This is a genomic window from Bifidobacterium sp. LCP19S3_E9 (genome assembly GCF_052121135.1).
GTDB lineage: Bacteria > Actinomycetota > Actinomycetes > Actinomycetales > Bifidobacteriaceae > Bifidobacterium > Bifidobacterium thermacidophilum.
This window is the reverse complement of sequence record NZ_JBQKEV010000001.1, coordinates 57,672-173,014: the sequence shown is the minus strand read 5'-3', so window position 1 is coordinate 173,014 and position 115,343 is coordinate 57,672. Positions and strand designations below refer to the sequence as shown.

At 59.7% G+C, this 115,343-nt stretch carries 86 protein-coding genes, 1 other RNA gene, 1 pseudogene and 1 riboswitch (2 of these 89 cut by a window edge); of the genes and pseudogenes, 68 read left to right on the top strand and 20 right to left on the bottom strand.

The window, feature by feature from the left end:
- The 8 genes from cas3 to cas2e form a co-directional block, all read left to right on the top strand.
- Window positions 1-3,076, top strand: the 3' portion of a protein-coding gene (cas3, locus tag ACTQYB_RS00670) for a CRISPR-associated helicase Cas3' (RefSeq protein WP_441495895.1). 53 nt of this gene lie to the left of the window's left edge; 3,076 of the gene's 3,129 nt are visible here — the last part of the coding sequence; the start codon falls outside the window, past its left edge; its stop codon occupies window positions 3,074-3,076.
- Between the two features lie 62 nt (window positions 3,077-3,138).
- On the top strand, window positions 3,139-4,863 hold the full coding sequence (casA, locus tag ACTQYB_RS00665) for a type I-E CRISPR-associated protein Cse1/CasA (RefSeq protein WP_441481623.1): 1,725 nt from the start codon (window positions 3,139-3,141) through the stop codon (window positions 4,861-4,863).
- A 1-nt stretch (window position 4,864) separates the two neighbouring features.
- On the top strand, window positions 4,865-5,578 hold the full coding sequence (gene casB / locus ACTQYB_RS00660; protein WP_441481624.1) for a type I-E CRISPR-associated protein Cse2/CasB: 714 nt from the start codon (window positions 4,865-4,867) through the stop codon (window positions 5,576-5,578).
- Window positions 5,579-5,653: 75 nt separating this feature from the next.
- Window positions 5,654-6,808, top strand: a complete 1,155-nt coding sequence (gene cas7e, locus ACTQYB_RS00655) for a type I-E CRISPR-associated protein Cas7/Cse4/CasC (protein ID WP_441481625.1) — start codon at window positions 5,654-5,656, stop codon at window positions 6,806-6,808.
- A gap of 3 nt (window positions 6,809-6,811) precedes the next feature.
- Window positions 6,812-7,606: a type I-E CRISPR-associated protein Cas5/CasD gene (gene cas5e / locus ACTQYB_RS00650; protein ID WP_441481626.1), complete on the top strand. Its 795-nt coding sequence runs from the start codon at window positions 6,812-6,814 to the stop codon at window positions 7,604-7,606.
- A 10-nt stretch (window positions 7,607-7,616) separates the two neighbouring features.
- Window positions 7,617-8,327 carry a type I-E CRISPR-associated protein Cas6/Cse3/CasE gene (gene cas6e / locus ACTQYB_RS00645; RefSeq protein WP_441481627.1) on the top strand — a complete coding sequence of 237 codons (711 nt, stop codon included), beginning with the start codon at window positions 7,617-7,619 and terminating at the stop codon, window positions 8,325-8,327.
- Between the two features lie 71 nt (window positions 8,328-8,398).
- A complete protein-coding gene (cas1e, locus tag ACTQYB_RS00640) occupies window positions 8,399-9,553 on the top strand; it encodes a type I-E CRISPR-associated endonuclease Cas1e (protein WP_441481628.1) in 1,155 nt (384 codons plus the stop codon).
- A gap of 43 nt (window positions 9,554-9,596) precedes the next feature.
- Entirely contained in the window at window positions 9,597-10,040 is a 444-nt protein-coding gene (gene cas2e, locus ACTQYB_RS00635) for a type I-E CRISPR-associated endoribonuclease Cas2e (RefSeq protein ID WP_441481629.1), read from the top strand.
- A 743-nt stretch (window positions 10,041-10,783) separates the two neighbouring features.
- Here the strand turns inward: cas2e and ACTQYB_RS00630 are convergent.
- The gene (locus ACTQYB_RS00630) at window positions 10,784-11,002 is read right to left on the bottom strand and encodes a hypothetical protein (RefSeq protein WP_441495894.1); all 219 of its coding nucleotides are present in this window, start codon (window positions 11,000-11,002) and stop codon (window positions 10,784-10,786) included.
- 1,371 nt (window positions 11,003-12,373) lie between these two features.
- On the opposite strand from ACTQYB_RS00630, the gene ACTQYB_RS00625 reads away from it, so the two are divergent.
- Together ACTQYB_RS00625 and ACTQYB_RS00620 are read left to right on the top strand one after the other, a co-directional pair.
- Window positions 12,374-12,880 (top strand): cupin domain-containing protein, encoded by a 507-nt coding sequence (locus ACTQYB_RS00625; RefSeq protein WP_441481630.1) that lies wholly within the window; start codon window positions 12,374-12,376, stop codon window positions 12,878-12,880.
- 11 nt (window positions 12,881-12,891) lie between these two features.
- Window positions 12,892-13,785 carry a class I SAM-dependent methyltransferase gene (locus ACTQYB_RS00620; protein ID WP_441481631.1) on the top strand — a complete coding sequence of 298 codons (894 nt, stop codon included), beginning with the start codon at window positions 12,892-12,894 and terminating at the stop codon, window positions 13,783-13,785.
- Between the two features lie 1,006 nt (window positions 13,786-14,791).
- On the opposite strand, the gene ACTQYB_RS00615 is transcribed toward ACTQYB_RS00620, so the two are convergent.
- From ACTQYB_RS00615 to ACTQYB_RS00605, 3 genes are all read right to left on the bottom strand, one after another.
- Window positions 14,792-16,015, bottom strand: coding sequence for an MFS transporter (locus ACTQYB_RS00615; RefSeq protein ID WP_441481632.1), 1,224 nt, complete (start codon window positions 16,013-16,015; stop codon window positions 14,792-14,794).
- Window positions 16,016-16,432: 417 nt separating this feature from the next.
- On the bottom strand, window positions 16,433-17,329 hold the full coding sequence (locus ACTQYB_RS00610) for a carbohydrate kinase family protein (RefSeq protein ID WP_033505181.1): 897 nt from the start codon (window positions 17,327-17,329) through the stop codon (window positions 16,433-16,435).
- Between the two features lie 95 nt (window positions 17,330-17,424).
- The gene (locus ACTQYB_RS00605; protein ID WP_441481633.1) at window positions 17,425-18,636 is read right to left on the bottom strand and encodes an ROK family transcriptional regulator; all 1,212 of its coding nucleotides are present in this window, start codon (window positions 18,634-18,636) and stop codon (window positions 17,425-17,427) included.
- Between the two features lie 891 nt (window positions 18,637-19,527).
- Here ACTQYB_RS00605 and ACTQYB_RS00600 point away from each other — a divergent pair.
- The 5 genes from ACTQYB_RS00600 to smc all read left to right on the top strand — a co-directional run bounded on the left by ACTQYB_RS00600 (window position 19,528) and on the right by smc (window position 28,869).
- Window positions 19,528-20,397, top strand: a complete 870-nt coding sequence (locus tag ACTQYB_RS00600; protein WP_441481634.1) for a hypothetical protein — start codon at window positions 19,528-19,530, stop codon at window positions 20,395-20,397.
- Window positions 20,398-20,911: 514 nt separating this feature from the next.
- Window positions 20,912-22,510, top strand: coding sequence for an aminopeptidase P family protein (locus ACTQYB_RS00595; RefSeq protein ID WP_441481635.1), 1,599 nt, complete (start codon window positions 20,912-20,914; stop codon window positions 22,508-22,510).
- Between the two features lie 331 nt (window positions 22,511-22,841).
- Window positions 22,842-23,354 (top strand): NUDIX hydrolase, encoded by a 513-nt coding sequence (locus tag ACTQYB_RS00590; protein ID WP_033505190.1) that lies wholly within the window; start codon window positions 22,842-22,844, stop codon window positions 23,352-23,354.
- Window positions 23,355-23,515: 161 nt separating this feature from the next.
- Window positions 23,516-25,180 carry a bifunctional folylpolyglutamate synthase/dihydrofolate synthase gene (locus tag ACTQYB_RS00585; RefSeq protein ID WP_441481636.1) on the top strand — a complete coding sequence of 555 codons (1,665 nt, stop codon included), beginning with the start codon at window positions 23,516-23,518 and terminating at the stop codon, window positions 25,178-25,180.
- 23 nt (window positions 25,181-25,203) lie between these two features.
- On the top strand, window positions 25,204-28,869 hold the full coding sequence (gene smc, locus ACTQYB_RS00580) for a chromosome segregation protein SMC (RefSeq protein WP_441481637.1): 3,666 nt from the start codon (window positions 25,204-25,206) through the stop codon (window positions 28,867-28,869).
- Between the two features lie 56 nt (window positions 28,870-28,925).
- Here the strand turns inward: smc and ACTQYB_RS00575 are convergent, their stop codons facing one another.
- From ACTQYB_RS00575 to ACTQYB_RS00565, 3 genes are all read right to left on the bottom strand, one after another.
- Entirely contained in the window at window positions 28,926-30,170 is a 1,245-nt protein-coding gene (locus ACTQYB_RS00575) for a carboxylate--amine ligase (protein ID WP_441481638.1), read from the bottom strand.
- 52 nt (window positions 30,171-30,222) lie between these two features.
- Window positions 30,223-31,770, bottom strand: a complete 1,548-nt coding sequence (locus tag ACTQYB_RS00570; protein ID WP_441481639.1) for a UDP-N-acetylmuramoyl-L-alanyl-D-glutamate--2,6-diaminopimelate ligase — start codon at window positions 31,768-31,770, stop codon at window positions 30,223-30,225.
- 131 nt (window positions 31,771-31,901) lie between these two features.
- Window positions 31,902-32,672 (bottom strand): exonuclease domain-containing protein, encoded by a 771-nt coding sequence (locus ACTQYB_RS00565; protein ID WP_033492295.1) that lies wholly within the window; start codon window positions 32,670-32,672, stop codon window positions 31,902-31,904.
- Between the two features lie 169 nt (window positions 32,673-32,841).
- Between ACTQYB_RS00565 and ACTQYB_RS00560 the strand changes: the two genes are divergently transcribed.
- Together ACTQYB_RS00560 and ACTQYB_RS00555 are read left to right on the top strand one after the other, a co-directional pair.
- Window positions 32,842-33,465, top strand: coding sequence for a sigma-70 family RNA polymerase sigma factor (locus tag ACTQYB_RS00560; protein WP_239646884.1), 624 nt, complete (start codon window positions 32,842-32,844; stop codon window positions 33,463-33,465).
- 48 nt (window positions 33,466-33,513) lie between these two features.
- Window positions 33,514-33,813, top strand: a pseudogene (locus ACTQYB_RS00555) (hypothetical protein); the annotation flags it as partial.
- A 739-nt stretch (window positions 33,814-34,552) separates the two neighbouring features.
- Here the strand turns inward: ACTQYB_RS00555 and ACTQYB_RS00550 are convergent.
- Both ACTQYB_RS00550 and ACTQYB_RS00545 read right to left on the bottom strand, forming a co-directional pair.
- The gene (locus ACTQYB_RS00550; RefSeq protein ID WP_369803150.1) at window positions 34,553-34,627 is read right to left on the bottom strand and encodes a 50S ribosomal protein bL37; all 75 of its coding nucleotides are present in this window, start codon (window positions 34,625-34,627) and stop codon (window positions 34,553-34,555) included.
- Window positions 34,628-34,728: 101 nt separating this feature from the next.
- Window positions 34,729-35,670: an aldose 1-epimerase family protein gene (locus ACTQYB_RS00545; protein WP_441481640.1), complete on the bottom strand. Its 942-nt coding sequence runs from the start codon at window positions 35,668-35,670 to the stop codon at window positions 34,729-34,731.
- Window positions 35,671-35,939: 269 nt separating this feature from the next.
- On the opposite strand from ACTQYB_RS00545, the gene ACTQYB_RS00540 reads away from it, so the two are divergent.
- Window positions 35,940-36,920 carry a 4-hydroxy-3-methylbut-2-enyl diphosphate reductase gene (locus ACTQYB_RS00540; protein ID WP_441481710.1) on the top strand — a complete coding sequence of 327 codons (981 nt, stop codon included), beginning with the start codon at window positions 35,940-35,942 and terminating at the stop codon, window positions 36,918-36,920.
- An 83-nt stretch (window positions 36,921-37,003) separates the two neighbouring features.
- Here ACTQYB_RS00540 and ybaK read toward each other — a convergent pair whose 3' ends face one another.
- From ybaK to ACTQYB_RS00525, 3 genes are all read right to left on the bottom strand, one after another.
- The gene (ybaK, locus tag ACTQYB_RS00535) at window positions 37,004-37,513 is read right to left on the bottom strand and encodes a Cys-tRNA(Pro) deacylase (RefSeq protein ID WP_033492368.1); all 510 of its coding nucleotides are present in this window, start codon (window positions 37,511-37,513) and stop codon (window positions 37,004-37,006) included.
- A gap of 98 nt (window positions 37,514-37,611) precedes the next feature.
- Window positions 37,612-38,667, bottom strand: a complete 1,056-nt coding sequence (gene gap / locus ACTQYB_RS00530) for a type I glyceraldehyde-3-phosphate dehydrogenase (RefSeq protein WP_029576532.1) — start codon at window positions 38,665-38,667, stop codon at window positions 37,612-37,614.
- A 290-nt stretch (window positions 38,668-38,957) separates the two neighbouring features.
- Window positions 38,958-39,746, bottom strand: coding sequence for a thiamine diphosphokinase (locus ACTQYB_RS00525; protein ID WP_441481641.1), 789 nt, complete (start codon window positions 39,744-39,746; stop codon window positions 38,958-38,960).
- Between the two features lie 351 nt (window positions 39,747-40,097).
- Here ACTQYB_RS00525 and infC point away from each other — a divergent pair, with 351 nt between their 5' ends.
- From infC to ACTQYB_RS00470, 11 genes are all read left to right on the top strand, one after another.
- Entirely contained in the window at window positions 40,098-40,799 is a 702-nt protein-coding gene (gene infC / locus ACTQYB_RS00520) for a translation initiation factor IF-3 (RefSeq protein ID WP_033505203.1), read from the top strand.
- 84 nt (window positions 40,800-40,883) lie between these two features.
- Window positions 40,884-41,078, top strand: a complete 195-nt coding sequence (gene rpmI / locus ACTQYB_RS00515) for a 50S ribosomal protein L35 (RefSeq protein WP_015450200.1) — start codon at window positions 40,884-40,886, stop codon at window positions 41,076-41,078.
- Between the two features lie 49 nt (window positions 41,079-41,127).
- On the top strand, window positions 41,128-41,511 hold the full coding sequence (rplT, locus tag ACTQYB_RS00510; protein WP_033492307.1) for a 50S ribosomal protein L20: 384 nt from the start codon (window positions 41,128-41,130) through the stop codon (window positions 41,509-41,511).
- A 464-nt stretch (window positions 41,512-41,975) separates the two neighbouring features.
- Window positions 41,976-42,926: a site-specific tyrosine recombinase XerD gene (gene xerD, locus ACTQYB_RS00505; RefSeq protein ID WP_441481642.1), complete on the top strand. Its 951-nt coding sequence runs from the start codon at window positions 41,976-41,978 to the stop codon at window positions 42,924-42,926.
- A gap of 281 nt (window positions 42,927-43,207) precedes the next feature.
- A complete protein-coding gene (locus tag ACTQYB_RS00500) occupies window positions 43,208-44,047 on the top strand; it encodes a ParA family protein (protein ID WP_029576527.1) in 840 nt (279 codons plus the stop codon).
- Window positions 44,048-44,145: 98 nt separating this feature from the next.
- Window positions 44,146-44,958 carry a segregation and condensation protein A gene (locus tag ACTQYB_RS00495; RefSeq protein ID WP_441481711.1) on the top strand — a complete coding sequence of 271 codons (813 nt, stop codon included), beginning with the start codon at window positions 44,146-44,148 and terminating at the stop codon, window positions 44,956-44,958.
- A 23-nt stretch (window positions 44,959-44,981) separates the two neighbouring features.
- Entirely contained in the window at window positions 44,982-45,638 is a 657-nt protein-coding gene (gene scpB, locus ACTQYB_RS00490; protein WP_321046820.1) for an SMC-Scp complex subunit ScpB, read from the top strand.
- A gap of 159 nt (window positions 45,639-45,797) precedes the next feature.
- A complete protein-coding gene (typA, locus tag ACTQYB_RS00485) occupies window positions 45,798-47,726 on the top strand; it encodes a translational GTPase TypA (protein ID WP_033505208.1) in 1,929 nt (642 codons plus the stop codon).
- Window positions 47,727-47,917: 191 nt separating this feature from the next.
- Entirely contained in the window at window positions 47,918-48,451 is a 534-nt protein-coding gene (locus ACTQYB_RS00480; protein WP_441481643.1) for an alcohol dehydrogenase, read from the top strand.
- A complete protein-coding gene (locus ACTQYB_RS00475; protein ID WP_152570312.1) occupies window positions 48,448-49,497 on the top strand; it encodes a prephenate dehydratase in 1,050 nt (349 codons plus the stop codon). The genes ACTQYB_RS00480 and ACTQYB_RS00475 overlap by 4 nt, the downstream gene beginning before the upstream one ends.
- Before the next feature lie 119 nt (window positions 49,498-49,616).
- Entirely contained in the window at window positions 49,617-50,711 is a 1,095-nt protein-coding gene (locus ACTQYB_RS00470; protein ID WP_441481712.1) for a prephenate dehydrogenase, read from the top strand.
- Between the two features lie 249 nt (window positions 50,712-50,960).
- On the opposite strand, the gene ACTQYB_RS00465 is transcribed toward ACTQYB_RS00470, so the two are convergent.
- Window positions 50,961-51,239 carry a DUF6725 family protein gene (locus ACTQYB_RS00465; RefSeq protein WP_029576521.1) on the bottom strand — a complete coding sequence of 93 codons (279 nt, stop codon included), beginning with the start codon at window positions 51,237-51,239 and terminating at the stop codon, window positions 50,961-50,963.
- Window positions 51,240-51,648: 409 nt separating this feature from the next.
- Here ACTQYB_RS00465 and ACTQYB_RS00460 point away from each other — a divergent pair, with 409 nt between their 5' ends.
- The 22 genes from ACTQYB_RS00460 to ACTQYB_RS00355 all read left to right on the top strand — a co-directional run bounded on the left by ACTQYB_RS00460 (window position 51,649) and on the right by ACTQYB_RS00355 (window position 84,481).
- On the top strand, window positions 51,649-52,689 hold the full coding sequence (locus ACTQYB_RS00460; RefSeq protein ID WP_404440105.1) for a tyrosine recombinase XerC: 1,041 nt from the start codon (window positions 51,649-51,651) through the stop codon (window positions 52,687-52,689).
- A gap of 580 nt (window positions 52,690-53,269) precedes the next feature.
- Window positions 53,270-54,907: a peptide ABC transporter substrate-binding protein gene (locus ACTQYB_RS00455; protein ID WP_441481644.1), complete on the top strand. Its 1,638-nt coding sequence runs from the start codon at window positions 53,270-53,272 to the stop codon at window positions 54,905-54,907.
- A gap of 310 nt (window positions 54,908-55,217) precedes the next feature.
- A complete protein-coding gene (locus ACTQYB_RS00450) occupies window positions 55,218-56,144 on the top strand; it encodes an ABC transporter permease (protein ID WP_318355877.1) in 927 nt (308 codons plus the stop codon).
- 19 nt (window positions 56,145-56,163) lie between these two features.
- Window positions 56,164-57,132 (top strand): ABC transporter permease, encoded by a 969-nt coding sequence (locus ACTQYB_RS00445; protein ID WP_033505221.1) that lies wholly within the window; start codon window positions 56,164-56,166, stop codon window positions 57,130-57,132.
- A 13-nt stretch (window positions 57,133-57,145) separates the two neighbouring features.
- Window positions 57,146-59,179 carry a dipeptide ABC transporter ATP-binding protein gene (locus tag ACTQYB_RS00440; RefSeq protein ID WP_441481645.1) on the top strand — a complete coding sequence of 678 codons (2,034 nt, stop codon included), beginning with the start codon at window positions 57,146-57,148 and terminating at the stop codon, window positions 59,177-59,179.
- Window positions 59,180-59,546: 367 nt separating this feature from the next.
- Window positions 59,547-60,407, top strand: coding sequence for an exodeoxyribonuclease III (locus tag ACTQYB_RS00435; RefSeq protein ID WP_033505226.1), 861 nt, complete (start codon window positions 59,547-59,549; stop codon window positions 60,405-60,407).
- Between the two features lie 130 nt (window positions 60,408-60,537).
- The gene (locus ACTQYB_RS00430; RefSeq protein WP_441481646.1) at window positions 60,538-61,446 is read left to right on the top strand and encodes a DUF3710 domain-containing protein; all 909 of its coding nucleotides are present in this window, start codon (window positions 60,538-60,540) and stop codon (window positions 61,444-61,446) included.
- An 8-nt stretch (window positions 61,447-61,454) separates the two neighbouring features.
- Window positions 61,455-62,201, top strand: coding sequence for a DUF3159 domain-containing protein (locus ACTQYB_RS00425; RefSeq protein WP_441481647.1), 747 nt, complete (start codon window positions 61,455-61,457; stop codon window positions 62,199-62,201).
- A gap of 183 nt (window positions 62,202-62,384) precedes the next feature.
- Window positions 62,385-63,689 (top strand): class I SAM-dependent RNA methyltransferase, encoded by a 1,305-nt coding sequence (locus ACTQYB_RS00420; RefSeq protein ID WP_441481648.1) that lies wholly within the window; start codon window positions 62,385-62,387, stop codon window positions 63,687-63,689.
- A gap of 349 nt (window positions 63,690-64,038) precedes the next feature.
- A complete protein-coding gene (locus ACTQYB_RS00415) occupies window positions 64,039-65,478 on the top strand; it encodes a hypothetical protein (RefSeq protein ID WP_412171110.1) in 1,440 nt (479 codons plus the stop codon).
- Window positions 65,475-66,575 carry a hypothetical protein gene (locus ACTQYB_RS00410; protein ID WP_441481649.1) on the top strand — a complete coding sequence of 367 codons (1,101 nt, stop codon included), beginning with the start codon at window positions 65,475-65,477 and terminating at the stop codon, window positions 66,573-66,575. The genes ACTQYB_RS00415 and ACTQYB_RS00410 overlap by 4 nt, the downstream gene beginning before the upstream one ends.
- 53 nt (window positions 66,576-66,628) lie before the next feature.
- Complete coding sequence (locus tag ACTQYB_RS00405; RefSeq protein ID WP_441481650.1) at window positions 66,629-66,925, top strand: hypothetical protein; 297 nt, start codon at window positions 66,629-66,631, stop codon at window positions 66,923-66,925.
- 1,362 nt (window positions 66,926-68,287) lie between these two features.
- Entirely contained in the window at window positions 68,288-68,602 is a 315-nt protein-coding gene (locus tag ACTQYB_RS00400) for an ADP-ribosylglycohydrolase family protein (RefSeq protein WP_412171106.1), read from the top strand.
- Window positions 68,521-69,465 (top strand): ADP-ribosylglycohydrolase family protein, encoded by a 945-nt coding sequence (locus tag ACTQYB_RS00395; protein ID WP_412171105.1) that lies wholly within the window; start codon window positions 68,521-68,523, stop codon window positions 69,463-69,465. The genes ACTQYB_RS00400 and ACTQYB_RS00395 overlap by 82 nt, the downstream gene beginning before the upstream one ends.
- A 56-nt stretch (window positions 69,466-69,521) precedes the next feature.
- Entirely contained in the window at window positions 69,522-70,124 is a 603-nt protein-coding gene (locus ACTQYB_RS00390; RefSeq protein WP_412171104.1) for a hypothetical protein, read from the top strand.
- 146 nt (window positions 70,125-70,270) lie between these two features.
- Window positions 70,271-71,335: a YeiH family protein gene (locus tag ACTQYB_RS00385; RefSeq protein ID WP_441481652.1), complete on the top strand. Its 1,065-nt coding sequence runs from the start codon at window positions 70,271-70,273 to the stop codon at window positions 71,333-71,335.
- Window positions 71,336-71,559: 224 nt separating this feature from the next.
- On the top strand, window positions 71,560-73,338 hold the full coding sequence (locus ACTQYB_RS00380) for an oleate hydratase (protein ID WP_318355894.1): 1,779 nt from the start codon (window positions 71,560-71,562) through the stop codon (window positions 73,336-73,338).
- A 147-nt stretch (window positions 73,339-73,485) separates the two neighbouring features.
- Window positions 73,486-74,346, top strand: a complete 861-nt coding sequence (locus ACTQYB_RS00375; protein ID WP_441481653.1) for a LysR family transcriptional regulator — start codon at window positions 73,486-73,488, stop codon at window positions 74,344-74,346.
- 96 nt (window positions 74,347-74,442) lie between these two features.
- Entirely contained in the window at window positions 74,443-76,992 is a 2,550-nt protein-coding gene (locus ACTQYB_RS00370) for an HAD-IC family P-type ATPase (RefSeq protein WP_441481654.1), read from the top strand.
- Window positions 76,993-77,079: 87 nt separating this feature from the next.
- Window positions 77,080-79,797 carry an aconitate hydratase AcnA gene (acnA, locus tag ACTQYB_RS00365; RefSeq protein WP_441481655.1) on the top strand — a complete coding sequence of 906 codons (2,718 nt, stop codon included), beginning with the start codon at window positions 77,080-77,082 and terminating at the stop codon, window positions 79,795-79,797.
- A 150-nt stretch (window positions 79,798-79,947) separates the two neighbouring features.
- Window positions 79,948-82,068, top strand: a complete 2,121-nt coding sequence (locus tag ACTQYB_RS00360; RefSeq protein ID WP_441481656.1) for a GmrSD restriction endonuclease domain-containing protein — start codon at window positions 79,948-79,950, stop codon at window positions 82,066-82,068.
- Between the two features lie 145 nt (window positions 82,069-82,213).
- Entirely contained in the window at window positions 82,214-84,481 is a 2,268-nt protein-coding gene (locus tag ACTQYB_RS00355; RefSeq protein ID WP_441481657.1) for a hypothetical protein, read from the top strand.
- Window positions 84,482-84,591: 110 nt separating this feature from the next.
- On the opposite strand, the gene ACTQYB_RS00350 is transcribed toward ACTQYB_RS00355, so the two are convergent.
- Both ACTQYB_RS00350 and ACTQYB_RS00345 read right to left on the bottom strand, forming a co-directional pair.
- Window positions 84,592-85,458, bottom strand: a complete 867-nt coding sequence (locus ACTQYB_RS00350; RefSeq protein ID WP_033505263.1) for a Bax inhibitor-1/YccA family protein — start codon at window positions 85,456-85,458, stop codon at window positions 84,592-84,594.
- Between the two features lie 19 nt (window positions 85,459-85,477).
- The gene (locus tag ACTQYB_RS00345) at window positions 85,478-86,440 is read right to left on the bottom strand and encodes a DMT family transporter (RefSeq protein WP_321046586.1); all 963 of its coding nucleotides are present in this window, start codon (window positions 86,438-86,440) and stop codon (window positions 85,478-85,480) included.
- Window positions 86,441-86,511: 71 nt separating this feature from the next.
- A riboswitch (TPP riboswitch) is annotated at window positions 86,512-86,601 on the top strand.
- Between ACTQYB_RS00345 and thiD the strand changes: the two genes are divergently transcribed.
- Window positions 86,593-88,230 (top strand): bifunctional hydroxymethylpyrimidine kinase/phosphomethylpyrimidine kinase, encoded by a 1,638-nt coding sequence (gene thiD, locus ACTQYB_RS00340; protein WP_441481658.1) that lies wholly within the window; start codon window positions 86,593-86,595, stop codon window positions 88,228-88,230. It overlaps the preceding riboswitch by 9 nt.
- A gap of 149 nt (window positions 88,231-88,379) precedes the next feature.
- Here the strand turns inward: thiD and ACTQYB_RS00335 are convergent, their stop codons facing one another.
- Window positions 88,380-89,063, bottom strand: a complete 684-nt coding sequence (locus tag ACTQYB_RS00335) for a GTP pyrophosphokinase (protein WP_015450243.1) — start codon at window positions 89,061-89,063, stop codon at window positions 88,380-88,382.
- 147 nt (window positions 89,064-89,210) lie between these two features.
- Between ACTQYB_RS00335 and miaB the strand changes: the two genes are divergently transcribed.
- From miaB to ACTQYB_RS00290, 9 genes are all read left to right on the top strand, one after another.
- Window positions 89,211-90,674, top strand: a complete 1,464-nt coding sequence (miaB, locus tag ACTQYB_RS00330; protein WP_441481659.1) for a tRNA (N6-isopentenyl adenosine(37)-C2)-methylthiotransferase MiaB — start codon at window positions 89,211-89,213, stop codon at window positions 90,672-90,674.
- A gap of 67 nt (window positions 90,675-90,741) precedes the next feature.
- Entirely contained in the window at window positions 90,742-91,839 is a 1,098-nt protein-coding gene (gene miaA, locus ACTQYB_RS00325; RefSeq protein WP_441495893.1) for a tRNA (adenosine(37)-N6)-dimethylallyltransferase MiaA, read from the top strand.
- Window positions 91,840-91,898: 59 nt separating this feature from the next.
- Window positions 91,899-94,739, top strand: a complete 2,841-nt coding sequence (locus tag ACTQYB_RS00320; RefSeq protein WP_304325719.1) for an FtsK/SpoIIIE family DNA translocase — start codon at window positions 91,899-91,901, stop codon at window positions 94,737-94,739.
- 189 nt (window positions 94,740-94,928) lie between these two features.
- Window positions 94,929-95,570: a CDP-diacylglycerol--glycerol-3-phosphate 3-phosphatidyltransferase gene (gene pgsA / locus ACTQYB_RS00315; RefSeq protein WP_304325718.1), complete on the top strand. Its 642-nt coding sequence runs from the start codon at window positions 94,929-94,931 to the stop codon at window positions 95,568-95,570.
- The gene (locus ACTQYB_RS00310; RefSeq protein WP_304325717.1) at window positions 95,571-96,119 is read left to right on the top strand and encodes a CinA family protein; all 549 of its coding nucleotides are present in this window, start codon (window positions 95,571-95,573) and stop codon (window positions 96,117-96,119) included.
- Window positions 96,120-96,185: 66 nt separating this feature from the next.
- Window positions 96,186-96,701 carry a helix-turn-helix domain-containing protein gene (locus tag ACTQYB_RS00305; protein WP_033505278.1) on the top strand — a complete coding sequence of 172 codons (516 nt, stop codon included), beginning with the start codon at window positions 96,186-96,188 and terminating at the stop codon, window positions 96,699-96,701.
- Window positions 96,702-96,937: 236 nt separating this feature from the next.
- Window positions 96,938-97,186: a DUF3046 domain-containing protein gene (locus ACTQYB_RS00300; RefSeq protein WP_033505281.1), complete on the top strand. Its 249-nt coding sequence runs from the start codon at window positions 96,938-96,940 to the stop codon at window positions 97,184-97,186.
- A gap of 223 nt (window positions 97,187-97,409) precedes the next feature.
- Entirely contained in the window at window positions 97,410-98,600 is a 1,191-nt protein-coding gene (gene recA / locus ACTQYB_RS00295) for a recombinase RecA (RefSeq protein WP_441481661.1), read from the top strand.
- Window positions 98,597-99,325, top strand: a complete 729-nt coding sequence (locus ACTQYB_RS00290) for a regulatory protein RecX (protein WP_441481662.1) — start codon at window positions 98,597-98,599, stop codon at window positions 99,323-99,325. The genes recA and ACTQYB_RS00290 overlap by 4 nt, the downstream gene beginning before the upstream one ends.
- 740 nt (window positions 99,326-100,065) lie before the next feature.
- On the opposite strand, the gene rnpB is transcribed toward ACTQYB_RS00290, so the two are convergent.
- Window positions 100,066-100,417, bottom strand: an RNA gene (gene rnpB / locus ACTQYB_RS00285) — RNase P RNA component class A.
- 183 nt (window positions 100,418-100,600) lie between these two features.
- On the opposite strand from rnpB, the gene hpf reads away from it, so the two are divergent.
- From hpf to trpD, 3 genes are all read left to right on the top strand, one after another.
- Window positions 100,601-101,275: a ribosome hibernation-promoting factor, HPF/YfiA family gene (hpf, locus tag ACTQYB_RS00280; RefSeq protein WP_026650462.1), complete on the top strand. Its 675-nt coding sequence runs from the start codon at window positions 100,601-100,603 to the stop codon at window positions 101,273-101,275.
- A gap of 223 nt (window positions 101,276-101,498) precedes the next feature.
- Window positions 101,499-104,378 carry a preprotein translocase subunit SecA gene (gene secA / locus ACTQYB_RS00275; RefSeq protein ID WP_304325715.1) on the top strand — a complete coding sequence of 960 codons (2,880 nt, stop codon included), beginning with the start codon at window positions 101,499-101,501 and terminating at the stop codon, window positions 104,376-104,378.
- A 324-nt stretch (window positions 104,379-104,702) separates the two neighbouring features.
- Window positions 104,703-105,752, top strand: coding sequence for an anthranilate phosphoribosyltransferase (gene trpD / locus ACTQYB_RS00270; protein ID WP_101452192.1), 1,050 nt, complete (start codon window positions 104,703-104,705; stop codon window positions 105,750-105,752).
- Between the two features lie 328 nt (window positions 105,753-106,080).
- Here the strand turns inward: trpD and ACTQYB_RS00265 are convergent, their stop codons facing one another.
- On the bottom strand, window positions 106,081-106,653 hold the full coding sequence (locus tag ACTQYB_RS00265) for a hypothetical protein (RefSeq protein WP_321047062.1): 573 nt from the start codon (window positions 106,651-106,653) through the stop codon (window positions 106,081-106,083).
- A gap of 52 nt (window positions 106,654-106,705) precedes the next feature.
- On the opposite strand from ACTQYB_RS00265, the gene ACTQYB_RS00260 reads away from it, so the two are divergent.
- Window positions 106,706-107,425, top strand: a complete 720-nt coding sequence (locus ACTQYB_RS00260) for a lysophospholipid acyltransferase family protein (protein WP_412171089.1) — start codon at window positions 106,706-106,708, stop codon at window positions 107,423-107,425.
- Here the strand turns inward: ACTQYB_RS00260 and ACTQYB_RS00255 are convergent.
- Both ACTQYB_RS00255 and ACTQYB_RS00250 read right to left on the bottom strand, forming a co-directional pair.
- The gene (locus ACTQYB_RS00255) at window positions 107,406-109,667 is read right to left on the bottom strand and encodes a protein kinase domain-containing protein (protein ID WP_441481663.1); all 2,262 of its coding nucleotides are present in this window, start codon (window positions 109,665-109,667) and stop codon (window positions 107,406-107,408) included. The two genes, ACTQYB_RS00260 and ACTQYB_RS00255, sit on opposite strands and share 20 nt — an antisense overlap.
- A 92-nt stretch (window positions 109,668-109,759) precedes the next feature.
- Window positions 109,760-110,836, bottom strand: a complete 1,077-nt coding sequence (locus tag ACTQYB_RS00250) for a polyprenyl synthetase family protein (protein WP_412171087.1) — start codon at window positions 110,834-110,836, stop codon at window positions 109,760-109,762.
- 308 nt (window positions 110,837-111,144) lie between these two features.
- Between ACTQYB_RS00250 and ACTQYB_RS00245 the strand changes: the two genes are divergently transcribed.
- From ACTQYB_RS00245 to ACTQYB_RS00235, 3 genes are all read left to right on the top strand, one after another.
- Window positions 111,145-111,969 (top strand): hypothetical protein, encoded by an 825-nt coding sequence (locus ACTQYB_RS00245; protein WP_441481664.1) that lies wholly within the window; start codon window positions 111,145-111,147, stop codon window positions 111,967-111,969.
- A gap of 131 nt (window positions 111,970-112,100) precedes the next feature.
- Entirely contained in the window at window positions 112,101-113,636 is a 1,536-nt protein-coding gene (locus tag ACTQYB_RS00240) for an RNA polymerase sigma factor (RefSeq protein WP_321046666.1), read from the top strand.
- A 96-nt stretch (window positions 113,637-113,732) separates the two neighbouring features.
- Window positions 113,733-115,343: the 5' portion of a DNA gyrase/topoisomerase IV subunit B gene (locus ACTQYB_RS00235; protein ID WP_441481665.1), read on the top strand. The gene runs 741 nt beyond the window's last position; 1,611 of the gene's 2,352 nt are visible here — the first part of the coding sequence; the start codon lies at window positions 113,733-113,735; the stop codon falls past the right edge of the window.

The window sequence follows — 115,343 nt, the reverse complement described above, 5'->3', positions numbered from 1 at the left end:
CGGAATCGCCGGGCCTCTGTGGCTCCCGCTGTATGTGCATATGACAGATTCTCTGTATACCTGCGAACATCTTTGGGATGGGTGGGTGCCCCAGGGAACGAAAGACAACATCATCGCGGACTGCAATGGCGATGCACGCCTTGCTCGAAGTGTGGTGACGTTCCTCGCAGGAATCCATGACCTCGGTAAAGCGTCGCCGGAGTTTCAGTCCCAGACATGGGGAAGTGGCGAAGAGGGGAATCTGATGTGGAAGTTGCGGGATACGGGACTTCCCTTCATTGGTGATTCACGGGTTCAATCCAAGGGCGAGCAGTGGCTGGGGCATCCTGTCATCGGAGATAGATTGCTGGTCGATTACCTGTCAAAATACGGTTGGAAGCTAAAAAAGGCACGTTTCTTAGGAGGAATCCTTGCAGCCCATCATGGGAAGATCCCGATTCCCCATACGCCGAGGGCACAGACTGATGGATCGCTCAAGCAAGTCAAGAGATGGGATATCCGTTGTGGCTTCTACAACAGTAATCCCGGTAAAGCCGGGAAGTTCAACAAAGACAACGCCAAGAATAAGGCGTGGCAGTCTGTCCAATTTGAGCTGATTGATTACGTGCGGACCCTAGCACATCTTGACGATGATGACCTGAATTACTTGCGTGACCTTCATGTCCATGACGAGCCGACTACACTTCTCAGCACGGAGAACCAGTCCCTGATTACCGGCATCGTGATCATGTCGGATTGGATTGCGAGCAACACATTGTATTTCCCGCTCATTCCCGCGCGGCCATATGACTGCGACGAAGATTCGGACAGGGGAGCCGCACTGTTATACGAATGTTCGCTCATTGAAACTTCAGAAGGATTGCGGAAGCGTGCGGACAGGGCGTGGAGGAAACTCGACTTGCCACCATCGTGGAAAGAGAACGCGATGCCACAGACCGACGAGGAACTGTTCGCGGAGCGTTTCAGTTTCCCGGCGCATGCCCAGCCGCGACCTGTCCAAAGAATTGCAACAGACATAGCGCGCAATGTGAAAGATCCCGGTATCATGATCATCGAGGCTCCCATGGGCGAAGGGAAAACGGAGGCGGCGCTCGCGGTTGCCGAGATTTTTGCTCATAAGGCGGAGCGCGGAGGCGTCTGCGTGGCACTGCCGACCATGGCGACCACTGACGCTATGTTCGAACGAGTCAGTGCTTGGGTCAACAGACTCGGACAAGACACGGAATCGTCAGCGAACGAGCGCACCATGTTCCTGGCCCACGGAAAGGCCTGGCTGAACAAGACCTACGCAGAAATGATGCGAGCCAATCGTTTCCAAGACATCGGTATGGACTTGGATAATAATGCAGTCGGTACAGGAGGCGCAGCGATAAATGCTACGCAGCAGGCGGTTGTCAACGATTGGTTTTCGGGGAGGAAGAGGGGCGTACTTGCGAACTTCCTCGTCTGTACTGTCGATCAGGTGCTGATGGCGGCTTTGCGCATGAAACATGTCATGTTGAGGCAATTGGGACTGACGAACAAGGTTGTGATTATTGACGAATGCCATGCCTATGATGCTTACATGCAGCAGTATCTCCAGCGTGCGTTGGAATGGCTGGGCGGTTGTCATGCGCCGGTCATCTTGTTGTCTGCTACGCTGTCCGACAAGTTGAGAAATACTTTAGCGTCGGCATATCTCCGGGGAGCAGCGTATTCCGACAGCCAGATGGATAATCTGCCGGTATTGGACAAGAACGCATACCCCGTTATTACGTATACGGATGGGTTGACGGTGCAATCGTGTACAGCCGACCCATCGGGCAGGAAGATGGCAGTTGAATGCGCTGTCATCGATGATGATGTTTCCGCAACTGTTCGGACTTTGCGGGAACGTTTGGCGGATGGCGGCTGCGCCGGAGTCATCTGTGATACTGTCGGCAGGGCACAGAACATGTATGAAGCTCTAAAAGGGGTGTTTGGCAAGGAATGCGTGACGCTGTCGCACTCTCGCTTTGTCGATTGTGACAGGATGAATAATGAGGCCGGTTTGAGGCAGAAGCTTGGGCCGAAGGCAACGAGGGCAAACGGTGAGCGCCCGAGGAAGTATATCGTCGTCGGAACCCAGGTGCTCGAGCAATCGCTTGACATTGATTTCGACGTTCTTGTCACCGACATCGCTCCTATCGATTTGGTGATGCAGCGTCTGGGTAGGGTTCATCGCCATCATCGCGGGGATGGGGAATGTGACAGGCCGGAGCGATTGCGCATCGCCCGATGCTATATCCGTGGAATCGATCGATGGGGTGAGACGGGTCCTGTTTTTCCTAAGGCGCTCACGATGGTGTATGAGCAGGCAAGTCTCAAGGAAGCGCTGGAAACATTGGGGTATTACGGGGTTTCGGCGCATTCGACGGTGCAGCTGCCAGATGACATTGCTCCGTTGGTAAGGAGTGCCTACGAAGATGATGATACGACTCGCATCGAGGAATTACATGTTCCTCAATCATGGCGCGAGGAATATCTCAAGGATTGTGACGAACGGCGTAGGGCGATTGGGAGCAAAGAGGCTAAGGCACAGGGGTATCTTCTGCAAGACCCTGTAATCCAGAATTCCAGCGGTGAGCCGTGGGAAGATGGGGGCGCTGTTCAGAAAGGCGACGCTGCGAATAACGAGGAGGAGAAGGGACAGATGACGGTGCGTGACACTCGGGATACTGTGGAGGTCCTGCTTGTTCGCCGGTGTGGTGATCATCTTGCCTTGCTGCCGTGGGTTATGGAAGGACGGGAACTTCCGATAGGGGAGGTGCCTCCTGACGATGTATCCGTTAAGCTCATTCAATGTGCCATTCGGCTTCCGCTTTCCGTCTGTTCCGATGTGGATGCGCTCATCGGCGAGCTTGAGGATCGCTGCGAGGAGTATGTGAGAAATTGGCAAGACTCTGCGTGGCTTGGAGGAAGATTGCTGTTGGTGATGGATCAGGAGGACAATGATTCATTCGGCAGCATGCTGACAGGTAAGCATGTGCGGTATTCCCGAGAAACTGGGCTGAGTGTCGAAAATGATGAAAAAAGAGAACATGATAAGTTAATTTGAATTATACATTGTGTGTCGCATCGATACAATGGTATTGTTATTATCGTCGAAAGGAGGTATAGATGGTTTCTCAACCACAATTCAATCTCATCGACGAAGATTGGATTAACGCGGAATATTCCGATGGCACCCAGAGAAAGGTTTCCCTAAAGAAGGCTTTCGAGGATGCGTCAGATATCCAACGAATCGTCCCCGAGTTTTCGCAAGGTGTTATCTTAATTCTGAGATTCATGCTTGCGGTGTTGTACCGTTGCTATCAGCGTGAAGGTATCAAGCACGGGGAAACGAAACATGTCTGGGGGAAGATTTGGGAGACAGGTCACTTCGATGTATCTGTCATTGGTTCTTATCTACAACGTGTTCATGACCGTTTCTACCTGATTGGTGGTGACAGACCATTTATGCAGGAGGCGGGTCTTTCTTACCAAGGTAAAAACAGTAATGACGCCGATAACGTCGGTAGGATAGTCATTGATTTGCCTGATAAAGACAACAAGTTTCTTTTTTCTCTCCGTTCCAAGGGCTCCGTGAAATCTCTCTCTTGCTCCGAGGCGGCGGTATGGCTGCTCGCTCTTCAGGCATACGACTGTGCGGGTATCAAAACTCCGCTTGCTGGAAGCACAACAGCGAGGAGCGGCAGGGAATATGCCCCCAAGGGCCAGATTTCGACGGGGGCGCTGGGATTCTGCGGAGGCGTATATCTGGAACGAGCCAATCTCTTCGAGACACTCATGATGAATTGGGTCATGTATGTTGAGAGTGGTGAGGTACCGTTCCTTGCTCTTGTCGGCGATGCGCCAGTTTGGGAGAGGGAAGCAATCTCTTCTATGGGCAGAAGGCGACTGACGGGGCCGGCGGATTTATTCACTTTCTCATCGCGGCGTGTGCGTCTGATTCCTTCCGATGACGGGAACGGTGTGACCGGTGTCGTCATCGGATACGGGGCGCAGCCGGATCCCAATGACATGGCAAGGTTCGAGACCATGACTTTGTGGAGGCTCGCAAGCAAGAAACAAGGCGAGTCTTTGGGGGTTCCTGAAGGAACGCGTGTTCCGAAGACACATGAACCGGAGAAAGCGCTGTGGCGAGGACTGGCATCCGTCGTTCCATTTGCGAATCTCGATGCATCGAGCCAAGTCCCGGCAGGTGTTCTGACGTGGGTGAACGAACTCATGGCGGATGATGACGATGAGGAAGACAACGACTTCTCAGATTCCTTCCTTCCTCAAATCGTCGCAATCCATGCCCAAGGCATGACCTACGGCACCCAGAACAGTGTGTATACGGACAGCGTTGACGAACAGCTCGACCTCAACAAGGCGTTGGTGCGTAGGGACGATGTATCCGCACTGTCCGTGGCGTTGGACGTCTTGGATCGCATCGAGAACTGCGTTGGTGAATTGGCCAAAAGCGTTACCCGGGTACGTGGACTTGTTCCCAACGAGACTATGCGTAATCGCTATTTGACTTCCACGGCGAGCATTCGCGCGGAAGCCTACTACGCGCTCGATGCCCTGTGCCGGAAGTATCTTCGCACCATCGAGAATGACAATGCCGAGGTATTGAAAACTCAATGGTGCGACGAGGCCCATCGGCTGCTTATCAGGCTGGCAGAGCAGTACTTCCAAGACATGGGAGGCTCTTGGATCGCCAAGCGCGAGGTGGGAGGCTACGAGATTGCTGTCGGCGAGCAATATATCAAGCTTCTCAGGTATTTCGCCAACGAGGATTCGGGGCTTGGCAAACTGACGGATTCCCAGTCAACAGACGCGATAAAGGAGGACTGATATGGTTCATACCACTGGAGCCTATGGCTCCGATGCTGTTGCCCGTGCCGTCGCCCGCTACACGGATGCGAAGGTCGGGGAATTGCAGAGCCTGTACCTGAGCCGAGCAGGAGCCACATACCATGACGCTCTCGCAGCTCTGGCAACACTACGGAAAGGCGAGTTGCTGTCTCCCTGGATGCAGGTGGGGAACATGTTCCTTGCCACACTGTTCGATGGGTGGGATGAGACCCAACTCGGTGCGTTGGACAGAGAGCCGCAGCAGGCGGTCACCGCCTTCCAGACAGCGTTGCAGTTATATGCCATCCATCAGCGTTCCAAAGGCGAGGGAGCTCACGCACCTTGGCGCGAAACCGATGATACCGAGGGGAAAGGCAATCGTTTTGGCGCCGCCTGCTATGAGTTGGCGGAGCTCAACAAGCGCACTCGCACGACCGATACCGACGATGCCGTGACGCGTCGCATGGCTGTTGTGGATTCCGTCTCCGATTTTCCCGGAATGGTCCGCGGAATTAGGTCGCTTATCACTATGATGCGCGGTGCGGATCGAATCATCGTGCTGGATTACGGTTCGCTGGCATCCGATCTCTATCTGATGCAGTTCCCGGGGTCCAAGCCCAGAGTGATGCAACGGTGGGCCGGAGATTACTACCACGCCAAGCGCAGCGACGAAGTTGCCCGTAACCGGGCAAAGACCAAAAAGAATCAAGTCTAGTCCGCTTGGTCCGGTCGGTTGAACCGACAGAACGCCTCATCAATTTCATATATCAATCTCATAAAGGAGTACATCATGTCTGTTTATATCGATTTCCATGCCCTCCAGCCCGTTCCGCCGAGCTGCATCAACCGTGACGATACCGGTAACCCGAAAACCGCCAATTTCGGCGGCGTGCAGCGTGCCAGGGTCTCGAGCCAGGCATGGAAGCATGCCATTCGCAATGAGTTCACCCGTGAACTTCCTGCGCTCGACTTGGGTGTGCGCACCAAGCGCGCAGTGCAACTGATTGCGAACATCATCGCCGAGCGTGCCCCGGAGTTTGAAGACCAAGCCCAGGAGTACGCGAAGAATGTTCTCGAGGCTTCGGGAGTGAAGACGGAATCCTCGAAGAGAAAAGGCACCGAGTCTGAGAACGGGGAGGATGTGACGCAGTACCTGCTGTTCATTGGCAACGCTGAGATTGATCGTCTTGCGGATTTGGCGATTGCGGCCCTGAATAACGGACAGAGCGCTGCGGACATGAAGAAAAGCGCCAAGAAAGAAGCGCAGAAGGCTTTCCTCGGGAAACAGGCGATTGATGTTGCCCTGTTCGGAAGGATGCTCGCGGACGCTCCCGATTTGAATACCGATGCGTCTTGCCAAGTTGCGCATGCAATTTCAGTGGATGAGCTAACCCCGGAATACGATTATTTCACCGCGGTCGATGACAAAGCGGCGGAGGACAATGCAGGCGCCGCCATGATTGAAACGAACGCCTTTAACTCCGGAACCTTCTATCGCTTCGCGACGGTGAATGCGACGGCACTCGAGCAGCAGTTGGCGCTCGAAGGCACTGATGCTGCGCAATCGACGGCGTCCGCGATTGCCGCCTTCGCCGAGGCTTTCCTCGAATCGATGCCGACCGGCAAGATCAATTCCTACGCGAACCAGACGTTGCCCAGCACTGTGCTCGTCACTGTCCGTAACACCCGACCGGTAAACCTTGTTACGGCCTTCCAGCTACCCGTGAGAAGCGATGGGACAGAATCCGTCGCTCATATCGCTGCGCAGAAGCTCCTTGACGAGAACGGTAAGTTCAATAGCGTCTATGGTGACAAGCCTCTCCACACGTATCTCATGACTATCGAAGATGGTCTGAATGGCACTGACGATGTACAGACAGTGACTCTGCAGGGACTCCAGGACGCTCTCAAGACGGATATTCCGCAGGCACTGGGCCAGGAGTGAGCTATGAGCGTTCTGTTGTTGCAATTGGCCGGGCCTCTTCAGGCTTGGGGGGAATCGTCTCGATTCAACTCCAGGTACACCAGGCAGGAGCCTACAAAAAGCGGCGTCATCGGGATGCTCGCTTGTGCGCAGGGACGGCAGAGGGACGATGACATCACCGACCTTCTTAAGCTCGAATTCGGCGTACGCGCGGATCAGCGCGGAAACCTTGTCCGGGATTATCAGACAGAGCACGCGAGCCTGTTCCAGCGGGAACGCGCCGAGCGAACCCGAAGTGAGGGCGATCTTCCCGAGATGCCGATTACGTACCGCTATTACATCTCTGACGCGTTGTTCGTCGTGGCTCTGTCGGCACAAGACCGGGGAGTGCTCGAGACCCTTGAGCATGCGCTCGACAATCCTGTATGGCCGCTGTTCCTCGGACGGCGTTCCTGCCCTCCGACCGGACGTGTTGTCATAGGTGTTCGGGATGACTATGACAATGTGAAGGATGCCCTGACCCGTGAGCCCTGGCATGCCCAGCCTTGGTACAAGGACCGTATGTGCAGGCGCAACCATCTCGAGAAGTCCAAAGGTGTCCAGCTTGAAATGGTCAGAGATGCAGATAGCGAAGAAGCACAGTACTTCCAACAGGATGTTCCGGTCACCTTCAACCCTGTGCACCGCCGCTATTCGGCGCGAGGGGTCGTGCACAGCCTGATCACTGTGCCATACGACGAGACGACGCCGATATCAAGCAATGATGATTCGGCACCATTGTTCGCTTCGCCGGATGGGTACGACCCCATGGGTTTTTAGGAGTATTGGTATGTATATTTCGAGAATTGCGCTCAATTCCGCGCGTTTAGATGCCAAGAAGCTCCTTGCTTCCCCGGCTTGTATGCACTCGGCTGTTGAGCATGCGTTCCCTCCCAGTTCGCCGAGGAACGATTCCGGCGGAAGGATTCTGTGGCGCGTTGACACGCTGAAGGAGTCCCATCAGGTCTGGCTGTACGTGGTCAGCCCCGACAAGCCTGATTTCTCTCATGTGGTCGAGCAGGCTGGCTGGCCGCTCCACCCGGAATGGGAGACGCGGGACTACCGTCCCTTGCTGGATCGAATCGCGGTAGGACAACATTGGGTGTTCCGGCTTCGCGCTAATCCCGTGCGCAGGGTGAAGAAGGACCGGGGCAGGAGAGAGAATCCTGCTGTGATTGGGAAAATCATGGGGGAAGTAACTACTGAACAACAGCTGAAATGGCTGTCAGACCGAGCGATGCAGTACGGCTTCTCCATCGATCGAGCCGGTGATGATCTGCAGTGTCAGGTCAAGAACCGTCGAAAGGAACGTTTCCATCACGGTACTGGCACCGTGACTCTGAGCACGGCGCAGTTCGACGGTAACTTGACTGTCACGGATGCGGAGTTGTTCCGCAAAGCACTCACTCACGGAATCGGCAGAGCCAAGGGGTTTGGGTGCGGCCTGTTAACGGTTGCCCCGATTCACGCCGGGTCAGCTGCGAAGGACACATCGGAATGATGGCTGATTGCGTGTGATGGTGCCGAGCTACGTTCGTGTAGCTCGGCACCGTATTTATCGAAGGAGTTGCAATGGTTGAGGAGAAGCCGGCATCAGATGAGCCGGAACACGTGGAAAAGCAAGCGTCGGGGAGTGCTGAGACTTATCGGATGACATCCTCGAGTTCTTCCACGACAAGTTCCGCTGTTCCTCCTCTTGGCGCTTCGTCACCGACACAACGAAAAAGCAGGAAGAATGGTATTCCCGGTAGCCCACCTCCAGATGTCGACGAACTGGCGCGAGCTGAAGATCGTCTGTCGTTCGCATATTTCGAGCATTGCACAGTAGGGCGCAAAGACAATGCTGTGACGGTGACAGATGAGACCGGTGTCATCCATATTCCAGCTGCGACTGTCAGCGTCTTGATGCTCGGACCGGGTTCACGTGTCACTCATCAGGCGATGACGGTGCTGAGCGCCAACGGTGTGACTGTGCTCTGGGTCGGGGAACGCGGAATCCGCATGTATGCATGCGGACGTCCACTGACACATTCGTCTGTGCTACTGCAGAAACAAGCGGCGCTCGTCTCGAATACGAGGAGCAGACTCAGGGTCGCACGAATGATGTACCAGATGCGATTCCCAGGGGAAGATGTTTCTGCACTTACCATGCAACAACTGCGAGGCCGTGAGGGCGCCAGAATCAGAAAAGTCTATCGTACGTTGTCTCACGAGACAGGAGTCAAGTGGGATCAACGAACATACGACCATAACGATTTTGATGCAGGCAATGACATAAATAAAGCATTGTCGGCAGCCAATACTTGTCTGTACGGTGTCGCGCATGCGGTCATTGTTGCTTTGGGCTGTTCGCCTGGTCTTGGATTTGTCCATGTCGGTCATGAACGATCATTCGTTTACGATATTGCTGACTTGTATAAAGCTGAAATATCAATACCGGTCGCATTCCGCACTGTTGCAGAAGGTAGTGAGGAGATCGGCGCGGATACTCGGCGGAATATGCGAGACGCATTATACGATGGTTCATTATTGCCACGAATTGTTCATGACATCAAATATCTACTGGGAGATAGGCTAACAGACTCCTCGGATGCTGATGCTGAAACGCAAGATCATGTCGGACTTTGGGATGACAAACTCGGTGAAGTGCGAGCTGGCTTTTCGTATGGTAAAGAAGTCGATGATGCAGATGAAATCGACGATGAGTTCGGTGCGCCAGATATTTAAGTTTCTGCTAGTCACACTGATATGAAGACAACAGGAGATCGTGATGATAGTGGTTGTGCTTACTGCCTGTCCGGTTGGACTGCGCGGTGATTTGACGCGATGGCTGTTGGAAATTGCTCCTGACGTGTTTGTCGGGCATGTTTCGGCGAGGGTACGAGAAAAGCTGTGGGAGCGGATTGAAGGGCAGATGCGCACGGGAAAAGCGATCATGGTGTATTCGGCGAGAAACGAGCAGCATCTAGCGTTCCGGGTGCATAATGCAGAGTGGATTCCCAAAGACTGCGAGGGACTCGAACTGATGGTTAGGCCAGCTCGTAGCAATACGGAAACCGTAGATTCGACAGGCATGAGAGATGAATCTCAAAAAAGCGAAGGTGATAGACATCAGACGAGTGAACATGTGAGCATGCCTCATGGCTGGAGCAATGCCAGTAAATATCGCAAAGCAAAAAGCATGATGAAAAGACGGCGGGCAGGTGGCCAATAGAATCGTGTTTCTTCTTATTTCCGGCTTGTTGCTTGTGCATGACACCGTTATTGTCTGGCTCCGATATCCTCGATAACTCAGCACACGGGCAGACTCACTTCCACCGCACCACACACCCCGCTTCAACCCTCCAACCGCAGTAGTCCAAGATAACCCGCTCCCGCTGAGATAATCCCGCAACCGCATCACTGGGTACCAACACATGCCGTCCATCGCCAAGCGGCTGTGCGTTCTCCCAAGGCAGCCCGGCGTTGCCGCCAGCCCGATTGGGCCAATCAACAGGTCGCGTACCGGCAGAGCCAAAGCCGGCGGCATGAGCCGGAAGAATCCCCATACCGCTGACCACCATGCCGCTGGACAGGTCTGTGGCATCCAAGAAACCTGTGACCGCTCGCAGTCGCGGATTGAAAACGCGCCACCCAGCACGCGTGCAGCGGTACAGTCCGTTCTCTTCCACCAAGTCCCCGAACCACAGCAACACGTTCACGGCATCCGCAACACAGGTGCCAGATATCACGGTTGATATTCCACGTGCATACCGCTCGACGCCCGCCAACCAATGTTCGGTGCGTTCTCGCACATGTTGCGGTGTCACGCCATACGTTCCGCCATACCCATCGTCAATGCACGCCGCTTGAATCTGGAACCGAAGGCAGGAGTACAGCGTTCTCGTCCAACGCGATTGCTCATCCTCGTGGGAGAGTGGCACAATCCCCAGGTCGTCGGCCATCGCCCGAAGCAGATCAACGGACATGATGATGCCCGTCCAACGCCGCAAGCAAATCCTGGACCGTATCGACAGGCCCAAGCCTTCCGCTCAGCGCCTGCGCATGTTTCGCATCCTGCGCTGCATTGGTCCGCACAGCCAGCTGATACTGCAGCCAGACGTTCGCACCGCAGAGTCCCTTGGCGGTGGCACGGAATGCGGCGAGATGTGCAAGCGATTTGAGGGGGAACGGCATCGGCAAGCGTGAACCCCAAATCGTTCAGTTCGTCCACAACCTGCAGGGAGTTAAGCGGTTCGGTGGGAGGGATTTTCACGCAATGCTGCACAGCACGATGCTCCGCCGGGAGCGTGACCAGTTGCTCGGAGGGAACAAGCAACATGCTGTCCCACACTTCCAGGGCAATCAACGAGAGATTCGCATAGGCGCCTACCGGGAAGATAAGCGTCTTCTTGCTGTCTTGCCTTGTCGGCGAAAACAGCAAAGCCTCGTTGACCATGTCCGGTGTTCCCTCAAACACGACAATCGAGGACGGGCACTGGTCAATCGCTGCGGCCACTGGATCTTGAATCGACATGCTCCTGGCTCGTATCAATCCGGTATGTGGGCGTGCCATCGAGCGCAAACGATCATGCGTTTGTGACTTGCATGACGATATTCGAATCCACCGCGAACAACGGGGGCACCGCACGGCTGCGTGCGAGCAAAGTTGCAAAAGGTTGCAACGAAACTTCCTTCTGCAAGGAGTTCACGCCGAGTGTCTCCGGATTATATACGAGCGCATCGGGCAGGGAACGCTGCCTGTATTCAACTGTTTCATGCCGGGGATTTTGCTCCCATGGCGCCCGAAGAAGATGCGGAGATCCACCCCAGTACCGGGTATATCCCATGGAGTGACGCTAAGCAGGCTTGTGTCAACGCGGAAGAATCTTATCGGGGCAATGTCCCCGATGCAGATTGTGCCAGGGTAAGGGGCCACAAGGGCGGTAGCTGTCATTCTGAGTTCCCCGTCAGTCTGAGCTCCCGTCATTCTAGGTTGCCCATATCGGGACGATAACAGTATCTCGTATATCAGTGGTATCGAAGAGCGAGTATCTCCCTTATCTGTAGTACCCTGCGAACAATATCTCCACTATTTGTGTTCGTGCGTGCCCGATACCGCGAGTATGATCCGCGGAATATCACCAGTCGTACTTGCGGTATCGCTAGTCGTCGAACCCTGATAAGCGAGATGGTCTCCGGCAGGTACTACAGATACCGCAGATACCCGCAGATCGGCGTGCGGTGTTCCGGTGTCGCGACGCCAGTGCCCCATCGTAAGCTGCGTCTGCCGCGATCTTACCTGGTTGCCTGCCATGCCCAGTCGTATGGCCCGGGCAGACGATTATCGTGACAGCGTATGTCTGGAGTTTTTGCCGACGGGACAGGCAGATGGAACCATTGGTCGGTGTGATACACCTCACACTGCTGGCTCCAATTCCCCATTGAAAAGTCTTGAAGTGTTGCGCTGCCATTGTGATAATGAACCTGCATTCAGCGTTTCTGCGTATCGCCGGGACGCGACTCGTGCAAGATTTGTCTCATACCGAATACAGAAAGAGAGGCATTATGGCCAAAACGACTGTTTCCGAATCTGTCGTGAGTACCGGAATCAACGAGAATCTTCCCATTCTTGATGACACGACCACCTCCCGCGTAGTGGTGAACAACCCGTTGTTGCGACACGTGTTCTTTACGTTCGGTGAAGGGCAGGTGCTTACTGATCACGCGTCAGCGCGCGCGGTGATTGTCAATATTCTTGAAGGCGAGTTCGATTTCACGGTCGGCGGGACAAGGAATATCGTCTCAGCGGGCGACGTGATTTATCTGGCGCCGGGGGAGAGGCATGCGTTGACGGCATTGGAGCCGAGCCGTATGTCGTTAACGCTGATTGACGTGGAATCGATGTGTCAGACGCAAGAGGGCGATGCTTGCAATGCGCAACCGGATTCGTGTGACCCGTCTCACCGGGGTCATCATGGAAGCTGCGGATGCCATGGGCATGGGGGTCGGCACGGTGAACATCTTCAAGAACAGGAAGATTCGCAACTCGAACAGCAGGATGGTGATCGGTGATCGCTTCGGACATGTCCAACAAGCCAAATACTTCGGGCACTCCTTCAGGCGAGCAGAGCGTCCTCGGCTTGCGGAATGCCCGGATAACGCAAAGTGTCCGCGGACAGCGTTCCGGCCCCGAGGAACAGCGCCTGCAGGGGCACTGGTTGCTCGCCAAGATGGGCAAACGCGTGCTGCGCCCCGGTGGCATCGAGCTGACTTGTGCCATGCTTGATGCCGTTGGCGTGAATGCTGACGATGACATTGTAGAATTCGGCCCCGGAGTAGGCAAGACCGCAGCGTTACTGCTCGCAGTGAATCCCCGCAGTTATACGGGTGTCGACCCGAATCCGGAAGGTGAAACGGCGATGGGTGAGATCGTCGGTGAACACCGTCAAGCGAGAATGGTCAAGGCGGATGCTGCGCGTACCGGTCTGCCGGATGCGTCTGCAAGCCTTGTCATTGGTGAGGCCATGCTGACCATGCTCCCACTTGAACGCAAGCGTGCCGTAGTGCGTGAAGCCGCGAGAATCCTCAAACCCGGGTGTCGCTATGCGATCCATGAGATGGGATTGAAACCGGAAGATGCCGACCGGCAATTGCGCAATGACCTGGAACGTGGAATCTCGCGGGCGATTCATGTCGGGGCAAGACCGTTGACGCTCCCCGAATGGGTGGACATGCTCGACGGCGAAGGATTTGACGCCACCGCCACACTGGAACGTCCGATGCACCTACTGGAACCCGCCCGCATCGTCAGTGACGAGGGATTCAGCGGCGCGATGCGGTTCGCCGGCAATATGATACGCAATTCGGCGGGTAGAAAGCGGGTTCTTGCTATGCGCAAGGTGTTTCGCCGGTACGATGCGAACCTGTGCGCATATGCAATCGTCGCCGTGAAGAGGCGTAAGACGGAGAGACGGTAATTCGCTGATGGTCGGATGATGACTTGCCGGGGGATGATTTGCCAGGTGATGCCGGTCGCATATCTCTCTTCAGCTGACATGTAGCTGATTGCGGGGAGTGCGGTCAAGCAGGATTCGCGAACTGGACATGGACAGCCCGGGTAGTGCTCTTGGATAGGGCATTGCCCGGGCTGTCTTCATGCGGCACGGTTGCTGCGGATGGTCTTCCGCGCTCCCGCCATCGCGAGACTGGACATTCTGACCGGTCTGGTCGAACCAGCAGATTGGGCATAGGCTAGAGGCGAATCAATGAGAGATGCGAATCAGGGGAAGGGAATCAACAAGAGGGGAATTAGCAAGATTGGCTCGCAATCTGGGCGGCACGACCACCCCGCGACGACGATTCGGAATGGTCCGAGTGCCGATGTGTGAGGATTCACTCACAAAACGGGTATCGGAGATGCGCGGGACACTGATTCTGGCGTGTGCAACCCTTGTCGTGTGAGGATTGACTCACAAAGTGGGTGGCGCGACCACCCTGCGATGGTGATTCGTGGTGGTCTGGGCACCGATGTGTGAGGATTCGCTCACAAACCGGGTGTTGGAGATGCGGGGAGGCGCCGATTCTGGCGTGCCTGACCCCCATCGTGTGAGGATCGGCTCACAAACTGGGGGGGGGTGGAGTGGCCGGTGTCGTCGGTTTTGGTGCGCCCGACCCCCGTTGTGCGAGGATTCGCTCACAAACCGGGCGATTGAGATGCGGAGAAGCACCGGTTTCGGGAGACAGGTCCCCGCCATATGAGGATTGACCCACAAGCAGGCGCCCCTCGGAGCTTTCCACCCATAGGACCTCCGCACCTGCCCTCCGACAACAATGCTGAGGAGCTCCTTGCACGAGTCGATTCTCGCGCAAAGAGCCCCTCGAACTCAGCAATCAGGCGGAAACGAGACTATCCGAACTGGCGAACCATTCCGGCGCTGTTGCATGATTGCACTAGTACACCGAGTGCACGATTGCACCTGACACTTACTTCTTCGCCGGTTCCAACGCTTTGTCGTATGTCAGCGCAATGACGAGCACGTAAATCGCACCCACCGCCACGACGATAATCGAACCGGCTTGACCCATCGCATCGGCGGCGGCACCCATAATCGGCGGGAAGATTGCCCCTCCGATCAGGCCCATCATCATCAGGCCGGATACCTCGTTCTGACGGGAGGGCAGGGCGTTCAGCGCGTGAGACAAGCACAGCGAGAACACATTCGCGTTGCCGAAACCGATCAGCGCAACCGCAAGATAGAACAGCCATTGCGGCGGGTTGGACGTGATCGTGGTGAACACGGCGAAGCAAACAACCGCCAGCACCATAATCACACCGCAAATGCGCAGCGCCGTTTTATTATCCATCTTCTGCAGCACGATGCCGCCAAGTCCCGTACCGATGGTGCGGAACGCGAAGTACAAGGAGGTCGCGCCGGCAGCAGTGGCGAGCGGTACTGCGGTATGTTCCATCAGGATGCGCGGTGCCTGAGCGTTGATGCCGACGTCAATACCCACGTGCGCGATAATGCCGAGGAAGCACAGCAGAATGATCGGATTGCCGAGCAGCTTGAAGCAGCTCGCGATGCTGGCTTGTCCGGCATCAGGCGCAGGCTCGTCGATCTTGTCCAGCGCCAGTGCGACGCCGACGATGATGCCGATGATCAGATAAATCACATACAGCACCCACCATGCGCCGAGTTTGGATGCGCCCCATCCGGCAATCAGCGGTGCGAAGAACGACGCGAACGCTTTGACGAACTGCCCGGTGGTGAGGGTGGATGCGAGCTTGTCGCCGTTCACGAACACGGTGAGCAGCGGATTGAGCGACACCTGCATGAGTGTGTTGCCGATGCCCAGCAGTGAGAACGAGATGATCATGAGCACCAGTCGTGGCGTGCCGGCGACCGCAGTGTACGCGATAACCGGCAGCAGCATGGCCACGGCGGTGACAATCAGTGAAATAAGTACCGTTTTGCGGCGGCCGATTTTATTCATCAACACGCCAGTGGGTACGGAGAAAATCAGGAACCAGAAGAACACCATGGAGGTGAACAGGTTCGCTTGGGAGTCGGACAGGTTGAATTCAGGCTTGACGTAGTTGGTGGCGGTGCCGACCAGATCGACGAAACCCATGACGAAGAATGCGGCAATCACAGGGATGAGTGCCTTGATGTTGGTTTTCTTCGCCGTCGCAGTGGTGTTGCCCATGATGTTCCCCTTTTGTTGCAACGCGATTGATAACGGTTAATGCTGATAGAGATAGACGCCGATAAGGGCGATGGTCCGATCACGTTGGGCTGTCGCACAAGTGAGCGTTGAGAGAGGAGACGCCTGACTTGTCCTGGTTGCATCGGCGGAACAGTATTGCCGCGAAGAATCTCGATTGGGAAAGCCGGGCGGTGGTATCGCGTGGTGGTGCGCGGTATTGTGTGGCTTTTCTGCGGTATCGCACGGTATCGCACGGTATCGCACGGAATCACCACAGAATAACTGCAGAATCACGCGATGATGAGAAAGGATCAAATTGATACGGCTGGAGCTCACGGGGCCATATGGTCTCGTGAGCTCCAGCTGATACAGATTCACAGGCTTTCCAGGAGTCGAAAACTCTGTGAATCTGTGGAATCACATGCCTGCTTCGGCGAGATAATCCGGAATCTGCGCCGGATACTCAGGCCAAGCGCCATCGTTGGTGCACACGAAGGCTGCGGTGTTCACAGCAGCGCGGTGAGCTTCCTCAAGGCTTGCGCCGGTGAGAATCTTCGCCGCGAACGTTCCGGAGAACGAGTCGCCGGCGCCGACGGTGTCCGCAACCTGGACGTGCGGGGTGGACAGCGTGGAGCTGTCGCCGGTCTTGGAAATGATCGTGCTGAAGGTCGCGCCGCCGGTCAGGATGATGTAATCCAAACCGTACTGGGTAAGGAACCAGCGGCAGGCCTCGTCGTCGGAAGTGCCGCGAATGCCAAACATGTCACGCAGCAGCAGGAGTTCCGCGTCGTTGAGCTTGAACACGGTCGCGTAGCCGAGCAGTTCCTCGATCAGCTCCTTGGAGTAGTGGTCGCCGCGGATGTTGATGTCGAAGAACTTCATAGCGCCGGGCTTCGTGTGCTTGAGCAGCTCGACGATGGTGTCATGCGATTCGGGGGAGCGCAGGCCGAGCGTGCCGAAGCACACGCAGTCGGCCTTCTCCACCTGTTCGATCAGTTCACGGGTGTACAAGATGTGGTCCCATGCCACGCCGCGGACGATCGTGTACTCGGGGATACCGTTCTTTAGCGCGACATCAACGGTACCGGTCGGCCAGGCGTTGCGCTGGATGATCGCGTTGATGCCGGCGTCCTTGGTGACCTTGGCCAGCTCATCGCCGAGCTCATCTTCGCCGACAGCGCTGATGGCGTAGCCGTCCGCGCCATTGTGCATGGCGTGGTAGATGAAGTTGACCGGGGCGCCGCCTGCGCGCTTGCCGCTGGGGAGCATATCCCACAGGAGTTCGCCGAGTGAGAGGACGATTGGCTTTGCCATGATGATTCCTTTCGATGGTGTGGTTGGTTGTTGGTTGGTTTGTTCTGTTTTCCGATTGGGAAATCTGGACAGTTATCGGGTCCCTAGGCGGGTGTCTAGGTGATGGCGAAGAACCTTGACGGATGTTCAAGGAACTGGGTCACCGCGACCGCGGCGGCGCCGATGACGGCGGCATCCGCGGGAAGCTTGGACAGGCAGATGGTGGTCGCCTTGTTGAGTTCGGGAATGACGCGTTCGTCTACGACTTCGCGCGCCGCGTCCAACAGCGGCTGACCACCTTCGGCAACGATATCGCCCAAGACGATTCGCTCAGGGTTGAACGTGTTGAAGATGGTCACGCAACCGTAGCCGACATACCGGCCAATCTCGTGGACGAGTGCTTGGGCGTTGGCATCGCCCTGGGCGGCCTGCTCGAACAGTGCGTGGCATGCCTGCTTGTGGGTCATGCCGTCCGTGTCGGGGACGATGCCGGTTCCGGCGAGCCGCTCGTGGATAGCGACCGCAGAGCAGTAGCGCTCGAGGCATCCGCGGTTGCCGCAGTCGCACGGCAGGCCGTTGACGTCGATGCTGACATGGCCGATTTCGGCCGCGGCACCCTGGGCTCCGTTGACGAGCCTGCCATCGTCGATGACACCGAGGCCGACGCCTTCGCCCAGCAGATAATAGGCGAGATTATCGCAGTTGTTGCTTGCCGGATCGAACAGATATTGCGCGAGCACGCCGGCGCGGGCGTCCTGCTCGACGAACACCGGTACGCGGAATGCATCGGAGAACTCATCGAGGAAATTGAATGTGCGCCAACCTTGCATTGAGGAGACGACGGCGGTTCTGCCTTTGTGTCGCAGGTAGGGCCCGGGGACCGCCATGCCGATGGCGACGATCGATGGATCGTTGTCAAGCAAGGTGGTGATGGTTTCGTGGATGGTGCGAATCGTGTCGGGAATCGCGTCATTCTTGACGGGGGGCAGATCGGTGAGGCTTGAGGTCTCGCCCTTGAGGTCGAATACGCCAATCTCTACGAGGCTTCGGGCGAACTTGACGCCGATGAAATGGAACTGTTCGGGGTCGAGTTCCAAGCCGATGGATCTGCGGTTTTTGCGGCCTTCGATGCCGCCCACTTCATGGATGATGCCGGCGTCGATCAGACGTGCGGTGATTTTCGTGATTGCCGCCGCGGACAGGCCGAGTGCGTGGGCGATGCTGGCGCGTGAGCTGATGCCGTGCGTGTACAGGTAGTGCAACACGCGGGATCGGTTGGTTTCCGATACGGTTGATCGGGTTGCTGTGGCGGCGGACTCCGTGTTCATGGCACCTCCTTGCGGCTGTTCTCCTGCTCCGCTTGCGGGCGGGCGGTTCGTCTTTGAATCTGAACTTGATTAAAAGTTTAACTCTGTTAATCAAAAACGGCAAGTGATGGCGTCGGCGTGTCGCGGCGATATTCCCAACCGCCATCGCCTGTTGTACGAGCTGATCCTTGTACGGCAGGGGCGACTTCATCGAAATCGGTGATTCTCCCCATCTCTGCCACCCGGTTTGTGAGTCGATCCTCGCACAACGGTACCCGGCACCACCAAAACCGGCACCATCGGCCACTTCACCACCCGGTTTGTGAGCAAAACCTCACACAACGGGGGTCGGCCACACCAGAATCGACACATCCCCGCATCTCCACCACCCGGTTTGTGAGCGAATCCTCGCACAATGGGGGTCGGGCGCGCCGGAATCGATGCCTCCCCGCATCTCCGATACTTGGTTTGTGAGCGAATCCTCACACGGCGGTACGTTGCCATTGCCACAACCGGCGATGCTGTCTCCTCCGATACCCGGTTTGTGAGCCAAACCTCACACAACGGGGGCGGCACCACCAAAACCAACGACACCGACCCTTCCATCACCCGGTTTGTGAGCGAATCCTCGCACAATTTGCATCGGAGACGGGCAAGTCACCGACTCCCACAGCCAACAACGCTGCCGTCCAAGTGAACCTCACGCAGGGAGCATGACACTGCGGCTGGCGACAGCGCGGCGCATGCGATTCCTCTTTTATCCACATGTTCCCAATGTGGAAGACAATGCGAGCGTTGGCTGGCTATGGTGACATCATGATTGAAGTTAGACAATGTTCCATGCTGGTCCAGCGATCGTTGAAGAGTCGCTCTGCAGAGTTCTTCGAATCCACTCGCACCAGACTGATTCGCATGAGAGCGCTCACACTCCAGCGCTGTCTTATGGCACAATCTCGCTGTTCGAAGCCGCTGGTGTTCGGACAAGAAACCGCACTGAAATTGATGTGTGTCGAAGTGCCGTCAGAAATTGATACTGATGAAATCACTGTGGTCGTACCGCGCCCAAGCGATAGGCCACGGCTTGAAGGGGTGCGGGCAATGGTTTGGTCCCATGAGCTGCCGACGACAACTATTGACGGCATCACTTGCGTGGCGCCAAGCATGGTATGGATCATGTGCGCACGCAAAGCAGGACTGCGCGAGATGGTGTTACTCGGAGATGCTTTAATGCGTCGGGATACGGAGCTGAAGTGGTATTCAATCGGGCAATTGAAATCCGAATTCGTGAATTTCATTCAAGCAGCGGGTGTCGGCGATCGCAGCCGATTCCAGACGTGTGCCCAAGCATTGAAACTTGTGCGAGAAAACACGGATTCTTTTCCTGAAACTCTGCTGCGATTGACGCTCATGCAGCATGGATTGCCGTGTCCGCAAGTCAATTATTGCTTGGAATTGTCAAGCGGTATTGAGTCGCGCGGCGAACAGCTGTTTCTGGATTTGGCGTATCCACAGGCGCGTGTCGCTGTTGAGTATGATGGTCAGCAGCATGCTTGGCAGTGGAATCATGATCGGCGTCGGTTGAAAACGATTGGAGACGCTCATTGGGCACATGTCGCGGTGAGAGGCGAAGACTTGCGTAGCGAGGAATCGCGGTCTGAGCTGACAGCAAGTGTTGTTGACCGACTGGAATGTCAGCTGGGTCGACGAATACGACTGGGGAAGTTCTTGTCTTTGCCTCGGCTGGCAGCCGCTGATCGTAGGCTCGGCTCTGATTTGCATTGACGATTGTCGTCGCAGTGTTATCTGCCACCGTGTGAGGATTCGCTCACAAACTGGGTATCGGAAAGGCGGGGAGGCGTCGATTCTGCGCGTCCGAGCCCCGTTGTGTGGGGATCCACTCACAAACCGGGTGGCAGAGATGCACGAGACACCGATTCCGGCGCGCCCAACCCTCATCATGTGAGGTTTGGTTCACAAACTGTGTATCGGGGGAGAGGGCATCGCCGGTTGTGGCAATGGCAACGTACCGCCGTGTGAGGATTGGCTCACAATCCGGGTGGTGGAGATGCGGGGATGTGTCGATTCTGCGTGTCCGATCCCCGTTGTGTGAGGATCGGCTCGCAAACCGGGTGGTGGAGGGGCCGGTGGTGCCGGTTTTGGCGGGACAAGGCTTCGGGCGGATCACGTATGCCGTGACATGCGTAACGCGTCGGATGTCGGCGTTTGCGGCAATCGTGACCGGCGGGTATGACTAGAGTGACAGCAACAACAACGATTCTTGTGTTGGAGGAGTGACATGAGTTCGGTAGTGACTGAAGCAGATAAGGCGTATGAGGCGGAAGAACGTAAGAATGCCCCGGGCCCGGACCAGCCGATGGCAGACCGGGTGAACAACCGTTCGTTGCGCCCGAATAGCGAGACGTTCCGCCAGTTCATGACCACCGGCTGGGACAACGCCGAGCCGGCGGTCGAGCCGTTGGAATCGAGCAAGTACATCGGCAAGCGTCTTGAGACGCTGGGCAAGCGGTTCCCGGGTGAGCGTATTGTCATTCCCGCGGGTCAGCCGAAGGTGCGCAACAATGATTGCGATTACGCGTTCCGTCCGGATACCGCGTTCGCGTATTACACCGGCTTGGGCTGCGATTACGAGGCGGGTGCCGTGCTCGTGCTCAACCCGCTCGATCCGAACAGCGCGGAGGCGAAGGCCGGCAAAACCCATACGCCGGAACTGTTCGTCGCCCCTCGTGCCGATAACAGCACGGCTGATTACTACCGTGACACCCATTACGGCGAGTACTGGGTCGGCCCGCGCGCAGGCCTGCGCGAGCTCAAGGCGATGACGGGCATCGAGACCCATGACATCGCCACACTCGAGGACGCGATCAGCAAGGATGTCGGCGCCGAGGCGGGTGCCGTGCAGTTGCGTGTGGTGCGCACCACCGATCCGTCGATTACGCAGATGGTCGAACGGGTGCGCGAGGCGAACGGTTTCGGCGACCCGGATACCAACACGAAGGCTGATGAGGCGTTGGCGGAGTTCGGTTCCGAGCAGCGCATGGTTAAGGACCAGTATGAGATTGGCGAGATCCGCAAGGCTGTCGAGGCCACGAAGCACGGTTTCGACCGTATGCTCACCCATTTGCCGCGCGTGATCGGACGCCCGCGTTCCGAGCGCATGCTGGAGGGCGCGTTCAATTCGGTGGCACGCGAGGAGGGCAACGCCGTCGGTTATGACACGATCATCGCGTCGGGCAAGCATGCGCCGATCCTGCATTGGATGCGTAACACCGGCGTGGTCGGCGACGGCGAACTGCTGCTCGTCGATGCCGGCGTCGAGGTCGACAGCCTGTACACGGCCGACATCACGCGCACTTTCCCGGTCAACGGCAAGTTCACGCCCTTGCAGCGCAAGCTGTATCAGGCGGTGCTGGACTCCCAGCAGGCCGGTTTCGAAGCCGCGCAGCCGGGTGCCACGTATTCGGATATCCATCATGCGTGCATGCGCGTGATCGCCGAGCGCCTGCACGAGTGGGGCATTCTGAAAGTCCCGGTCGAGGAATCCCTGTCCCCGCAAGGACAGCAGCATCGTCGTTGGCTTGCTTGCGGTGTCGCGCATCATCTGGGGCTTGACGTGCATGATTGCGCGCAGGCCCGGTACGAGTCGTACCAGGGCGCAAAGATCACGCCGGGCATGATTTTCACAATCGAACCCGGCCTGTATTTCGCGGCGAACGATTTGCTGCTGCCGCCTGAGCTGCGTGGCATCGGCATTCGTATCGAGGATGATGTACTCATGACCGAGCACGGCCCCGAATGGATTTCCGCCGGCATCCCCAAGCAGATCGACGAGGTCGAGGCTTGGCTTGCCGAGCGTGCGGCTGCGCGCGAGGACTGAGATTCTGCGTCCCTGAGGCATCAATCCGTTGCGATGGCCATGCCGGAGCAAGCCATCGCAACGGATTGACGTATCTTTCGGTACTTCCGGTATTTTCGGGCATATTTCGACACGTTCCAGTACGTGACGGTACGTTCCGCACGTTTCGACACGTTCGGATGCGTTCCACACGCTTCGGTACGTTACGCACTTTCCGCACGTTTCGACACGTACCAAACCCCGATTCCCACATCCCGTCTCCACGCCCAACCCTTCCGTACGCCCAACCTTCCCATACCCCCGCCCCTCAACACCACCGACAAGCACCACCGAAAACAAACCTGGAGCACCCATGCCGACACCTGATTTCATCATCGAACTGCGTAAATCCATCGGTCACAGCCTTCTATGGCTGACCGGCGTCACCGCCTATGTGCGCGACGATGCCGGGCGCGTGCTGCTCGGCCGGCGTTCGGACACCGGGCAGTGGGCGCTCGTCTACGGGATCGTCGAGCCGGGGGAGGAGCCGGCGGATACCGCGGTGCGCGAAATCAAGGAGGAAACCGGCGTGGACGCGGTCGTCACCGATTTGGTGGCGGTCACCAGTAGCGACCGCATCATCACCTACGGCAACGGCGATCAGGCGCAGTACATGGATCATTCCTTCCTGTGCTCACTACGCCCCGGCGGCAACGCGCAGCCTTTCGTGGGCGATGAGGAAAGTCTTCAGGTCGGCTGGTTCGCTGTGGACGACCTGCCCAGTCCGCTCGCGGCGAGCACCGTCGAGCGCATGGCCGTGTTCCGTGATTACCTTGAGCGCCGCGAGCATGGCGACCGGGCCGCGATTTTTCGCGGTGGGCGCTGATTGCGGATTCCCCACGGATTTCGCATACAATTCGCATAGAATAGGAACAAAGTGCCCGCATTGGCCTCCAGACGGCAATCCGGGCGCGCGAATGCGGTCTGCCAGCGCCGGCCGCATGTCCCCACAGCACATCAATAGGCATAGGAAAGAGACCAGCGGGTATGTCGTTTGAACATCCGAATCGCAGCGGCGAGAACATCCGTGACGTTGAGCGTGAAATCATGAAGCGCCCACCGGAACACAACAAGACGAATCTCGACCTCGACCGCATGAACATGATGGTCGATTTGCTCGGCAACCCGCAGGACAGCTTCCGCGTCATCCACATCACTGGCACGAACGGCAAGGGGTCCACCGCGCGCATGGCGGAGGCGATTTGCCGATCGTACGGCATGCGTACCGGCCTGTACACGTCCCCGCATCTGGAGAAGATCAACGAGCGTATCGCCATTGACGGCCAGCAGCTGTCCGATGACGATTTCATTGACTCGTGGGACCAGATCAAGGATTTGGTTGCACTGGTGGACCGCAAGATGGAGCAGGAGAACAAGCCGCCGATGAGCTTCTTCGAGGTGCTCACCTCGATGGCGATTTGGAAGTTCGCCGACGCCCCGGTCGATGTCGCGATTTTCGAAGTCGGCATGGGTGGCGCCTGGGATGCGACGAACGTGATGGATGCGGATGCCGCGATTATCGGCCCGGTGGACATGGATCACATGCAGTGGCTGGGCGATACGGTCGAGAAAATCGCCACCGAGAAGTCAGGCATCATCAAGCCCGGTTGCACGGCGATTATCGGCCGCCAGCCGCACGCCGAGCAGGTCATGCCGATTCTTGAAGCCGCAGCGAAACGCAACAACGCCACGCTGGTTCGCGACGGGGAGGAGATGGAAGTCGTCTCCCGCGTCCCCGCAGTCGGCGGCCAGATGGCGACGTTGCGCACGCCGGAAGGCGAATACCGTGATGTGCCGATCGCGAAATTCGGCGAGCATCAGGCGCATAACGCCTTGGCAGCCCTTGCCGCCGCGGAAACCGTGATTCCGGTCAACGGCCAGCTTGACCAAGATCTGGTCGATGAGGCGCTCGGCAGCGTGAAGGTGCCCGGCCGCATCGAACAGGTCCGCACATCCCCGACGATTATCGTCGATGGCGGGCACAACGTGAACGCCGCCCAGTCCTTACGCGCCGCAATTGAGGAGAATTACAGCTTCCAGCAGCTGGTCGGCGTGGTCGCCATGATGGGCGACAAGCAGGTCGAGGAATATCTTGGCGTGCTTGAGCCGATTCTGAGCGAGATCATCGTCACCGAGAACTCCTGGCGTGACCGCGTCATGCCAGTCGAAGAGCTGGAGAAGATTGCGGTGCGCGTGTTCGGCCCGGACCGCGTGACCGTCATCAAGGATCTTCCGGACGCCATCCAGGCCGCTGTCGACAAGGTCGACGCTGAAGATGACCTTGGCGTCGGCTATGGGCATGGCGTGCTGATTTGCGGCAGCTTCGTCACTGCGGGCGACGCGAGGACATTGCTGACCGAACATATGGCCGCCGATCTGGCCAAGCCGAAGGCCGAACGTGTCAATCCGCCCGTTGTCTCGCCTGAGGACGCGAACGATGCCGGCAAGAGCACCGACACTGCCGGCACCGGCAATCAATCTGTTGCCGCCAATGATATTGACGACGACACCGACGGCAAGCCGGAAACCGACGATGTGATCAACGAGATTCTCAACGCCGGCGAGGAAGGACTGAAGTTCACCATCGACGCACGCACGTCAGGCAATACGGACAACCCAGCCGGCAACGCCTCCGGAACCAGTAACGCCTGACCGGCCAGAACCCCGCCACGCCCATGTATCTCAAGGAACTCACCCTCCGCGGATTCAAATCCTTCGCGAACCCGACGACGTTGCGCTTCGAGCCGGGCGTCACAGCCGTCGTCGGCCCGAACGGGTCAGGCAAATCCAACATCGTTGACGCCCTGACTTGGGTGATGGGCGAACAAGGCGCCAAAAACCTTCGCGGCACGTCGATGGAGGACGTGATTTTCGCGGGCACCTCCACCCGGCCGCCTGCGGGGCGCGCGCAGGTCTCCCTGACCATCGACAACACCGATCACGCGCTCGACATCGACTATACGGAAGTGACCATCAGCCGTACGTTGTACCGCAACGGCGGCTCGGAATACGCGATCAACGGGTCGGCGTGCCGGCTGCTGGACATCCAAGAACTCCTGTCGGATTCCGGCCTCGGCCAGCAGATGCATGTGATTGTCGGGCAGGGCAGGCTTGACGCCATTCTGCGCGCTGACCCGAGCGGACACCGCGCGTTCATCGAGGAGGCCGCCGGCATTCTCAAGCACCGCAAACGCAAGGAACGAGCGTTGCGCAAGCTGGCGAACACCGAAGACAATCTCGCCCGGCTTGACGATTTGCTGCGCGAAATCCACCGCCAGCTCGGCCCTCTGGGGCGCCAAGCGCGTGTTTCCCGGCGTGCAGACACCATCCAGATGACCATCAGGGACGCCCAAGCCCGGCTATTCGCCGATGACGCATGCCAGTTGCGAGATAAGCGTGACCATCTGCGCGGCGATCTCGCCGACACCCGCCGCCAGCTCGCCGCGTTGCAACAGGACTTGGCGAAAGCCAAAGTGCGCATCGAACAGGTGGAGGCCATCACCTCGGGATCTAACCCGCAGCTCGCCCAAGCGAATCAAGTGTGGCACGATTTGTCGCGTCTTGAGGAACGATTCGGCTCTCTTGCTTCTGTGGCCGCCGAACGCGCCGCTTCCATCCGCTCGCAGATTGTGGCCGATACCGGCGAAAACCCCGACATGCTCACCAAACGCGCCGACGAACTTGAGCGGCAGGTAGCCAAGCAGCGGGGTGCGGTCGATGACGCGCGGCTCGCCTATGATCAGGCGACCGAAACACGCGCCGACTATGAACGGCGGCTCGCCTCGATTCGCCAGACCCTGACCGAACTGCGCAAAACCGCGAAACAGCGTGACGCGCATATCGCCAATCTGCGGGAACTGGTAGCCCGCGAGGAATCGGCGGTGCATGCTGCGGACACCAGAATCGCTGATCTGTCCACACAACTGTCCGATATGCGGACACAAGCGGAGCAGGCGCGCACGCGCGTCGCTGAGCTGGAACAGGAGCGCCAAGACGCCGATGAAGACGGGGGAGCGGCACTCGACGCAGCCAGAACAGCCCTCCAGCACAGTCAGGAGGGGCTTGATGAGACTCTTGCCCGGCAGCGGGAGCTCAATGGGAAAATCATCTCCCTGCAAGCCAAGGCGGATGCGCTCGCCGATACTTTGGACAACCGAAATGCCGCCGGGGAGCTTGAAACCGACCGGGATATCGCCGTGATGGGGCGGCTCGCGGATTTCATCCGCATCGAAGACGGGTGGGAGGAAGCCGTTGCGCACGCCCTCGGCGACTATGCGAGCGCGATTGTCGTCCCCGGACAGGAGCAGATGCTCGCTGCTCTGGAACGTGCGCAGAACTATGCGCTCGGCAAGGCGGTGCTGCTGCATCCGCTCGGCGGGCAAACGGATGATGCTGCTGTTGGCACTGATGGCACTGATAACGCTGGCACTGATCATGCTGGTATCACTGCTGATACTGCCGCAAGCCGACCAAAACCGCACGAATCCACCGCCGCGCTGGTCGACGCGAACCCGCATGCTCAAGACCCTGAGTCCGCCCGTCGTGTCACAGCTGCGGTGCGTGCACTACTCGCCGACACCGCCGCGAAGGAGGCCCGTGACGATGCCCTCAAGGCCGTCAATCAGGGCCCGTGGAAACGAGCGGTAACCCGTCAGGGAGAGGTACTTACCGCGGTGGGGGCGCAAGGCGGATCATCCCTGTCGCAAAGCGATCTGTCGCTGGCCGCAAAGCGAGACAAGGCGCTTGCCGACATGCAGGGATTGCGCTCCCGGCTTGCCGACATCGATGCGTCGGTGGCGGAGCTGACTGAGAAACGCGACCAGGCCCGGCTCGACGTTGACCGTCAGGCGCAGTTGCGTACCGAGGCGCGAGTCAAGGCGCAACAGGCGCAACAAACGCTGAAGGCGGCGCGGGACCGGGTCGAGACCGCCGCACGGCAGCTCGCACGCGTCGAGGAGACGTTACGCAGCGCATCACAAGGGCGGGACGACCATCAAGGCAAGCTTGAGGATGTGCGCAAGGCGTTGGCGACCGCGCAGGAATCGCAGGATACGAACGCCGACCTTGACGACCTCGCCGCCCGCGAACATCAGCTCGAGCAGCAACTCGGGCAGACGCGCGAACAGGAGGTGTCCGCGAAACTCGCATGGAAGGAAGCCGACCGGCAAGCCCAGTCCTTGCAACGACAAATCGGCTTGTTGCGCGACAACGCCGAACAGGCGAGGCAACGTCAGGCGCGGATCCAGGAGCAGAACGACACCCGTCGCCGACGGGCGGACGCGGCGGACCAGGTCTCGAATGATGCCGCCGCCTGTGCACGGCTCGCCCATACGAGCGTCGTCCGCGCCGCACAGCGCCGCGATCGTTTGCAAGCGGAACTGTCCACCCATGATGAGGAACTGAAAGCATTGCGGGCGGAGCGCGACCGGTTGGAACCCCAGGTGCAGCGTCTGCAGCGCGACGAACATGAGCTTGATGTGGAGCGTGAACGGCAGGCTGCCGCTTGGGGACAGCTCACGCAGAAGGTCGCGGACACGCTCGGTATGGATATGGACGAGCTGGTCGAGCAGTATTCCCCTGATCACCCGGTGCCGGTGTTATCGCCAGAGCATGCCGCTGCTCCGGGGGAACACCAGTCGGAAGCACAGAACGAGGATCAGGCAGCCCCGGCGACCGTCCCATATGCGCGGCAGGAGCAGGTCAAACGTCTGGAACGCGCCCAGCGCGACCTCAAGGCCTTGGGCAAGGTCAACCCGCTCGCCGCCGAGGAATATGAGGCGCTCAACGCGCGCAACCAGTATCTGCACGACCAGCGTGACGATGTTGCGAAAAGCCGCCAGGATCTGCTCAGACTCGTGCAGGACTTGGACCAGACCATGGTCAGTGTGTTCTCCAGCGCGTTCGACGACACGGCCGCCGCATTCCAGCATGTGTTCGCCACCCTGTTCCCGGGTGGTACCGGCCGGCTCAGGCTTGAAGACCCGGACGACATGCTGGGCACGGGCGTGATTGTCGAGGCAAGCCCCGCCGGCAAGCGCGTCAAGCAGCTGAGCCTGTTGTCGGGCGGCGAACGTTCGCTGACCGCGTTGGCCCTGCTATTCGCGATTTTCACGGCCCGCCCCAGCCCCTTCTACGTGATGGACGAGGTGGAAGCCGCGCTCGACGACGTGAACCTGACGAGGCTGCTGGACGCGCTGGACGACCTGCGCGAGCATGCCCAGCTCATCATCATCACGCACCAGCAGCGTACGATGGCCATCGCTGACGCGCTCTACGGCATCACCATGCGCGCCGACGGCGTGAGCGCCGCCATCAGCCAGCGGTTGGAACGTCGCGGCTGACGGTTGACGGCTGTTCCGCCAGCCGTCGCCGCCATGCCGGCTGATGACGCAGCCGGTCAGAACTTCAAGCGCATATGCTCGAAGTTGACCCGGCCCCAGAACCGCTGCCTCAAGGTATCCTCGCGGCACAGCAGCGGGCTGCTCCAATGGCCCGAGTCGAACATACGCATGGCGTCATCATGCTTGGCCCCATGTGTCTCATGGTCGATGATGCTGCGCGGAACCATCGTGAACAGGAAATCGTCGTCGGCGGCAAGTTCCTTGGCGGACAGAGCATCGTGCAAATCATGATGCATGACGAAATGCTCGATCAGCGGCTTGACGAACGGGCACCCGGCCAGACTGACATAGTAGGTGTTCCTGCCGGGACGCGTGTTGACTTCCAGGAAATGGGGGTTGCCGTCTGCGTCATCCATAACATCGAAATTGGCATAGCCCTCGTAACCGGTATCCGCAAGGAATCGCCCGGCTGCCTCGAGCAAATCATGATGCTTGCCCGTGGACATGATAACCAGAGGATTGCCGATGCCGGTGGTGCTGCGGTCCTGCACAAGCACATCGCCGCTGACTGCCACGATGGCGGTGCCGTTGGCATCTGAGAACGTGGTCAGCGTATGCAGCGACTCGTCGCTAGCAGACAGACGCTCCTGAATCAGCAAAGCATGCGAATAGCTTGACGCGGCGACGGCATCGTAGATAGAGAACAGCTCCTGTTCGGAAGAGACGATATAGACTTTGTTTTTCCCGGGGATATCGGCATAATGCCAGTCGGCGGAGTTCGAAGGCTTGGCAATGAGCGGATAGCTCAGTCCAGACAGTTCTCGCTTCTCGCGTACGACACGCATCGACGTGCCGGCAAGCACAGAATCGTCATACGAATCGGAGAACGGCACGACGATGGTCTTCGGATACGGCATGCCCAGTCGGTCGCAGCGGGCGTAGAAGCGGTCCTTTTGCGTAATGTCGTCGAGCAGATCGAAATCGATATACGGAATCACATATCCCAGTTCTTCCAGCTCCTGTTTGTGCTTCGACAGGTTGCGCACATGCCAGTCGCTTGCCCCGGCGATGACTACGGGCTGCGCATCGAAATGACCCGCATGGGCGTGGAGCCACTCCATCAGTCGCTGTTCTTTGTCGATATCTTCGATGGTGTGGTAATCGGTGAATCTACTGGCTGAAGAGTACTTGATGTCAGCGCCCGCCAGCATGGTCGTTTTGCTGGAATAACACCGGTGAAGCTCTCGCGCATATGAATATCCGAGAGTGTCTCCGCCAAGGACGATTGGCTCAAAATCCATAATTATTCCTTACCTGTCATGAATGTCGAATGCGTTCGCTCTATATGCCGCGTCAACCCAGCAAGCGTGCAAAAATCGCGTCATCGCCCTCATACGGTGTATGCCGGTTCAGTCGCTTGATCCAGCGTTCGTTGCCCTTGCCGATGGCAAGGATGACGTCGAGACGCTCCGGGTGACTTTTCGCGACTGCCGCGGCGTTTTCGATGGCCTGCGCGCGGTCGAGGATGATGCCGGACTCGACCTGTGGGTCGGTGACGTAGCCCGCCATCTGCTTGCAGATATCCTCCGTGGGCTCCGTATTGGTGTCTTCCTCGGTGAAAATGAACCGGCCGATCCGATGCTGGGCCGCTTCAACGATTTCCTTGCGGCGGTCGTACGCCTTGTCGCCTGCGGAACCGGTAATCAGGGTGATATATGGGTGACGCGTGCCGAAGCGTTCGTTGACATAATCGAGCAACGCTCTCATGGAAATCCCGTTATGCGCGTAGTCGACGATGGCGACGGTATTTGTGGACGGGTCTTCGAAGCGTTCCATGCGTCCGGCAATCTTCACGTGTTCCATCGCGTGCAGGGCTTCCGGCGACGCGTCAAGCCCCAACGCGTGGACGATCGCCAGCGCCGCGGCGGCGTTCGCATAGTTGAAATCACCGTCAATTGCGAGCGAGAACAAGCCGAAATCGACGCCATCGGCCTCGATCCGGTACTGCGTATGGGCGGGGTCCGCGGGACTTGCCACAACGTCGGCGGGCGTGGTGAGTTTCGCCTCGTCATGCAGCGCGAAGGTGACGATGCTCCGCCGGTCGCGCTGCGCCTGCTGCCTGATCAGATCGGCATGATCCGCGTCGGCACCGAGCACGAGCGTGCGGCAGTTGTCGACGATCTGCCGCTTGCACCACAGGTAGTCCTCGAATGTCGGGTGCTCGATAGGGCTGATATGGTCGGGGGAGATGTTCAGGAACACGCCCACGTCGAAGGTCAGGCCGTACACGCGATTGACCTTGTACGCCTGCGAAGAGACCTCCATGACCAGATACCGCATGCCATGGTTCACGGCCTCGCCCATCATGCGGAAGGCATCGAGAGATTCCGGCGTGGTCAGATCGGATTCCACGTACGTGCGGCCGTCCACGCAATTGTCGACCGACGAGAACAGCGCCGCCTTGCCGCCGCTGAGGGCGCTGAGCACGGCGTGGGTGAAGTAGGCGGTCGTGGTCTTGCCTTTGGTACCGGTGATGCCGACCACGGTCAGCTTCTCCTGCGGACGACCGTAGAATTCCGCGGATAGCAGGCTCATCGCCTTGCGCACGTCGGATACAATCAGTCCCGGGGCTGCGGTGCGTTCGTGAAACTCGGTTTCGGACACGTATGCCGACAGCCCGCGCGCATCGATCCCGTCAAGATATTCCGGGCGGAAGGCGCCCTTGCAGAACAGCAGCGTACCGTCTTCCACCTTGCGCGTGTCATAGGTGACCGAAGAGAACGGGGTGTCCGAACCCTCGAATTCGCCGGCGTCCAGCGTCCAGCGGTCAGCCCGGACGATTTCGTGCAGCAGATGATGCTGTTGTAGCAGCTGTGCGGCCGAAGCCAGAGTCAAAGCCATGAGCGAACCTTTCTTGTCGTTCCCCGTCTGCCCGCCCTCATTGTAGACGGTGCGCTGTGTCGGTTCCGTGCAGGCGCGTGCCGGGAGTCCGGCGGCGCCGCCTGATTTTCGCCTGATATCTGCCGATGCGGTCACAGCCACTGGTCGTGCAGCGGGGTACGGCCGCGGCTTTCCAGCCACTGATTGAACGATGTCTGCCAAGCATCATGCGCTTGCCGCTGCCAATCCATCAGCTCACCCAAGGTCAGATGCCCGACCTGAGGATACAAAGTGCTCATCGGCTTGATGAGGTCCACCGCGGCGACCGTGTCCGCCGTGGCGTTGTGGAAATCGCCGGTGGGGACGACACCGTAATATTCTGTGGTCAAGGTCAGGGTGCGCTTGCCGTGGCGCTTGGATACCGCGCGGTCGATGACCAGCGGGTCGACCACCAGCATGCCGTTGGACGGTTCCGCGGGATTTTGGCGCTCGCTGACTTGGGGCAGCTTCCAGCGATTCAGGTCGCCTTCGAGCATATGGACGTCAAAGGGGGCGTTATAGGCCAGTAGCGGGATGTTTTTATCCTGCGCCGCTGCGATAGCCCGCGCAATCTGGTCGATTGCATCCGTCGGCTCCATGCCGTGTTCGGCGAGATAGTCGTCGGTGAAGCCGTTGACGGCGCTCGCCCTCGGATTCATCCGCCGATGCGGGTTGATTACCCACTCGGCCTCGGCGTCGCCTTCATGGCCGCGCTGCGGATCGCGCAATACGAGGGTGGCGGACACGATGGCGTCACGCCCCGCCGCAACACCCGTGGTTTCGGTGTCGAAGCCAAGCAGCCACGAAGAGCCAAGCTGCGTGTCATCGCTTTGTTGTGGCGCTTCCTCCAACGCCGCAATCAGTGCGTCATAAGTCATGGTCATAGGGAACATTGTGCGATGCGAAACAGACAATCACCGGCAGGACGCTACTGCGGCTCGCCGTTGTCGCCGAATACGAAACGCCGAGTGCGGCGCGTCATAGAATAGTGGGGTGAGCAACGAGCTGAACGAATCAACAGAAGAGAAGCGCAAGCGCTTCGAAAAGCTCGCCATGCCCGCGGTGAACACGTTGTACCGTCAGGCAATGAAACTGACCAATAATCCCGATGACGCGCAGGATCTGGTCCAGGACACCTTCGAACGGGGATTCAAGGCGTTTGACAGCTTCAAACCGGGCAGCAATTTCGAAGCGTGGATGACTACAATCGAGCGCAACTCGTATTTCAACCAGTACGCCAAAGCGAAGCGGCGCCCGCAGCGCGCGAACGATTCGACTGGGGAATACGATGACTGGGATATCTACTCCGCCTCCGAACACGCTTCGCAAGGCCTGGAATCGGCTGAACAGCAGTATCTCGATACGTATGCGCCCGAAGAGATTATGGCGGCGCTCAACAAACTCAGCCCTGAACGTCGGCAGGTGTTCATCGACGCTGCGATCGACGGCAAGTCCTACCAACAGGTGGCGGACGAGCAAGGTGTGAAAATCGGTACGGTGATGAGCCGGCTCAACCGTGCGCGTACCCAACTCAAGCAGGAACTCGCCACGTATGCGAAAGAACGCGGATATGGTGTCAGGCGCACTCGTGCAAGCGAAGCTGATTCCTCTTCGCCGGTCGCGAATTCACCGCGTCGCGGCCATACCAAGTCAGTCACGGCGGGCCATAATGAATAGCGACACATGTAAGCCAGCATGCCGCGGGCATCGCAGGAAGGAGTCGGCATGAATCAGTATGAGCATCATAGCCATATCTCCATCACCCGCCATACCCGCGAAGGCGTGACGCGCACTGATGTGCATATCGCGCAGATTGGTTCGTTCTCGGGCGAGGACGGCGATCCCGAAGGCGTTGAAGCCGCGCGTGACGGCGGGCATGAGTGTTTCGATCCCGAATCCTGTTGCGATGCGCAGGAGAGGGCGCTCATCGCGATGATGCGTTCCTATCTGCGTCCGCAGGCGGCGCCGGAATGTCTGATCGAGCGGTTGCATCGTACCTTGGATGCTTGCTGCCGTGAAGAGGAATGCGGACATGAGGATGTCCGTGATGCGCGTGATGTTCGCGACGCCTGTGACCTCCATGTCGCCGACGGCGTTGATGGGCATGTCACAGATCTGCAGCCCGATGACGTCGTACGCCACGCTAATGCCCCGCGCCCGACTGGCGGCACGGTGGTGGTACGCCGTGTGCGGGTGCCTGGCACGGAGATTGTGACGGTCACCGATTTGTCTGTCCCCGAAGGCTGGACCTTCCCCACATACCCCGACGCGCATTGAACCACCGTCGCGCGGAAATTCGCCGTGTTGACTGGGTTGTCGGCTGATACCCGTTGCTGAAATGTTGGGTTGCGTATGTTTCGGCATACGTTTCGTGTCGGATGGAAGTCGTCCTGCCCTGTCTGGGAGTCATTACACCGGACCGTGTATGTCCCGGCATACGCAACCCGCCGAATACGGGCCCGACGCGCTGCGTCCCGGTGGGGTTCGACAAGTCATGTATGCCATGGCATGCAGAATGTGCGCGAAACACGACGACCAGAACCTTTGATTGGCTTCTGCATGCCGCCACCAGACACACTTCCCGCAATACCCCTGTTCGTCACGGACACCCGATAATTACGAACCCCAACGATTTGCGGCAAAGAAAAACCCTGCGGGCGATATTCATGTCTTCACCCACAGGGTTCATGCAGCTTGTGCTGCAATGCGATGTCGCGGATGCCGCCACCGTAGACCGGCGTGTCGCGACATCCGTCAGCGCAACTCAGGCATTTGGCCTTTTGCCGTGATTAGCGGCTTTTTTGCGACGTGCCTTGCGCTTGCGTCCACGCATACCCATAATGGACTCCTTTGCTAAAGATTGGTAAGCCTACGGGATTATCGCACATCGGCGGGACGTTTACAAATCGACGGGCCGCTTCAGCGTTGTCCGACCAGGATTCAGCGTTGTTCCGCAGAGATGCGGATGCTCGTGACACTTGTATCGCCCGGCTTGATGACGATGAGATCCTTGCCGCTGCGGAAGGCGTTCGCGTATGCGGTCTGGGGTTCTACGGCGACACCTTGCGGGCGGATTTCCTCGGGGAAGCCGGTTCCTGTGCACACTTGGAACGACGTGATGGTCGGGCCGCCGCTGACGGTGATGGTCATGCCGTCCGGGCGAGTGAACACGGCGGATGCATTGCCATCTTCATCATGATGCAGGTCGGTCCAGGCGTCGTCGAAAGGCCGCCCTTCCAAGGTCGGGTTGTCGCGCAGATCGTAGATGGTGCCGTCCACGGGTTCCGTTCCTCGCGGCAGGAGCCTGTCATCGGCAACGACGTGCGTGTCTGCCTGCACGCGCAGATGGCATTCGGCATTGTCCTGCTCGATTGCGTCTCCGGTGCTGTACCGTCCGTTGGCCAGCCAAGGGTGCATCGCAGCGGCCCACGGTGCGTCGGTCGAGCCGTTGTTCAGCGCGCTGAGCGTCAGGGACAGGCCGTGTTCGTCTAGTCGGCAATCCGCGGTGACGACCACGTCGAACGGGTAGCCTTCCAGTGCGGGCGCACGCCATTGCAGACTGACACTGTTGTCCGTGCGCGCAAGCCGCGTCCAATACGCGCGGTAGCCGTACCCGTGAATCGCGTTATGGCGTTCATGTTCGTCGATCGGCAGCACATACTGTGTTCCTTCGAACTCGTATTCGCCGTCTTCGATACGGTTGGGGAAGGGGATGAGCAGCTGTCCGCGGCAGCAATTAGGAATATCGTCTTCATCGAACGGCACGATGATGTCCTTGCCGTCGAGAGTGAGGCTGCGCAATGCCGCGCCTTGCTCGGTGACGGTCGCCTCATACCTGCCGAATACGAGATGATACTGCTGTCCTGTCCTTGGTGGGAACATGCCCTGACTCCTGTCCGCTAAACATATGCGCCGCTACGGATGCCACCGCTTCGGCGCGGGTCGCTGGATTCCATGCTATCGCGATGTGCGCCTAGGTACGTATGCGGTGGTTTTGCACGGCACATGATGCGGGCATGTGCGGCGTGTTGTGCACGAACTGCGTGAGGCTCGCCGAAACCGTGTTGGCGATGGTGGCAGGCATTACGATGAATGGTGCCTCGAACGGGGTGCGCAAACGCGTTGAGACACAGATGGGAGCGACAAGCGGTATGAGCGGCGACGGCAAGCATATTATTCTGGCTGATCCGAGGGGATTCTGCGCCGGCGTGGACCGTGCAATCGCCACCGTGCAGACCATCGTGAAAACCGCGCACCCGCACAGCGGCCTGCCGCCGGTGTATGTGCGCCGCCAGATTGTGCACAATCGCCATGTGGTCGACGATCTCGCTGCCCAAGGCGCGGTGTTTGTCGAGGAACTGTCCGAAATCCCCGATGATGCGGTCGCCGCGGGTGTGCCGGTGGTGTTCTCCGCGCATGGCGTGTCGCCGCAAGTGCAGGCGGAAGCCAAGCGGCGCGGCATGTTCATCGTCGACGCGACCTGCCCGTTGGTGAGCAAAGTCCATCGTGAGGTGCTGCGGTTCGTCCGTGAGGGCTATGAGATCGTGTATATCGGGCATCGCGGGCATGATGAGGCCGTCGGCGTGGTGGGGGAGTCGCCGGAGCATGTCCATCTGATCGAACATGAGGATGATGTCGCTGATCTCGATTTCCGGCCAGGGCAGAAGCTGGTGCTGCTCACTCAGACCACGTTGAGCGTCGATGAGACCGCCGGCGTGGTGGCGGCGCTCAAGCAGCGCTTTGATTGGATTGAGGAGCCGCCGAGCTCAGACATCTGCTATGCAACGCAGAACCGGCAGACCGCGGTGAAAACGGTTGCCGAACGGGCACAATGCGTGGTCATCGTCGGGTCGGCGAACTCGTCGAATTCAGTGCGGCTGATGGAAGTCGCCCAGGAAGCGCTGGGGGAGCGGGGGCGCGCTCACCGCGTCGATGATGCCGCGGAAATGGATCCGGCTTGGTTCGAGGGCGTTGACACGGTCGGTGTTTCCTCGGGCGCCTCGGTGCCTGATTCGCTGGTCGACGGCGTGGTCGAGACGCTTCGGCCGCTTGGATTCACCGATGTCTCCTATGTCGAGACTGTCAAGGAGAACATGCATTTTGTACTCCCCGCAGCATTGCGCAAGCGATAGGGAAGCGCAAGCGCGAGGAAAGCACAAACGTATGGGGAGCATAGCCGCGCGCTAGGCCGCGGCGGGGTGCGTCGGCGTAGCCGTCACCACGTGCCGATCGGCGCGGTCGTCGCGTTGAGCACAGCGACCAGATCGTGCGGATTGACGCCGACGCTCAGGCCGCGCTTGCCACCGGACACAAGGATTTCATCGAATTGCAGGGCGCTGTCATCCAGCACGGTTTTATGCCGGGTGCGCTGGCCGAGCGGGGAGATGCCGCCGACCACATAGCCGCTTTCACGCATCGCGACTTTCGGGTCGGCCATCGCTGCTTTCTTCGCACCGACCGCTGCCGCCAGGGCCTTCAAATCCATATGGCCGCTGACCGGGACGACACCGATTACGCGCTCCTTGCCGGTATCCGCCATCAGGGTTTTGAACACCTGCTTGGGGTTGAGACCGAGTTTTTCCGCCGCCTCGACGCCATACCCCTCATCCATGTGGTCGTTCGAGTGGTCGTATTCATACAGTTTGAACTCCACGCCGGCGCGTTCCAGTTGCAGGGTTGCCGGAGTCGAGCCCATGCCTTTGTCGTTGTGTTTCTTCTTGCCCATGCCCCACATGCTTGCACCACCGGTTGACGGGCGGCATAAGAAAAACCCCTCGGAATCGCTTCCGAGGGGTTGTTCAGCGCTGGAACGCTAAGCTAAGCTCACTTGTTGAGCTCAGCGAAGTACAGCAGGGTACGGATCATGTTGGAGGTGAAGCCGTACTCGTTGTCGTACCAGGAGACGGTACGAGCCAGCGTCAGGCCGTCAACGGTGTTGACGTCGGTCTGCGTCGGATCGAACACGCCACCGTGGGTGTCGCCGATGATGTCGGAGGACACGATGCCGTCGGCATTGTAGCCGTAGTAATCGGTGTCGGAGAAGGCTTCCTTGAAGGCTTCGTTGATCTCGTCAACGGTTGCGGCCTTCTCGAGAACGGTGGTCAGCTCGGTGACGGAGCCATCCGGGACCTGGATGCGCTGGGCATGGCCTTGGAGCTTGCCGTTGACCTCCGGGACGACCTTGCCGATGGCCTTCGCGGCGCCGGTGGAATGCGGAATCGTGTTGATCGCAGCGGCGCGGTTGTTGCGGGCCTTCGGGAAGCGCGGGCCGTCGAGCAGCATCTGGGTGCCGGTGTAGGCGTGGATGGTGGTCATGAAGCCAGCCTTGATGCCGAACTTGTCGTTCAGCAGCTTGACCATGGCGGCCATGGAGTTAGTGGTGCAGGAACCGGCGGACACGATGGTGTCGGTCGGCTTCAGGATCTTATGGTTCACGCCGTACACAACGGTCGGGGTGGTCTCGTCCTTGGCCGGAGCGGAGATCAGGACCTTCTTGGCACCAGCGTTGATGTGCGCCTGGGACTTCTCGGCGGAGGTGTAGAAGCCGGTGCACTCGAGCACGTATTCAACACCGTCGTTCTTGACCCACGGGATGTTGTTGGCGTCCTTCTCGGCGTACACGGTGTATTCCTTGCCGTCCACGATGATGGAGTGATCGGTGGAGGTGACCTCGACCGGGGTGCCATCGTCATGACGGAAGGTGCCGTGGGTGCTGTCGTACTTCAGCAGGTAAGCCAGCATGGACGGGGTCGTCAGATCGTTGATGGCTGCGACCTCGATGTCACCGGCCTGACCACCACGAGCCTGCAGCTCGAAGATGCGGCGGAACGCAAGACGACCGATACGGCCGAAGCCGTTGATACCAATCTTTACTGTCATGTATATCTCCCTTAGGGATCAGGCTTCGGCGTGCGCGGGCGTAAGCGGGCACGCGCCTCGGCCATTGTTTACCAACGCTACCCACTGTAATGCTCACGGTGTACGAATGTCGGGGCAGCAATCATGCTGAAGGCGCAACTGTTATGTGATTTCCATGAGTGTCCTGTGCAACGTTGCTGAACGTTATCGGCCATTGCAAACGTTAGTTTTCGCAAGATGCTTGCAGACCGTGGCGAACGGTTTCCTTGGCGCGAAGACCCCCGGGTAATTCCCTGCAATCGTGGTCATCGTCACGCCGATTGACGCGGTGTCGCAAGCGCTGCGGACACTGCGGTGCTCAACGCGCCCAGGTCGCCGCTGAATGCGTGCAGACGCTCGACATGGGGCAGTCCCGCTTCGATGGGGAACGTGACGATCAGCGTGCCGGAGCCGACGCTGACGACCGCGGGGATGGCGGTCAGGAACTCGTTGCTGACGCCTTGGACCGTGTCGTTGAACATAGTGGCGTGTTCGAGACGATACTTGAGGCCGCGTTCGGTGACGTCGGTCGATTGGTCGCTGTGCGAGAACACCGATACCATGTGCCCGGCGCCGCGTGTCGCGGCATCCGCGGAAAAGGAGAGCGAACCGTCCGATATCGCGGTGACGACGGTGCCGTCGCCGAACAGGTAGCCGATGCCGCCGTGGGCTGCCAGACGTGCAAGGATCTGGATATTGGCGATGGAATGATCGACACGCCCGCCGAGCGCACCATATATATGGAAAGTCCGGGCGCCCTTGGCCCAACCGACTTTCAAGGCGGACAACAAATCAGGATCGTCTTTCTCTTCAGGTAGGCGGATGGTGCCCGATTGTTCTGGAACCGGCCCGCTGATGGAATCGAAGTCGCCGATGACCGCATCCGCGCGGATGCCCAGGGCATGTGCGTGGTCGAGACCGCCGTCGGCGGCGATGACGAATGCGTTCGGCGGGACCGAAGGACGTCCGCCGAAATACGTGCCTGCCGCGAAAACGACGCATGTCGTAGCCGCAATGTCGGTGTCGCGCGGTTGCTGGCGTCGCTGGCGTTCCTGTTCCATGGGGCTTCCTTCCTGATCTGCGACCAGTATAATGGCGGCCGGTCGGATCGCGGGACTTGAGTCCGCCGGGGAGTTGCGTTGTCTGGACATCGCTCGCAACGAGGTCGCGACACGCGGCTGCATTTGGTCCGGCCATGTGCTAAGCTATTGCACCGGCTTGAGAAATCAAGAAAGCGGGTGTTAACCCCACCTGGAAGCCTGTCGTGGTTTCGGGTTCAAGGCTAGACCTTGATGCGTGTCAACGCATTGTTGAATGACGATTTGGTTGTACGGGTTCGTATGACGAGATTGTGTCAGTGTCTTCCATGAACTCGCCGCGAACGGTTCTGAGGGGAATCCGCTTCAGGAAATATGAGGATTGGAGTCATCATTAGCGACGAACCACGCATTAACGACGAGATTCGCGTCTCCCAAGTGCGCCTGATTGGCCCGAACGGCGAGCAGGTCGGCGTCATCGCGACCACGGTTGCGCTGAACTTGGCGAAGGAAGCGAACCTCGATCTCGTCGAGGTGGCACCGAACGCGAAGCCTCCGGTGGCCAAGCTCATTGATTACGGCAAGTACAAGTACAACGAGAAGATCAAGGCCCGTGAAGCGCGCCGAAATCAGAGCACTGCCGAAATCAAGGAGATCCGTTTCCGTCTCAAGATCGACGCCCACGACTTCGAGGTGAAGAAGGGCCATGTCATCCGCTTCCTTGAAGGCGGCGACAAGGTCAAGGTCACCATCATGTTGCGTGGCCGCGAGCAGTCCCGACCGATCGGCGGCGTGGAGCTTCTCGAGAAGCTCGCTGACGAGGTACAGGATTACGGCACGGTTGAATCTGCGCCGAAGCAGGAGGGCCGCAACATCATCATGACGCTTGCGCCCAAGGGCAAGAAGGTGCACACGCAGTCCGAGCAGCGCCGTCGCGGCGCCGAATCGCGTGCGGAGCGCCAGGCACGCCAGGCGGCTCGCCTCGCAGCCAAGCAGGAGTCGAAGGCCAAGGCGGCCCAAGCCGCCAAAGAGGCTGTCGCCTCCGGCGGACAGAAGGAAGACAAGCCTTCCAAGTAAGCCAAATGAATGTGTCGGATGGGCCGAGCCCATTCGCCCACGCTATCCAACACGATGTGATAGATAATCACAAGGAGGGCAGCAATGCCGAAGATGAAAACCAATTCCGCCGCTTCCAAGCGCGTCCGCGTCACCGGCTCGGGCAAGCTCATGCACGCCGGCACCGGTATGCGCCACAACCTCGAGCACAAGTCGGCCAAGAAGCGCCGTCACCTGTCCGCTGACGAGGTGCTGGCCACGTCGCAAGCGAAGAAGATGCGCGGTCTGCTCGGTCGCTGAGCCGAAGCCCGTTGAGTTACTAGACGAATAGAAAGCTGAGGAAATAACTATGGCACGTGTCAAGCGCGCAGTCAACGCCCACAAGAAGCGTCGCGTCGTTCTCGAGAGGGCTTCCGGCTATCGCGGCCAGCGCTCCCGTCTGTATCGTAAGGCCAAGGAGCAGCTGCTGCACTCCTTCACCTACAACTACCGTGACCGTAAGGCGCGTAAGGGTGACTTCCGCAAGCTGTGGATCCAGCGCATCAACGCCGCCGTCCGCGCTGAAGGCATCACCTACAACCGCTTCATGCAGGGTCTGCGTCTCGCCGGCATCGAACTCGACCGTCGCGCTCTCGCCGAGCTCGCCGTCTCCGATCCGGACACGTTCAAGACCATCGTCGACGCCGCCAAGGCTGCGCTGCCGGCTGATGTGAACGCCCCGGTCGCTGCCTGAGCGCATCCGTGAGCATAGCGGCGATGCGGAGGTCTGAACCCCGCTGACCGTTGTAACGTCTCACAATGCCCCCGACTCCTCTAAGGAGCCGGGGGCATTGTCGTATGTTCTGCCCGTTGGTTGGCATGTGTGTCCGACGGAGACGGATGCGATGGTGTCCTGTCACGGATCGGGTGCCGTCGCCCACCTTCACAAACTGTCTACGCCAAGACCGGTCTCAGTGCAGACAGTTTGTATCAGTAATGCGTTGTATTAGCAACCCGTAGTGTCAGCCGCCCGTTGTATTGGCAGCACGTTGTCTCCGACACCCATCAGGAACCGAGACGTGGTGCTCGATCAGGTGAACTTGCACGGTGAACGCAGGAACGGACAACCGTCGTCGTGTTGCCGTGCCTGTACCATATGCAACAGCACAGAACATGTAGGTACACCGGCACAACACCGGCACGGGAGATGATGGGACGATGGCTGAGCGATTGAATCCGTCGACGACGCTGTCGTCATCGCTGCGCGACCAGCTGTCAGCGTTCATCGGGCATATCGCCGTGGAACGCGGCCTCGCGGACGCGACCGTCGATGCCTACCGGTCGGATCTCGATCGCTATATCACCTGGATGGAAGATCACGGCATCCGCTCGATGGACGGAATTCGGCAGCAGGATGTGCAAGCCTATGCGCAATCGCTTGCCGGGCAAGGCCAGAGCGTGGCAAGCCGCCGGCGCCATCTCGCCAGTATCCACGAATTTCACCGATTCGCATTATCTCGTGGCGCTGTCAGCGACGATGCCTCCGCGAAAGTGCGCGCCCCGAAAGGCGGATCACATCTGCCGGACGTTTTGACAATCGACGAGGTCTCGACATTATTGGATGCCGCGGCGATGCACGGAAGTCAAGATCCCGTAGTCTTGCGGGACAAGGCGTTGCTCGAATTCCTGTATGCTACCGGTGCTCGTATTTCCGAGGCCGTGGGCGTGGATTTCGCTGATATTGACTTCGATGACCGACTGGTCAGGCTCACCGGCAAGGGGTCAAAGCAGCGGCTGGTGCCGATCGGCAGCTACGCATGTGACGCATTGGAACGGTATCGAGACCTCGGTCGGCCTGCGCTCGCGAGCAAAGCCAAGCAGCCCGAGCTGCGGGCGGTGTTCCTCAACCGCCGCGGCCAGCGCCTGTCGCGGCAAAGCGCTTGGGACGCCGTACGCATTGCGGGGGAGCGGGCGCATCTGGCCCGTCCGTTGCACCCACATACCTTGCGCCATTCCTTCGCCACGCATTTGATCCAAGGTGGCGCCGATGTGCGCACCGTGCAGGAACTGCTGGGGCATGCGTCGGTCACGACCACGCAAATCTACACGCATATCGCACCGGAAACATTGATGGAAACGTATATGACCGCTCATCCACGGGCGAGATGACCGTCCGGCATAATACAGCCGCTGGGACGGCGGGCGATACGATGGTGTTCGGTGTGCGGCGACGCGGTCGCACGTCAGGCGTATCCGCGGCGGATACGCGGGAAGGAGCAGGCGTGGATGACACGATGACCCCGATGCGCGACACCCGTCAGGGATTATTGCCGATTATGGGCACGAATACTGGCGCAACGCAATCGATTCATGCATCCGACGATGATGAGTTGGATGCCGAGGGTGAGGCGCAGCCGGACGTGGACACGCCGCTTGGTACAGTGAACGGTATGCCAACGGATTTACTGGGACGAGAATATGAGACGTTTCCTGCGCCACAGCCGCGCCACGAGCACGGGCCTGCGCGCGTTATCGCGATGTGCAATCAGAAAGGCGGCGTCGGCAAGACCACCAGCTCCATCAATATCGCCGGCGCGCTCAGCCAGTACGGTCGTCGTGTGCTGATCGTCGATTTCGACCCGCAGGGCGCGGCTACGGTCGGTCTCGGCATCAACGCGAACACCGTGGACAACACCGTGTACACCGCCCTGTTCGACCCGTCCGTCGACCCGCACGACATCATCCAACATACGGATTTCAAGAACCTTGACGTCATGCCCGCGAATATCGATTTGTCTGCGGCGGAAGTCCAATTGGTCACCGAAGTGGGTCGTGAGCAGATTCTCGCTAGTGTACTGCGCAAAGTACGTGATGAATACGATCTCATCATCATCGACTGCCAGCCGTCCCTCGGCCTGCTCACCGTCAACGCGCTGACTGCGGCGGACGGCGTGATGATTCCGGTTGCCGCTGAGTTCTTCGCGTTGCGTGGCGTGGCGCTGCTCATGCAGTCCATCGAGAAAGTCCAGTCGCGCATCAACCCTTCCCTTGAAATCGACGGGGTGCTGGTCACCATGTACACACGCACCCTGCATTCCGAGGAAGTGCTGCAGCGCATCTATGAGGCGTTCGGCGACAAGGTGTTCCATACGGTGATCTCCCGATCCATCAAACTGCCCGATGCGACAGTCGCCGCCGCGCCGATTACGATATACGCGCCGAACCACAAAACCGCACAGGAATATCGTGAAGTCGCCCGCGAAATGGTCGCGCGCGGAGTCGTCGCCTGAACGTTGGCGGTTACGCCGTGAGTGGGCAGTCGCCATCCGTGCAGGGGTCGGTGCAGGCGTCGGACGGTGTCCAAAGTGATGAAACCGGTACGCCGGCCATGACGGCAATGGCGGACATGCCGGCTGCGGACGGTTTCTCCGTCAATCTGGACAACTACGCTGGCCCGTTCGACGTGCTGTTGGGCATGATCGCCAACAGACGCCTCGAACTGACTGAAGTGTCCCTGTCCGCCATCACGGAAGAATTTCTTGCATACGTGCGCACGCTCGACACTGAGCGCAATATGGATGAGGCGAGTGCGTTCCTCGATGTGGCATCCGTGCTCATCGAAGCGAAAAGCGCTGCCTTGTTGCCGCATGACGAAGACGGCACCCAGGACGAACGCAGCATGGAGGCGTTGCGGGAACGCGATCTCCTGTTCGCTAGACTGCTGCAATATCATGCGTTCAAACAGGCGGCGTCCGATTTCCGGGCGCGTATGGAGGACAATGCGCGTCATGCCCATCCAGGCAACGCTGACCCTGCCTTTGCTGCGATGCTGCCGCAACTGGTGTGGACGCTCACCCCGCAGGAGCTTGCGGGAATCGCCGCGGCGGCATTGACGAACGCGCCGCTGGAACATGTTGCAACGCATCAATTGCATGTGCCGTTGGTTGATTTGCGGGAGCAATCCACGTTGGTTCGCGATCGCCTACGCGCCTTGCCCGCCGGAGAGGGCATGGCGTTCTCCAAGCTGTGCGAGGACGCACACGGTACGCTTGAGGTGGTCGCGCGGTTCTTCGCCATTCTCGTGTTTTTCAAGCAGGGAGCCGTGCAATACCGCCAGTTTGGGCCGTTCGAACCGTTGTTCGTCAGGTGGATGCCGGGGCGGGATACTGCTCAATTGGTTGGCGAGAAGGATATGTCATGATCGAAGACAATACGAAGCGTGAGATGGCCTCTCAGAGCGGCACGGCGGCTCCGGGTGGCTCGGACAAGCTACAGCAGGCTTGGCAAGTGGATGATTTTCCCGGCGGATTGCCCGCGTGCCTTGAAGCGGTGCTGATGGTTGCGGACGGGCCGCAACAGGAGCGGGACCTAGCGCACGCGTTGCATTGCGATCCCAAGGATGTCCGCGACACGCTCGAATCGCTCCAACGCGAATACGACGGGGATCTCGAACACGGCATCGCCCCGCGAGGCTTTGCTTTGCGCAGCAGCGCTCGTGGATGGCAGTATGTCAGTCGCAGCGAGTTCGAACCGGTTGTCGGAGCGTTCGTTACTGACGGGCAAACTTCCCGCCTGTCGCAGGCGGCGCTCGAGGCGCTCGCCATCATCGCGTACAAGCAGCCGATGACTCGCGCCCAGATCGCTTCCATCAGAGGCGTCAATTCCGACGGCGTGATCCGATCGCTGACCGTGCGCGGATTGGTGCAGGAACATGGCGCGGATCCCCAGACACACGCCGCGTTGCTGGAGACGACCGGATTGTTCCTCGAATACATGGGCCTCGATTCGTTGGACGATTTGCCGTCGTTGGCCCCGTTCCTGCCGGCCGACGCAGGACAAGTGGTCCGCGAGGCGGCGGGGGAGCAGCTTGGCGCGTTGTAGCCCGTCGCCGTGGCCGGCCTGTGTGCTTCGCGGACAGCCGATTCAACCTGTCGTGGTCCGCCGGTAATCTTGTGACGGTTTATGTGTAAGCGGTAGGTGGGTGATTCCCGCATCCGAGAGTGATACGTAGACAAATCATGCAATTAAGAGAGGTAATTGATGGCAGTTCGCGGTGATATCCGTAATGTGGCAATTGTAGCGCACGTCGATCACGGCAAGACCACCTTGGTCAACGCCATGCTCCAGCAGTCCCACGTCTTCAACGAACGTGAGGAAGTCCCGGACCGCGTCATGGATTCCAACGATTTGGAACGCGAGAAAGGCATCACCATCCTCGCCAAGAACACGGCGGTCAAGTACACCGGCCCCCTTGCCGCGAAGTACGGCGAGCCCAACGGCATCACCATCAACGTGATCGATACTCCCGGCCACGCCGATTTCGGCGGCGAGGTCGAGCGCGGTATTTCCATGGTCGACGGCGTGGTGTTGCTCGTCGACGCGTCCGAAGGCCCGCTGCCGCAGACCCGTTTCGTGCTGCGCAAGGCGCTCGAGGCGAAGCTGCCGGTCATCCTGTGCATTAACAAGACCGACCGCCCGGACGCCCGCATCTCCGAAGTCGTCAGCGAATCCACTGATCTGCTGCTCGGCCTGGCTCAGGACGTCATGGAGGAGGGCGTCGACCTTGATCTCGACTCCCTGCTCGACCTGCCGGTCATCTACTGCGCCGCGAAGGTCGGCTACGCTTCCGCCGACCAGCCTGCCGACGGCGCCCTGCCGGACAACGACAACCTCGAACCGCTGTTCGAATCGATTATCGCCAACATCCCCGCCCCGCAGTACGAGGAGGGCGCACCGCTGCAGGCCCATGTCGCAAACATCGACTCCTCCGACTTCCTCGGACGTCTCGGCCTCGTGCGCGTGTACAACGGCTTGCTCGAGAAGGGCAAGACCTACGGCCTGTCCCGCGTGGACGGCTCGATTGAGAACTTCCGTGTCTCCGAACTGCTGCGCACGCAGGGTCTGGACCGCATCCCGGTGGAATCCGCAGGCCCCGGCGACATCGTCGCTGTCGCCGGTGTAAGCGACATCATGATCGGCGAAACCATCGTCGACCCGAACGACCCGCGTCCGCTGCCGCTTATCCATGTCGACGATCCTGCGATCTCCATGACTTTCGGCGTCAACGATTCCCCGCTGGCTGGCCGTGAAGGCAAGGATCACAAGCTTACCGCCCGTATGATCAAGGATCGTCTCGACCGCGAGCTCATCGGCAACGTGTCCATCAAGGTGCTGCCGACTGACCGTCCTGACGCGTGGGAGGTCCAGGGCCGTGGCGAACTCGCGCTGGCTGTCCTCGCTGAGGAGATGCGCCGCGAAGGTTACGAGCTGACCGTCGGCCGCCCGCAGGTGGTCACCAAGATGATCGACGGCAAGATCAACGAGCCGATGGAGAACACCACCATCGACGTGCCCGAGGAGTACATGGGTACGGTCACGCAGCTGCTGGCCGACCGCAAGGGCCGTATGGATTCGATGACCAACCACGGTTCCGGCTGGGTGCGCCTGGAATTCACCGTGCCGTCCCGTGGTCTGATCGGCTTCCGCACCGCACTGTTGTCCGCCACGCGCGGTACAGGCATCGCGAGCTCCATCTCCGCTGGCTACGCCCCGTGGGCAGGTGAGATCGTGACCCGCCAGAACGGCTCCATGGTCTCCGATCGCGCCGGTGTCGCCACCCCGTACGCCATGCAGCGTCTGCAGGCCCGCGGCCAGTTCTTCGTCGAGCCGCAGTCCCCGGTCTACGAAGGTCAGGTCGTCGGCATCAACAACAAGCCTGACGAGCTCGATGTCAACATCACGCTGGCCAAGCATATGACCAATATGCGTTCCTCCACCGCCGACGTGCTTGAAACGCTCACCCCGCCAATCAAGATGAGCCTCGAGGAATCGCTTGATTTCGCGAACGAGGACGAATGCGTCGAGGTGACGCCGGAAGCCATCCGCGTGCGCAAGATCATCCTTAGCCGCGACGAATGGTACAAGTGGCGCGCCAAGCAGCGTCGCCAGAACAACGCGGCAGCCAAGTAAGGCATGACACCGTCATCGCGCTCTTGACACGCGAAGACGATTGACGGTCTGACGCCGTCTGCACTCGGCATGGTCTGGGTGCAGACGGCGTCGTCGTTTTCGCGATGTTGTTTCGCGGTGTACAAGCGCGAGGGATTCGCCGGTGTGGAAGCAGCGGGGCGTTTTTCGCGGCGGGAAGGCATACTGGACATATGACTTCTTCACCAGCTTCGGGGCGCGACCTGCCGTGGTCGCATCGCCAGTCGTATCCGACACGGATGACCATTTCGCTGCTCGCTGGCGCCGCGGTCGGCATGATCGGCACGCTTGCGCATCGGCTGGGCGCGTCCGCGAATATTCCGTACGGCCTGGTCCTCGCATTGCTTGTTATCGTGCTGTCCGCGTGGTGCGCGCGGTCACGCGCCGGCGCGCTGGGGCTGGGAGTCCATGTGGCGGCGTCCTCGATTGTCGCGTGGGGGCTTGCGGTGGCTCCACGTGGTTCGGGCGCATTGGCGCCGGTGGGGTTCGGGGACCCCTCGGCGGTACCGTTCTGGAGTGAGCATGTCGGCATGATATGGCTGTACGGCATGATTGTGGTGCAAGTCATCCTGCTGTTCCTGCCCAAACGATGGTTCCGTATCACCGTGGATGACGACATCCGGCCGGCGGCACACGCGGCGGCTGCAAGCGGCACCGCCGATGGCACAGACACCGGCAACACCGCGCAAGACAAGGAAGTCCAATGAGCCAAGACATCACCGACAACACTGTTTGCGACGGTAATCGCGCATTTGAGGCTGCAAGTCGGCGCCAGTCGCTCCCGTTGTATTATCTGGGCCCGCAAGGCTCATTCACTCATCAGGCGGCGGTGTGTGCAAGCCGGATGCTTGCATCGCTGTCGGAGAACATCACTCCGATGCCGGAAAGCACCATCCCCAAGGTCATGGCGCATGTGCGCGACGGCGAGGGATGGGGTGTCATCGCGTGGGAAAACAATGTCGAAGGGTATGTGGTCCCGAACCTCGATATGATGATCGACGCGGATGACGTTGTCGGCTTTGCCCATGTCGGCGTCGATGTCGTGTTCGACGCGTTTGTGCCACAGGGGAGCGCGAAACGAGGCGTCGCGCTCCGTGAAGCGACTGCACACCCACACGGATTGGCACAATGCCAGCGATTTATCGCCCGGCATCATCTCACGCTCATGCCCGCCACGTCGAACGCGGCCGCCTGCCGGGACGTGCGTGACGGCCAAGTGGCGCTCGGCCCATCGATTTGCGGCGAATTATACCATTTGGACACGCTGGAACACCATGTGCAGGATTATCACGGCGCTCGAACCGAGTTCCTCGTTCTCGCCCGCCGGGATGATGTGCCCTCGCTGATGGCGCAAGTCAAGGCGGACGGCAACAGCGAGTTCGAAACGATCATCGCGTTCATCCCGTTGAGCACAGGGCCCGGCGTACTGGCGAATCTCCTGGACGTGTTACGTGACGCCGGACTGAATATGACCAGCTTCATCTCCCGCCCGATCAAGGGGCATGCGGGGACTTACAGTTTCGTCGCTGCCGTGGATGCGGCCCCATGGCAACCGCATTTCCGCAGTGTGCTGACCGAGGTTGTCGAACATGGCGACTGGGTGAAGACCCTAGCGGTCTACCCGCGCAGGGAGCGCCCGAATCCGCCGGTCAATGAATGGATGCTGCCGCAAGGGGGAGTGTGCTTCGACCCCCATGCCATTCCAGAGGCGTGGGATAGCAGTGTTGATGCCGCAAGGGAGTTGCTGTGGTGAGTGATGATTCCGGGCGGCGGTTAGCATGCGGCTATGCGGAGGGCATCACGGGCTCGGCGATCGCCGCGACCGATACGGCGAATGCGACAGGCTCGACGAACGCGACAGACTCGACAAGTATGGCGCACACGGCAGAACGAGGAAGGGAGACGGATACGATGGCAGACAAGACGGGCATGACAATCGGCATTGTCGGATTGGGCCTGATCGGTGGCTCCCTGGCACGCCATCTGGCGGCCAACGGGTATCGGGTGATTGCGTGGAACCATCGTCCGCACCCGTATGAACAGGCCAGACGGGACGGCATCGTATGCGTGGACTCGCTCGAGGAACTCGCCGGGCATCCCGGTGCACGCCCCGATCTCATCGTATTGTGCAATCCGCTGAAAGCCATGCCACAGATGCTCTCCCGGCTTGCCCTGGTCATCGACCGCACGACGACCACCCTGACCGATGTCGGCAGTGTAAAAGCCTTGGTGCGGCAGCAGGTCGTCGCCGCGGGTCTGGGGAACTGCTATGTGGGCGCCCATCCGATGACTGGAACCGAGCGTTCCGGCTTCGAGGCTTCCGATCCAAGCCTGTTCGACCATGCCTTGTGGGCGATCACCGTGGACGAATCGACAGATTACCGGCGTTTCCTTGTGGTAGCGCGCATGATCACCGAGGGGTGCGCCAATCGGTGCATCGTCATCGACGACGGCACGCATGATCGCGCCGCGGCGCTGATCTCTCACATGCCGCATGTGGTCGCCACGGCGTTGATCAATGAGCTGACGGACAATCCCGACCGCAATATCGCCGCAGCCCTCGCCGCAGGATCGTGGCGTGACATGACCCGTGTGGCGTTGACTGATCCGCAGCGAACCCGTGCCATGGTCGATGAGGACGCCGAGAATGTCGAAACGCTGTTGCGACATATGGCCGATCGCCTTGTCGCAGTCGCTGACGCGTTGCACGACGAGGACAACCGGCAGATCGGAGAGTTCTTCGCCCACGGCCAACCATTCCGCGACTACAAGGCGGCGTGCGTGCGCGCGAATACTCAGGCGGAAACGCCGGTGACGATGGACATGCCGCTCAATCTCGCCACGTGGCGTGACCAACTGTTGGAATCGGCACGTCGCGGCGAGCAGGTGACGTGGTGGCGTTCGGATGCCGTCGCGGTGGTCGAGCGCCGCCCGGCGGTGGTGTCCGCTGCGCTAGTGCGTGCGTGACATCTGCCTGCCTGATTATGCGACATCCGCGGGACGGCCCGCGATTTCAGTGGCGTGTGGTTGTGTGTGTCCGGTTTTGTGTTTTTGGTTCCAGTTGCCTGTAGTTTCACGTCATCGGTTTCGTGTCCCGGTTCCGACCGCCTCGATGGTTGAGTTGACCGGGCACGCCCACACCAGGTGCTGGATATTGGGAGAAGTCGTCTGATTGCGCGATTCGCATCTGAATTCCCGATTTGCGCGCGGTCGTTCCTAAGCCTTGTCGGATGCCTTTCGACGTGCCGCTGTGCCGGGGCGTTCCGGAACCGGCTTGAGCCGCACGATGCTATCGGCCTCGATACTGACCTGCTGTTCGGGGCGAGACCCGTTGGCGGCGGCGTCGCGGATCATCTTCAGGGTGGTTCCGTTCCACTGCTGCACATGCCCGACAAAATCCCGATACGTCATTCTGCCGGTGTTCGGGTCCGCACCTGCCTTCGTGCGGACGACGATGCGGGCACCAGATGGAATCTCGCGTGGAAGCCTCGGCACCCCGCTCCCGCCGATGGCGCCGGACAGGTCGCGCGGCTCTCGCTTCGCGGGCGGGACGTAGGTGTTCCCCGCGGTGTTGTGCGGTTCGGGTTGTGGAACGATGAACATGGTCTCCTCGCTTGCTGGGGTTCCGCGCAGATCGGGCCTGCGGTCAACACCACGGATATGCGGATATGCGGATATGCCGTGGTGCCCATCTTATGGCCGTTCACGTATCGGCGTAGATCGCGGCTGCGTACTATGGCAACTATTATGGGCGAACAAGGATAAGCGGACGAGCGTGAACGAGTAGATACGGGCAGACGGAAGGTATACACAGATGGAACGGGAACGACGCAAACCGGGCGCTCGCCGGTCAGGTGGCGCAGCGGACGGACGGGCTTGTGACAAGAAGGAATCCTCGTCACAGATGGAGCAGCTCGTCGGCGCCCAAATCGAAGCGGTTATCGACGAGTTCCTCCACGATCTTCGCGTCAATCGCGCCGCCAGCGACAATACGCTGAAAGCGTATCGCATCGATGTGCTGGACTGCCTCGTCACCATGAATATCGATGGCCTCGAAGCGCTCGATCGGGTCAATGTGGACGATTTGCGGGCGTGGATGTCCAGTGAAAGCGCCCGCGGATACGCGCGTTCCAGCATGGCGCGCAGGACCGTGGCGGTCCGTGGCTTCTTCCGTTGGGCGCAGGATCAAGGGCTGATTGACAGCGACCCCGCTGCCCTGCTCATGACCCCGAAAATCCCTTCCGTGCTTCCGGCGGTATTGACCGAAGCACAGGCGAAAACCCTGATGGATGATGCGGATGCGTACACAGCGCGGGGGAGTGCAGGGGCGGCGCGAGAGGGACACCAGCAAGGACCTCAGCAAGGACAGCGTCGATCGGAGCGCGGTGGGCAACAACCGGAATGTCAACGGCACCAGACCGGCGGTTCGCCTGCGGACCATGCAATCGCCGTCCGCGACGCTGCGATGATGGAGCTGCTCTATGCGACGGGCATCCGCGTCGGGGAACTTGTCGGCATCGACATTGCCGACATCGATTTCGCCCAGCGCACCGTCCGCGTCACCGGCAAGGGGGATAAGCAGCGTGTCGTTCCGTTCGGAGCGCCGGCGGCGCGTGCTCTGGACCAGTGGCTGCAAGCCGGACGCCCCGCGCTTGCATGCGATCTTTCTGGGGAGGCGTTGTTCCTTGGTCGCCGGGGCGGCCGGGTCGACCAGCGGATTGTCCGGCAGGTCGTACATCGCGAGGCTCGCAAGGCGGGTGTTCCGGACATCAGTCCGCACGCCTTGCGGCACAGTGCCGCGACCCATATGCTCGACGGCGGCGCCGATCTGCGTGAAGTGCAGGAGATGCTCGGGCACGCCTCGTTGCGTACCACCCAGCGGTACACCCACGTTTCGATGGAACAGCTCAAACAACGCTACCGGCAGGCTTTCCCGCGCGCCTGAATGGTACGATGCTGCGGCGGTGCCCGACATGCTTTGGCTGGATAATCCGCTACCGAACCGGAGAACGCATGCCGACAACCGATTCGGTTCGCAAGAGCGCTCGCCGTTATCCAAGTTGCGCCCGGTGCGACCGGTCCGGGAGCATATTGCAACGACGAGCGAACGCTGTTTTTCCTCCGTCAAATCTATATTGGCAAACAACAAACCACACGCGGAACATCTAATCTGCATGTCCCTGCGCGCCCGCAGGCTTGTCGCGCGTTGTGCGCGGAACGAGAAGAAAATTAACCGACTCGTAACAATGGTTGCGAAAACATCGGCGGGCCACGTCGAGTGGCAAGTATCCGGCATGCCCTAGGCACCCTTGGAAATTCTTGTCATGTAAGGCCTTGGACGACGTCGCGATTGAACACCTGATGCGCGAGGCGTTGCAGATGGCAACGAGAACATCATCTTGCGTCTTGTCCCACAGAGGGATAAGAATTGACGATGTTCAGCAACGAGGTTGGGGCGGGAGCCCGAGCCTCGTTGTTTTTTGGGATTCGTCCCAAAATCAAACACACACAGGAGAAAAACACATATGAAGAAGAAAGCAATTGCGCTGATCGCGGCGGCATGCTCGCTCGCGATGGCGCTCGGCGGCTGCGGTTCGTCGTCATCTTCGACTTCCGGTTCGTCCAACGGCGGCAAGGTCATCATCACCGCCTTCGGTTCCGAACCGCAGAACCCGCTCGTCCCGGGCAACACCAACGAAACTGGCGGCGGCCGCCCGGTCGAACTGATGTTCGCCCGCCTGGTGAGCTTCGACAACAAGGGCAACGCGAAGAACGAAGTCGCCCAGTCCATCAAGCCGAATGCCGATTCCAGCGAATACACCATCACCCTCAAGAAGGGATGGAAGTTCACCGATGGCACTCCGGTGACCGCAGAATCCTTCACCAAGGCCTGGAGCTACACCGCCAATGCGAAGAACGCCCAGAAGTGCGCGTCCTTCTTCTCGACCATCAAGGGCTATGACGACCTGCAGAAGGACGGCCTGAAGGGCGACGAGCAGCTCTCCGGCCTCAAGGTCGTCGACGACTACACCTTCACCGTCACCATGAACCAGCCTGACGCCACCTTCCCGGTCAAGGTCGGTTACGAGGGCTTCTCCCCGCTGCCGGAATCCTTCTACAAGGACCCGAAGGCCTTCGGCGAGAAGCCGGTCGGCAACGGCCCGTACAAGTTCTCCAGCTGGGATCACAACAAGCAAATCGTGCTGGTCAAGAACCCCGACTACAAGGGCAACGTCAAGGTCAACAATGACGGCGTGACCTTCAAGATCTACACCTCCACCGATTCCGCCTACGCCGACGTGCAGTCCGGCAACCTCGACGTCATGGATTCCGTCCCGGCGACCGCGACCAAGACCTTCCAGTCCGACCCCAACGTCGTGGCATACAACAAGGCCGGTTCCGTGAGCCAGACCTTCACCATCCCGTCCGATCTCGATCACTTCCAGACCAACACCGAGGAAGGCGTCCTGCGTCGCCAGGCCATCTCCATGGCCATCAACCGCAAGACCATCGTCGACAAGGTGCTCGGCGGCGTCGGCACCCCGGCCAAGGAATTCACCTCCCCGATGACCCCGGGCTATTCGGACTCCCTCAAGGGCGAAAGCAATCTGGAGTACAACCCGAAGAAGGCCAAGGAACTGTGGGCCAAGGCCGATGCCATCTCCAAGTATGACGGCACCCTCACCTTCTCCTACAACGCCGACGGCGGCGCCAAGCCGATCTACGACGCTGTGGTCAACCAGCTGAAGAACAACCTGGGCATCAAGGCCGCCACCAACCCGGTTCCGACCTTCCAGGAGTTCCGCACCGACGTGTCCAACCGCACCATCAAGGGCGCGTTCCGTACCGGCTGGCAGCCTGATTACCCGTCCCCGGAGAACTACCTGTACCAGCTGTACGACTCCGCTGCGGCCGACAACCAGGGCTCCAACGACGGCGACTACAAGAACCCGGCCTTCGACAAGCTCATGGACCAGGCGTACGCCGCGACCAGCACCGAAGCCGCGAACAAGATCTACCAGCAGGCCCAGGAAATCCTGCTCAACGATCTGCCGGCCATCCCGCTGTACTACGGCAACGCGTACGGTGTGGCTGCCAAGGGCGTGAAGAACTTCACGATGAACTGGCAGAACCAGCCGGTCTATTCGGAGCTGTCCAAGTGACGGCACGCCGATAGGCGTCTGATATTCCACGAGGGCGCATGGCATGGATTCATGTCATGCGCCCTCGTCGCGTCAAACCCATCATTATCCGAAAAAGCAATGTTTCTACGCTGTTAACGTCCGGTATACGGAAACGGTCACCGTGACGCCCAGAATGCCCTACAATACAGGGCGAGCGCGGTTTCAGGCCTTGTACAGGTGACGCAGGGGCAGAGGTGGGGTAGACTATCGTAAGTATTTTATGGCCGCAGTGCCGCCATGCCCGACAGGGCCCGGTGCGAACGGCCGAAGAGCAATAAGGAGCAACCCAATGGGCAAATATCTTCTGCGACGCATTCTGCAGATGATTCCCGTGGTCCTTGGCACGACCCTCCTGGTTTATGCTCTTGTCTTCGCGCTGCCGGGCGACCCGGTGAAAGCCATGTTCGGGGACAAGCCGGTCAACCAGGCGGTCGCGGCCCAGATCCGCGCCGAATACAACCTTGACAAGCCGTTCATCATTCAGTACCTGCTGTTCCTCAAGAACGCACTGACCCTTGATTTCGGCAACACCTTCGCCGGCCAGCCGGTCATCGACGAAATCGGCCGCGCCTTCCCCGTGACCATCAGGCTCGCGTTGATGGCCTTCGTGTTTGAAGCGGTTTTCGGCGTCATCTTCGGTATCATCTCCGGCCTCAACAAGGGACGTTGGGGCGACACGGTGATTCTGATCATCTCCCTGCTGCTCATCTCCGTGCCGACCTTCGTCACCGGCTTCATCATGCAGTATCTCGTCGGCGTCAAGTGGAGGCTGCTGCCTGTCACCGCCGGCAACGATCCGGGCTTTGTCGATCTGCTCATGCCGGCCATCGTGCTCGGCTCAGTGTCCATGGCGTATATCATTCGCCTCACCCGCGGTGAGATCTCATCCAACATGAACGAGGACTACGTGCGTACCGCCCGTGCCAAGGGCATGGGTCGCCGCCAGGTGTTCATGCGCCACGTCCTGCGCAACTCGCTGATTCCCGTGGTCACCTATCTCGGCCAGGATCTCGGAGCGCTCATGGGCGGCGCGATGATCTCCGAAACCATCTTCAACGTGCACGGCATCGGATACCTCACCTATCAGAGCATCCTCAAGGGCGAAAGCAATATGGTCGTTTCCATCGTCACTCTGCTGACCCTGATCTTCGTCGTCACCAACCTCATCGTCGACCTGCTGTACGCGGCGCTTGACCCGCGCATCCGGTACGCGTGAGAGGAAGGAAGAGATAATCATGGCAGAACCATCACGCAATGACACCGCCCGCGTATTGCCCGGACAGGAACGATTCGTCGCACCGATCGACGAAACCCCGCTCCAGGCGGTCGACTCGATCGACGAATCCGCGCCGGCGGCCAGCATGTGGGCTGACGCGTGGCGTACGCTGCGTCGCAACCCGATGTTCATCATCTCCGCGATCCTCATCATCTTCGTCGTGTTCGTCGCCCTCTTCCCGGGCGTGCTCACCAAGCAGAATCCGAACTACTGCAACCTCGACAACTCCCTCGAGCCCGCCAAAGCAGGCCACCCCTTCGGCTTCGACCTGCAAGGCTGCGACGTGTATACCCGCACCATCTACGGGACCCGCACCTCGCTGAGCGTCGGCCTGCTGTCCACGATTTTCGTGGTGGTGATTGGCGCGTTCATCGGCGCGCTCGCCGGCTTCTTCGGAGGTTGGGTTGACGCGGTGCTCAGCCGTCTGACCGATATCTTCCTCGCGCTGCCGATTCTGCTCGGCGCCATCGTCGTGCTGCAGATGTTCAAGACCAGCACCTCGATCTGGAAGCTGGTGCTCGTCATCACGCTCTTCGGCTGGGTGTCCACTGCGCGTATCGCCCGAGGCGCGGTCATGGAAGCGAAGAACCTCGAATTCAACACCGCCTCCACTGCCTTAGGTTCGACGCCGTGGCGCAATCTGATCCGGCATATCATCCCCAATTCGCTGGCCCCGATCATCGTCATCGGCACCACGTCCCTCGGCTCCTACATCGTGCTTGAGGCGACGTTGAGCTTCCTCGGTGTCGGCCTGCCGACCACCACGGTCAGCTGGGGCGGCGACATCTCCAGCGCGCAATCCGTGCTGCGGACCAACCCCTCCGTCCTGTTCTATCCGTCGGCCGCGCTGGCAATTACCGTGCTGGCCTTCATCATGATGGGTGACGCCGTCAAGGACGCGCTCGATCCAAAGAGCCGTACGGCCTGACAAGGAGCATGTGATGACTGAGAACACCAATACCAATGCGAAGGACGAGGCCGCACAGCGGCTCGAGGCGATGCAGCGCGAACAGGGCCCGCTGCTGGAAGTACAGCATCTGAAGGTCGATTTCACCGACGACAACGGGCATGACGTCCATGCCGTGCGCGACGCCTCATTCAACGTCTATCCCGGACAGTGGGTGGCGATCGTGGGCGAATCCGGTTCCGGCAAATCCACGTCCGCTATGGCGGTCTTGGGCCTGCTTCCGGGTACCGGACACGTGGTCGGCGGCTCCATCAAGCTCGAAGGCCAGGAGATTTCCGGTCTCAAGAGCAAGGAGTATGACCAGCTGCGCGGCAGCAAGATGGGCCTGGTCCCGCAGGACCCGATGAGCAACCTCAACCCGGTGTGGCGCATCGGCACCCAGGTCAAGGAAGCGCTTGTCGCCAACCATATGGACATCTCGCATGAGAAGCGGTCCAAACTTGCGAAAGCGCTTGCAGGCGATGAAGTCAACGTCAAAAGCGAAGATGACGAGACCTTCATCGGCTCGGCTGAACTTCCTGCGTTGCTTGGCGCCGCCAAGCAGGCGCTCACCGAGATCGGCATGAGCGGTAAGAAGCTTGACAATGCGATGGAGTTCTTCACTGAAGAATGGACGCCTGGCTCCGAGACCCGTTGGCGTGTGGCCGACGACCTCATCAAGGCTGGCGTAAACGATGACAAGGCCTGGCAGATCGCCAAGGAGCATGTCACCGGTTCGAATATGAACGACCGCATCGCCGGCCTCCTTGATGAAGCCGGCCTGCCGGACGCTGCGACGCGTGCGCGCCAGTATCCGCACGAGTTCTCCGGCGGTATGCGCCAACGCGCGCTGATCGCCATCGGTCTGGCATGCCGTCCTGACCTGTTGATTGCCGACGAACCGACGTCCGCGCTCGACGTGACCGTCCAGAAGCGCATCCTCGACCATTTGCAGACGCTCACCGATTCGCTGGGCACTGCAGTGCTGTTCATCACGCATGATCTGGGTCTGGCGGCGGAACGCGCGCAGCATATTGTCGTGATGTATAAGGGACAGGTTGTCGAATCCGGCCCATCGCTCGAAGTGTTGCAGCACCCGATGCACCCGTATACCAAGCGGCTGGTCGCGGCGGCTCCGTCGCTCGCCTCGCAGCGCATCATCTCCGCGAAAGAACGCGGTCAGAATGCGGATGCGTTGCTCGAGCACCAGGTCAAGGGCGAGCAGACGCTGGAGAAGAGCGAACACATTATCACTGTCGAGCATCTGACGAAGGAATTCAAGCTTCCGCGCAAGAAAGAGATGTTCAAGGCGGTGGATGACGTGTCCTTCTCCGTCAAGCGCGGTACGACGCTCGCCATCGTGGGAGAATCCGGCTCTGGCAAGTCGACCGTCGCGAACATGGTGTTGCGGCTGCTTGAGCCCACGTCGGGTAAGGTTTTCTACGAAGGCAAGAACATTGCGGACTTCGGCAAGGCCGAGCTGCTGGACTTCCGTCGGCATGTCCAGCCGGTCTTCCAGAACCCGTATGGTTCGCTCGACCCGATGTACTCGATCTACCGGTCCATCGAGGAGCCGTTGCGCATCCACCATATCGGCGACAAGAAGAGCCGTGCGAAGCGTGTGCGCGAGCTGCTTGACATGGTCGAACTGCCTGAATCTGTGATGACCCGGTATCCGAACGAGCTGTCCGGCGGCCAGCGTCAGCGCATCGCGATCGCACGTGCCATGGCGCTCGACCCGGATGTCATCATCTGCGACGAGGCGGTGTCCGCGCTCGATGTGCTGGTGCAGGACCAGGTGCTTCATCTGCTCAATGATTTGCAGGCGGAACGCGGGCTGAGCTACCTGTTCATCACGCATGATCTCGCGGTTGTCCGTCAGATCGCCGACGAGGTGGTCGTGATGCAACACGGCAAGCTGGTCGAACACGCCACAACCGACGAGGTGTTCGACCACCCGCAGCAGCAGTACACGCGCGACCTGCTCGACGCGATTCCGGGAGGCAAGCTCAAGCTCGGTCTCGACTGATTCGCAGCCTGTTGCAGATACATCCCATAACCGTCTACCGACGCTAGGAACCCCTTCAACGTCGGTAGACGGTTTTGTATTTCTGCCGACGCTGGGACCGTGCTGCGTGTCGGTAGAAGGTTGTGCCGACACTGAGACTGTCCTGCGTGTCGGTAGAGGGTTGTGGGGCTTCCGTCTCAGAGTCTGCCTCTCTGCTGGTCTTTCTCACAAACTGGTTACGCCGGGATGGCCGTAAGCGTAGCCAGTTTGTACGGATGGGAGGTACAGGTGGACACGCGGATGAACGCATAACCGGTGCAGAAACGAAGGTAACGGACGCTCAAGAGCGCGTGACGTCTCGTAGGGGAGCGCTGCTAGGCTCGGAGCCATGAGCATTGTGATCACGACATCGAATGTCAACGGCCTACGTGCGGCGAACCGCAAGGGCATCATGCATTGGGTGCAAGAGCATACGCCTGACGTCTGGTGCATGCAGGAGGTCCGCGCGCCCCAGAAGGAAATCGACCCGATTTTCAACAAGATTGCCGATACCTACGTGGACTCCGGGAAAATCGCCAATCCCGCCGATTTCCACACCATGGACGAAGTCTGCCGTATCAAAGGTCGCGCCGGCGTTGGGCTGCTGTCGACGCTGCCGGTAGTCGCCACCCGGTATGGGCTACCCGGGCTTGAGGAAGACGTGGATTCCGGACGCTGGATTGAGGCGGATGTCCGCACCCCGCAAGGCTACGAGATTACGGTCGTATGCGTGTACGTGCATTCCGGCGATGTTGACGATCCGAACAAGATGCACCAGAAATTCCGTTTCCTCGACACCATGCTCACCCGCATGGGGCAGCTGCGCGACGAGGCGGCGCACGGCGGCAAGCAGGCGGTGCTGTGCGGCGATTTCAACATCGCGCACACCCCGCTCGACATCAAGAACGCGAAGGCGAATGTGACCCACTCCGGCTTCTTGCCCGAGGAGCGCGCGTATATCGACAAATGGCTCGGCGAGTACGAGTTCGTCGATGTGATGCGCGAGCTTGCCGGTGACATCCAAGGGCCGTACACGTGGTGGAGCCAGCGCGGCAGGGCGTTCGACAATAACACCGGTTGGCGCCTGGACTACCAGTTCGCCACGCCAGAGCTCGCGCAGACCGCACGCGGATTCACCATCGACAAGGCGCCCACTTACGACGCCCGTTGGTCCGACCACGCGCCGCTGAGCATCACGTACGACGTGTGAACAGCAGTTGTCGTCCCTGAGACCTGCCGATGCCGGCTTCAGCCGCGCGAACGCACGACATCGCGTTCACAGCTGGCTTTCATCTGCGGTGTTATTCTTGGGACTGTCATATCCGTAGAAACGAGGAGCTGTGGGATTGTTCGGATTCGGCAAGAAGAAGCATCATGACGATGATGCCGCGCGCGACAAGGACGCGAAGAAGGCACACCAGAACGCGGTTGATGCCAACGGCAGCAAGGCAGCCGCGGCTGACGACAACGAAGCGAAACAGTCGGAAGTAGCCGCGCAAGCCAAGGAACAGAACGCATCCCAGGGTGCCGAGGAGCAAGTGGACTATCCCACCGAGGTGAGCGAAGAGTATGAAGGCCGCGGTGAGGACTGGGGCCCGTGGGATGTGCGCGACGAATACGTCCCCGACTATGATGAGTACCTCGACCTTGGTGCCTACTACATCCCGTTCATGAAGGGCATCGAGCTGCGCATCAAAGCCGCCCGCGCGAATAAGGCGGTGCTGGGCGCCACCATTACGTACGGCACGTCAAGCCTGGAAGTCGAGGCGTTCGCCGCGCCGAAGACGCTGGGATTGTGGGACGACGTACGCGCCGACCTGCTGGATTCCAAGAGTGATGTCGCCAAGGAAGTGCCGGGCGTATTTGGCATGGAGCTCATTCTGCCGGTCCCGATCAAGGAAGGCAAGATGGTGACCACACGCATCGTGGGCGTGGACGGCCCGCGTTGGATGCTGCGTGGCATTTTCTCCGGCAAGGCCGCGACCGATCCGGATGACGAGGAAACACAGGCGCTGAACCGCTTCTTCTCGCAAATCGTCGTGGAACGTGGAGAAGAGCCGCTCGCTCCGCGCGACCTGATTCCGATGCATGCGCCGGTCACTCCGGGCGAGCGTAAGGCCGCTGCAGAGCAATCGCAGCAGGGAAACGCCGAGATTCCGCAGCGCCCGAAGGGTCCGTTCGACTCCGATCAGCAAGTAGAGCAGAAGACCACCTTGTCCCGTGGCCCGATGTTCTCCGAAGTGCGTTGAGTGGCGCGATGCCGGATTCGGCCCAGAACCGCAAACCGCGTACCGGTGTCGCCGCCCTCACTCAAGCGGGGGACGGTGATTTCTCCGTCATCGAGGCGATTGGCGGCCCGCGTGGCGTCGTGGAATCGATGCTGCCAGGCTTCGTTTTCGTCGTGATGTTCGTTGTCACGTCCGATTTGCGCCTGACGGTGATGGTATCCGCGATACTCGCCGTAGTACAAGTGCTGGCCCGGCTTGTCCAACGCCAGTCGGTCATGGGTGCGTTGAGCGGATTGGTGTCGGTCGCAATCTGCCTGGTGTGGGCGTGGCACAGCCATGAGGCGCGCAATTACTATATGTTCGGCTTCATCACGAATGCCGTGTATATCGTGCTGCTGGGCATCTCGTTGATTGCACGGGTGCCGGGGCTTGGGCTGGTGGTCGAGTTCATCCGGTCGTTGCCGACTGAGCATTTCCGCGATTGGTTCCGCGGTTGGATGGACGACAAACCGCTCAAACGCGCGTATATGACGATAACCGCGCTGTGGGTGGGTGTGTTCGCGCTCCGTCTGCTCGTGCAGGTTCCGCTGTATCTGTCTGACCGGGTGGCGTGGCTGGGTACGGCTCGTCTGCTGATGGGCATTCCGTTCTGGGCGTTGGCGATTTGGGTGTCGTATTTGATTGTCGCCACGCCGATGCATCGGCATCGTGAGCTTGAGCGTGCGGCACAACGGCAATCGGAGGATGGGGAAAACAAGACTGCGGAACGCGGCTGATGATGTCATATGGCGGATGGTGTGCAGGGTGTGCGCATCATCCGCCATTATCGTGTTCTGGGCACTAGGTTGTGCTAGGTTGTTGCACCAGCAAGTTGCGGTCGGCATGTCGATGTCCGGGCCGCTTGATTGGCCGGCGCGTACACCGCCCGGCTGTTGGCAGGCAGGAAAGTGATAGGAAATATGCAGGTAGAAGTGCGTATCGAGCGGTATGCCGATCAGGGTCGCTGTGTCGGCCATATCGATGGCCGTGTGGTGTTCGTCAGGTTCGCGCTTCCGGGGGAGTTGGTGCGCGTCGAACTTGATGAGCCGCATGACCGTGATGACCGGTTCTGGACCGGCGAAGTGGCGGAGGTGCTTGAAGCCAGCCCGGATCGTGTCGAACCTGTCTGGCGGTTGGCGGGACCATTGGCGCAAGGCGGCGGCGTCGGGGGAGCGGACTTGGTGCATGTGAGTCTGCCGGGGCAGCTTGCTTGGAAGTCCGCGGTGATTACCGATCAGATGCATCGCATGGGGCATGTCGAGTGTGATCCAGTGCCGGTTGAACGTGCCGATCATGATGTGGAACTCGGCGGGCTGAATTGGCGTACACGCATTGAGATGATCGCCGATGAGCATGGAATGCCGTCCATGCGCCGTCGGGGTTCGCATGTGCGGGTCCCGATTGACACCATGCCGCTTGCATCCCGTGCGCTGCTTGCGGTGGCGGACGAGGAGCGCATCTGGGATGGTAGTTTTGAGCCTGGTTCTCAAATCAGATTATCCGTGCCGGAACCACGTGGCATCGATACCACTCATGCTGATTCGCAGGCGTTGCTGAAAGCGGTCGGCAACAATTACGCCGTACTGGTTGATGGCGAGTTGCGTGCGGGGTCGAAGCATCTGCACGAATCTGTGACAGTTGCCGGTGAAACGTTCGATTATCGTGTGGATGCGAATGGTTTCTGGCAGGTGCACCGCATGGCTCCGGTGATGCTTGCCAATCATGTGGTGGACTTGGTTCGTCGGGTGCTTGATGGCCGTAAGCAGGCCGTGTTGTGGGACTTGTATTCCGGCTCCGGGTTGTTCACACTGCCGCTGAGTATGCTTGCCGCGGAGCGTACGCGCATGCTCAGTATCGAAGGCGGACGCACCGCGGTGCGCAACGCTCAATATAATCTGCGGCATCGCCGGATCAGTTCCGCGGATGCCCGGGTTGGTGATGTTCGCCGCACGTTGCAGCATGTCCCCAGCGACTTGGCTCATCCTGATGTTGTTGTGCTTGACCCGCCGCGTGCCGGTGCGAAGGCGGCGGTGTGCCGTCAGATCGCCGAAAGCGGCGCGAAAGCGGTCATCTACATCGCCTGCGATCCGACGAGCCTCGCCCGCGATACCGCTACGCTTGTCGGCGAGCTTGGTTATCGCCTCGCAGATATCCGCGCTTACGACATTTACCCGATGACCCACCATGTTGAGACGGTGGTATTGATGTCGAGGGTAAAAGACTGAGTGTACGGAAAGGCTTGATATAAGGGATTTTCGAGGTTTGATAGCAAAAATGCGATGTGTGAAAACGCAAAATTATTGCTCCGTGGGAATAAGTCCAAAGGCATGATCTTGAACGCGACAGAGCGATTTAGATGTCATAGTTTGGCGTGTGGCCAGGTTAGATGTCAGCGGTTCGTGTGCGGTCGATTTAGATGTTTTTCGGATTTGGTAGGGTTGCGTGAAAAGGATAGATGCTGGGTCTATTGACCTCCTCGGCTTTACTCTCAAGGAGATTGATAACTTAAAAATAAGGTTCAACCAGACATTCGGATATAACGCAAACTAAAAGAAAAGAAGGGAGTATAACAGCATGAACCACGCAGAAGGAACAAACCGATTCGTTCTTGGAATGAGTGTTGCTGACGATGGGTTCAGCTTTACATCTTCCATCGAAACTGCATTAATATCTGCGGGAACTGAAATACAGAGCCTGGAAGAGACAATCAAGTCAGTTGAGAGTCTCAGACCGAATTGTGATAAGTTGGATTATGCGTTGGCTGCAAGTTCAGGAGTTCTGTGTGACATCATCGATATTTTTCTGGTTGGAAAACCCGGAGAGTCACCGCTTGGCGATGTTACTGATAAGTGGTTTGCAAATCGGACAACTGATTTCGCTAAACTGTGTGGATGGGATGGCAAAGGGGATGATTCACTGTCATCGGCAATTGGATTTCTTGAGAAGAAATTTAAAATCCCATATGACCAGCGCGGAGCCGGTGATGCTGCCAGTAGCATATTTGACTTGAATCCTACAAATCATCATTTCAAATCACTTGGACATAATCCTACTTTGCTTGGTTTGTTCTTTTCTATATTAGATCAGTTCACAAATCAATCGCACTTTGTTTCCGGCGGAAAATTGACATCTTTACAGGATGCTGATGGAAAATTTGAACTTCGCGGCAATAGTGTTCCAGCAAAATTGTTTTGTGGGTTCGTCAACTGGTTTGGCCATTTGATTTCCGATATGTCCGGATCATCCGGCAGTAAAGGCCGAGGTATGGGAATACCTTCTCCGTTTTGGGCATGGACGAATGATATTATTGCAATAAAGAGAAAACTGAACATTCCCGTTTCACAGTTTGACAACACAATCAATGAGCTGGCTCTGAGCATATACAAAGAAGGATATGACATCCGCTTTCAAGCGACCCAGGTCATTCCAGTCTTTATCAATGAAATCATTGTCAGGTTGGTATATGCGATAAGGCGATTGGTAAAATATTTCGTAACAACAGAGAAAGAAGAACGTTCGGCATCCGCTATGTGGAAAGCTTGTGAGCCGTTCTCGAATCCCACAGTAAAAAGAATGCTTACAGTAGCGCACGGTACCTTCTGCATGATGGATCTCAGCGATGCAACCATACGGGCGTTCATAACCGGAGGCGGTACCTTCGATGTGGCTGAATTTTCTCTTCAGCTTAACATAGTGGGAGTGGGACGTTTCACGATTTCATTGTATGGCGAAGCAAAGCGGGCCATTGTAATACGAAAAGCTGAGTCCGAAGCTCAGTTTGCAAGAAGAGAAATGACCATCGTAGAAAACTATCTGAGCGGACTCTCATTATTATCTGAGTTATACGATGATAAGGATCTTGTAGATTTTGTTGATGACTTTAAGAACAGTGATATGTATGTTCAGGCGTTCCAGAAATCTGCCCGGTTGGCAGAGCTCAGAAAGGTCCCTGATAATAATATACTTAGGACAAAATCCGATATAGATTCATATTTTGGAGGCAACAGACGATGAACAAGAAAAAATCGAGGTTAGAACTTGTTCAAGAGCAGACAGAATCAGCTATCAAGAAAACAAATGAAAAAATTGACGAGTTGGGTACATACACAAGCCAGCTTTGTGATGAACTGAACACCATACAAGAACTCTTTGACGATATTAGGAATGTTCCGAGCGAGAAGCAATTAGAGTATGAAAAACTGAAAAAAATTCGTTTGAACTGGAAGCAGCAAGCAGAAAAGATCGAATCAGATTACAAAAATGCCGCCGCAATAAAAGCTGGGGAAGGTGCTGCTGGTGTAGGCGCCGGAGTCGCAGTTGCGGCCCTTGGCCCTACTGCCGCAATGGGAATTGCGACAACGTTCGGTGTTGCTTCAACAGGAACAGCTATATCTACATTGAGTGGCGCGGCAGCTACCAACGCGGCACTAGCTTGGTTGGGCGGAGGTGCGCTTGCGGCCGGTGGTGGAGGAATGGCTGCCGGAAATGCATTCCTAGCTCTTGCTGGACCTGTCGGTTGGGCGATTGCAGGAGTTGCACTTGTGGGCAGCGGTCTTCTGCTATGGAAAGAGAAAAGCGATCAGAACCGTCTTGAGGATATTTTTACCCTCATCAGCAAGCGTGATGTTAAATCATATGAACTTGCTATTGTTGAAATAAATGAACGTATAAACCGCATTCAAGATGAAAGTCAAAAACTCAATTGTGCAACCGAAAAAACAAGAGCATTTGGCTTGGATTACAACTTAATGACGGAGGCACAGCAATATGAATTGGGTTCTTATGTGAATCTGATGAATTCTTCTACTCAATTGCTGGTTAATCCGATAACTGGATTGCAGCCAAAATATGACAAAGACAATCTGAAGGAATATATAGCTTTCAGTAAAAAGAAGATTGATGATAAGCAGAAATCTTTGATGGTTTCTCTCTCCAATCTCTTGTATAAGATAAATCTTGATGAAAGAGATAAGACACTATTATGGAAGTCTTTCAAAGGAAACAAGAAGTTCTTGTCTTCGATAGGAATGTCAAAGAAAGATTTTGAATTTTCAATTATTGAAACGGTAACTGATGCTCTTAAGCATAAGTATCGTTCAGAGCAAGGTTGATATGATTAGAACAAGCAAGGCACCCTACGTTGAATTTTCGTAGAGTACCTTGCTTGATTTCTTACTTATTCTTTAACATCAACCATCACACCGGATTTGAATTCCACAATGAATTTATCCTCGCAGATGGTGACTTTTTCAATCAGCCGCCGGACAAGCAGCTCGTCGTATTCCGTAATGGCAGTTGGCTGTTTCTGCAGGAAGTCACCCATATCGGTGATGCGTTTTTTCAGTTCATCCCGCCCGACGTTATCAAGCTGTGCTTTTTGCTTTTCCTTGTGCAGGCGGTAAATCTCGTCGGCGACAAAAGTGTGATCGCCGTAAGCCTTGCGTTTCTGACGTCATTCTGACAACGTATAATAGGCTACACCACGTTGTGCGGCTGCCTGCTTGATTCCAACTTCATCTGTGAGCTTGACCGCTTCTTCTTTGAATTCCTTATCATATTTCCGCATAACACACCATCCTGTCTTTCTTTGACACTTTTGGTGTGTTTGCCCTCTACATTTTTATGATATCACTCCAATCCAACATCAATCAGAAGTAATCGAGCCATGTGGAAACGGTGGCGTTGTTCACGTGGGGGTAAGACCCGTACGGTGAAAGCCCTTGACTTCAGGGCGTTTCCCAGTCATTCGGGATTTCAGGGTGCCGTGTGAAGACGCCATGCGAAGTGCGGACTTGAATAATCAAGATCTGTGCTAATGAGTATGAACTCGTTGTTGAAGCCGGGGCGATAAGTTCCAGTTTGGCGATGGCACGGACGGGAGGTTGGCAGGGAACGCCTGCCCGTGGCGACGTCGATCGTCATGACGGATTCGAACTCCATGTGTGCGCTGCTAAGTAGAGATGGACTGGTTCCGGTTTCGTTGTGCGGTTTCCAGCTCAGTCTGTGGATCTGAGCGGATGAGTGGCTGGTGTGTCGGTGACCGGCCTTCGAGGCGTTGACGGATTGTTGATATTCCGGGGGTTTGTTGTGTGATTGGAGTTGCGGGATGTACTACGACCGGTGTGGATGTGGACTGGATCGGTTTTCGGGTTTCGTCCTCCGATTTGGTCCGTGATTCTGGTGTCCAGATTGGCAAGTCTGACGGCGGCGGACCGCGATGATGCGCCTTGACCATTGAAATTCCGGGGATTTGTGATGATCCCGCGGCTGGCGGTCCGGCGCCGGTGGGTGCGGGCGTGGACTGGTTGTGATTTCGTCGTGTGATTTCCGATTCAGTCCGTGGATCTGAGCGGATGAGTGGCCGGTGCGCCGATGTCAGGTCTTCGAGGTGCGGGGCGCTGGCTTTCGAGGTAGTGGGAATCCTTGGAATTCCGCAGTGTTGCAGTGTTGCGGTAATTTGGTAGTCTGGCCAGACTCAGTGCGGCCCGTTGATGTCCGTTGTCGTCGAGACTGATTCCTATTCCGCCCGGTGTTTTCCGATTCGGTGCAGCGAGGTACGGTCGTCCGCCAATATCCTATTCTCCTTCCCTCACCGTTCTCTAGCCGCCCCGTTCCTCAAACCGCTTAGATCGAACGACGAGACTGTCCGAAAAAGTGATGACGCCGTACGAATCAACACGGTCATTCTCCTTATACGTCAGTGAATGATTCGGCCGCATACCAATGGGGGCGAGCGCGTCGAACGCAAGCCAAGTCGACGACCGATTCGATACCGGGTATGGTGTGAGAAAGGGTTCATTCCAGGAATCTGGCGAGAGGGACGATGGCGAACATGGCGACAGACAAGGATTTTCTCAGGGACATCGACCAATACCGCGGGTGTCTTCTTGGCTTCGCCGCCGGCGATGCGCTCGGATATCCCGTTGAGACCATGACCGAAGCGCAGATTTCGCGTGTGTACGGGGCGCATGGAATCACCCGGTACCATCTCAAGGGTGGGGTTGCGCAAATTTCCGCCAGCACGCAGATGATGCTTTTGCCGCGACAGGGTTGCTGGTGGGCACCACGCGCGGGATCGTCCGAGGAATCATGGGGCCGTATGAGGGCTATATCCGCTGCTGTTATCAGGATTGGCTGAAAACTCAGATTCTTGCCTTTGCACAACTGCAGGATGGGCAGTACCATTATTCGTGGCTCATCGATGTCCCGGAGATGTTCAATGTCAGATCGCCCGGAAAGACATGCGTTTGCGCACTGATTGATTCGCAGCCTGGGTCGTCGCAGATCGCAATCAATACCAGCAAGGGGTGTGGCGGAATGCTGCCAGTAGCGCCGATAGGCCTGTATCGGGAGGCATCCTTACGCAGTGATGTCCCGCTTGACACAATTGGTGCGAAGACCGCGGAATTGACCCATGGGCATGAACTGGGTTGCATGCCTGCCGCGGCATTCGTTCATATCGTTGACAAGATCACGCATGAAGGAATGACGATTGGTCAGGCGGTCGACGATGCCATAACGGCGATTCCGGAGTTGTTCCCGCAGTGCCGGCATATGGGGGAGTTTCGGGCAATCATGTCGCGGGCAGCGGCGTTGGCGGCAGCGCATCACGCAGACGAAGACGACCTTGCCGCTATTCATGCGCTAGGTTCAGGCTGGGTCGCGGAGGAGACGCTCGCCATTGCAGTGTATTGTGCGCTGCGGTATCCGATTGATTTCCGCAAAGCCGTCCACGCGGCGGTCAACCACAGCGGAAACAGCAATGCGACCGGTGCTGTCACAGGAAGTATCGTCGGGGCATCCGTGGGTTATTCTGGAATTCCTCGCACATTTGTCGATGATTTGGAGCTGAGGCAGGTGATTCTCACGGTGGCGGATGACCTGTATCATGACTGCCCGGAAATATTGGTCAAGTCGCAATACGAAACAATAACCGATAAGCAGGCTGCCTGGTGGGAAACCAAGTATATCGGGAATACCTTGCATCCGCGGAATTGGTAGCTCGCTCCGCGCGATTATTGGCTACATCTCGATGACCTCAGGCTAGGATGGGCCGTATGGCTAGGAACAGGGTCGCGGCGGCGTGCATGGCCGCTATCTGCGCGATGGCGATGGGCGTCGCGCTCGCAGGTTGCACACCGAAAGGCGTCGCCGTGGGAGCGTCGCATGACGACACGCAGAACGTGGCGCACGACAGCATCGATCGACAGGATGTCACCGTCGGTGTGGTCGGTGCATTGGGAAACCCGCCGGTGTCCGATGCCATGGTCATGAGCGATCTTGACGAGGCGGGGTTGCATGCGTTCTTCGCTTCCACGACCGATACCGCCGATGCGACGCAGGCGGCGCAGCAGGCGGTCCGAGATTGGGCATCGCAGCGGGTTTCGGTGATTGTCATCAATGCGCTCGATGTGACGGATGCGACCTCGCAATCCTGGGTTGATGCCTTGGGCTCCGCGCGCGATGCCGGAGTGCCCGTCGCCCTGCTTGACCCAGAGAATCCGCCACAGGACACCACGTTGTACGCAGCGGTGCTGCGTATGGGCACTGATCCGGCAGATAGTGACCGCAATGTCGGTCCGTCGACGTATAAGCTGGATGCCGCGCTGTCGCTGATCATCAATGACAATCCTCATCCCGTCACCATGCGTATCAGCTAATTCGCACTGGTGGCACGGTGCGGGCGCGGGGAGCGCTGTCTGAGTGTCGCGAGGTGTGCGGCTCGCACAATCGTATCGGAAAATCCGATACCAGACATTGAAGACACGCATTTGATTGATACGTCGCTGTCAGACAAGATGGCTTCATGACAAGAATCAAGACATTCCTCAAAGCCATCTGCACCACCGATATGCTGCTTGTCGCGCTCGTGACCTGCGCGGCATCCGTCGTTGGGTCCTTGCTGGCCGGTCTGCCGGCGTTCAGCCTGTTCGGTGCACTCATCATCGCACTGATCATCGGCATGCTTCTGCAAATCCCGATGCGCGCATGGTTCGCTGGGGCCGGCGCCCGGCATGCGCAAGGCATCGGCGGTGCAGCGGGGCTCATCGCCAACAAGCTGCTGCGGCTGGGCATCATCCTGCTCGGATTCAAGCTCAATCTCGACGTGCTGTTCGCAACCGGCGTCAAAACCATTGTCATCGCGGCGATTATTGTCACGCTCACCATCACCGTCACGTACGTTATCGCCAGAAAACTCGGTGTCGACGAGCATCTCGCGATCCTCACAGCAGGCGGGACCGGCATTTGTGGTGCCGCTGCGGTCATGGGCCTGTCCGGATCCATTACCATGCCGAAGGGCGAGGAGCAGCGCGGACGGGATGACGAGGTCATGGCGGTGGCGACCGTCGCAATCATGGGTACGGTATTCGCGCTCGCACAAATCGCGTTGCGCCCGGTCCTCGGGTTGACCGACGCGCAATTCGGCACGATGGGCGGCGCCTCGCTCCATGAAATTGCGCACGCGGTCGCGGTCGGCGGTTCGGCGGGTGACACCGGTATGAATGCGGCGATCATCATGAAACTCTCCCGGGTGCTGATGCTCGCCCCGGCTGCCCTGATCATCGGCGCATGGTGGGCCCGCAGGCATGCCCAGCCCGGCGACGGCCCGCGCAAGGTGCCGATTCCGTGGTTCATGCTCGGCTTCCTCATCGCATCGGTCGCCGGCACGTACCTGCCGTTCGTCGCGCAGTTCACGGACATGCTGGTCAAGGCCGCTTATCTGGTGCTTGGTATGGCGATGGCCGCCCTTGGCATGAACGTCGATTTCAAAGCGATTGCGAGCCGTGGCCGTATGGCGGTGCTCGCCAGCTTCCTTGCCTCGATCCTGCTGGCGGGCGGCGCGTTCCTCGCGGCGAAGTTGCTGTTCTGATTGAGAAGCGCGGGATGTGCGGTACACGCATTCCCGCGCGATTCCCAGCGACGCGATGTCGCGAAACGGCTTTCACACAATTGGACATGTTCCCGCCGATTGTCGATGGTTTTTCCCTCGAACCGATCCTATAATGGTGCTCGTCTCGACGTTGAGACTCGGTTTCGCAAAGGCTCCAAGCCTGCTGTGAGACCGGTGGGCGAAATGACGGCAAAGGAGTCATCATGTACTACTCGGCTGGAAACTATGAAGCCTTCGCGACCCCGGAGAAACCTGAGGGCATCGACGACAAGTACGCGTATATCGTCGGGTCCGGTCTTGCCGGCCTGTCGGCGGCATGCTACCTGATCCGCGACGCCCAGATGCCCGGCGACCATATCACGGTCTTCGAATCCCTGCCGGTGGCCGGCGGCTCCTGCGACGGCATCTACGATGCGACACGCGGCTACATCATGCGCGGCGGCCGTGAGATGGACAACCATTTCGAGGTCATGTGGGACCTGTTCCGTTCCATCCCGTCCATCCAGAACCCCGGAGAGACGATTTTCTCCGAATACTACAAGCTCAACAAGCATGACCCGAACTTCTCCCTGTGTCGCGTCACCGAGAAGCAAGGTCAGGACGCGCACACCGACAAGAAGTACGGGATGAACCCGAAGGCGACGCAGGAGCTGCTGCACCTGTTCATGGCCACGGACGAAGAGCTCGCCGACAAGACCATCGATGACGTGTTCGATGACGATTTCTACAAGACGAACTTCTGGGTGTACTGGCAGACGATGTTCGCGTTCGAGAAATGGCACAGCGCCATCGAGATGAAGCGCTATATGCAGCGTTACATCCATCACATCGACGGATTGCCCGATTTGTCCGCACTGCGTTTCACCCGCTACAACCAGTATGATTCCATGATTCGCCCGATGGTCAAGTACATCACGGACGCCGGGGCGAAGGTGCTGTATGACACGAATGTGACCAACGTGGTGTGCGAGGTGACGCGCAGCCGCAAAGCGGCCCGCCGCATCGAATACACGCAGGGCGGCGAGGCCAAGAGCATCGACCTGACCGACAACGACCTCGTGTTCGTCACCAACGGCTCGCAGGGCGATTGCACCGCGTACGGCGACCAGACACATGCGCCGGTCGTATCCATCAAGAACGGCGAAGGGCCGTCAGTCGAACTATGGAAGAGAATCGCCGCCCAGTCCCCGGATTTCGGACACCCTGAGAAGTTCTTCAAGGACATCGAGGAAACCAGCTGGGAGTCGTGGACGGTCGACACGTCCAACAAGGAGGTTCTCGACGCAATCGAAGCGATCTGCCACCGCGACCCGCTGTCCGGCAAGATCGTGACCGGCGGCATCGTGACCGCCAGGGATTCGAGCTGGCTGCTGTCGTGGACCATCAACCGGCAAGGCCAGTTCCCCGACCAGCCGTCCGACCACTGCCTGATCTGGGTGTACGGCCTCAACTGCTGGCATGACAACGGCGATTTCGTCAAGAAGCCGATGGCGCAATGCACCGGCGAAGAACTGTGCGAGGAATGGCTGTACCACATCGGCATCCCGCAGGACAGAATCAAGCAGTTGGCGAGCGAGGCATGCAACACGACCGCCGCGATGATGCCGTATGTGACGAGCTTCTTCGAACCGCGTCGCGACGGGGACCGGCCGAAGGTCGTGCCCGACGGCTCCGTGAATCTCGCCTTCGTCGGCCAGTACGCCGAAACGCCGCGCGACACCGTGTTCACCACGGAGTATTCGATCCGCACCGGCATGGAAGCGGTGTACACGCTGTGCAATGTCGACCGTGGCGTGCCGGAAGTATGGGGCAGCGTCTTCGACGTGCGTGACCTGCTGACCGCGACGGTCAAACTCGCCGACGGCAAGAAACTCACCGAAATGGACCTGCCGCTCAAAGATCGTCTCGCCCTGCGTGAACTGCTCAAGAAGGTGCAGGGCACCGAGGTCGAGAAGCTGCTCAAGGCGTGCGGGGCGTTGTGATCCATCGGCAGGATGTGCTTGCCCGCCATGGTGTGAATTAGACGTCATTGATTGATACGGAGCCGTGTTCCGGATTTTCCGGGATGCGGCTCCTTTATCCAACGGGATAGTATTCAATGGGGTAGCGCTCAGTGGGATAATACCTGTGTGTTCCCTTTGCTTGAGACGTTTGTGGCGGTGTATGAGACCGGGCAGTTCTCGATTGCGGCTGATGAACTGCGTGTCTCGCAGTCGACGGTGTCGGCGCGGATTGCACAGCTGGAGCAACGGTTGGGGACATCGCTGTTCGAGCGGCATGCGCGTGCCGATGTGACCGCGACACGCGCGGGGGAGACGCTCTACCGTTCCGCTGTGGAGCTTCTTGCGCAATGGCGGCAGACGCAGGAGGATGTCAGCCGGGCGGGGCAGGCGCGCGATCCGTTCCTGCTCATGATGTCGAACACCGCGGCGGTGGCGCTGCTGCCGAGGATCCTGGACGGACTGCGCTCCGCGGGCGCGCTCGAACGCGTCGACATGCATGTCAGGACAGCGAATTCCGACGACATCGTCGAAGCAGTGGAACTGCACCGGGCGCACATGGGAATCGTGGAGAAACCGGTGGCGGCGGAAGGGATTATCCGTACCGCCCTGTGCGATGACCGGCTGGTGCTGGCGGGGGAGCACGCGAACGACCCGGATAACCCGCAGACGGTGTGGCTGCTGCGTGAACACGGGTCCGGCGTGCGCTACTACACGGATCTGTTCTTCTCCCAGCGTGCAATCCAGCCGGCGCATCACATCGAGATATCCGGCAATGCGTCGATTTGTTCGTGTCTTGCCGCGGGTTTCGGCACGTCGCTTGTTTCGCAAGGCGTGGTGCCGGCTGGTGTGCCGACCGCGGAGCTCGGCATGGACTTCTTCAGACGGTTCTCGGGCGTGACGCCGCGTTCCGGGCTGACCGGCGTGCAGCGACAGGTCTGCGGGCTGATTACTTCGCTGTTTGCCACGCGGCTCCATCCCGGAAGCTGAACTGGTGATATGCGGCGTGTCGCGCTGCTATCGTGGGATGAACGCGGTGGTGCCAAGACGTGGGATGCGGACTCGGCGGATATGAAGGAGGCTGGTATGGCGGCGACTCAGGGGAAGGTTGCAAGCGTGGGCATGCCGCATGTGGACGAGCACGGTCTTGACGATGACGCCGTGCAGACCCGTGTGGAACAAGGCCAGACCAACCGTACGGACGAGAGTACGTCCCGCTCGGTGGGCTCGATCATCCGCGCGAACGTGTTCACCCTGTTCAACGCGATTATTCTCACCGCGATGGTGGTCGTGCTGCTCACCGGGTCGTGGAAGGACGCGGTGTTCGGGCTGGTCATCATCATCAACACCGGCATCGGCATCGTCACCGAATTGCGGGCGAAGGTGACGCTCGACCGCCTGTCGATCCTGGTCGCCTCGCCGGTGCTTGTCCGTCGTGGCGGCAAGGATCTCGAGATCGCACCGGCGGATATCGTGCTGGGGGATTTGGTGTGGGTCCGCGCGGGAGAGCAGGTGCCGGCCGATGCCAAGATTCTGCACACGTGGGGGCTTGAGCTTGACGAGTCCATGCTCACCGGCGAATCCCGTACGGTGCGCAAGAAGGAAGGCGATGCTATCTATTCCGGGTCCACCGCGGTCTCCGGCATGGCGCTCGCGCAAGTCGAGGCGGTCGGCGAGCACAGCTACGCGGCGGGGCTCACCGCGCAGGCGAAAGTCTACAAACATAACCTGTCCGATCTGAGTCGTGGTATCAATACGATTCTGCGGGTCATGTCCTTCGTGGTGGTGCCGTTGTGCATTCTGCTGATCTGGTCGCAGTTGCATACGGTCGGCGGGCTCGGCAATGCGATCGCAACCGGGGCATGGCGTCAGGCGGTCGTCTCGGCGGTGGCTGGCGTCGTTGGCATGATTCCCGAAGGCTTGGTATTGCTCACTTCGCTCAACTTCGCCATCGCAGCCATGCGTCTGGCACGGCACAACACGCTCGTGCAGGATCTCGAATCCGTGGAAACGCTCGCCCGTGTGGACTGCCTGAATCTGGACAAGACCGGGACCATCACCGACGGGGGCATCGAGGCCGACGCGCTGGTTCCCGCAACGGCCGACGATTGGGGGCATGCGGGTCTGGGTCATGATGACGCCGTGCAAGCCACCTACGACCTGTGCAACGAGGAGAATCCGAACGCCACCGGCCGGGCGGCCATGGAACTGTTCGCCGCACAAGGCGTGCACCAGGGGACGGTCGCCGCGCGCGTACCCTTCTCGTCCGCTCGCAAGTGGAGCGCTATCGTGCGCGACGACCGCAGCGTATGGGTTATGGGTGCGCCGGAAGTCCTCGCGCGCGGGTTCGCTGACGCCGCACGGCAGGCGGGCAGAGACGCGTCGGCAACAGAAGCGCTGTTCGCCCCGGTGCTCCAACGCGTCCAAACCGAAGCCGCTCAAGGCCATCGTGTGCTCCTGATCGCTCGCGCGCAACTTGTACAAGGCCAGAGTCCCACCATGTTCGCGGACAACCCGGTTCTGCCGTCTGATGCTTGGCCGGCTGCCCTGCTGCTGTGTAGTGAACGTATTAGGGCAGACGCCGAGGCGACCCTGCGCTGGTTCCGCGACCAAGGGGTGCGTTGCCGCGTCATCTCCGGCGACAACCCGACTACCGTGCGTGCGATTGCCGCGAAGGTGAAACTGACCGGTGAGCGTGAGCCGGTAGCCGTTGACGCTCACGACCTGCCTCAGGACATCGACGAACTGTCTCGCGCGCTGGAAGGCATTGACGTGGTCGGTCGCGTGCTGCCTGAACAAAAGCAGACCATCGTCAAGGCGCTGCACGCCTCACGGCATGTGGTCGCGATGACCGGCGACGGCGTCAACGACACGTTGGCGCTCAAAGAAGCCGATCTCGGGGTCGCGATGGGCAATGCCGCGCCCGCCACGAAGGCGGTCGCCGAACTCGTACTGGTCGACTCGAAATTCTCCCATTTGCCTGACGTCGTGGCACGCGGCCGCCAGGTCATGGCCAATATGGAGCGGGTCGCGAGCCTGTTCCTTACCAAAACCGTCTACTCCGCGCTCATTTCCCTCGGCGTCGTCCTGCTGGCGATGCCTTTCCCGTACCTGCCGCGGCATATCTCGTATATCGGCGCCCTGACCATCGGCATGCCCGCGTTCATTCTCGCGCTCGCCCCCAATACGAGACGTTACATCCCCGGATTTTTGGGGCGTGTCGTGCGCTTCGCGCTGCCCGGCGGCATCGCGGTGGGGTTGTCCGTGTTGATCGCCGAAGCTGCGATGCCGGGCGTGCTTGGATGGAACCTGTCCGTACCGGCGGACCTCGCATTGCAACGTTCCTGCTGCGCGATGATCGTCTTCACGCTCGGAGTGCTGGTGCTCGCCCTTGTGGCAAGGCCACTGGCTTCCTGGCGAGGGGTTCTTGTCGCGGTCTTCGCGGCCGCAGGGGTCATCGGCCTGTGCATCCCGCCGGTCGCCGACTTCTTTGCGCTGCATCTGCCGCAGGGGAGCGCGCTGGTTGTGCTTCTCGTCGCGCTGCTCGCATCCGTTGCGATATTCATGCTCTGCCAGCTGGCAAGCCGCCTGCTCGCGCGCATTGTCTCACATAACAGGCAGACACGCCAGAGCTGAAACCACATCACGATACAATACAGGAATAACATCAATCGGCATCCATACCGAATTCAACCATCTGGCATTCGCCGGCTCGGAGGTAGCATGTCATTCAAAGACAGTCAACTGTCCACGCTGACCGTGGGCGACACCACATTCGACTACGTCAACATCGCGGATCTGCCCGGTATCGAGCATCTGCCATACTCGCTCAAGGTGCTTGTCGAGAACCTCGTGCGCAACATCGACGGCAAAAACATCACCGACGAGCATGTCAAGGCGCTGCTCGACTGGGATCCGCAGGCTGAGCCGAGCCATGAAATCCAGTTCACCCCGTCGCGCGTGGTCATGCAGGATTTCACCGGTGTGCCCTGCATCGTCGATCTGGCCACCATGCGTGACGCGGTCAAGGAACTGGGCGGCGACCCCGAGGTCATCAACCCGCAGGTGCCTGCCGACATGATCATCGACCACTCCGTGCAGATTGACAAGTACGGCGTTGCCGACGCGCTGCAGCAGAACATGGATATCGAATACCAGCGCAACGGGGAACGCTACCAGTTCCTGCGCTGGGGCCAGCAGGCGTTCAGGAACTTCCGCGTGGTGCCGCCGGGGACCGGCATCATCCACCAGGTGAACATCGAATACCTCGCCAAAGTCGTGATGAGCAAGGATTCCGGTCTTGGCGATGGCCGCAAGCTCGCCTATCTCGACTCCTGCGTAGGCACGGATTCGCACACCACCACTGTCAACGGCCTCGGCGTACTCGGCTGGGGCGTCGGCGGCATCGAAGCCGAAGCCGCGATGCTCGGCCAGCCCATCTCCATGCTCGTGCCGCGCGTGGTCGGGTTCAAGCTCACCGGCTCCATCCCCGAAGGCGTCACCGCGACCGACGTGGTACTCACCATCACCGACATGCTCCGCGAGCACGGCGTGGTCGGCAAGTTCGTTGAATTCTACGGTGAGGGCGTCGCCTCCGTTCCGCTCGCCAACCGTGCGACCATCGGCAATATGAGCCCCGAATTCGGCTCCACCTGCGGTATCTTCCCGATCGATGACGTGACGCTTGACTATCTGCGTTTGACTGGCCGCAGCGAGGAACAGGTCGAACTCGTCAAAGCCTACGCGAAGGCGAACCGCCTGTGGGGCGACACCAAGGATCCGCAGTATGTCGAGCCGCAGTACTCGGAGTACATGGAGCTCGACCTGGGTACTGTCGTACCGAGCATCGCCGGCCCGAAGCGCCCGCAAGACCGCATCACCCTCGCCACCGCGAAGCAGACCTTCGAAGACACGCTGCCCGCGTATGAAACCGACAAGACCGCGCAGCAGCCGATCCCGGTGAGCACCGACTTCCGTGGCGATTTCGACGTGAAGAACGGCGATGTCGCCATCGCCTCCATCACCAGCTGCACCAACACATCGAACCCGTCGGTCATGATCGCCGCCGGCCTGATCGCGCGCAATGCCCACGCCAAAGGCCTCAAGCCCAAGCCGTGGGTCAAGACCTCCCTCGCCCCAGGCTCCCAAGTCGTGGCCGATTACCTCAAGAAAGCCGGTCTCCAGGACGACCTCGACGCTCTGGGCTATCAGCTCGTCGGCTTCGGTTGCGCCACCTGCATCGGCAACTCCGGCCCTCTGCTGCCCGAAATCTCCAAGGCCATCAACGACAACGACCTGACCGTCACCGCCGTGCTGTCCGGCAACCGCAACTTTGAAGGCCGCATCAGCCCGGACGTCAAGATGAACTACCTTGCCTCCCCGCCGCTGGTGATCGCCTACGCGCTCGCCGGCACCATGGACTTCGACTTCGAAACCCAGCCGCTGGGCCAGGACGCGGACGGCAACGACGTGTTCCTTCGTGACATCTGGCCGAGCAACGAGGACGTCCAGCGCGTGGTCGACGAGACCGTCTCCCGTGAGATGTTCGTCAAGGATTATGCGAGCGTCTTCGATGGCGATTCCCGCTGGCAGGGCCTCGACGTGCCGAAGGGCGAACTGTTCTCCTGGGATCCTGATTCCACCTATGTGCGTCGGCAGACCTTCTTCGACGGCATGGGCGCCACGCCTGCCCCGGTCGAGGATATCCACGGCGCTCGCGTGCTGGCGTTGCTCGGCGACTCGGTGACCACCGACCACATCTCCCCGGCAGGTGCGTTCAAGGCGTCCAGCCCGGCAGGCAAATACCTGGTCGAGCACGGCGTCGAACCGAAGAACTTCAACTCCTACGGTTCCCGCCGCGGCAATCATGAGGTCATGGTGCGCGGCACCTTCGGCAACATCCGCCTGCGCAACCAGCTGCTCGCTTCCGTTGGCGAAGAAGTCACCCCTGGCGGATACACGTATGATTTCCTGACCGGCAAGCCGTCCACAATCTTCGACGCCTCGCTCGACTACCGCAAGGCGGGCGTGCCGCTCGTCGTGCTCGCCGGCAAGGAATACGGCACCGGTTCGTCCCGCGACTGGGCTGCCAAGGGCACGGTCATGCTCGGTGTACGTGCGGTCATCACCCGCAGCTTCGAGCGCATCCACCGCTCCAACCTGATCGGCATGGGTGTGCTTCCACTGCAGTTCCCTGAAGGCGAATCCGCGGAATCACTGGGCTTGAACGGCACAGAAACCTTCGACATCGAAGGCATCGACCAGCTCAACACCGGTGAAATCCCACACACCGTCCACGTGACCGCCACCAAGGGCGACGGCACCAAGATTGAGTTCGATGCGACCGTACGCATCGACACTCCCGGTGAAGCGGATTACTACCGCAACGGCGGCATCCTGCAATACGTGTTGCGTAACCTCATGGCCGGCAAGCGGGCCTGAGTCGCACGGATTCCAGACGGGCCGCGACCTTGCCGCCTCATGGCGGCTGGCCGCGGCCCGTCGCGCTTTCACAGGTTTTCCGCCACCTGAGGGATGGCGTAGAATCGCAACAAGAGACAACGCCGCACAAGCGCGGCAAGGGGAGGCACCATGGCAATCAGCGCGTCGGAAGAGCCGCTGGGCAGAGTATTCACATCGGATTATCGTCTGTCCATCCCATCATTCCAACGGGCATATTCCTGGCGTCCGGGCAACGTGCTTCAGCTGCTCGACGATATCCGTTCAGCATCCCAGACCCCGAACACCCCGTACTTCCTCGGTTCGCTCATCCTCGTCCACGACGAGGGCAACGCATACGAGGTAATCGACGGCCAGCAGCGCCTGGTCTCCCTGACCATCATCATCGCCGCCATGCGCGAACTCGAAGACGACCCGGCTCTTTCACGCGATCTGACGAATCTCATCATCGATCCGGGCGACCGGCTACGGCATATCGACACCGCCCCCAGACTCACACTGCGCGAACGGGACGCCTCATTCTTCGCATCCTACGTGCAGGAAGGCAATCTCGAATCCCTGTTCGACCTGCGCGATATGGATATGGAAACGAACGCGCAGCGCAACATCCACGACAACGCGCAAGCCGCCTATGACGCGTTAGCCGGTATGAAACCTGAAGAGCGGCGAACGCTGGCCTCTTACATGGTCAACATGGTGACGCTGGTCATCGTCTCCACGGATGATTTGCAAGGCGCCCATCGCGTATTCGACGTGATGAACATGCGCGGCATGCCGTTGACGGTGTCCGACGTGTTCAAAGCGAAGGCCGTCGCCGCGATTGACGAGCCACGACGCGATTTGTACGCCGCGCGTTGGGACGACATTATGGATCCGCTCGGAGACGACCCAGTATCCTGCGAGAGTTTCTTCAGGGATCTCCATCTGATTGTCTCCCGGAAAGTGGAATGCTCACGCCTGATCGACCAGTTCCTGCAAGACGTGCTTGACCCATGCATCAACGGCGGGGACAAAGGTAACACGTCGGTTCCCGATTTTATCGATGACATCCTGTCGCCGTACGTGCGCGCATGGCGTGTGCTGGAACGGCCGACGGATACGCTACTGCCCGCGGATGTCATTGCGGCGATTGTCGCGTTGCGTGATTATCCGGATGATGACTGGAAACCAATCGTGATGTGGGCATTGGTTCATTCCATTCGCAATCTGGGAGACAGTGACGCCGTCGTGTTCCGCTCATCGTCAGCACATGCGAAGCCTCGTGGCGGTGCCGACAACGAGACCGCGCTCGAACTGCACGACGTGGACCGTCTGCTGCAGATCCTGCGGGCGACCGAACGCGCCTGGGGAGTGGACTGCCTCAATCGGGCCACATCACTCGACCGTCGTCGCCGTGCCGCGACAACTGTCCGCGATCTGGACAAAGGCATGGCGCCGACCGCCGTGCCTGGCCTGACCATCGACCAGTCTTCTGCCCGCCGCGCGCTGATCCGCTTGCGCGGAGAAATGCCCAACGACCCATCGTTGCCGCGCCTGCTGCTTATCCGTGCGAACGAGCAGAGCAACGGTTTCGCCATCGTCCGCCCGCGCAGCCTGCAAGCCGTGCGGATCATGCCCGAGCCGACGGGCAAAGATCAGTTGGAGGACGGATGGACCCAAGCCGACTTGGAGTACTGGTCGGACCGGCTGGGCAATATGGCGCTGAGCCAAACGAACAACACGAAATTGGAACATGTGACATCCTTCCGCGAACGCCGCGACCGGATGCTCACCATGAGCGCGTCCAAACGTTTCCCACTGACCCGCCAACTGGAAGACATCGTCACCTGCACGCCGCAGACGCTTGCCGGTCGGCAGCAGGAGACAGTCGAGCTCATCGCCCAGTACTGGGGGATTCCGTATGACCATCAGGAAATCCTGCCGGCGTCCACACAGCCCGATCAGCATGTGGCCGATGAACCTGACGCGGCACGAGTGAGGACTTCACGCCGGGTAACCATCGCCGCGGTATTGCGCGCCGGGCTGCTGACCGCAGGCGAACAGCTGGAATGGAAACGGCCACGCAAAGGCGAACTGTGGAAAGCGGAAATCACACCGCAAGGCACAATGCGTCTGGAAAACGGCACGGAGTACACCACGCCGACCGCGGCCGCCCGCGCGGTAGGCGGCGGCAGCCAAGGGCTCAACGTGTGGAAACGCAGTGACGGCACCAGCTTGGCTGATATCTGGAAGCAATACCGTATGCGCGGCTGAGCCCCCGAATCCCGCTTTCGCCAGGTCGCCCGCGGCGGTGTGCGGCGAATCTGTGCCGACTTCAGATTCCGTGGCGTCCAAAGGCACGGCATGGGCTAGGGTTGGAAGCGATTGACGATGATGGTTGCGGAGGGACATTGAGCAGATGAGCGTCATACGATATTGCCCGCATTGCGGTTCTGAGGTCTTTTACGACGGGGATATCTGCATGAATTGCGGTGGTACGCTCGAAGGTCCGGACCCTCGTGGATCCGACACACCGACGCAGGCGATTCCGCGCCGCATGCGGCCTGCGTCGTCGTATGACGCCCAGGAACAACCTACGCGCCCGATTTCGCGGCGCGAATACATCCAGCAGGCGCAGATGGCAGCCATCAACGGGTCGGCTGATCTCGCCGCGCTCGCCGCGTCCGCCCATTCGGTCATTCCACACGCCAAAACGCGTCCGGGTGCTGCACAGAGTGCAATCGGAACAGTTGATGGAGTGCATTCGGACGTCGCTTCGGGGAACGCTCAAGGGGATGCACGCGAAAATGGCCAATCGTCAGACCGCGCGGGGCAGGGGTTGTCCGTCTTAGGGGAAGCCGATACGTCGGCTGCGGAGCCTGCACAGACCGAAACCGCGAAGAAGGACTACCATTTCGCGCTCGATTGGGCGTCGGACACGTGGGGAATCCCGTCGCTGCCGGAAGGAATCTGGAGTCTGAACACCGACAATGCCGAAGGGCAATCCGCAACGTCGTCGCAACAGCAATCCGACCGTCAGCCGGTTGCGCAATTCCCAGACGAGGCTGACAACGCGGCCGACGATGTATCAGATGCCGAGCACACCAATCACACCGATGAAGCCGATGCTTCCGGCGGCAACGACATACCCGGCACGGGTGATACCCCGAATACCGTTCAGGACTTGAACGATGACAATACGGAAGGCGGGGAGGAGCCGACTGCACAGAGTGAGGCGGGCACAAAGCCACAAACCGTACAGACCCCGGACCTTGCGGGAAACTCCGACACCGCGGAAGTCTTGGAGCAATCGCAAGCCACGGAACAACCGGAAATTACGGAACAACCGGAGCAGCCGGAAGCGGTGGAAAGCTCGAAGGCTTCCAGGACGACTGAACAACCCCAACCGCAAGCCGCAGCAACCATAGAAACCGCGCAAACCGCGCAGGATTGGAAGGAGATCTCCCCGTCCAGCGGTCATACGCCAGACGATGAGGAATCCTCTTCGCCCGTTTCGGCGCAACACCCGTCAATCGAACAGGTGTCAGCCGCGCAACCCGCGCAACCGGATGATGACCTGACATCGGATGAGCGGGTTGAAACCCCATCCGATGCACCGTCATTCGATGCGTCGTCTGATGTCCCATACTCCGACACACAGGCGCCCGACGCACAGGAGTCTGGCAGCGACGAACCGACCCAGGTCATCGATCGCGATGCCATCGGTACGGAAACCGGCCCGTTGCCGTACAATATCCCACCGGCTGAAATGACGGAACACACCGCGGCGATCTACGAGTCCACGAATGAGTTCCCGTTTGCATTCGAGCAATCCGGCGAGGGAGAGGCGCGCGCGGAAGAGCCGTTGCCATCTGACGAAGCCGACACCACCGGGCAGCTTCCTGTCGCCGAGGAGCCCACCGGCGGCAATGAAGCGACCGTCGCCATCCCCGCCGACGCGAATCAGCCCGCCTACCGGCCCAACGGCGAAGCACCGCAGACAAACCGGAATGCGGCAAGCAGCCGTGTCAAGGCCGCACGTTCGGCGGAATCGCCAGCAGCAGGCAAAACCGCGACCTCGGCGCGCACCGCGATTATCATCGTGGTCGTTGTCGCGCTGTTGGTGTGCGCGGGTATCGTGTTCGCGCTGACACGCCATCATGGCACATCGGCGACCCAACCAACGGCGAGCGCTACGGCTAGCGCCTCAGCGCCTGCATCCTCGTCGGCTGGGGCATCGGCATCGTCATCGGCTTCGTCGTCATCGCCATCCGCAGCCGCCACACCGTCTCCGGCGGGCGTGTACACGAATGATGCGATGGGGTACCGGGTGTCCATCCCCGACGGCTACGTCTGGCATGAGGAAACCGATAACGGCGCGACACGAACCTTCACCGACGATTCAATCGGCATGACCATCAAGGTCTCCGGCGCATCGAATACGACTGGTGCTACGGTTTCGAGCGAATACTCCGCCTGCGCTTCCGGCCACAGCGTGTCCTACCATCTGCTGTCCGGCGACATCATGGTGTGCAGTTATGCGGAGAACGGCACCATCACATACGTGAAGGAGATCGTCACCCAGCAATCGATTCTCACGTTGCGTTTCGATTATGCGCAGTCCGCTCAGGAGAAAGGGGCGGCGGTGATCGACGAGGTGTTCCCGACCTTCGTCTCGACGCGCTGACGCATGCACACGTGACTATGATTCGGGCCCGGTCCCTGATGAGGGGACCGGGCCCGAATGCGATCATCACACGTGCTGTGCGACGTATGCACCGCACAGCACGGCAATCCTTAGTCGCGGCTGCCGAACAGACGCAGCAGATACAGGAACATATTCACGAAATCAAGATACAGATTCAACGCGCATACGATTGACAGGCTCTTGATTGCTTCAGGCTGTCCGGCATACTGCGCGAACAGGACACGGGTTTTCTGCGCATCGTACATGGTCAGCCCGGCGAAGATGAGCACGCCGATCGCGGAAATCACCATGATTCCGGTCGAACCCGGAGCGACGAGCATGATGAAGAATTCGCCGACAATCAAAGTGATGAGCGCTGCCAGAAGAATGGGACCGGCTTTCAACAGACTGGAACGCATGGTCAGCGACAGCATGGTCAGCACGAAGAAGAACCCGGTGCACAGCGCAAGAACCGTTCCAATCGAGCCAATGTCGTAAATCATGAAAATCGAGCTCAACGTGAAGCCCATCAACGCGGCATACAGGTAGAACAGCACGCGTGCGGCCCCCGCCTTGAGATTCATCGCACGATTGCCAATGGCGATGGCCATGACAATCTGCACGAGCATCAGACCAATCCATCCTAGACTGCCGGTGGCCGCCAGGAAGCTGTTGAGCAGTCCAAAGGTCTGGGTGAGCACCGCCACCACGGCTGTTACCGCGAGACCGGCAGTCATTTCGGCGTAGGCACGGATCATTGAGGTCCGTTCCGCATGTTCGGTGACTGACGCGACCTGGGCGGGAATGGCCGAAGCTGGGGCTGCATATCCTGCGCTCGCGCCGGCGCCGGCAGGGGACTGATAGTAGACGGCCTGTGGCTGCGCGGTCGGCTGGCCATACTGCGGCTGCCCCTGTCCGTCGGCCTGGTATTGGATGTGTTGAGGTGAAGGATTCTGGGGCTGCTGATCGTAGGTCATGATTGCTCCTTTCTTGCGATTATTCTATGGTCTTTTGCTGGGAATCATCTGGAGAAAATCGTCTGATCAGATGTTCCGGATCAATCTGGGCGAGAATCGTGCCGAGGAAAATCATGGCACAGCCCACATATCCGCGTCCCGACATCGTCTCATGCAAAATCAGCGCTCCGCCGACAGCTGAGAAGAACGATTCCAACGACATAATCATCGACGCCTGCGAAGGCGGGACAACCCGTTGCCCAACCACCTGGAGCGTATACGCGACGCCCACCGACATGATGCCCGCGTACGCGAGCGCGCCCGCACAGGCCAACGCACCTTGCCAATCCACCTGGTGCAACACCAATGTCGACACCCAGCTGAGCAGCGATACCACCAGATACTGGCCAAGCGACAATGCAATCGGATTGAGCCTGCCGCCCACCCGATCAATGACGAGAATATGCGTGGCATACAACACCGCGCTCGCCAGCAGCACCAGATCGCCCACACTGATGGTGCGGATGGAGTCGGTGACGCACAGCAGATAGAACCCGACTATCGACACAATAATCGCCAGTACGGTGAGCATGTGGATCCGCCGATGCAGGAACAGGAAACCTAGCACAGGAACCAGCACGATATACAAGGCGGTCACGAATCCGGAATGCCCGGCGGACATGCTCAATTGGACCCCGTATTGCTGCGAGGTGGCGCCGGCCCACAAAATCAGCCCGCACACCGCAGACCATACCGCAAGTGTGCCGCGGCTGGCGTTCGGGGACTGCCGCGTTGCCGCGCGCCCCGCCTGAATCCTTGACATCACGACAAGCACGGGCACCAGCGACACAGCGCCCAAGGTGAATCGGATCGCATTGAAGAACATCGGGGAAACCGATTGCATGCCCTGCACTTGGCTGACGAAGGCGAATCCCCAGATCAGGGATGTCAGCAGCAACAACGAGCTGCCGACGATACGGTGCCGTTTCTCATTCTCTTGCATGATTCCAGCATATCCGAACCGAGCGGACGTGTGCAGGGCGGCATTGACCGTGGGGTCGGCTATGGTGGATTGCCGGTGACACGGGGTGCCGACAGGCTGAGAACACACCCGTTGAACCTGATCTAGTCAGCACTAGCGAAGGGATGTCCGGCATGAGTGAGCCACAATACCAGCAATCAAATGAAACCCCACATGCCAGCGGTGCCATGGCGGTGCTCGCGCAATTGGAGGCCGCGGGGGAGTGTGCAGCAGACGCGCCATCCCGGCTGAGAGTCCTGTCCATCGAAGGCTCAGACCCGATCGGCGGCGCCGGAACTATGGCGGACATGAAAGCGTTCACCGCACAAGGAGTGTTCGGGTATGCGGCCATGACCAGCGTCCTCGCACAGAACACTCAGGGCGTGACCAGCATCGTGAACATGGAGCCGGACTTCCTTGTCACACAGCTCAATGCGGTCAGCGACGACGCAATCATCGACTCGATGAAAATCGGTATGCTCGGTACCCCCGAACTCGTCGAAGCGGTCAAAGGGTGGCTGACCGCATTGGAGCAGCATTACTGTGACGAGGGCATCGCCAAACCGGTAGTCGTCCTCGACCCGGTCATGTACGCGAAATCCGGTGACGCCCTGCTCACCCCGCAAGCCGAACAGGTCCTGCGCAACATCATCCCCATGGCCGACATCATCACGCCGAATGTGCCGGAACTCGCCGCACTCGCCGACGCCGACCAGCCGGCCGCGGATATCGACACGCTGGAATCCATGGCACACGAGGTATGCAAGCGCTATGGCGTCGCCGTATACGCCAAAGGCGGTGCGCTCGCGCTCGCCGGTGGCGCGTCAAGCACTGACATCCTCGCCGAACCGTCCGACGGGCAGGGCGAGGTGCGCACCACGCGTATCGAAGGCCGTGCGGTGCGCACCCACAACGTCCACGGTACGGGGGACACCCTGTCGAGCACGCTCGCCGCGCTGCGCCCGCAATGCGACACGTGGGAGCAGGCGGCTCGCCGCGCGAAGACATGGATGAACGGGGCGATTGCCGCCGCCGACCGGCTGCATGTCGGCAAAGGGCATGGTCCTGTCGATTTCACGTGGAGGCATGCGCCAACCGGTATGCGGTTCAGCGCCGACTATTGGAACCGCGTGCGGCCGATCCGCGAGCGGATTCACGGCATGCGCTTCATCACCAGCATGGTGGACGCCACGCTGTCATTGGAGGACTTCGCGTTCTACCTGCATCAGGACGATATCTATCTGACGGATTACACATCGCTGCTCGCCCTTGCCTCCTCGCGCGCCGACCGGCTGGACGAGCGGGTGTTCTTCGCGCAGGCGGCGTCCGGTGGCGTGGATTCTGAAGTGATGTTCCACCACGACTGGTTCGTCAAGCACGGATTCGACCCGTCGCCGGTTTCCCGTTCCGAAGTGACGGCAGCCTATATCGGACACGAGCATCGGGTCGCTGACAGCGGTTCGTATGCGCGGCTCGCCGCCGTGGTCATGCCGTGTTTCTGGCTGTACGCCGCGATGGGCAAGGAAATGCGCGAGCAGGTGCGCAACAAGCATATTGATGTCGACACGCATCCCTTCGGCGAGTGGATCCGCATGTACTCCGACCCGGAATTCACCGAGAGCACGCTGCGCGAGGTGCAGATCTGCGACCGGCTGGCCGCCGAAGCATCGATTGACGAATATGAGCATATGATGCATGCGGCGCTCGTTTCGTCGGAGCATGAATTCCGCTTCTTTGAACAAGGACTGACCAGACCTGCGCTGGGATTCTAGGATATTTGGGGTCTCAAGGCCTTGAGGCCCAGGGGTCCGGCGCCCCCACGATGGTATTGACATTCTGCGCCGGGAAAGAACATCTGGTGCGCCTTGTCGGCAAGCGGGGTGCACCAGATGTTTCGGGATTCTGCGCAAGACGCGAGAGGTCAGGCCTGCGGAGCCTCCTCAACACGTGGGGCTCCGGTGATATCGCGGTGAATGCCCTGCATTTGCGCTTCGATGTTCTGCAGACTACGCGCGCAATCGAGCAGGGTTTGCGAATGTTCGGCGAGTTTGGCGTCGGGCAGATCGGATTTATAACGCAACTGGTGTTCAAGGCTCGCCCAGTAATCCATCGCGATGGTGCGGAACTGCACTTCGACCGGCGTGTAATGTGCCCCGGAGGACAGGAATACCGGCACGGCGTAAATCACGTGGAGACTGCGATAGCCATTCTGCTTGGGGTTCTTGATGTAATCCTTGACGCGCAGCACCTGGATATCCGATTGCGCCGACAGGTAGTTCGAAACCGAGTACACGTCATCGCGGTAGTTGCAAATCACGCGGATACCGGCGACATCGAACAGGTTGTCTTTGATTGACCGGGTGTTGATTGGCAGTGATTTGCGTTGCAATTTGCCGAGGATGGAATCCACCGATTTCAATCGCCGTTCCATATGATGGATCGGATTGTGGGCGAATCGCACTTGGAATTCGCTGTCAAGGATTTCCAGCTTGGTGCTGATTTCGTACATCGCGCCTTCATATACCTGCATGAGGTCGATGAATTCGGTAATCTCCTCCGCGGGAAACTGTTCGCCGAGTTTCAAATCGCCCAGCCGCGCTTTCATCTCTCCAATATTGATGCGGTTATGTCGGTCAAGTATCACGATTGACCATGATAGCGTGAGGTCCCCGGATGTGTCGGATTCCACGGCGACATGCCGGGTGTTCGGGCACGCCGGCGGTGTGCCGACCGGACGATACAATCGGCGGTTATGGATGAAGCGATGATGACCGAGGCGGAGCGCGCCTCGAGACCGGCTGCCGGGCAGTCGGGGAATGTTCGGCCGGACGGCCGCGGCAAGGGTGTGTTCTATATTCATACGCTCGGCTGTCAGATGAATGTGCACGATTCCGAGCGTATCGCAGGCGTGCTGGAGCAGGACGGGTATGTGCCGGCGAGTGAACGCCAGATCGCGCGGCATGATTTCGATCTTGTGGTCATGAACACCTGCGCGGTGCGGGAGAACGCCGCCGAACGCATGTACGGCACCATCGGACGCTGGGCGCGCTACAAGCATGCGAATCCGCGCGTGCAGATCGCAATCGGCGGGTGCATGGCCCAGCTGGACCGCGAGCGCATCGCCAAACGGACCCCGTGGGTCGATGCGGTGTTCGGTACGAAAAGCATTGCCTCACTTCCGCGTCTGCTTGACCAAGCGCGCGCGACCGGCGAGCCGCAGATCGATGTCGCCAACGACCTGACTTATTTCCCGAGCCAGTTGCCGGCTGCCCGTTCCTCGCGTATCTCCTCGTGGGTGTCGATTTCGGTGGGGTGCAACAACACGTGCACCTTCTGCATCGTGCCGACCACCCGCGGCCGCGAGCATGACCGGCGCCCGGGCGATGTGCTCGCCGAGGTGCGCGAGTGCGTGGCCAACGGCGCCAAAGAGGTGACACTGTTGGGGCAGAACGTCAACTCGTACGGCTACGGGATGGGGGACCGGTATGCGTTTTCCAAGCTGTTGCGTGCCTGCGGACAGGTCGAGGGGCTGGAGCGCGTTCGGTTCACCTCGCCGCACCCCGCCGCATTCACCGACGATGTCATCGACGCGATGGCCCAGACGCCGAACGTCATGCACCAGCTGCACATGCCGTTGCAATCGGGCTCCGATCGTGTACTGCGCGCCATGCGGCGTTCGTACCGTACGGAACGGTTCTTGACCATCCTGTCCAAAGTAAGGGAGGCGATGCCTGACGCCCGTATCTCCACCGACATCATCGTCGGATTCCCCGGGGAGACCGAGGAGGATTTTCAGCGCACGCTCGACGTGGTCGAACAGGCGCGGTTCTCGACCGCCTTCACTTTCGAATATTCGCCTCGCCCGGGCACCCCGGCCGCCGCGATGGAACAGATTCCCAAGCAGGTTGTCCAGGAGCGCTTCGACCGTCTGCTCGCTCTTCAGCAACGGATCACGCAAGAGGAGCTTGACAAGTTCGAAGGGCGAGATGTGGAGGTCATGGTCACCGGGACCCATGGCAAGAAGGACGATGAGACGCATCGGGTCACCGGCCGTGAGCGGACCGGGGCGTTAGTGCATATCGGCGTGCCTGAAGGCTGCCCGCAGCCGCAGGTCGGTGATTTTGTGACGGCGACCGTCACCCACGCCGGTGAGCATAATCTGATTGCCGACCCCGATCCGCAGGCGGGACAAACCTATCGGGTCCGTCGCGGCTGAACACCGGTGCCGGGCGTCCCACGGCGTCTGGGTGGGTTGAGTACAGTGGTGGAGAGAAACGACAGACATGGAGGCGTATATGCTGCAGGCGGACGGCGAGAGTGAACCGTTGGAAGAACTGAAGGATTCCGGGTTGTCGGACCGCTGCGAGCAGTCGCCAACTGTATCCGCAGGGGCTTCGGCCCCGCGTGTCGTTTCGATTGTCGGCCCGACGGCGTCAGGCAAGACCGGATTGGGCATCGCCATAGCGAAAGCCCTCGCGGAACGCGGCGAGCGCGCGGAAATCGTGAACGCGGACGCCTACCAGATGTACCGGGGCATGGATATCGGCACGGCGAAACCTACCCCTGAGGAACAAGCCGAGGTCCCGCATCATCTGCTTGACATCGTCGACCCGGATGACACGATGAGTGTCGCCCGGTTCCAGACGCTTGCCCGCGAGTGCATCAACGATCTGCAATCGCAAGGCATCAGGCCGATTCTGGTCGGCGGTTCAGGCCTGTACGCACGTGCAGCGATTGACGACATCTCCTTCCCCGGCACCGATCCCGAGGTGCGCAAGCGTTTGGAACAGCGGGAGCGCGAGGAAGGCGCCGCCGCGCTGTTCCAAGAGCTCAAGGCCAAGGATCCCGAGGCCGCGGCTCGTATGGACCCGCATAACCCGCGGCGGACCGTCCGCGCGCTTGAAGTCATCGAAGTAACCGGACGCCCGTATTCGGCGAGCTTGCCCCGCTACCGTTACGTGATTCCCAGCGTGCAGATCGGGCTTGATTTGCCGCGGCGCGAGCTTGACGACCGGATCATGCAACGCACCCAGTCGATGCGTGAACATGGATTCGTGGACGAAGTACGCCGCTTGCGCCCGCATCTGGGCTTCACCGCCGGGCGGGCGCTGGGCTACCAGCAGATTATCGACTATCTGGACGGCATCTGGGACGAGGATGACGCGTTCTTCGATATCGCGCAGAAAACACGCAGGCTCGCCCGCAAACAGATGGGATGGTTCGGCCGCGACCCGCGCATCCATTGGCTTGAGGCACTGAACCCTCAGCTGCTGGATAACGCGATGGCGATTATCGATCACGCGGACGCGGGGGAGTATGACGCGATTGACGCGCATGCCGACGAATACGTCCAGCACCATCTCGGTGACATCCAGGCGTAAGAGGCCGAAGCTGTCCCGTTTCAACGATGTGACCGCCGGACGCTAGAATCAGAGTCGCTATGGCACGAACCACATCCTCATCCTCTTCACAGGAGCACAAGACATCAACCCGCCGCAGGTCGAGCGGGTCATCGAAACGTACCGGTACGGAAGATACGGCACGCACCCGCGTATTATCTGACGACGAGCGTCTCGTCGGTGAGGAGCCGCTGTGGAAGAAGCTGCTGCTCGCCATTCCGCGCGGTTTCGGTGCTGCGGTCAGGGCGCTCGCCGGCGTCGGCGAGTATGACCCGATGTACCGGCGTGACGGCCTGTGCTTTGTGATGGTGGTTCTTTCGGTGCTGTTCTGCGCTTCCGAATGGTTCCGGGTCAACGGGGCCTTGGGACGTTTCCTGCATACGCTCGCCGCCGGCACATTCGGTGTGATGAGCGTTGTACTTCCTGTGTTCCTCGCGATTGTGGCGTTCCGTCTGATGCGCAATGCCGGCAAGGATTCCGACAATCCGCGTGTGGTGACGGGCTGGGTGTTGCTGCTGTGGTCGATTTGCTCGATCATCGATGCCGTCGTGGCGTCCGACACCCACGGTTTCGATCTGTCGGTCCTCGAGAATGCAGGCGGTGTGTTCGGCTTCCTGCTGGGATCGCCGCTCGCATGGGGGCTGTCGAAGGTGTTCGCGGTCATCGTATTCGTGATTGTCGCCCTGTTCTCGCTGCTGTTGATTACACGTACCCACGTCCAGGATCTTCCCGACTGCTTCCACGCGTTGGCTGATCGTCTTGGCGGCGGCGCGGATCGTGACGACGATCAGGATGAGGACGATGACGAGCAGTATCCGAACGAAGTTCGGGTCGGCGATGGCGTCATGCAGATGGCCGAAGGCGTGCCCGCCCATGACGGTTCCGATGATGACGCTGAGGCGCAGCCGGAGCACAAGCCGGGATTCTTCGCCAGGCTGTTCCGTCGCAAACCCAAGCCGGACAGCGACGATCGTCTTGACGAATACGCTGGTGACGAGGCCTTCTCCCATGCGGCCAAACAGCATGGTGAGGCGGCTGAAACCCGTTTGGGCGCCCCGCGCACGGTGTCTTCGGGCGTCTCCCCGATGGCTCCGGACGGCACCGGCATCTCACAAGCGGTCGACGACCATGCCCAGATGCCGGTAGCTCCGGCCATCGTGCCCACCTCGCGTGTGTCGGTGGGGAATGACCCGTGGGCCGCTATCGCGCAGAGCGATGCGCGAGGCGACGGCACACAAACCGCTGGTGCCACCGATCCGGAAGGAACCGGGGCATACGGGACGTCCGAAGGACAGACTGACGAGGGCGCCGGGCAGACGGGTGGCCAGACGCCCGCCGAGCCCGACGAGAGCCGGCCCTATCAGCTGCCAGATCTCGGCATGCTCGTCAAAGGCAAGCCTCATGCGATGCGCACTCCGGCGAACGACAATGTCATCCGCGCGCTGACCGACACGTTCCAGCAATTCAAGGTCGACGCGAAAGTCGTCGGCTTCCTGCGCGGTCCGTCCGTCACCCAGTACGAGGTCGAGCTCGGACCGGGTGTCAAGGTCGAGAAGGTCACCAATCTCCAGCGCAATATCGCCTATGCGGTGGCCAGTTCCGACGTGCGTATCCTTTCGCCGATCCCCGGCAAATCGGCGATCGGCATCGAGATTCCGAATATTGATCGCGAAATCGTGCATTTGGGCGACGTGCTTCGTTCGGACAAGGCACGTAACGACCCGAACCCGATGCTCGCCGGCGTCGGTAAGGATGTCGAAGGCCATTTCGTCACCGCCGACCTGACGAAAATGCCGCATCTGCTGGTCGCCGGCGCGACCGGTTCAGGTAAGTCCAGCTTTATCAACTCGATGCTCATGTCGATTATCATGCGCGCCACGCCGGAGCAGGTGCGCTTGATTCTCGTCGACCCCAAGCGCGTCGAATTGTCCGCATATGCCGGCATCCCGCATTTGCTCACGCCGATCATCACGGATCCGAAGCATGCCGCTCAGGCGCTGGAATGGGTGGTCAAGGAGATGGACGCCCGCTACGACGACCTCCAGTTCTTCGGCTTCCGCAACATGAAGGACTTCAACAAGGCCGTGATGGAAGGCAAAGTGCATGCACCGGCCGGCTCGAAACGCAAGGTTGCCCCATACCCGTACCTGCTGGTGGTTGTCGACGAGATGGCCGACCTCATGATGGTCGCGAAGAACGATGTCGAAAGCTCGATCCAGCGCATCACCCAGCTGGCTCGCGCCGCCGGCGTGCATCTGGTGCTCGCCACCCAGCGTCCGTCGGTCGATGTGGTTACCGGCCTGATTAAGGCGAATATCCCGTCTCGCTTGGCATTCGCGACCTCGTCGGCGACGGATTCGCGCGTGATCCTCGATACGACAGGCGCCGAGACCCTAATCGGACAAGGCGATGCGCTGTTCCTGCCGATGGGACAGGCGCGTCCCATTCGTGTGCAAGGCTCGTGGGTCGGGGAATCCGAGATTCGCAAAGCGGTCGAATTCGTACGCACCCAACGCAAACCGCATTATCGCGAGGACATCGAGCAGATGGCCAAGGAGGCGGACAAGCATACAGTCGACCCGACCGAAGACATCGGTGACGATATGGATGTGCTTCTGCAAGCTGCCCAGCTGGTGGTCACCACCCAGTTCGGTTCGACGTCCATGCTCCAGCGCAAGCTGCGTGTCGGCTTCGCCAAGGCCGGGCGTCTGATGGATTTGCTTGAATCGCGTGGGGTTGTCGGTCCGTCCGAGGGGTCCAAGGCCAGGGAAGTGTTGGTCCAGCCGCAGGATTTGCCGCAGGTACTCGCGTTCATTGAAGGCAAAACCGATTCGATTGTCTCGGGCGTAGGCTCCGATGGCGAGGCGGATGGCGAGGCGTAATCGCCGGAGAGGATTTGAAGACACGGCGGCGGGATTTGTGCGATGCCGGTGGCGCCATAGAGGTGTCTTCGACATCGCGCAGACACTTCAGGCACGGGCACGGATACCCTGGCCGGACGCGCCAAGCCGTCAGTGAATTAACAGCTTGTTGTCATCGTCCGGTAGTGCAGTAGAGGTAAGGTGAACGGTATGCAGACTGAACAAGAACACAAGGTATCGCTTCTGGACGGCTGGAACAGCCCTCCGAACATAGTCACTTATACGCGAATCGTGTTGGTGCTGGTCTTTCTCGGCATCGATATCGCCGCCGGCCCGTGGGGTTCACATAGCCACGGCCTGCGGTGGACGGCCGCGATTCTGTTCATCATCGCCGCTTCGACTGACAAGCTCGACGGGTGGATGGCCAGAAAATACAACCAGGTCACCGAGCTGGGTAAACTCATGGACCCGATCGCCGACAAGCTGCTCACCTGCTCAACACTGATTGTTGCCTCCGCATTCGGGGAGGTCTTCTGGTGGGTGACCATCCTGTTCCTCATCCGTGAAATCGGTATCACCGTGATGCGCTTCTTCGTCATCGACACCGGCGGCAAGGTGATCGCGGCGGACAAGGCAGGCAAGTACAAGACACTGTGCCAGTGCATTGGCTTGGGCATGCTGCTGGTTCCGGCGTACACGTTCATCACGAATGCCACCGCGCTGAATGTCTACACTTTCATCACGAACTTCCTGATCTACGTGGCGCTGTTCCTGTGTCTGTATTCAGGGGCGCTGTACGTGTACCGCGTCGTCAAGGCGCGTCGGGGTGCCGCGCAGGCCACGGAGCACTGAATGCCGGTCACGGGGTATGGTTTGGCGCAGCGTGACGGGCTCGCCGTGCAGGTGCTGGAGTATTGCAAGCGCCACGGCGTGAAGATTGCTGCCTCCGAATCGCTGACGGGCGGTCTGCTTGCGGACGCGTTCGTACGTATTCCGGGCGCGTCCGAGGTATTCCTCGGGTCTGCAGTCACCTATGACATCCGCGCGAAGGCGAAGATTCTCGGCGTCGATGCCTCGTTGTTGGCTCGTGAAGGTGCGGTGCATCCTGAGGTCGCCCGTCAGATGGCCGCTGCGACCGCCCGCCTGTATGATCAGCCGGAGTACGGGGGCCGTGTGATTGGTCTGTCCACCACCGGGGTCGCCGGTCCCGGGCCTGACGGGGACAAGCCCGCTGGCCTTGTGTATATCGGCTGTTCCCTTCCGGCCGTGTTGACGGATGGGGAGCGCACCGAATCCGCGGTGGAACTGCATTTGCACGGCGATCGCGGGCAGGTGCGCGAACAGGCGGTATGGCACGTATTGAACAATGTGAGGCAGCTCACAGTTGGGCTACAGGAATAATTTCGCCGCACTCCCGGTTGTTCATGGTGTAGAAAAAACGACACGAAGCCGAAAGGGGTTGCGCAGATGGAAACGATGACCCAGATCAATCAGATGACGGAAACCAAGGCAGTTCAGAATTCCCAGATTCGTGCGGGGCAGGCGGCGCGTATGCGTGATTTGACGCCGGCCCAGCGTCGTGCTGTGATGTTCGCGCAGCAGCAGGTGCTGCGTGCGCGTGCCGCAAAGAAGGCGAAAGACGAGCGTCAGTCGGCGCTGTCTCGCATGTGGCAGGAGGAAGACGCCGAGCACACCAAGCCGCATGCCACGATCCGCAAGCATGAGGAGACCTCGCAGCTGAAGGATGTCTCCCTGCGTGAGGCCATTGGCCATGTGTTGCGCGATTTGCGCACCCGTGACCATAAGACCTTGCGCGAGGTCAGCGAGAAGGCCGGCGTCTCTCTCGGCTATCTTTCCGAGGTGGAGCGTGGCCAGAAGGAAGCGAGTTCGGAGCTGCTCAGCTCGATTGCAGCTTCACTCGGCTTGAGCACCGCGCAGATGTTGCGTATGGTGGCTGATTATCTCGATTCGGTGCATGCCTGATCGATGGGTGTTAGCCGGGCGTCGGCGAAGAATCGCCGGTTGACGGTTTGTTAGAAAACGCGGGCGCTTCCTGCCGATTACGGCGGGAGGCGCCCGTTTTGTGCGTGCGGTTTCGGCGGCGCGGATGTTCCCTGGCACAGGCGGATGCGTGGAGGCAGGTGTGCAATTGGAGGAGGCAAGTACAAAAGCGGGCGGTCGTTGATGGGCTTGTAGCCCGGTTGTGCGAGACTTGCTGCGTGCGTGAACGTGAATTCTGGCAACTGTTGGAGGAGGTGTTCGGCCGTGTGTATGGTCGGAGCCTGTCCAAGGATCAACGGCTGCCCAAACTGGGCGATATGACGGTGGTCGAAGCACTTGCCGCGGGGGAGGAGCCCCGCGTCGTGTGGAATGTGCTGTGCGACCAGATGGATATCCCTGATTCCAGGCGTTGGGGGAAGGACCACAACGCGCCGCCACTGCCCGCCGGTCGGCGGCAAGGCAGGTGACGTGCATTCAGCTTGCGCTGCCCGGCGGGTGGTATTCGAACATTTGTTCGCATGATGCGGTATAGTGATAACTGCACGACACGATTCCGTGACGGGATGCCCTGAGGCCTTGGCGCAGAAGGCATTGCAACCTTTGACCACATTGCCGGTGCAAGGTGGAACCATCGGCGTGGTTCACGTAGCGTGGAAATCGTCGCTGAAATCGTGAAGATAAGGAGAACACATGGCACAGCAGACAAAATCGGCCAAGGCGGCGGGCGCCAAAGCTGGCGGGGCCGCCCAGGAATCCGGGGCTCACGAGATCGATCCCCGGCGTAAAGCCGCATTGGACACTGCGCTTGCGCAGGTGGAGAAGAGCTTCGGAAAAGGCTCGGCAATGCGTCTGGGTGATCGCCCGGAGCAGAATGTTGAAGTAATCCCCACTGGTTCACTTGCGCTTGACATGGCCCTCGGCATCGGCGGGTTGCCGCGCGGCCGTATCGTGGAGATTTTCGGACCGGAATCTTCCGGCAAGACCACGCTTGCACTGCATGTTGTCGCCAACGCGCAGAAGGCGGGCGGTGTCGCCGCGTTCATCGACGCCGAACACGCATTGGATCCGGTGTATGCACGCCATTTGGGGGTGGATACCGATTCACTGATCGTATCCCAGCCAGACAACGGCGAGCAGGCATTGGAAATCGCGGATATGCTCATCAGGTCTGGTGCGCTTGACGTGATCGTCATCGATTCTGTGGCCGCGCTGGTGCCTAAGGCTGAAATCGAAGGCGATATGGGCGACAGCCATGTCGGTCTTCAGGCGCGTTTGATGAGCCAGGCGTTGCGCAAGATGACCGGCGCCCTCGCGCAAGCCAACACCACGGCGATTTTCATCAATCAGTTGCGCGAGAAGATCGGTGTGTTCTTCGGCAATCCGGAAACTACCACCGGCGGCAAGGCGTTGAAGTTCTATTCGTCGGTGCGTCTTGACATTCGTCGTATTCAAACCCTGAAGAACGGGGACGAAGCCGTCGGCAGCCGTACCAGGGTCAAGGTTGTCAAGAACAAGATGGCGCCGCCATTCAAGTCCGCCGAGTTCGACGTGCTCTACGGCGAAGGCATTTCCAAGGAAGGCTCGATCATCGATATGGCGTTGCAGAGCAATGTCATCAAGAAGTCGGGCTCCTGGTTCACCTACCACGGCGACCAGTTGGGTCAAGGCCGTGAGAACGTGCGCAAATATCTCAAAGACAATCCCGAGCTGTCCGACGAGATTGAGACCAAGGTCAAGGAGGCGTTCGGCCTGATTGAGCCGACTGACCAATTCGCGGAAGGCGATGAGGCGGCAGCGGCCGCCGCACCGACAAGTGGCGAGGCTGGCAAAGCGGCTGCTGCCGATTCTGCGGCGGCATCGAAAAAACCTGACGTCCGATGATCGACGCCGAAGCGTTTATCGCGCGACATGGTACTCCCATCGCCGCGCATGATGCCGTATCAGACGTGGCGATGGGGGTACCTCGGCCGGATGTCCTCGAAGATGCGAACGACGGGCATCCGGAAGACCATAATCAACACGATGCTAGGCCACATGCGCGGAGTTGGGCGCGCGGAAAAGCCAAGCGGGCCGGAAGGTCGTGGGCCCGGGGCGCCGGGGCCAAAGGCGTTGCCGCATCTAAGGAAGGGCCGAGCGACCCATGTGATGAGGATGCTTGCCGGGAAGCGGCATTGCGTCTGCTGGACTGTGCGGATCGTTCGAGCGCGGCGCTGCTGGAGCGTCTTGTCCTCAAGGGGTACGACGAAACCGTTGCCGACGCTGTCGTAGCGAGATTGCGTGAAGTCGGTCTCGTCAACGACGAGGAATACGCCAGGTCAGTGGTCAGGTATTGCGTCGGGCGCATGCTGGGGGAGCGCGGTACGCTGCTTGAGTTGTCGCGCAAACGCGTTGACCGAGCACTGTCTCAACAGGTGGTCGGCGAAGCCCGTGAAGCCGGCGTATTCGTCGATGCGGCTTGGGAGCTCGGGCGTAGCGTCGCTGCTCGTACAGCGGGGCTTGATTTGCAAGTCAGGCGGAGGCGGTTCTGGGCTGCCGGCGGGCGCAAAGGTCATAGTCCTGACATCCTGCGGGACATATCGCACAGCCTGTTCGACAAGGATGCCTGAAGAGGCATGCCTGATTCTTGTGGAATCACAACCGCGATGCCCGGATGCGCCAGCTAACGGCGTGTCCGGGCATCGCGGCTCTTGGCGACCGCGTCTCGTCATGTATCTTGACGTGGTCGAGGTGGTGCGCGTGGCGGGGTGCATCGTAGCTGTCGGCGTGCTCGTCTCGTCTTTCTATTTGCGACTGATGACGGATGCATGCGAGTGGGGGCCGTCGAGTGTGAGGACGGTCGCGTACGAAGAACAGTGTTCGGTGAAATCGTATGCAAGACCACGAGTCGGTGTGAGGACGGTTGCGCACGAGGACGGTCGCGAACGAAGACCGTCGCATGTGAAGTGGGTCGCGCACGAGGATGGTTCGCGCACAAGCACGAGGATGGTTCGCGCGGGCCGTCGGATTTCGCTGACTGCCGCGATTCTCCGGTTGTACCTGCATCGAGGCCATACAGGTCGGCATTGTCAGCATGCGCCGTCTCACCGAAAATCCCTCTGCTTCTGCCGACGCAGAGGGAGTCGTGGGTGTCGGTAGAAGGTTGTGTCGACTCTGGATGGCTTGTGAGCGTCGGCAGAAGGTGTGATGCACGGTTTGCGAGCTGCAGGAGCGACGGCGTCGGAACGTGTGTTGGCCTATACGCCCCGATACCCGATATACCGATATCCGATATACCGATACCTGATACACCGACGTGCCAACTGCTGCCGGATACAACAAGACCCGCCTAAGTGGCGGGTCCTGGAAGTTGACGAGACCCCACATACCCCGGGTTCTGTCGTGTGTCTCCACACGGATGGCCATCCATCTCGACCTGACGTTGCCGCCAGGCTCTAGCAGCCTACCCGAAGACATGGGCGAGCAACCCTTGACGTCTTCTGCTTGGCCTTGCTCCCGATGAGGCTTGCCATGCGGCCGCTGTCACCAGCGGCCCGGTGGTCTCTTGCACCGCCGTTTCACCCTTACTCGGCCGAAGCCGGGCGGTCTGTTCTCTGTTGCGCTATCTCTCAGGTCACCCTGGGCGGATGTTATCCGCCATCGTGCTCTATGGAGCCCGGAAGTTCCTCAGTCATATTGACCGCGGCCATCATGGGGTCTCAGAATCACCATTATAAGCACACGCCCGATACAGCACGATGACGAGAACAATTCCGACACCCGAGAGCGAATTGTCTTCACTTTGCGAAGTATTCGGCTACAATAAGACATACCCGGACGGCGAAGACGCAGTTCGGGACAACCCACACACAGCGGGTAACACCGCTTGAGGCTAGGAGGTCCACATGGAAATCGTCATCACCGGACGCCACACGCAGGTCAGTCAGAAATTCCGTGACGTCGTTGAAAGCAAGATGAATCGTGTGACCGCAATCGCTCCGGACGCCCAGCGCGCTCAGATTGTCGTGACCCACGAGGGTAATCCGCGTCAGGCAGATACCGCCAAGCGTGTTGAGATCACCGTGGTGGCCGGACGCACCGTAGTCCGCGCCGAAGCGTCGAGCTCCGATGAGTATAGCGCTCTCGACATGGCTCTGGACAAGCTGACGCTCCGTCTGCGTCGTGCCCGTGATCGCCGCAAGGATCACCGTCGTGGTTATGTCAACCCGGTTCCGGTCGATCTTGGACCGGTTGAGACCCCGGATGAGGAGGAGCCTAAGGAAGAGGAGCCGAACAACAGCCCGCAGGCTGCGGTGGCATCCGATTTGGGTCCGGGTGAATCCGTTGAGGTCCAGGTTGGCGACACGCCGATTGTCATCCGTCGCAAGCTGCACATCGCTGAACCGATGAGCATCGACGAGGCCCTGTATGAGATGGAGCTGATCGGCCACGACTTCTTCCTGTTCGTCAACAAGGAGACTGGTCGTCCGTCGGTGGTCTACCATCGTCACGGCTGGAGCTACGGCGTCTTCGAGATCGACACCGCCGAAAACGTGGCCAAGGCCAAGAAGGAAGCCTGAACACTGGCCGCTCGATAGCGGTTCTGCAGAAATATAGCGACGGGAGCCCGCGTTGCAGTGCACGCGGGCTCCCGTCATGCCGGCCGGGCGCACGACCCGCCCATGTCGGCGCAATTGGAGCAGGGGAGTGTAAAATCCCCTCCGTCGCGTACTATGGGATGAGTTGTGTGCGGACTGGGTAGCCCGCCGCGCTCGTCGTGCTGAATGAACTAGGGAGCGAAACGTGGTAAACATCGTCGACAAGGCCCTACGCATGGGTGAAGGCCACCAGCTGAAGAAGCTGGAAAACGTCGCGAAGGCGGTGAATGCGCTTGAGGACGAGATATCGGCCCTCTCCGACGAGGAACTCAAAGGACAGACCGCCAAGTTCAAGCAGGAGCTTGACAACGGCAAGAGCCTTGACGACATTATGCCGGAGGCGTTCGCCACCGTACGTGAGGCTTCGAAGCGCACACTGGGCATGCGTCACTTTGACGTGCAGCTCATGGGCGGTGCGGCATTGCATTGGGGCAATATCGCGGAAATGAAGACCGGCGAAGGCAAGACCTTGGTCGCAACCCTGCCGAGCTACCTCAATGCGCTCGAAGGCAAGGGCGTGCATGTGGTCACCGTCAACGACTACCTCGCAAGCTACCAGAGCGAGCTTATGGGCCGCGTCTACCGGTTCCTCGGTATGAGTGTCGGCTGCATCGTCACCGATCAGAAGCCGCCGGAGCGCCGCAAGCAGTACAACGCCGACATCACGTATGGCACGAACAACGAGTTCGGTTTTGATTATTTGCGCGACAACATGGCGTGGGATAAGAGCGAGCTTGTACAGCGCGGCCACCATTACGCCATCGTCGATGAGGTCGACTCCATCCTGATCGATGAGGCCCGTACCCCGTTGATCATTTCCGGCCCGGCTGAGGGCGACGTCACCAGCTGGTACCGCAAGTTCGCCCGTCTGGTCCCCAAGCTCACCCGTGATGAGGACTATGAAGTCGACGAGAAGAAGAAGACCGTCGGCATCCTTGACCCGGGCATCAGCAAGGTCGAGGATTACCTCGGCATCGATAATCTCTATGAGCCCAGCAATACCGCGCTGATCGGCTACCTGAACAACGCGATCAAGGCCAAGGAGCTGTTCCTGCGCGACCGCGACTACGTGGTCACCCACGGCGAGGTGCTCATCGTCGACGAACACACCGGCCGTATCTTGCCGGGTCGCCGCTACAACGAGGGTCTGCATCAGGCCATCGAAGCGAAGGAAGGCGTCGAGGTCAAGGCCGAGAACCAGACCTTCGCGACCATCACCTTGCAGAACTACTTCCGCATGTATGACAAGCTCGCAGGCATGACCGGTACCGCTGAGACCGAAGCCGCAGAATTCATGGGCACCTACAAGCTCGGCGTGATTCCGATCCCGACCAATAAGCCGATGATCCGCAAGGACCAGGACGATCTGATCTTCCGCACGAAGAAGGAAAAGCTGCACGCGATTATCGAGGACGTCGCCAAGCGCCATGCCAAGGGCCAGCCGGTTCTGCTGGGCACCGCATCGGTTGAATCCTCCGAAGTCGTCTCCTCGCTGCTTGATGTGGCGAAGATTCCTCACCAGGTGCTCAATGCGAAGCATCATGCGAAGGAAGCCGCGGTCGTCGCGGTCGCCGGTCGCAAGGGCGCAGTCACGGTTGCCACCAACATGGCCGGCCGTGGTACCGACATCATGCTCGGCGGCAACGTCGAGTTTCTCGCCGATGCCAAGCTCAAGAAGGAAGGCTACTCGCCCGAGGACACCCCGGAGGAGTACGAGAAGCGTTGGCCCGGCACGCTGGCCGAGGTCAAGGCACAGGTCAAGGACGAGCATGACGAAGTCGCCGAGCTGGGCGGCCTGTACGTGCTCGGCACCGAACGCCATGAGTCTCGCCGTATCGACAACCAGCTGCGCGGCCGCTCCGGCCGTCAGGGCGATCCGGGCGAATCCCGCTTCTACCTGAGCCTCGAGGACGACCTCATGCGTCTGTTCAACACCCAGCTTGTTGCGCGCGTGATGTCCCGCGGTCTTCCGGAAGGCCAGCCGATCGAATCGAAGAGCGTGTCCAAGGGCGTGCGCAACGCGCAGAAGGCCGTCGAATCGCGCAACTTCGAAATCCGTAAGAACGTCCTCAAGTATGACGACGTGATGAACAAGCAGCGCAAGGTCATCTACGCCGAGCGCCAAGCCGTGCTCAAGGGCGAGGACATCCACGAGGACATCCTGCGCTTCATTGACGAGACCGTCGCCAGCTACATCCGTGGCGCAAACCGTGGATCCGCCAAACCTGAGGATTGGGATTGGGACGGCCTGTTCAAGGCGCTGTCCCAGATCGTGACCATCACGGTTGATGAGGACGAAGCCAAGAAGGCTGTGAGTGGTCTCAAGGGCGACAAGGCCTCCGAGGCTCTGCGCAAGCTCATCGTTGATTCCGCCAAGGAATCCTATGTGAAACTGGGCGAGAAGCTCAGCGACGAGGCGCTGCACCAGCTGGAACGCCGTGTGGTTCTCGCCGTGCTCGACCGTAAGTGGCGCGAACACCTCTACGAGATGGATTATCTCAAGGACGGCATCGGCCTGCGCGGTATGGGCCAGCGCGACCCGCTGGTCGAATACCAGCGCGAAGGCTACCAGATGTACAACCAGATGATCGAAGCGATCAAGGAAGAGACCATTCAGCTGCTCTTCCACGTCGACATTCAGGAAGTCGCACAGAACGAGGACATCTCGAGCGAGCATGATGAGGATGTTGCTGTGGACAAGGCCGAAGCGGCGGTTGGCATCACCTCGACTGACGCCGAGGACGAGCCCACGACCGTCAGCTCCGCTCCGGAAGATCCCAGCGAGTCCGACGAGACGGCGGATGAGGATGATGCGGCCGAGCATCGCGAGCCCGGCGTCGTCGGCCCTGCACCGATCAGCCACGAGGATGTCAAGCTGCCCGCCAGCAAGCGACCCAAGAGCGACGAGCTCAAGAGCCCGTGGGCGGACGGCCGCACCTTCCCGGGTACGCCGAAGAACGCGCCGTGCCCGTGCGGCTCGGGGCGCAAGTACAAGATGTGCCACGGCCATAACGAGAAGGCCTGATTGCTTCGAATAGCGCTCGGCGTGATTTGATTCACGGACGGCGGCGTCATCATGGAAACCCATGGTGGCGCCGCCGTCCGTTTGCATATGCGGACGATATGTATTTACTCGGACGATATGTATGCGAATGATGCACATCTGCACGTCCCTGAACATCATCCGCCGCGCCAGCGGTGCCGGTCAACCCGGCTTGACTGCCGCAATTGCCCTGACATCGCACGAATTTCCGGTAGAAGCCTCAGAATGTGGACGTTCACAAGGCAGAACACATGAAATCGATACAATAAGCCACAAACAATAACATCAGATGCACAGGAGGGCATGATGACCGAGATCACTTGGAAATCGATTCTCGCAGAACTCGTCAACGGCAATCATTTGAATGCGGACGAGTCCTGGTGGTTCGTCAACGATCTCATGAACGGCAATGCCAATCCTGCATGCGTCGGCGCCGTCCTTGCAACCCAGCAGCAGCTTGGCCTGACCGCGAACGAAATCGAAGGCGCAGCAAAGGCAATGGTCTCTCACGCCGTGCCGCTCAACGTCTCGGGCGAAACCACCGATATCGTCGGAACGGGCGGCGACAAAGCCGCAACCGTGAACCTGTCGTCCATGGGAGCTGTGGTTGCCGCGGCGGCCGGCGTCAAAATCGTCAAGCACGGCAATCGTGCCGCATCGTCGAAGTGCGGTTCAGGCGATGTCATTGAAGCCTTGGGTGTTCCGCTTGATCTCGCTCCGGAAGCAGTGACGGAAATCGGCGATGAAATCGGCATCACCTTCGCCTTCGCCAAGACTTTCCACCCAGCCATGCGCTTTGTCGGCCCGGTCCGCTCAGCGCTGGGAATCCCGTGCGTATTCAACGTGCTGGGGCCGCTGACGAATCCGGCGAATCCGAAGCATGTCGCCATCGGTTGCGCAGACCGCACATTGAGCCCGCTGATGGCGCAAGTGTACGCCAATCGCGGCCAAAGCGGCATGGTGTACACCTCGAGCGAAGGCCTTGACGAGATGGCTCCGACCGGCCCGGTTTCCGTGTGGCTGATTGCAGATGGCAAGGTCACGGCCACCGAATTCAATCCCATCACCGAGCTTGGCCTTGACCCGGTGACCCCTGAACAGCTTCGCGGCGGCGAGCCTGAGCTCAATGCCAGCATTTTCAGGGACTTCCTTGATGGCAAGCCGGTTGCTTCGCGGACGACCGCGTTGCTTAACGCCGCTTCCGCCATCGTCGCCGACGGCCATCTCATCGCCGATGGGTCGCTTACTGATCGCTTCCGTCAGGCGTACGGACTTGCTCAGGAAGCCGTTGATTCCGGCAAGGCGAAGGACCTGCTGGAGCGTTGGGTCAAGCTCGCGCAGTCCAAGCGAGCATGATTCACGCCGTGGTGCGGCTATGACGTGGCGTGTGACGCGCCGGCCGACGAGACAATCGACAGCCAGCGTCACACCCCTGCCACGGCGGCATGGGTGTGACGCAGTGACATCAACCCTGTCGTTGGCAACCCTGTCGTTGGCGCAGCCGCGGTGCTAGTCCGTGTATGTATCCGACCTCCGGATGCACATCATCTTCGAAAATACATCACCTTCGGATACATATCAGAGGGGCTGTCCGGGAAACCTCCGGACAGCCCCTCTGGATTTCCGAACAAGTCTAGGCGTTTCCCCTAACCGGGTGCGTGCGTTCTTGCTTTCATCCGTTCAGTCAGACACGGGCGCCATCATCGAACGGATTGTCGTGATGGGCATGCCCCCGTCGGCTCGCCGCCAATCCGGCAATGCCAAGCAGCAGGCAAATCGCGCAGACCGTCCCGATAATTCCCGTGAATTTGGGCACAAGCACCGAGGCGATGATTCCCAACATGCCGATGACTGTCAACGCGGTGAACAGGATGGTGCTGTGCGGTGTGGGCGTGAAAGAGGTGGGCGGCACAAAGCGGTCGCTGTATCGGTCCATCACGTCATCGGTGTCCAACCAACTTGAGCTCGTGTTGTCTCGCGGTCCGCGGCCGGCCCCGATGGCGTCGTCGGTGAAAGTGCCCTGATCGAGGTCATCGACCGAAAGCAGCGCTTTCTTCTCAGCACGGCGGGCGTGTCGTTCGAATCGTTTCGCATTTCGAGACCGCTCCACGTCCTCGAGATCGCGTGCGTGATCGTGAGCGAACGCCTCCCATGCCTCGTCAAGCGGCTCGCCGGAGGAGGAGCCGCCTTGCGAGCCTTCGCCGGGCCCAGGTATTGGACGCTCTCCTGACGCATTGGTATTGTTGTGCTCAGTCATAGGTACCACTGTAAACGAGCGTCAAGTCAAGTCGCTGGGAGGGAGAGCCCTCGTGCTCTACTGGTTTTTCGTCCGGACCTTGGGTCCGATTGCAAGGCGTCGGTTCAATCCAACTGTCGAAGGGCTTGAAAACATCCCGCGCAAGGGTGGGGCGATTATCGCGGCGAACCATCTTGCGGTCATTGACGACGCGCTGCTGCCGATGACATGCCCGCGCATGATTCATTTCATGGGCAAGGCCGAATACTTCGAAGGCAAAGGCATTAAGGGCCGCTTCAAGAAGTGGTGGTTCACGTCCGTGGGCGTGTTCCCGGTGGACCGTTCGGGAGGGTCGAAGTCCTTGGGCGCGTTGAACCACGCCAAGGAGATTCTTGAAGACGGGCACCTGTTCGGCATCCATGTCGAAGGCACCCGCAGCCCCGATGGCAGGCTGTATCGCGGGCACACTGGTGCCGCTCGTCTCGCGTTCGAAACCGGTTGCCCGATTATTCCGACGGCGATCATCGGCTCTCGCGACCTGCAAAAGCCCGGTCAGGTGATTCCAAACAAAGGCAAATCGAAAGTGATATACGGTGCGCCGATTCCGGTCGTGCGCAAGGACCCGCAGGATGTGACGCATGAGGAGCTGCGTGAGCTGACGGATCGCGTGGTTCGCGCCATCGCGCAGATGAGCGGGCAGGAGTATGTCGACGAGTATGCGCAGACCGTCAAGGCAAGGATGAAGGCCGAACAGGAGGCGCAGTCCGCGGCGGTCACACCACAGTCAGTGTGATCACGGTCTTGTTGCCGTTCGCGTCCCGGACACGCACCTGCTGGCCGGCGGACGGCGACTGCAACCGCACGGTGTGGGTCAGGTCGCCGAGCGGGGCGCTGACCTTCACCTCCAAACCGAGCGCTTGCAAGGCCGCAGTCGCATCGCTGGTGCTTTTGCCGGTTACATCAGGTAGCGTCACCATCTGTGGGCCCTTGGAAACCACGACGTCGACGGTGTCTCCCCAGTGCAGTTGGGTGCCGACCGTCTGTGATGCCGAGATGATGTTGCCGTTTGGCACGGTATCGCTGTATTCCTCACTGTAGGTGGCCTTGAGCTGCAAGCTGTCGAACAAGGCCTGCGCTTCGTCTTTGGTTCTGCCGACGACATCCGGCATATTGACCGGCATCGGTCCCAAGGAGAGTTTCACCACCACGCTGTCGTTATGCTCCATCGTGGTGCCTGGGTTGGGGGAGATGCTCAGCAGGGCGTTCTTTGGAACGGTCAGCGAATACTCGTCATCGTTGATGTTATGCGAAATGTTTGTGAAGCCAGCCTTTTCGAGGGCGGTCAGGGGGTCCTTGCCGTTGTCGGTCGATGGGTCGGTGATATCTGAGGGGATGGTCGCCTGCCGCACGCCTTTGGACACGGTGACTTTCACATTGCCCGCGCTGCGTTTGCTGATATGCGCGCCGACCGTGGACGGCGTGGTTGAGATGATGTTGCCCTCTTCGACGGTATCGCTGTATTCCTGGGCGACGGAATAGGGGATTCCGGCGACGTTGAGAGTGCTGCGGAATGAGCTCCAGCTGACATTCTTGATGGTACAGGTCTTGCCTGTCTTGCATGTCAGGTCAGTGGGTTTCGGCATGGTCCAATAGCTGCCGGGGCCCAGATAATACCACCATGCGCCGCATCCTGCGCCGGCGGCGAGTATGACGGCCATAATGGCGGCGATGATGATCGGAACCTTGCTGCGCCGCCGCCCGCCACGGGAATGCTCCGCGACGCCGGAAGGTTCGATATCCGATGTGTCGGTTGTGGTGATTGCCTGGGTGAAGGCGTCCTGGCTGGTGATGCTGCGCGGCTTCCTTGCGGCGTTCGGGTCGGTTGCAAGGATGCGGGTACGCGTATCCGGCGTGTTAGCGGCGCCGGATCGCCCGTCCGAAGGTGTTGTGGCAGATGTGTCGGAGGACATGTCGGCGGATGCCGTCGCGGACGTCGCTGCGGATGACGACGGTGCCGGCGGCTGCGGCGGGTAATCCGACTGTGCCACTGCCGTTGTTGATGCCGCGGCATCGTGCCCGCCTTCGCGGCGCGAGGCGACCAAGCCGTTGGGCGCCAACGGGGATTCGCCGTCGCCGGTGGATTCGTCGCGCATAGGATCGTCCGACCGCCGGTACAGCCAAGCCTCCATCGGCATCCCGGAAATCACTGTGCGCAGGAGTCGTTGCGCTTCCATGGCGTCCGCCGGCCTGTCCTCAACCGAACGTGCCGTCAGTTGCGCGATGAATTCGGAGACGGACGGTTCGATGCCCGGGCAGCGGGTAATCACCGGGGGAACGTCCTCGTGCACATGTTTGAACACCATCGTCACCGGGTTATCCGACTGGAATGGCGGCTCACCGGCAAGCATCTCCCAGGCCATGATGCCCACTGAATACAGGTCGCCCTGAGGCGTGGCCTGGTTGTTCTCGATCATCTCCGGTGCCAGATAGGCTGCCGTGCCCAACAGCATACCCGTCGTGGACAGCGTGGCCTGCGACGCGGCCTTCGCCAGCCCGAAATCGGTGATCTGGACATGGCCGCGGTCGTTGAGCAAGATGTTCTCCGGCTTGATATCCCGGTGCACGACGCCTGCGCGATGCGCGGCTGCAAGCCCGTCCAGCGTCTCCGCGACGATACGCAGGGTCTCGCGCACGGTGAACGGCCCCTGCTGGTTCATCTCATAGCGCAGATTGACGCCATGAACGTATTCCATGACCAGATAGTTGCGGCCATCAACCTCCCCGGTGTCGTAGACCTGGACGATATGTGGGTTTGCAATGGCCGCCGCGGACCGAGCCTCACGGTGGAATCGTTCCACGAACTGTTCGCGATGCGGCCCCTGCGCCAGCTGTGCATGCATCACTTTGACGGCGACATGCCGGTCAAGACGCACATCAATCGCCTCATACACGGTCGCCATGCCGCCGTCGGCGATTTTGCGCACGATACGGTACCGGTCGTCGATGATCTGCCCTTCGCTCGCAGTTTCAGTCATGTTCGCAGGCCCTTTACTCAATGGTGATGACACTAGTCTACATGCCTCGGGCTACTCGCCGCCTGCCGGGGTCTACGAACGTTGCCGCCGGATCACAGGCAGGAATCGGGGATGAAGGTGCGGCACGCCTCGAGGAGCATGTCGCGTGAGGTCTGCGGCAGTTCTGCTTCGGCGATGGCCTGGCCGGCTTGCGCCCACAGCTTGCGGATCCGTTCGCGTGAGAGTTCGACCGCCCCGCTTGTGGTGAAGATTTCGATGCCGCGGCGCATTTGCCGTGCGTCGCGTGAGGGGGCCTCGTACATGGCGGTCAGTTCGCTGCGGTCATCGGCGTTCGACAAAGCGAGTGCGTCGGCGAGCAGCACGGAGCGTTTGCCTTCTTTAATATCGCCGCCGACGGGTTTTCCGGTGTTTTTCGTATACCCGATGACATCAAGCAAGTCGTCTGCAAGCTGGAATGCGACGCCGAGCGGCTTGCCGATGCGTTCGCTGAGCGGCCCTGCGACCTGCGGGTCGGTCCCCGCCGCCGTCAATCCCAGTTGCAGCGGTGCCATAGTCGTATAACTGGCGGTTTTCCAACGGAAAACGTTGAGTGAGGCATCCGCGAGGCGTGCCGGGTCACTCAATGGGGTGAGCTCGACCGCGAGGTCAAGCACCTGGCCGACGCTGACATCGCGTTGCATGCCGAGGAACACCGAACGCAGCGTGTCGGGATTGCCCAGCGACGATGCCGCGGCGTTGGCGATCGAGATGCTTACGGTCGCGAGGATGTCTCCGAGCATGAGCCCCAGGCCACGGCCGATGGATTCGCTGTGCGTCTGCTGTGCGAGCGCGCGATGGGCGCTCGGCTTGCCCCGGCGCAGGTCCGAATCATCGATGATGTCGTCATGGACAAGCGCGGCGGTCTGGAACACCTCGATTGCACAGGCGAGGTCGGTCATCGCATCCCGTGCCTGCGACGTGACCGGAAGGCCTGCGGCATCGAACGCGGCGAGCGCCAAGCGGGCTCTGAGCCGTTTGCCCCCTTGGCTTGAGACGACCGCTTGCGTGGCGACCTCGTGGAGGACATTTCGGCACGACGCGGCGATTTCGGCGTCGGGCACGGCGAGGTGTTCGCGGACCAGGTCATCGATGCGCTGTTCAATACGTTCCAGATCTGACGGCATGCTCATATCTACGAGGGTATCCACAGCGTTGCGACATTCCCGGCGGGTGACAGAGGGCGTGTCGCACGGGGACGGTCGGCAATCAACCCTGCGGTCGGCAATGAACGCGGCGAGCGCCGACGAGCGGGATGTTCCGGCGGACGCGGCTGGTGCGGCGTGGCGACAGCGAAGCGATACCTGGGGCAGTTCGCATCCTTTGACCACATTCGCCTGCCACGCTGGACGGACGCTATCGCCGTACTGCAAGCTGAACAGGGGCGGATGCACGAGGTGTCCGCACGAAGTCCCGGCATTGACTGGGGGATGGGGGAATCATGGAAGACGACAACAAGGACGGCACACAGCCACAAATGAGTCGGCTGGTATTCAACGCGTTGGCACGCTACTGGGAATGGACATATGAAAAGGGTGAGCCGCTGCCCGGGGCGGATGCCTCGCGGCTTTTCCCCCGATACTGGTATTCGCAAGGGGGCCGCTTGCCGTTGCGCCGGTGGGAGGAGCTGCCCGAGCCGGAAGGGACGTGGAGGGCGTGGAAATCACCCGGTCTGTTGCCTGAAGCCTGGGTTGACTTCCAGAATGCGCGATACCGGGGATTGCGTCATGAGGAAGGCGTTGTTATCGGCACTCGGCTGTGGGTTGGTGAGGCATTGCGGATGTGGCATCGCAACCAGCGTGAGGGAGGGTCGCACCTGCCTGCCGACGACCAGCTTCTGATCAGGCTTGCGGTGGGGATGCGGCAGAATATCGCCATTCGTGACGCTCTGATCGTCTCGTCGGTCAGCATCGATCCGATTGATCAGGAGACGCTGCTGCGGTTCGCTGCGGAACCGTCTTGTCCCAGTAATGCAGTGACGATGGGCAGGCTGCTCACCGAAGCGTTCGACGAGCCCAAGGCAGTTCCGCGTATTGGTTGTCTGCGTGCCTCCGCGAAGATGCTTGATCGCATGATTGAACTCGTACCGGTGTCTTATCGGTCGAATATCGCGGCGTGTCTGGCCTATCTGTTGTGGTGGGGAGACGATGAGCGAACGGATATCTTCGCGCGAATCGCCCTGCGTCTCGATCCCACGTGCACGCTCGCCGGCATCGTCATCGACGCGCTCGACAACGGCACGAAACCGCAGTGGTGCTCCCTGTGACATCGTGTACAGGCTGCGATATCTCGCCTCACTGTCGCAATCGCGCGGGAATATTCGTCCACGAAAGATGGTTAACTTCTATAGTTGACGATTTGCCCTTGCCATAACTGCGCCCTTCGTTTGGCCGCGGTATGGCGGGAACACGCAGGAGGATAAGTTTGGCCAAGGAAACGACGGCAAGCAAGAAAGACGCTGATCAGACCGAAAAGACCACATCCACCCGCAAGAGCACGGCGAAGAAGGCTGCGACACCGGCCAAGGCGACCAAGAGGTCCGCAACGTCGGCATCCGCCAAGAAGACCGCGGCGGCGAAGAGTGCGAAGACATCGAAGGCGGCGAAGGCGTCGGGCGGTGAGAGCGCGGCGCCGAAGGCCAAGAAAACGGCATCCCGCACGGTAACCGCTACCAAGACGCCGCGCAAGCGTACCGCCAAGCGCGCAGAGCCAGCCGCCGCCGAACATGACGAGACGCAGCTCGACGACGACGAGGACATCAACGACGAGGACATCGAGAACTTCGACGACCTCGACGAAGGCGACGATCCCGACAACCTTGACGACGACATCGATTCCAGCGACGAGGATGACGATGAGGGCGAGGACGACTCCGAGGATGACGAGGAGAACAAACCCAAGCACCGCGAGCCCGAAGTCCTGCCGAAGGCCAAGGGCGCGTTCGTCATGCGCGATGACGATGACGACGACAACCTCACCCCGTCAGGCAACCCCAAGCGCCGTGTCATTGCGGCAGGGGCCACCGCCGATCCGGTCAAGGACTACCTCAAGCAGATCGGCCGAGTCAGCCTGCTGAACGCCGAACAGGAAGTCGACCTGTCTGAGCGAATCGAGGCAGGCCTGTACGCCCAGCATCTGCTGGACACCGAGAGCGAAGGCATGAGCTTCAAGCGCAAGCGCGAACTCAAGTGGGCCGCAGCCGACGGCAAGAAGGCCAAGGACCACCTGCTCGAGGCGAACCTGCGTCTGGTCGTATCGCTGGCCAAGCGCTACACCGGCCGCGGCATGCTGTTCCTCGACCTTATTCAGGAAGGCAACCTCGGTTTGATCCGTGCGGTCGAGAAGTTTGACTGGAAGAAAGGCTTCAAGTTCTCGACCTACGCCACGTGGTGGATCCGCCAGGCCATCACACGAGCCATGGCCGACCAAGCGCGCACGATCCGCGTGCCCGTCCACATGGTCGAGGTCATCAATAAGCTCGCCCGTGTCCAGCGGCAGATGTTGCAGGATCTTGGCCGTGAACCTACGCCCGACGAGTTGGCACGCGAACTTGACATGCCGGTCGAGAAGGTGCAGGAAGTGCAGAAGTACGGCCGTGAGCCGATTTCCCTGCACACCCCGCTCGGTGAGGACGGCGATTCCGAATTCGGCGATCTGATTGAAGACACCGATGCCATCGCCCCGTCCGACGCCGTGGCCTTCTCGCTGTTGCAGGAGCAGTTCAAGCAGGTGCTGGAAACCCTGTCGCCGCGTGAGGCGGGCGTCATCAAGATGCGTTACGGCCTTGAAGACGGTCAGCCCAAGACGCTGGACGATATCGGGCGTGTGTACGGCGTGACCCGCGAGCGGATCCGCCAAATCGAATCGAAGACCATGTCGAAGCTGCGTCACCCCTCGCGTTCGCAGACCCTGCGCGACTTCCTCGACCAGTGACGTGACGCCGTATGCGTGCCGCTCTTGATTGTCAGAGCGGCACGCATACGGACAGGCGATGGCGGGAAACGAAACGCAAGACAACGAATGGGGATTATGGCAAAGGAAAACTACAGCGCCGACAGCCTGACCGTGCTCGAGGGGCTCGACGCTGTGCGCAAACGCCCTGGCATGTATATCGGCACGACCGACAGCCAGGGCCTGATGCACTGCCTGTGGGAGATCATCGACAATTCCGTCGATGAGGCGCTCGCGGGCGCTTGCAACGACATCAAGGTGATCCTGCATACCGACGGCTCGATCGAGGTTGATGACAACGGCCGTGGCATCCCAGTCGATGTCGAGCCGAAAACTGGCCTTACAGGCGTCGAGGTCGTCCTGACCAAGCTGCACGCCGGCGCGAAATTCGGCAACGCCTCTTACAATGCGGCAGGCGGTCTGCATGGTGTGGGTTCGTCCGTGGTCAACGCGTTGAGCTCCCGTCTTGACGTCGAAGTCGACCGCAACGGCAAGACCTACCACATGGCCTTCCATCAAGGGCATCCCGGTGTCTACCAGGACGCCGACCCGTCCAAGCCATCGCCTGACTCCCCGTTCAAACGCACGCGCAAGAACCGTGCGACTGAGCTTGAAGTCATCGGCAAGGTCTCGCCGAAGACCACGGGCACGCGTATCCGTTACTGGGCCGACCCGGAGATTTTCAACGATACCGCGCGGTTCAGCTATGAGCAGCTTATCGATCGGGTTCGTCAGACAACCTTCCTTGTTCCTGGATTGAAAATCACCGTCATCGACGAGAACATCCCTGAAACCGGCGATGCATCCGTCGATGCGATGCTTGAAGTTGACACGCCGGAGAACGCCGCGGGCATTGCCGGGAACACGCTCGGACACGATACCGAGGCAGGTATCGGCGATGTCGACAGTTCCGACAACGCAGACCATGCTGACGACAACTCCGACACCGGGCAAGTTGAAGACACTGCGGCGGACGACACCACCGACAATCGCGAAGCGCAGGCGGCAAGTCAGGCAGTCCTCGCATCCGCGGCGCGCCCCCACCGCAGGGTCGAGGAATTCCTCCACACCGGCGGCGTCAAGGATTTTGTCGACTTCCTGTCCAAAGGCGAACCGGTATGCGATATCTGGCGCATCAGCGGCGAAGACACCTATACCGAGGAAACACAGGCCGTTGACAGTAAAGGTGAATTGCACGCGCAGAACATCGAGCGCACCTGCAAAGTCGATATCGCCCTGCGCTGGGTCAACGGTTATGACACCACGTTGCGCAGCTTCGTCAACGTCGTCGAGACTCCGGGCGGCGGCATGCACGTCGACGGGTTCCTGCAAGGCATCACCAAGCAGATTCGCAAAAGCGTCGAAGATAATGCGCGCAAGCTGAAAGTCAACCTCAAGGACGCCAAGACCCGCGTGGAACGCGATGACATCCTCGCCGGCCTGGTCGCGGTCGTCACCGTGCGTATCGCAGAACCGCAGTTCCAAGGACAGACCAAGGACGTGCTCGGCACGGCCCCGGTGCGCCCGATTGTCTCGAAGATGACCGAGCAGCAGTTCGGCGAGATGATTACCGGCTCGAAACGAGGCTACAAAGAGCAGTCCGGCAGGGTGCTCGAGAAGATTGTCGGCGAGATGCACGCGCGCATCCAGGCGCGCAAGACCAAAGAGGTCACCCGCCGCAAGAACGCG

Excerpts from the sequence above, each read along its gene's own strand:
- cas1e (WP_441481628.1), top strand. The coding sequence starts at position 8,399 with ATGGTTGAGGAGAAGCCGGCATCAGATGAGCCGGAACACGTGGAAAAG.
- casB (WP_441481624.1), top strand. The coding sequence starts at position 4,865 with ATGGTTCATACCACTGGAGCCTATGGCTCCGATGCTGTTGCCCGTGCC.
- ACTQYB_RS00245 (WP_441481664.1), top strand. The coding sequence starts at position 111,145 with ATGGAAGACGACAACAAGGACGGCACACAGCCACAAATGAGTCGGCTG.
- ACTQYB_RS00450 (WP_318355877.1), top strand. The coding sequence starts at position 55,218 with ATGGGCAAATATCTTCTGCGACGCATTCTGCAGATGATTCCCGTGGTC.
- ACTQYB_RS00615 (WP_441481632.1), bottom strand. The coding sequence starts at position 16,015 with ATGGGCAACACCACTGCGACGGCGAAGAAAACCAACATCAAGGCACTC.
- ACTQYB_RS00255 (WP_441481663.1), bottom strand. The coding sequence starts at position 109,667 with ATGACTGAAACTGCGAGCGAAGGGCAGATCATCGACGACCGGTACCGT.
- recA (WP_441481661.1), top strand. The coding sequence starts at position 97,410 with ATGGCACAGCAGACAAAATCGGCCAAGGCGGCGGGCGCCAAAGCTGGC.
- cas5e (WP_441481626.1), top strand. The coding sequence starts at position 6,812 with ATGAGCGTTCTGTTGTTGCAATTGGCCGGGCCTCTTCAGGCTTGGGGG.
- ACTQYB_RS00500 (WP_029576527.1), top strand. The coding sequence starts at position 43,208 with ATGCCAACGGATTTACTGGGACGAGAATATGAGACGTTTCCTGCGCCA.
- hpf (WP_026650462.1), top strand. The coding sequence starts at position 100,601 with ATGGAAATCGTCATCACCGGACGCCACACGCAGGTCAGTCAGAAATTC.
- ACTQYB_RS00360 (WP_441481656.1), top strand. The coding sequence starts at position 79,948 with ATGGCAATCAGCGCGTCGGAAGAGCCGCTGGGCAGAGTATTCACATCG.
- ACTQYB_RS00390 (WP_412171104.1), top strand. The coding sequence starts at position 69,522 with ATGGCTAGGAACAGGGTCGCGGCGGCGTGCATGGCCGCTATCTGCGCG.
- ACTQYB_RS00455 (WP_441481644.1), top strand. The coding sequence starts at position 53,270 with ATGAAGAAGAAAGCAATTGCGCTGATCGCGGCGGCATGCTCGCTCGCG.
- ACTQYB_RS00400 (WP_412171106.1), top strand. The coding sequence starts at position 68,288 with ATGGCGAACATGGCGACAGACAAGGATTTTCTCAGGGACATCGACCAA.
- ACTQYB_RS00495 (WP_441481711.1), top strand. The coding sequence starts at position 44,146 with ATGACGGCAATGGCGGACATGCCGGCTGCGGACGGTTTCTCCGTCAAT.
- ybaK (WP_033492368.1), bottom strand. The coding sequence starts at position 37,513 with ATGGGCAAGAAGAAACACAACGACAAAGGCATGGGCTCGACTCCGGCA.
- casA (WP_441481623.1), top strand. The coding sequence starts at position 3,139 with ATGGTTTCTCAACCACAATTCAATCTCATCGACGAAGATTGGATTAAC.
- ACTQYB_RS00610 (WP_033505181.1), bottom strand. The coding sequence starts at position 17,329 with ATGGCAAAGCCAATCGTCCTCTCACTCGGCGAACTCCTGTGGGATATG.
- ACTQYB_RS00380 (WP_318355894.1), top strand. The coding sequence starts at position 71,560 with ATGTACTACTCGGCTGGAAACTATGAAGCCTTCGCGACCCCGGAGAAA.
- ACTQYB_RS00310 (WP_304325717.1), top strand. The coding sequence starts at position 95,571 with ATGCCGGTCACGGGGTATGGTTTGGCGCAGCGTGACGGGCTCGCCGTG.
- ACTQYB_RS00440 (WP_441481645.1), top strand. The coding sequence starts at position 57,146 with ATGACTGAGAACACCAATACCAATGCGAAGGACGAGGCCGCACAGCGG.
- ACTQYB_RS00590 (WP_033505190.1), top strand. The coding sequence starts at position 22,842 with ATGCCGACACCTGATTTCATCATCGAACTGCGTAAATCCATCGGTCAC.
- ACTQYB_RS00475 (WP_152570312.1), top strand. The coding sequence starts at position 48,448 with ATGAGCCAAGACATCACCGACAACACTGTTTGCGACGGTAATCGCGCA.
- ACTQYB_RS00410 (WP_441481649.1), top strand. The coding sequence starts at position 65,475 with ATGAACAAGAAAAAATCGAGGTTAGAACTTGTTCAAGAGCAGACAGAA.
- ACTQYB_RS00415 (WP_412171110.1), top strand. The coding sequence starts at position 64,039 with ATGAACCACGCAGAAGGAACAAACCGATTCGTTCTTGGAATGAGTGTT.
- ACTQYB_RS00370 (WP_441481654.1), top strand. The coding sequence starts at position 74,443 with ATGGCGGCGACTCAGGGGAAGGTTGCAAGCGTGGGCATGCCGCATGTG.
- ACTQYB_RS00320 (WP_304325719.1), top strand. The coding sequence starts at position 91,899 with ATGGCACGAACCACATCCTCATCCTCTTCACAGGAGCACAAGACATCA.
- gap (WP_029576532.1), bottom strand. The coding sequence starts at position 38,667 with ATGACAGTAAAGATTGGTATCAACGGCTTCGGCCGTATCGGTCGTCTT.
- ACTQYB_RS00585 (WP_441481636.1), top strand. The coding sequence starts at position 23,516 with ATGTCGTTTGAACATCCGAATCGCAGCGGCGAGAACATCCGTGACGTT.
- ACTQYB_RS00525 (WP_441481641.1), bottom strand. The coding sequence starts at position 39,746 with ATGGAACAGGAACGCCAGCGACGCCAGCAACCGCGCGACACCGACATT.
- ACTQYB_RS00385 (WP_441481652.1), top strand. The coding sequence starts at position 70,271 with ATGACAAGAATCAAGACATTCCTCAAAGCCATCTGCACCACCGATATG.
- ACTQYB_RS00460 (WP_404440105.1), top strand. The coding sequence starts at position 51,649 with ATGGAGCAGCTCGTCGGCGCCCAAATCGAAGCGGTTATCGACGAGTTC.
- ACTQYB_RS00425 (WP_441481647.1), top strand. The coding sequence starts at position 61,455 with ATGCCGGATTCGGCCCAGAACCGCAAACCGCGTACCGGTGTCGCCGCC.
- ACTQYB_RS00265 (WP_321047062.1), bottom strand. The coding sequence starts at position 106,653 with ATGACTGAGCACAACAATACCAATGCGTCAGGAGAGCGTCCAATACCT.
- ACTQYB_RS00470 (WP_441481712.1), top strand. The coding sequence starts at position 49,617 with ATGGCGCACACGGCAGAACGAGGAAGGGAGACGGATACGATGGCAGAC.
- cas6e (WP_441481627.1), top strand. The coding sequence starts at position 7,617 with ATGTATATTTCGAGAATTGCGCTCAATTCCGCGCGTTTAGATGCCAAG.
- ACTQYB_RS00480 (WP_441481643.1), top strand. The coding sequence starts at position 47,918 with ATGACTTCTTCACCAGCTTCGGGGCGCGACCTGCCGTGGTCGCATCGC.
- ACTQYB_RS00435 (WP_033505226.1), top strand. The coding sequence starts at position 59,547 with ATGAGCATTGTGATCACGACATCGAATGTCAACGGCCTACGTGCGGCG.
- ACTQYB_RS00545 (WP_441481640.1), bottom strand. The coding sequence starts at position 35,670 with ATGTTCCCACCAAGGACAGGACAGCAGTATCATCTCGTATTCGGCAGG.
- ACTQYB_RS00420 (WP_441481648.1), top strand. The coding sequence starts at position 62,385 with ATGCAGGTAGAAGTGCGTATCGAGCGGTATGCCGATCAGGGTCGCTGT.
- cas7e (WP_441481625.1), top strand. The coding sequence starts at position 5,654 with ATGTCTGTTTATATCGATTTCCATGCCCTCCAGCCCGTTCCGCCGAGC.
- smc (WP_441481637.1), top strand. The coding sequence starts at position 25,204 with ATGTATCTCAAGGAACTCACCCTCCGCGGATTCAAATCCTTCGCGAAC.
- rpmI (WP_015450200.1), top strand. The coding sequence starts at position 40,884 with ATGCCGAAGATGAAAACCAATTCCGCCGCTTCCAAGCGCGTCCGCGTC.
- ACTQYB_RS00570 (WP_441481639.1), bottom strand. The coding sequence starts at position 31,770 with ATGGCTTTGACTCTGGCTTCGGCCGCACAGCTGCTACAACAGCATCAT.
- ACTQYB_RS00335 (WP_015450243.1), bottom strand. The coding sequence starts at position 89,063 with ATGAAAGCGCGGCTGGGCGATTTGAAACTCGGCGAACAGTTTCCCGCG.
- ACTQYB_RS00290 (WP_441481662.1), top strand. The coding sequence starts at position 98,597 with ATGATCGACGCCGAAGCGTTTATCGCGCGACATGGTACTCCCATCGCC.
- scpB (WP_321046820.1), top strand. The coding sequence starts at position 44,982 with ATGGCCTCTCAGAGCGGCACGGCGGCTCCGGGTGGCTCGGACAAGCTA.
- ACTQYB_RS00560 (WP_239646884.1), top strand. The coding sequence starts at position 32,842 with ATGCCCGCGGTGAACACGTTGTACCGTCAGGCAATGAAACTGACCAAT.
- ACTQYB_RS00240 (WP_321046666.1), top strand. The coding sequence starts at position 112,101 with ATGGCGGGAACACGCAGGAGGATAAGTTTGGCCAAGGAAACGACGGCA.
- ACTQYB_RS00350 (WP_033505263.1), bottom strand. The coding sequence starts at position 85,458 with ATGACCTACGATCAGCAGCCCCAGAATCCTTCACCTCAACACATCCAA.
- trpD (WP_101452192.1), top strand. The coding sequence starts at position 104,703 with ATGACCGAGATCACTTGGAAATCGATTCTCGCAGAACTCGTCAACGGC.
- thiD (WP_441481658.1), top strand. The coding sequence starts at position 86,593 with ATGAGTGAGCCACAATACCAGCAATCAAATGAAACCCCACATGCCAGC.
- ACTQYB_RS00250 (WP_412171087.1), bottom strand. The coding sequence starts at position 110,836 with ATGAGCATGCCGTCAGATCTGGAACGTATTGAACAGCGCATCGATGAC.
- ACTQYB_RS00565 (WP_033492295.1), bottom strand. The coding sequence starts at position 32,672 with ATGACCATGACTTATGACGCACTGATTGCGGCGTTGGAGGAAGCGCCA.
- cas2e (WP_441481629.1), top strand. The coding sequence starts at position 9,597 with ATGATAGTGGTTGTGCTTACTGCCTGTCCGGTTGGACTGCGCGGTGAT.
- ACTQYB_RS00595 (WP_441481635.1), top strand. The coding sequence starts at position 20,912 with ATGAGTTCGGTAGTGACTGAAGCAGATAAGGCGTATGAGGCGGAAGAA.
- acnA (WP_441481655.1), top strand. The coding sequence starts at position 77,080 with ATGTCATTCAAAGACAGTCAACTGTCCACGCTGACCGTGGGCGACACC.
- ACTQYB_RS00630 (WP_441495894.1), bottom strand. The coding sequence starts at position 11,002 with ATGCCGTTCCCCCTCAAATCGCTTGCACATCTCGCCGCATTCCGTGCC.
- typA (WP_033505208.1), top strand. The coding sequence starts at position 45,798 with ATGGCAGTTCGCGGTGATATCCGTAATGTGGCAATTGTAGCGCACGTC.
- ACTQYB_RS00355 (WP_441481657.1), top strand. The coding sequence starts at position 82,214 with ATGAGCGTCATACGATATTGCCCGCATTGCGGTTCTGAGGTCTTTTAC.
- miaA (WP_441495893.1), top strand. The coding sequence starts at position 90,742 with ATGGAGGCGTATATGCTGCAGGCGGACGGCGAGAGTGAACCGTTGGAA.
- ACTQYB_RS00600 (WP_441481634.1), top strand. The coding sequence starts at position 19,528 with ATGAGAGCGCTCACACTCCAGCGCTGTCTTATGGCACAATCTCGCTGT.
- infC (WP_033505203.1), top strand. The coding sequence starts at position 40,098 with ATGAGGATTGGAGTCATCATTAGCGACGAACCACGCATTAACGACGAG.
- miaB (WP_441481659.1), top strand. The coding sequence starts at position 89,211 with ATGGATGAAGCGATGATGACCGAGGCGGAGCGCGCCTCGAGACCGGCT.
- ACTQYB_RS00625 (WP_441481630.1), top strand. The coding sequence starts at position 12,374 with ATGGCCAAAACGACTGTTTCCGAATCTGTCGTGAGTACCGGAATCAAC.
- xerD (WP_441481642.1), top strand. The coding sequence starts at position 41,976 with ATGGCTGAGCGATTGAATCCGTCGACGACGCTGTCGTCATCGCTGCGC.
- ACTQYB_RS00575 (WP_441481638.1), bottom strand. The coding sequence starts at position 30,170 with ATGGATTTTGAGCCAATCGTCCTTGGCGGAGACACTCTCGGATATTCA.
- ACTQYB_RS00445 (WP_033505221.1), top strand. The coding sequence starts at position 56,164 with ATGGCAGAACCATCACGCAATGACACCGCCCGCGTATTGCCCGGACAG.
- ACTQYB_RS00305 (WP_033505278.1), top strand. The coding sequence starts at position 96,186 with ATGGAAACGATGACCCAGATCAATCAGATGACGGAAACCAAGGCAGTT.
- ACTQYB_RS00345 (WP_321046586.1), bottom strand. The coding sequence starts at position 86,440 with ATGCAAGAGAATGAGAAACGGCACCGTATCGTCGGCAGCTCGTTGTTG.
- pgsA (WP_304325718.1), top strand. The coding sequence starts at position 94,929 with ATGCAGACTGAACAAGAACACAAGGTATCGCTTCTGGACGGCTGGAAC.
- ACTQYB_RS00540 (WP_441481710.1), top strand. The coding sequence starts at position 35,940 with ATGAGCGGCGACGGCAAGCATATTATTCTGGCTGATCCGAGGGGATTC.
- ACTQYB_RS00620 (WP_441481631.1), top strand. The coding sequence starts at position 12,892 with ATGTCCAACAAGCCAAATACTTCGGGCACTCCTTCAGGCGAGCAGAGC.
- rplT (WP_033492307.1), top strand. The coding sequence starts at position 41,128 with ATGGCACGTGTCAAGCGCGCAGTCAACGCCCACAAGAAGCGTCGCGTC.
- ACTQYB_RS00605 (WP_441481633.1), bottom strand. The coding sequence starts at position 18,636 with ATGAACACGGAGTCCGCCGCCACAGCAACCCGATCAACCGTATCGGAA.